The 115,343-nt window shown below is 71.8% G+C and carries 97 protein-coding genes, 2 tRNA genes and 2 pseudogenes (2 of these 101 cut by a window edge); 37 read left to right on the top strand and 64 right to left on the bottom strand.

Annotated elements, in window-relative coordinates:
- Nucleotides 1-454, top strand: the 3' portion of a protein-coding gene (locus AB0M43_RS17500; RefSeq protein ID WP_363725708.1) for an aminopeptidase P family protein. Its footprint begins 944 nt before the window's first position; the window shows 454 of its 1,398 coding nt (coding positions 945-1,398); its start codon lies beyond the left edge, outside the window; it ends in the stop codon at nt 452-454.
- Nucleotides 455-515: 61 nt separating this feature from the next.
- Here the strand turns inward: AB0M43_RS17500 and AB0M43_RS17495 are convergent, their stop codons facing one another.
- The 8 genes from AB0M43_RS17495 to AB0M43_RS17460 all read right to left on the bottom strand — a co-directional run bounded on the left by AB0M43_RS17495 (nt 516) and on the right by AB0M43_RS17460 (nt 7,531).
- Complete coding sequence (locus AB0M43_RS17495) at nt 516-704, bottom strand: DUF397 domain-containing protein (RefSeq protein WP_363725792.1); 189 nt, start codon at nt 702-704, stop codon at nt 516-518.
- 11 nt (nt 705-715) lie between these two features.
- On the bottom strand, nt 716-1,612 hold the full coding sequence (locus tag AB0M43_RS17490) for a helix-turn-helix transcriptional regulator (protein ID WP_363725706.1): 897 nt from the start codon (nt 1,610-1,612) through the stop codon (nt 716-718).
- 307 nt (nt 1,613-1,919) lie between these two features.
- Nucleotides 1,920-3,239, bottom strand: a complete 1,320-nt coding sequence (locus AB0M43_RS17485) for an NAD(P)/FAD-dependent oxidoreductase (protein WP_363725704.1) — start codon at nt 3,237-3,239, stop codon at nt 1,920-1,922.
- Nucleotides 3,240-3,243: 4 nt separating this feature from the next.
- A complete protein-coding gene (locus tag AB0M43_RS17480) occupies nt 3,244-3,810 on the bottom strand; it encodes a hypothetical protein (protein ID WP_363725702.1) in 567 nt (188 codons plus the stop codon).
- A 97-nt stretch (nt 3,811-3,907) separates the two neighbouring features.
- Nucleotides 3,908-5,251, bottom strand: coding sequence for a DUF58 domain-containing protein (locus tag AB0M43_RS17475; RefSeq protein WP_363725700.1), 1,344 nt, complete (start codon nt 5,249-5,251; stop codon nt 3,908-3,910).
- A complete protein-coding gene (locus AB0M43_RS17470; protein ID WP_363725698.1) occupies nt 5,242-6,261 on the bottom strand; it encodes a MoxR family ATPase in 1,020 nt (339 codons plus the stop codon). Before AB0M43_RS17470 ends, AB0M43_RS17475 begins: the two co-directional genes overlap by 10 nt.
- On the bottom strand, nt 6,258-6,827 hold the full coding sequence (locus AB0M43_RS17465) for a hypothetical protein (RefSeq protein WP_363725696.1): 570 nt from the start codon (nt 6,825-6,827) through the stop codon (nt 6,258-6,260). Before AB0M43_RS17465 ends, AB0M43_RS17470 begins: the two co-directional genes overlap by 4 nt.
- Nucleotides 6,824-7,531: a DUF4129 domain-containing protein gene (locus AB0M43_RS17460; protein WP_363725694.1), complete on the bottom strand. Its 708-nt coding sequence runs from the start codon at nt 7,529-7,531 to the stop codon at nt 6,824-6,826. The genes AB0M43_RS17465 and AB0M43_RS17460 overlap by 4 nt, the downstream gene beginning before the upstream one ends.
- A 78-nt stretch (nt 7,532-7,609) precedes the next feature.
- Here AB0M43_RS17460 and AB0M43_RS17455 point away from each other — a divergent pair, with 78 nt between their 5' ends.
- The gene (locus AB0M43_RS17455; RefSeq protein WP_363725692.1) at nt 7,610-8,065 is read left to right on the top strand and encodes an NUDIX hydrolase; all 456 of its coding nucleotides are present in this window, start codon (nt 7,610-7,612) and stop codon (nt 8,063-8,065) included.
- A gap of 8 nt (nt 8,066-8,073) precedes the next feature.
- On the opposite strand, the gene AB0M43_RS17450 is transcribed toward AB0M43_RS17455, so the two are convergent.
- The 4 genes and pseudogenes from AB0M43_RS17450 to eno all read right to left on the bottom strand — a co-directional run bounded on the left by AB0M43_RS17450 (nt 8,074) and on the right by eno (nt 11,435).
- Nucleotides 8,074-8,985, bottom strand: a complete 912-nt coding sequence (locus AB0M43_RS17450) for a Ppx/GppA phosphatase family protein (RefSeq protein WP_363725690.1) — start codon at nt 8,983-8,985, stop codon at nt 8,074-8,076.
- 104 nt (nt 8,986-9,089) lie between these two features.
- Nucleotides 9,090-9,566, bottom strand: a pseudogene (locus AB0M43_RS17445) (DUF501 domain-containing protein); the annotation flags it as partial.
- Between the two features lie 4 nt (nt 9,567-9,570).
- Nucleotides 9,571-10,077 carry a septum formation initiator family protein gene (locus AB0M43_RS17440; RefSeq protein WP_363725688.1) on the bottom strand — a complete coding sequence of 169 codons (507 nt, stop codon included), beginning with the start codon at nt 10,075-10,077 and terminating at the stop codon, nt 9,571-9,573.
- Between the two features lie 80 nt (nt 10,078-10,157).
- On the bottom strand, nt 10,158-11,435 hold the full coding sequence (gene eno, locus AB0M43_RS17435) for a phosphopyruvate hydratase (protein ID WP_363725686.1): 1,278 nt from the start codon (nt 11,433-11,435) through the stop codon (nt 10,158-10,160).
- A 133-nt stretch (nt 11,436-11,568) separates the two neighbouring features.
- Between eno and AB0M43_RS17430 the strand changes: the two genes are divergently transcribed.
- Nucleotides 11,569-12,153: a hypothetical protein gene (locus AB0M43_RS17430; RefSeq protein WP_363725684.1), complete on the top strand. Its 585-nt coding sequence runs from the start codon at nt 11,569-11,571 to the stop codon at nt 12,151-12,153.
- The gene (gene nudC / locus AB0M43_RS17425; protein WP_363725682.1) at nt 12,150-12,929 is read left to right on the top strand and encodes an NAD(+) diphosphatase; all 780 of its coding nucleotides are present in this window, start codon (nt 12,150-12,152) and stop codon (nt 12,927-12,929) included. Before AB0M43_RS17430 ends, nudC begins: the two co-directional genes overlap by 4 nt.
- 102 nt (nt 12,930-13,031) lie before the next feature.
- On the opposite strand, the gene AB0M43_RS17420 is transcribed toward nudC, so the two are convergent.
- From AB0M43_RS17420 to AB0M43_RS17395, 6 genes and pseudogenes are all read right to left on the bottom strand, one after another.
- Nucleotides 13,032-14,615 (bottom strand): DUF885 domain-containing protein, encoded by a 1,584-nt coding sequence (locus AB0M43_RS17420; RefSeq protein ID WP_363725680.1) that lies wholly within the window; start codon nt 14,613-14,615, stop codon nt 13,032-13,034.
- 9 nt (nt 14,616-14,624) lie between these two features.
- Nucleotides 14,625-15,674, bottom strand: a complete 1,050-nt coding sequence (locus AB0M43_RS17415) for an LCP family protein (RefSeq protein WP_363725678.1) — start codon at nt 15,672-15,674, stop codon at nt 14,625-14,627.
- 108 nt (nt 15,675-15,782) lie between these two features.
- Nucleotides 15,783-16,472, bottom strand: a pseudogene (locus tag AB0M43_RS17410) (MazG family protein); the annotation flags it as partial.
- Between the two features lie 3 nt (nt 16,473-16,475).
- A complete protein-coding gene (locus AB0M43_RS17405; protein ID WP_363725676.1) occupies nt 16,476-17,180 on the bottom strand; it encodes a hypothetical protein in 705 nt (234 codons plus the stop codon).
- 57 nt (nt 17,181-17,237) lie between these two features.
- Complete coding sequence (gene mfd, locus AB0M43_RS17400) at nt 17,238-20,780, bottom strand: transcription-repair coupling factor (RefSeq protein ID WP_363725674.1); 3,543 nt, start codon at nt 20,778-20,780, stop codon at nt 17,238-17,240.
- A 71-nt stretch (nt 20,781-20,851) separates the two neighbouring features.
- Nucleotides 20,852-21,865 carry a S66 peptidase family protein gene (locus AB0M43_RS17395; RefSeq protein ID WP_363725672.1) on the bottom strand — a complete coding sequence of 338 codons (1,014 nt, stop codon included), beginning with the start codon at nt 21,863-21,865 and terminating at the stop codon, nt 20,852-20,854.
- A 191-nt stretch (nt 21,866-22,056) separates the two neighbouring features.
- Here AB0M43_RS17395 and AB0M43_RS17390 point away from each other — a divergent pair, with 191 nt between their 5' ends.
- The 5 genes from AB0M43_RS17390 (at nt 22,057) to AB0M43_RS17370 (ending at nt 28,456) form a co-directional block, all read left to right on the top strand.
- On the top strand, nt 22,057-23,973 hold the full coding sequence (locus AB0M43_RS17390; protein WP_363725670.1) for a hypothetical protein: 1,917 nt from the start codon (nt 22,057-22,059) through the stop codon (nt 23,971-23,973).
- Nucleotides 23,974-24,122: 149 nt separating this feature from the next.
- Complete coding sequence (ppc, locus tag AB0M43_RS17385; protein WP_363725669.1) at nt 24,123-26,795, top strand: phosphoenolpyruvate carboxylase; 2,673 nt, start codon at nt 24,123-24,125, stop codon at nt 26,793-26,795.
- A gap of 24 nt (nt 26,796-26,819) precedes the next feature.
- Nucleotides 26,820-27,395: a TetR/AcrR family transcriptional regulator gene (locus AB0M43_RS17380; protein WP_363725667.1), complete on the top strand. Its 576-nt coding sequence runs from the start codon at nt 26,820-26,822 to the stop codon at nt 27,393-27,395.
- Nucleotides 27,388-27,969: a hypothetical protein gene (locus AB0M43_RS17375; RefSeq protein WP_363725665.1), complete on the top strand. Its 582-nt coding sequence runs from the start codon at nt 27,388-27,390 to the stop codon at nt 27,967-27,969. Before AB0M43_RS17380 ends, AB0M43_RS17375 begins: the two co-directional genes overlap by 8 nt.
- Nucleotides 27,959-28,456 carry a GNAT family N-acetyltransferase gene (locus tag AB0M43_RS17370; RefSeq protein WP_363725663.1) on the top strand — a complete coding sequence of 166 codons (498 nt, stop codon included), beginning with the start codon at nt 27,959-27,961 and terminating at the stop codon, nt 28,454-28,456. The genes AB0M43_RS17375 and AB0M43_RS17370 overlap by 11 nt, the downstream gene beginning before the upstream one ends.
- Nucleotides 28,457-28,466: 10 nt before the next feature.
- Here the strand turns inward: AB0M43_RS17370 and AB0M43_RS17365 are convergent, their stop codons facing one another.
- The 5 genes from AB0M43_RS17365 to AB0M43_RS17345 form a co-directional block, all read right to left on the bottom strand.
- Nucleotides 28,467-28,616, bottom strand: a complete 150-nt coding sequence (locus AB0M43_RS17365) for a hypothetical protein (RefSeq protein WP_363725661.1) — start codon at nt 28,614-28,616, stop codon at nt 28,467-28,469.
- A gap of 60 nt (nt 28,617-28,676) precedes the next feature.
- Nucleotides 28,677-28,838, bottom strand: coding sequence for a hypothetical protein (locus tag AB0M43_RS17360; RefSeq protein WP_363725659.1), 162 nt, complete (start codon nt 28,836-28,838; stop codon nt 28,677-28,679).
- A 144-nt stretch (nt 28,839-28,982) separates the two neighbouring features.
- Nucleotides 28,983-30,503, bottom strand: coding sequence for an adenylyl-sulfate kinase (gene cysC / locus AB0M43_RS17355; protein ID WP_363725658.1), 1,521 nt, complete (start codon nt 30,501-30,503; stop codon nt 28,983-28,985).
- Between the two features lie 94 nt (nt 30,504-30,597).
- Nucleotides 30,598-31,113, bottom strand: coding sequence for a DM13 domain-containing protein (locus AB0M43_RS17350; RefSeq protein ID WP_363725656.1), 516 nt, complete (start codon nt 31,111-31,113; stop codon nt 30,598-30,600).
- Between the two features lie 68 nt (nt 31,114-31,181).
- Nucleotides 31,182-33,074, bottom strand: coding sequence for a DNRLRE domain-containing protein (locus tag AB0M43_RS17345; protein WP_363725654.1), 1,893 nt, complete (start codon nt 33,072-33,074; stop codon nt 31,182-31,184).
- Nucleotides 33,075-33,275: 201 nt separating this feature from the next.
- Between AB0M43_RS17345 and AB0M43_RS17340 the strand changes: the two genes are divergently transcribed.
- The 6 genes from AB0M43_RS17340 to AB0M43_RS17315 are packed head-to-tail and all read left to right on the top strand — an operon-like array spanning nt 33,276 to nt 40,837.
- Nucleotides 33,276-34,631, top strand: a complete 1,356-nt coding sequence (locus AB0M43_RS17340) for a Wzz/FepE/Etk N-terminal domain-containing protein (RefSeq protein ID WP_363725652.1) — start codon at nt 33,276-33,278, stop codon at nt 34,629-34,631.
- A complete protein-coding gene (locus AB0M43_RS17335) occupies nt 34,628-36,052 on the top strand; it encodes a hypothetical protein (protein WP_363725650.1) in 1,425 nt (474 codons plus the stop codon). Before AB0M43_RS17340 ends, AB0M43_RS17335 begins: the two co-directional genes overlap by 4 nt.
- Entirely contained in the window at nt 36,039-37,238 is a 1,200-nt protein-coding gene (locus tag AB0M43_RS17330) for a hypothetical protein (RefSeq protein ID WP_363725648.1), read from the top strand. Before AB0M43_RS17335 ends, AB0M43_RS17330 begins: the two co-directional genes overlap by 14 nt.
- Nucleotides 37,239-37,247: 9 nt before the next feature.
- Nucleotides 37,248-38,117, top strand: a complete 870-nt coding sequence (locus AB0M43_RS17325; RefSeq protein WP_363725646.1) for a sulfotransferase — start codon at nt 37,248-37,250, stop codon at nt 38,115-38,117.
- Nucleotides 38,114-39,586: a polysaccharide biosynthesis C-terminal domain-containing protein gene (locus AB0M43_RS17320; RefSeq protein WP_363725644.1), complete on the top strand. Its 1,473-nt coding sequence runs from the start codon at nt 38,114-38,116 to the stop codon at nt 39,584-39,586. The genes AB0M43_RS17325 and AB0M43_RS17320 overlap by 4 nt, the downstream gene beginning before the upstream one ends.
- Nucleotides 39,587-39,589: 3 nt before the next feature.
- The gene (locus tag AB0M43_RS17315) at nt 39,590-40,837 is read left to right on the top strand and encodes a glycosyl hydrolase (protein WP_363725642.1); all 1,248 of its coding nucleotides are present in this window, start codon (nt 39,590-39,592) and stop codon (nt 40,835-40,837) included.
- 281 nt (nt 40,838-41,118) lie between these two features.
- Here AB0M43_RS17315 and AB0M43_RS17310 read toward each other — a convergent pair whose 3' ends face one another.
- On the bottom strand, nt 41,119-41,835 hold the full coding sequence (locus AB0M43_RS17310) for a class I SAM-dependent methyltransferase (protein WP_363725640.1): 717 nt from the start codon (nt 41,833-41,835) through the stop codon (nt 41,119-41,121).
- A gap of 1 nt (nt 41,836) precedes the next feature.
- Entirely contained in the window at nt 41,837-42,625 is a 789-nt protein-coding gene (locus AB0M43_RS17305) for a WecB/TagA/CpsF family glycosyltransferase (RefSeq protein ID WP_363725638.1), read from the bottom strand.
- A gap of 81 nt (nt 42,626-42,706) precedes the next feature.
- Between AB0M43_RS17305 and AB0M43_RS17300 the strand changes: the two genes are divergently transcribed.
- The gene (locus AB0M43_RS17300) at nt 42,707-43,609 is read left to right on the top strand and encodes a sulfotransferase (RefSeq protein WP_363725636.1); all 903 of its coding nucleotides are present in this window, start codon (nt 42,707-42,709) and stop codon (nt 43,607-43,609) included.
- A gap of 2 nt (nt 43,610-43,611) precedes the next feature.
- A complete protein-coding gene (locus AB0M43_RS17295; protein ID WP_363725635.1) occupies nt 43,612-44,523 on the top strand; it encodes a glycosyltransferase in 912 nt (303 codons plus the stop codon).
- Nucleotides 44,524-44,562: 39 nt separating this feature from the next.
- Here the strand turns inward: AB0M43_RS17295 and AB0M43_RS17290 are convergent, their stop codons facing one another.
- From AB0M43_RS17290 to AB0M43_RS17240, 11 genes are all read right to left on the bottom strand, one after another.
- Complete coding sequence (locus tag AB0M43_RS17290) at nt 44,563-45,465, bottom strand: hypothetical protein (RefSeq protein WP_363725633.1); 903 nt, start codon at nt 45,463-45,465, stop codon at nt 44,563-44,565.
- Between the two features lie 304 nt (nt 45,466-45,769).
- On the bottom strand, nt 45,770-47,014 hold the full coding sequence (gene cysN / locus AB0M43_RS17285) for a sulfate adenylyltransferase subunit CysN (protein WP_363725631.1): 1,245 nt from the start codon (nt 47,012-47,014) through the stop codon (nt 45,770-45,772).
- Nucleotide 47,015: 1 nt separating this feature from the next.
- The gene (gene cysD / locus AB0M43_RS17280) at nt 47,016-47,939 is read right to left on the bottom strand and encodes a sulfate adenylyltransferase subunit CysD (protein ID WP_363725629.1); all 924 of its coding nucleotides are present in this window, start codon (nt 47,937-47,939) and stop codon (nt 47,016-47,018) included.
- A 17-nt stretch (nt 47,940-47,956) separates the two neighbouring features.
- A complete protein-coding gene (locus tag AB0M43_RS17275; RefSeq protein ID WP_363725627.1) occupies nt 47,957-48,760 on the bottom strand; it encodes a 3'(2'),5'-bisphosphate nucleotidase CysQ in 804 nt (267 codons plus the stop codon).
- A complete protein-coding gene (locus AB0M43_RS17270) occupies nt 48,760-50,202 on the bottom strand; it encodes a sugar transferase (protein WP_363725625.1) in 1,443 nt (480 codons plus the stop codon). Before AB0M43_RS17270 ends, AB0M43_RS17275 begins: the two co-directional genes overlap by 1 nt.
- Nucleotides 50,203-50,253: 51 nt before the next feature.
- Nucleotides 50,254-50,841 carry an aminoacyl-tRNA hydrolase gene (gene pth, locus AB0M43_RS17265; protein WP_363725623.1) on the bottom strand — a complete coding sequence of 196 codons (588 nt, stop codon included), beginning with the start codon at nt 50,839-50,841 and terminating at the stop codon, nt 50,254-50,256.
- 64 nt (nt 50,842-50,905) lie between these two features.
- Nucleotides 50,906-51,493 (bottom strand): 50S ribosomal protein L25/general stress protein Ctc, encoded by a 588-nt coding sequence (locus AB0M43_RS17260; protein ID WP_363725621.1) that lies wholly within the window; start codon nt 51,491-51,493, stop codon nt 50,906-50,908.
- 415 nt (nt 51,494-51,908) lie between these two features.
- Nucleotides 51,909-52,892: a ribose-phosphate diphosphokinase gene (locus tag AB0M43_RS17255; protein ID WP_363725620.1), complete on the bottom strand. Its 984-nt coding sequence runs from the start codon at nt 52,890-52,892 to the stop codon at nt 51,909-51,911.
- Nucleotides 52,893-53,111: 219 nt separating this feature from the next.
- Nucleotides 53,112-54,542, bottom strand: a complete 1,431-nt coding sequence (glmU, locus tag AB0M43_RS17250) for a bifunctional UDP-N-acetylglucosamine diphosphorylase/glucosamine-1-phosphate N-acetyltransferase GlmU (RefSeq protein WP_363725618.1) — start codon at nt 54,540-54,542, stop codon at nt 53,112-53,114.
- Between the two features lie 40 nt (nt 54,543-54,582).
- Nucleotides 54,583-54,654: transfer RNA gene (locus AB0M43_RS17245), tRNA-Gln, on the bottom strand.
- Between the two features lie 7 nt (nt 54,655-54,661).
- Nucleotides 54,662-55,348, bottom strand: a complete 687-nt coding sequence (locus AB0M43_RS17240; RefSeq protein WP_363725617.1) for a resolvase — start codon at nt 55,346-55,348, stop codon at nt 54,662-54,664.
- Nucleotides 55,349-55,465: 117 nt separating this feature from the next.
- Between AB0M43_RS17240 and AB0M43_RS17235 the strand changes: the two genes are divergently transcribed.
- The 3 genes from AB0M43_RS17235 to AB0M43_RS17225 are packed head-to-tail and all read left to right on the top strand — an operon-like array spanning nt 55,466 to nt 57,572.
- Nucleotides 55,466-56,416, top strand: coding sequence for an acyl-CoA desaturase (locus tag AB0M43_RS17235; RefSeq protein WP_363725615.1), 951 nt, complete (start codon nt 55,466-55,468; stop codon nt 56,414-56,416).
- A gap of 52 nt (nt 56,417-56,468) precedes the next feature.
- A complete protein-coding gene (locus AB0M43_RS17230; RefSeq protein WP_363725790.1) occupies nt 56,469-57,068 on the top strand; it encodes a TetR/AcrR family transcriptional regulator in 600 nt (199 codons plus the stop codon).
- A 45-nt stretch (nt 57,069-57,113) separates the two neighbouring features.
- Nucleotides 57,114-57,572 (top strand): DUF4383 domain-containing protein, encoded by a 459-nt coding sequence (locus AB0M43_RS17225; protein WP_363725613.1) that lies wholly within the window; start codon nt 57,114-57,116, stop codon nt 57,570-57,572.
- Nucleotides 57,573-57,702: 130 nt separating this feature from the next.
- Here AB0M43_RS17225 and AB0M43_RS17220 read toward each other — a convergent pair whose 3' ends face one another.
- The 7 genes from AB0M43_RS17220 to metG all read right to left on the bottom strand — a co-directional run bounded on the left by AB0M43_RS17220 (nt 57,703) and on the right by metG (nt 65,467).
- Nucleotides 57,703-59,523 carry an ABC-F family ATP-binding cassette domain-containing protein gene (locus tag AB0M43_RS17220; RefSeq protein ID WP_363725611.1) on the bottom strand — a complete coding sequence of 607 codons (1,821 nt, stop codon included), beginning with the start codon at nt 59,521-59,523 and terminating at the stop codon, nt 57,703-57,705.
- Nucleotides 59,524-59,697, bottom strand: coding sequence for a hypothetical protein (locus tag AB0M43_RS17215; RefSeq protein WP_363725609.1), 174 nt, complete (start codon nt 59,695-59,697; stop codon nt 59,524-59,526).
- On the bottom strand, nt 59,694-60,635 hold the full coding sequence (locus AB0M43_RS17210) for a 4-(cytidine 5'-diphospho)-2-C-methyl-D-erythritol kinase (RefSeq protein ID WP_363725607.1): 942 nt from the start codon (nt 60,633-60,635) through the stop codon (nt 59,694-59,696). The genes AB0M43_RS17215 and AB0M43_RS17210 overlap by 4 nt, the downstream gene beginning before the upstream one ends.
- Nucleotides 60,632-61,489 (bottom strand): 16S rRNA (adenine(1518)-N(6)/adenine(1519)-N(6))-dimethyltransferase RsmA, encoded by an 858-nt coding sequence (rsmA, locus tag AB0M43_RS17205; RefSeq protein WP_363725605.1) that lies wholly within the window; start codon nt 61,487-61,489, stop codon nt 60,632-60,634. Before rsmA ends, AB0M43_RS17210 begins: the two co-directional genes overlap by 4 nt.
- Nucleotides 61,483-62,343, bottom strand: a complete 861-nt coding sequence (locus AB0M43_RS17200; RefSeq protein ID WP_363725603.1) for a TatD family hydrolase — start codon at nt 62,341-62,343, stop codon at nt 61,483-61,485. Before AB0M43_RS17200 ends, rsmA begins: the two co-directional genes overlap by 7 nt.
- 2 nt (nt 62,344-62,345) lie before the next feature.
- Entirely contained in the window at nt 62,346-63,506 is a 1,161-nt protein-coding gene (locus AB0M43_RS17195; RefSeq protein WP_363725601.1) for a hypothetical protein, read from the bottom strand.
- A gap of 194 nt (nt 63,507-63,700) precedes the next feature.
- Nucleotides 63,701-65,467 carry a methionine--tRNA ligase gene (gene metG / locus AB0M43_RS17190; RefSeq protein WP_363725599.1) on the bottom strand — a complete coding sequence of 589 codons (1,767 nt, stop codon included), beginning with the start codon at nt 65,465-65,467 and terminating at the stop codon, nt 63,701-63,703.
- Between the two features lie 90 nt (nt 65,468-65,557).
- On the opposite strand from metG, the gene AB0M43_RS17185 reads away from it, so the two are divergent.
- Nucleotides 65,558-66,208: a hypothetical protein gene (locus AB0M43_RS17185; RefSeq protein WP_363725597.1), complete on the top strand. Its 651-nt coding sequence runs from the start codon at nt 65,558-65,560 to the stop codon at nt 66,206-66,208.
- A gap of 65 nt (nt 66,209-66,273) precedes the next feature.
- Here the strand turns inward: AB0M43_RS17185 and AB0M43_RS17180 are convergent, their stop codons facing one another.
- The 6 genes from AB0M43_RS17180 to rsmI all read right to left on the bottom strand — a co-directional run bounded on the left by AB0M43_RS17180 (nt 66,274) and on the right by rsmI (nt 81,227).
- Nucleotides 66,274-68,898 carry a right-handed parallel beta-helix repeat-containing protein gene (locus AB0M43_RS17180; protein ID WP_363725595.1) on the bottom strand — a complete coding sequence of 875 codons (2,625 nt, stop codon included), beginning with the start codon at nt 68,896-68,898 and terminating at the stop codon, nt 66,274-66,276.
- Between the two features lie 120 nt (nt 68,899-69,018).
- Entirely contained in the window at nt 69,019-71,661 is a 2,643-nt protein-coding gene (locus tag AB0M43_RS17175; protein ID WP_363725593.1) for a right-handed parallel beta-helix repeat-containing protein, read from the bottom strand.
- Between the two features lie 142 nt (nt 71,662-71,803).
- Nucleotides 71,804-74,449 carry a PKD domain-containing protein gene (locus AB0M43_RS17170; protein ID WP_363725591.1) on the bottom strand — a complete coding sequence of 882 codons (2,646 nt, stop codon included), beginning with the start codon at nt 74,447-74,449 and terminating at the stop codon, nt 71,804-71,806.
- A gap of 296 nt (nt 74,450-74,745) precedes the next feature.
- Nucleotides 74,746-77,361 carry a PKD domain-containing protein gene (locus tag AB0M43_RS17165; RefSeq protein ID WP_363725589.1) on the bottom strand — a complete coding sequence of 872 codons (2,616 nt, stop codon included), beginning with the start codon at nt 77,359-77,361 and terminating at the stop codon, nt 74,746-74,748.
- Between the two features lie 177 nt (nt 77,362-77,538).
- The gene (locus AB0M43_RS17160) at nt 77,539-80,181 is read right to left on the bottom strand and encodes a right-handed parallel beta-helix repeat-containing protein (protein WP_363725588.1); all 2,643 of its coding nucleotides are present in this window, start codon (nt 80,179-80,181) and stop codon (nt 77,539-77,541) included.
- Between the two features lie 209 nt (nt 80,182-80,390).
- Nucleotides 80,391-81,227, bottom strand: coding sequence for a 16S rRNA (cytidine(1402)-2'-O)-methyltransferase (gene rsmI, locus AB0M43_RS17155; RefSeq protein WP_363725586.1), 837 nt, complete (start codon nt 81,225-81,227; stop codon nt 80,391-80,393).
- A 58-nt stretch (nt 81,228-81,285) separates the two neighbouring features.
- Between rsmI and AB0M43_RS17150 the strand changes: the two genes are divergently transcribed.
- Together AB0M43_RS17150 and AB0M43_RS17145 are read left to right on the top strand one after the other, a co-directional pair.
- Nucleotides 81,286-82,782 carry a glycosyltransferase family 39 protein gene (locus AB0M43_RS17150; protein WP_363725585.1) on the top strand — a complete coding sequence of 499 codons (1,497 nt, stop codon included), beginning with the start codon at nt 81,286-81,288 and terminating at the stop codon, nt 82,780-82,782.
- Nucleotides 82,783-82,912: 130 nt separating this feature from the next.
- Nucleotides 82,913-84,838: a glycosyl hydrolase family 18 protein gene (locus AB0M43_RS17145; RefSeq protein ID WP_363725583.1), complete on the top strand. Its 1,926-nt coding sequence runs from the start codon at nt 82,913-82,915 to the stop codon at nt 84,836-84,838.
- 472 nt (nt 84,839-85,310) lie between these two features.
- On the opposite strand, the gene eccD is transcribed toward AB0M43_RS17145, so the two are convergent.
- The gene (eccD, locus tag AB0M43_RS17140) at nt 85,311-86,693 is read right to left on the bottom strand and encodes a type VII secretion integral membrane protein EccD (protein ID WP_363725581.1); all 1,383 of its coding nucleotides are present in this window, start codon (nt 86,691-86,693) and stop codon (nt 85,311-85,313) included.
- Nucleotides 86,694-86,788: 95 nt separating this feature from the next.
- Here eccD and eccCa point away from each other — a divergent pair, with 95 nt between their 5' ends.
- Complete coding sequence (eccCa, locus tag AB0M43_RS17135) at nt 86,789-90,751, top strand: type VII secretion protein EccCa (RefSeq protein ID WP_363725579.1); 3,963 nt, start codon at nt 86,789-86,791, stop codon at nt 90,749-90,751.
- 61 nt (nt 90,752-90,812) lie between these two features.
- Here eccCa and AB0M43_RS17130 read toward each other — a convergent pair whose 3' ends face one another.
- Entirely contained in the window at nt 90,813-91,379 is a 567-nt protein-coding gene (locus AB0M43_RS17130) for a dihydrofolate reductase family protein (protein WP_363725577.1), read from the bottom strand.
- 97 nt (nt 91,380-91,476) lie between these two features.
- On the opposite strand from AB0M43_RS17130, the gene AB0M43_RS17125 reads away from it, so the two are divergent.
- The 3 genes from AB0M43_RS17125 to AB0M43_RS17115 all read left to right on the top strand — a co-directional run bounded on the left by AB0M43_RS17125 (nt 91,477) and on the right by AB0M43_RS17115 (nt 95,124).
- The gene (locus tag AB0M43_RS17125) at nt 91,477-92,049 is read left to right on the top strand and encodes a CGNR zinc finger domain-containing protein (protein WP_363725575.1); all 573 of its coding nucleotides are present in this window, start codon (nt 91,477-91,479) and stop codon (nt 92,047-92,049) included.
- Complete coding sequence (locus tag AB0M43_RS17120; protein WP_363725573.1) at nt 92,030-93,283, top strand: SAM-dependent methyltransferase; 1,254 nt, start codon at nt 92,030-92,032, stop codon at nt 93,281-93,283. The genes AB0M43_RS17125 and AB0M43_RS17120 overlap by 20 nt, the downstream gene beginning before the upstream one ends.
- Nucleotides 93,284-93,432: 149 nt before the next feature.
- Nucleotides 93,433-95,124: a WG repeat-containing protein gene (locus AB0M43_RS17115; protein ID WP_363725571.1), complete on the top strand. Its 1,692-nt coding sequence runs from the start codon at nt 93,433-93,435 to the stop codon at nt 95,122-95,124.
- 151 nt (nt 95,125-95,275) lie between these two features.
- Here AB0M43_RS17115 and AB0M43_RS17110 read toward each other — a convergent pair whose 3' ends face one another.
- From AB0M43_RS17110 to AB0M43_RS17100, 3 genes are read right to left on the bottom strand one after another with little or no spacing between them, the layout of a single operon-like run.
- Complete coding sequence (locus AB0M43_RS17110; protein ID WP_363725570.1) at nt 95,276-97,567, bottom strand: heavy metal translocating P-type ATPase; 2,292 nt, start codon at nt 97,565-97,567, stop codon at nt 95,276-95,278.
- Between the two features lies 1 nt (nt 97,568).
- On the bottom strand, nt 97,569-98,444 hold the full coding sequence (locus AB0M43_RS17105) for a hypothetical protein (protein ID WP_363725568.1): 876 nt from the start codon (nt 98,442-98,444) through the stop codon (nt 97,569-97,571).
- A complete protein-coding gene (locus AB0M43_RS17100; protein ID WP_363725566.1) occupies nt 98,441-98,641 on the bottom strand; it encodes a cation transporter in 201 nt (66 codons plus the stop codon). Before AB0M43_RS17100 ends, AB0M43_RS17105 begins: the two co-directional genes overlap by 4 nt.
- A 114-nt stretch (nt 98,642-98,755) precedes the next feature.
- Between AB0M43_RS17100 and AB0M43_RS17095 the strand changes: the two genes are divergently transcribed.
- The 3 genes from AB0M43_RS17095 to AB0M43_RS17085 all read left to right on the top strand — a co-directional run bounded on the left by AB0M43_RS17095 (nt 98,756) and on the right by AB0M43_RS17085 (nt 100,937).
- Nucleotides 98,756-99,844, top strand: a complete 1,089-nt coding sequence (locus tag AB0M43_RS17095) for an NlpC/P60 family protein (RefSeq protein ID WP_363725564.1) — start codon at nt 98,756-98,758, stop codon at nt 99,842-99,844.
- Between the two features lie 25 nt (nt 99,845-99,869).
- A tRNA-Arg gene (locus AB0M43_RS17090) sits at nt 99,870-99,942 on the top strand.
- 479 nt (nt 99,943-100,421) lie between these two features.
- The gene (locus tag AB0M43_RS17085) at nt 100,422-100,937 is read left to right on the top strand and encodes a DinB family protein (RefSeq protein WP_363725562.1); all 516 of its coding nucleotides are present in this window, start codon (nt 100,422-100,424) and stop codon (nt 100,935-100,937) included.
- Between the two features lie 294 nt (nt 100,938-101,231).
- Here the strand turns inward: AB0M43_RS17085 and AB0M43_RS17080 are convergent, their stop codons facing one another.
- Complete coding sequence (locus AB0M43_RS17080) at nt 101,232-102,233, bottom strand: HNH endonuclease (protein WP_363725560.1); 1,002 nt, start codon at nt 102,231-102,233, stop codon at nt 101,232-101,234.
- Nucleotides 102,234-102,291: 58 nt separating this feature from the next.
- Entirely contained in the window at nt 102,292-102,822 is a 531-nt protein-coding gene (locus tag AB0M43_RS17075) for a DUF4240 domain-containing protein (protein ID WP_363725558.1), read from the bottom strand.
- A gap of 115 nt (nt 102,823-102,937) precedes the next feature.
- On the opposite strand from AB0M43_RS17075, the gene AB0M43_RS17070 reads away from it, so the two are divergent.
- Entirely contained in the window at nt 102,938-103,363 is a 426-nt protein-coding gene (locus AB0M43_RS17070; RefSeq protein WP_363725556.1) for a hypothetical protein, read from the top strand.
- Between the two features lie 75 nt (nt 103,364-103,438).
- Here AB0M43_RS17070 and AB0M43_RS17065 read toward each other — a convergent pair whose 3' ends face one another.
- The 4 genes from AB0M43_RS17065 to recQ all read right to left on the bottom strand — a co-directional run bounded on the left by AB0M43_RS17065 (nt 103,439) and on the right by recQ (nt 107,491).
- A complete protein-coding gene (locus AB0M43_RS17065) occupies nt 103,439-104,059 on the bottom strand; it encodes a DUF4291 domain-containing protein (RefSeq protein WP_363725788.1) in 621 nt (206 codons plus the stop codon).
- A 253-nt stretch (nt 104,060-104,312) separates the two neighbouring features.
- Nucleotides 104,313-104,840, bottom strand: coding sequence for an NADAR family protein (locus AB0M43_RS17060; protein WP_363725554.1), 528 nt, complete (start codon nt 104,838-104,840; stop codon nt 104,313-104,315).
- Nucleotides 104,841-104,939: 99 nt separating this feature from the next.
- Nucleotides 104,940-105,410 (bottom strand): hypothetical protein, encoded by a 471-nt coding sequence (locus AB0M43_RS17055; protein ID WP_363725552.1) that lies wholly within the window; start codon nt 105,408-105,410, stop codon nt 104,940-104,942.
- A gap of 257 nt (nt 105,411-105,667) precedes the next feature.
- Nucleotides 105,668-107,491 carry a DNA helicase RecQ gene (recQ, locus tag AB0M43_RS17050; protein WP_363725550.1) on the bottom strand — a complete coding sequence of 608 codons (1,824 nt, stop codon included), beginning with the start codon at nt 107,489-107,491 and terminating at the stop codon, nt 105,668-105,670.
- A gap of 63 nt (nt 107,492-107,554) precedes the next feature.
- Between recQ and AB0M43_RS17045 the strand changes: the two genes are divergently transcribed.
- Complete coding sequence (locus AB0M43_RS17045; RefSeq protein ID WP_363725548.1) at nt 107,555-107,770, top strand: hypothetical protein; 216 nt, start codon at nt 107,555-107,557, stop codon at nt 107,768-107,770.
- Between the two features lie 66 nt (nt 107,771-107,836).
- Nucleotides 107,837-108,229: a VOC family protein gene (locus tag AB0M43_RS17040; RefSeq protein WP_363725546.1), complete on the top strand. Its 393-nt coding sequence runs from the start codon at nt 107,837-107,839 to the stop codon at nt 108,227-108,229.
- Nucleotides 108,230-108,284: 55 nt separating this feature from the next.
- Here AB0M43_RS17040 and AB0M43_RS17035 read toward each other — a convergent pair whose 3' ends face one another.
- A complete protein-coding gene (locus AB0M43_RS17035; protein ID WP_363725544.1) occupies nt 108,285-108,962 on the bottom strand; it encodes a helix-turn-helix domain-containing protein in 678 nt (225 codons plus the stop codon).
- Nucleotides 108,963-109,074: 112 nt separating this feature from the next.
- Between AB0M43_RS17035 and AB0M43_RS17030 the strand changes: the two genes are divergently transcribed.
- Nucleotides 109,075-109,899: an intradiol ring-cleavage dioxygenase gene (locus AB0M43_RS17030; protein WP_363725543.1), complete on the top strand. Its 825-nt coding sequence runs from the start codon at nt 109,075-109,077 to the stop codon at nt 109,897-109,899.
- A 6-nt stretch (nt 109,900-109,905) separates the two neighbouring features.
- On the opposite strand, the gene AB0M43_RS17025 is transcribed toward AB0M43_RS17030, so the two are convergent.
- Nucleotides 109,906-111,111: an MFS transporter gene (locus AB0M43_RS17025; RefSeq protein WP_363725541.1), complete on the bottom strand. Its 1,206-nt coding sequence runs from the start codon at nt 111,109-111,111 to the stop codon at nt 109,906-109,908.
- A 189-nt stretch (nt 111,112-111,300) separates the two neighbouring features.
- Here AB0M43_RS17025 and AB0M43_RS17020 point away from each other — a divergent pair, with 189 nt between their 5' ends.
- Complete coding sequence (locus AB0M43_RS17020) at nt 111,301-112,092, top strand: isocitrate lyase/phosphoenolpyruvate mutase family protein (protein ID WP_363725539.1); 792 nt, start codon at nt 111,301-111,303, stop codon at nt 112,090-112,092.
- A 176-nt stretch (nt 112,093-112,268) separates the two neighbouring features.
- The gene (locus AB0M43_RS17015; RefSeq protein WP_363725537.1) at nt 112,269-113,420 is read left to right on the top strand and encodes a low temperature requirement protein A; all 1,152 of its coding nucleotides are present in this window, start codon (nt 112,269-112,271) and stop codon (nt 113,418-113,420) included.
- 173 nt (nt 113,421-113,593) lie between these two features.
- Here AB0M43_RS17015 and AB0M43_RS17010 read toward each other — a convergent pair whose 3' ends face one another.
- Nucleotides 113,594-114,193, bottom strand: coding sequence for a Pr6Pr family membrane protein (locus AB0M43_RS17010; RefSeq protein WP_363725535.1), 600 nt, complete (start codon nt 114,191-114,193; stop codon nt 113,594-113,596).
- A gap of 46 nt (nt 114,194-114,239) precedes the next feature.
- Here AB0M43_RS17010 and trmB point away from each other — a divergent pair, with 46 nt between their 5' ends.
- Entirely contained in the window at nt 114,240-114,902 is a 663-nt protein-coding gene (gene trmB / locus AB0M43_RS17005) for a tRNA (guanosine(46)-N7)-methyltransferase TrmB (RefSeq protein ID WP_363725533.1), read from the top strand.
- Between the two features lie 37 nt (nt 114,903-114,939).
- Here the strand turns inward: trmB and AB0M43_RS17000 are convergent, their stop codons facing one another.
- On the bottom strand, nt 114,940-115,343 hold the 3' portion of the coding sequence (locus tag AB0M43_RS17000; protein WP_363725532.1) for a carboxymuconolactone decarboxylase family protein. The gene runs 43 nt beyond the window's last position; only the last 404 of its 447 coding nucleotides appear in the window; its start codon lies beyond the right edge, outside the window — the gene reads right to left on this strand; its stop codon occupies nt 114,940-114,942.

The raw sequence follows: 115,343 nt of genomic DNA, 5'->3' as shown, positions 1-115,343 counted from the left end.
CCGCGCCAACGACGCCGCCCTCGGCGAACTCCGCCCCGGCGCCGACTACCGCGACTTCCACCGGGCCGCCATGAAGGTGATGGCGCACGGCCTGGAGGACCTGGGCGTGCTCCCGGTGTCCGCCGAGCAGGCCCTGGACCCCGAGTCCACGATCTACCGCCGCTGGACGCTGTGCGGCTCCGGGCACATGCTCGGCCTCGACGTGCACGACTGCGCGCGCTCCCGGGCCTCGAAGTACCTGGACGGGAAGCTGGAGGTGGGCCACGTGCTCACCGTCGAGCCGGGCATCTACTTCCAGCCCGACGACCTGCTGATCCCGGCCGAGCTGCGGGGCATGGGCTTCCGGATCGAGGAAGACCTGGCAATCACCCCCGACGGGTACGAGATGCTGAGCGACCAGCTGCCGCGCTCGGCGTCCGATGTGGAGTCCTGGATGGCGAACCTGGTCCGCTGAACCGGTGCCGGCCGCTCACGCGCGTGGGCGGCCGGCATCAGGCTCGACGGCGTGCGCCGGTCTAAGCCTCGATCGTGCCCCTGCGCAGGGCCGAGGTGAACGCGCGCCAGTCGGCCGGGGCGAACGCGAGCACCGGGCCGGCGGCATCCTTGCTGTCGCGGACACCGGTCAGGCCGGGCACCTGCGCTACCTCGACGCACTGACCACTTTGGTTGCTGCGACTAGGTTTCCGCCACACTCCACCCGTCAGATCGCCTTTCGTCACGTCTCAAACTCCTCCGCTAGTCGAGCGATGAGGTTCCGCGAGTCACGCTCGTTGAGCGCGCGATCGCTGATGTCGTCGAACGCTTCGGCGAAGCTAGCGATCTCCATCGGGAGATCAAGATACAGCTCTCCCGTGTAGCCGGGGACATAGACCGTCGATGGTTCATCGTGCAAGCTCATCCTCTGCGGGAAGCCAAGGATCGTGAATGGCCCCGAGTTGATTCCCTGATAGAGGCCGAATCCGAAAGGGACCACCCTGATCGTCACGTTCGGCAGGTATGCGATCTCGTTGAGGTGCCGCAGTTGGGCCGCCATGACCTTGACGCCCCCAACCGGCCGCCGGAGAACCGCCTCGTCAAGGCGCACCTCAACCTTCGGAGCACGAGGCTCAGCCCGCGACATGATCTTCTGCCGCGCCATGCGCAGCTCGACCCGTCGGTCAACCTCCTGCTTTGTCCGGCCGGACACCGTCGAGAGAATCTGTTCGGCGTAGCCGGGAGTCTGGAGAAGTCCCGGAACCAGGACTGACTCATACCAACACAGGCTCGACGCCGCCGCCTCCAGGTCCAGGTAGACGTCGAAGCCATTCGGCATCACGTCGGTATACGCGTTCCACCAGCCCTTACTCTTGGTTTCGGCTGCCAGCGAGACCAGACCCTCGCGGGTCGCGTCGTCCACCTTGTAGAGGCGGCAGAGGGCCTCGATGTGCGACCTGCCGTACTTCACGCTGGAATCGCCGGTCTCCATGCGCCACAGGGACTGGCGGGACAGGTCGATCGCGGTGGCGACCTCGTCCGCGCGCAGGCCCCGCTCGGTGCGCAGGGCGCGCAGGCGGCGGCCGAGCTGGCGGCGGGGCACGGTGCTTCCCGAGCCCTCCGGCGTCGTACTCATCATGTGCTGCGGCTCCTCACCGGGCCGGCGTCCGTGTTCCAGAATAGACGCCGACGTAACCCGACGGCCTTCCTGTCTGGTTGCGGAACGAAACAGTGGGTTCTTCCGAATCAGCCGAGAATTCTACGGCCCACATCGGCGCAAACCAGCACCCGGGAGTCATAGGGTTCGATCGCCAGAGCTGCGCGAACGAGCGAGGTAGGGCCACCGTCGCGCGACTCAGGGACACCGAAAGCGCCCGGCCCGGGACACGGAAGGGCCCCGGTCGTCGCGCGACGACCGGGGCCCACCAGTACCCGGAAAAAGGGGTCTAGAACGAGTCCTCGCGCCACTCGTGCTTCGGCGCCTGGAGCTGGCCGAGCGCGATGACCTCGCGCTTGAGGAACAGCGCCAGGGTCCAGTCCGCGACCACCCGGACCTTGCGGTTCAGGCTCGGGATCCGGCTCATGTGGTAGGTGCGGTGCACCCACCAGGCCGCCACCCCGCGGATCTTGAATCCGAACAGGTACGCGACACCCTTGTGCAGCCCGAGGCTCGCGACGGACCCGGCGTACTTGTGCCGGTACTCCTTCGGCTCGCGCCCCCGGACGACCGCCGTGATGTTGTCGGCCAGCTGGGTGGCCTGCCGGACCGCGTGCTGGGCGTTCGGCGCGCAGGTCGCGCCCGGCTCGGTCTCGGCCATCGACAGGTCGGGCACCCGGGCGCAGTCGCCGGCGCTCCACACCCCGTCGAGGGGCGTGTCCCCGTCGACGACCCGCAGGTACGCGTCGCAGGTGACCCGCTTGCGCTCGTCGCGGGGCAGGTCGGTGGAGTCGAGCATCGGGTGCGGCTTGACGCCGGCCGTCCACACGATCGTGTCGGACTCGAAGGTCTCGCCGTCGGAGAGCACGACCTTGCCGTCGACGCAGGACTCCAGCCTGGTGGACAGGCGCACGTCCATGCCGCGCTCGACGAGCTGCACGGCGGTGTACGCGCCGAGTTCCAGGCCGACCTCGGGGAGGATCTTCTCGGACGCCTCGACGAGTACCCATCGGAGGTCCTTGCGCTCCAGCTCGGGGTAGTAGCGCAGGCCGTCGTCGACCATGTCGGCCATCTCGGCGAGGGCCTCGATGCCGGCGAAGCCGCCGCCGACGAAGACGAAGGTGAGCGCGCGCCGCCGGGTGGCGAGGTCCGCGGTGCTGGCCGCGATGTCGAGCTGGGCGAGGACCTGGTTGCGCAGGTAGATCGCCTCACCGATCGTCTTGAAGCCGATCGCGTTCTCTTTCAGGCCCGGGATCGGCAGGGTCCGGGACACCGACCCGGGGGCCACGATGATGTGGTCGAACCCGGTCTCCCACTCCGGCCCGACGAGGGGCTGGATGGTGAGGGTCTTGGTCTTGTGGGACACGGAGGTCACCAGGCCGGTGATCACCGTGCACTTGTTCCGGAGGATGCGGCGCAGCGGCACGACGGCGTGCCGGGGCGAGATGTTGCCGGCTGCCGCCTCGGGCAGGAACGGCTGGTAGGTCATGTGCGGCTGGGGATCGATGACAATGATCTCCGCCTCGCGGGACTTGAGTTTGCGCGACAGCCTCAGAGCTGCATAAAGGCCGACGTGGCCGGCCCCGACTACGACAATCCGCTTCGCCATGTCCTCATGATGCGCCGCGTCGGGGGGTCCGTAGCGCCAGGTACGCCAATATTGCCGCCGCCAAGATCGCGCCGGCGACGCCGAGCAGCGGAAACACCAGTGAGGAGCTGGGGCTGACACCACTGGAGAGCGTGACCACGACCACCCCGAGAACGGCCGTGATCAACATCACCGCGACCGTTCGGGCAAACCACCTCAAAAGCACTGCGGGCAGAACCACGGCGTCGAGGGGTACCGCGGCCGCCAGCGCGCACGCCGAATGCTGGAGATACAGGGCACACGCGACGGCCACCAGCGCCGCCGTGGACCGGCCCCCGCCGTCCATCGCCGTACCGATGAACCACAGCGCCGCCGTGCTCAACTGCACCAGGGTCACGAACGGGCCGCCCGGCGCGAGCGCGACCACCGCCGCCAGCACCGAACCGGCCATCATCACCGGCCCGGTCAGCAACGTGCCCGGCAACGCGATCCCGAAGGCGCTCACCCCGGTCGCGAAGACGATCGCGCGCAGCAGGAGCGGGCCGGGGGCGATCCGGCTGATCGTCCGGGCCAGGTCGGTCAGGTTGCTCATCGCGCCGCCTTCTTCGCAGTCGCGCTCGGCGCGGTGGTCATCGCGGGCCCGCTGTCGAGGCCGGCGGCCACCGCGGCCCAGCCCCCGGTGCCGGCGGTCATCGCAGTCCCGCCGCTCGTGGTGCCGCCGCCAGCTGGGACATGTCCCGCAGCACCTGGTCCAGGCTGCCGGCGCCCGCCCAGGGCACCACCGGCACGCCGTGCTCCAGGAGCTGGCCGATCGTGTTCTCCCGCTCCAGCCGCCAGATCCGGTACCCCACGTCGCCCCACTCGCTCGACGAGGCCGGCCGCAGCATCGCCGGCAGGGTGTCCACCGCGACCACCGAGCGCCCCGCCCGGGCCAGCCGGGCCAGCAGGCCGGCGCTGCGGACCTCCAGCAGCGGGGTCAGCACCACGAACAGCGCGTTGCTGGACCGCAGGTGCCGGCTGAACATGCCCTCCAGCGGGTCGTACTCCGTGCCGCCCGGGTGCACGTCCAGCAGCCACTCCAGCGCCGCCAGGTGGTGCCGGCGACCGCTGCCCGGCCGCAGCCAGCGGGTCCGCGCGCCGTACTCCAGCATCGACACCCGGTCGCCACAGGACAGGTAGTGCTGGGCGATGCCCGCCGCCGCGCGGACCGTGGTGTCGAGCACTGAGGCCCGGGTACCCGGCTCGCCGTTCCTGCGGGGTCTGGTCGTCGCCTCCGCCTCGTGCAGCACGTCGAGGACCAGCACCACCTCGGCGTCGCGGTCCGACAGGGTGTGCGCGACGTGCAGTTCCCGGGTGCGCAGCGAGGTGCGCCAGTCGATCCGGCGCAGCCGGTCCCCCGGGGAGAACTGCCGGATGCCGGCCAGCTCGCCGCCGTCGCCGTACCGCCGGGACCGGTGCGCGCCCACCAGGCCGGCGGCCCGGGGCATCGCGTCGTCCGCCTTGAACGGCTCCGTCTTCGGGAACACCCGCAGCAGCAGCGGCTCGGCCACGATCGGCCGGCTCTGCAACATCGCGTCGCAGGCCACGGCGTGCACCTCCAGCGGCCCGACCGGCAGCCGGCCCCACCGCTCGGCGGTCCCGACCAGGTCCAGGTCGACGACGCCGAACGCCGGCACCGGGGTCAGGAACGGCCGGTCGCCGTTGGCCACCCGCAGCCACGGGGACAGTTCGGTGCGGATCACGGCCAGGTCGTACGGCGCGTGGTCGGGGTTGGCGACGCTGACCCGCACCTCGGCCTGCCCGCCCTCCGACAGGTACGGCGCGCTCGTGCCCACCACCGCGTCCGGCAACTGGCGCGGCCGGTTGCGCAGCGACACCGCCGCCCCGATCGCGAACGGCGCGGCCAGCACGATCAGGTCCCACCGGCTGGTCAGCGCGGCGACGACCAGCAGCACCGTGGTCATGGTGACGGCCCGGCGGAGCGCCCGGGTGGGCACCCAGTCCGAGTCGTCGGAGAGCCGGGCTACTGCCATTGCCGGGCCTCGCCGACCGGCACCTCCTCGGTCGCGTACCCGTACGACGGCAACGCGCCGCTCGCCGGGGTGGGCACCGCCTCGACCACCTCGCGGACCACCGTCTCCGGGTCCACCCGGCGCAGCCACATCTCGGGGCGCAGGGTGATCCGGTGCGACAGGGCGGCCACGGCCACGCCCTTGACGTCCTCGGGCACCACGTAGTCGCGGCCGGCGAGCACAGCGCGGGCCCGGGCGAGCAGCAGCAGGGCCAGGGAGCCACGCGGCGAAGCGCCGACCAGCACCCGGGTGTCGGAGCGGGTCGCGCCGACCAGCTCGACGACGTAGCGGGAGATGGACTCCTCGACGGTCACGTACTCGATGGCCTCCTGCATCGCCAGCAGCGTCGGCGCGTCCACCACCGGCTCGACCACGGCCTCCTCGCGGTGCCGGACCATGCGACGGTTCAGCACGTCCAGCTCCTCCTCGGCGGTCGGGTAGCCGAAGGACACCCGGAGCATGAACCGGTCGAGCTGGGCCTCCGGGAGCGGGTACGTGCCCTCGTGCTCGATCGGGTTCGCCGTGGCCAGCACGTGGAACGGGGCCGCCAGCCGGTACGTGGTGCCCTCGACGGACACCTGCTTCTCCTGCATGGCCTCCAGCAGCGCCGCCTGGGTCTTCGGGGGCGTCCGGTTGATCTCGTCGGCGAGCAGCAGGTTCGTGAACACCGGGCCGGGGCGGAACGTGAAGTCGTGGGTCCGCTGGTCGTACAGGAAGGAGCCCGTCACGTCGGCGGGCAGCAGGTCCGGGGTGAACTGGAGCCGGCGGAACTCGATGCCCAGCGCCTGCGCCATCGTCCGGGCCGTGAGCGTCTTGCCCAGCCCCGGCAGGTCCTCCAGCAGCACGTGCCCGCCGGCCAGGATGCCGGCCAGCACCAGCTCCAGCGAGTCGCGCTTGCCGACGACCACCGTGCCGACCCGGTCCAGGACAGCCTTGGCCAGCCGGCTGACCTCGTGCGGGGGCAGGTTCATAGCTCCTCCAACAGTTTCACCAGCTCCGACAGCTGAGCGTGGCCCGGTGCCCGCCGCTTCGGGGAGTCCAGGAAGTCGACTAGTCGCGGGCCGAGCAGTTCGTCGGCCCGCGCCGGGTGGGTGGCCCGGGTGATGCCGTGCCGCAGCCGCAGCCGCTCGTCGGCCAGCGCCGCGAACGCCGGCAGCAGGGCCCGGTTGAACTGTTCGCCGTCGCCGCGCACCCAGTCGAGGCGGTCCACCCAGCGCTTGGCGTCGGCGAAGGGCTTGTCCACGGTCCGGAAGCCCGACTCGCCGTGCGGCGTCGGCCGGTACCTCGGGAACGGGGCCGGGCGCAGCGCGCCGGCCAGCCGCCAGCTGACCACGATGGCCAGGAGGAACACGAACAGCAGCGGGTACGGCAGCGTGAAGCCCGTCGAGGCGATCACCAGCCAGGAGAACCCCGAGAGGACCGCCGTGACGAGTACGACCCGCAGCGCGGCCCCCAGCGGGGTCAGGCGGGCCTTCCGTCGGCGGACCGGCGCGGGCTCCGGCTCCGAACTGAACAGGTCGTCGATGCCGACGCTCACGCCGCCACCTCCCGGCTCAGCTCGTCGTGCAGCTGGGCGAGGGCGGCCCGGGCGCGCAGCCGCATGTCCTCGTCGACGACGTGCGGGGCGTAGCGGGCCAGCCGGTACAGCTCCACGAAGTCGCCCAGTACGCCGCCGGTCACGTGGTGCTCGGCGAGGAGCCGGCCCACCAGTTCCGTGGGGGTGTCCCCGGTCTGCCGGATCGTGCCCACCTCGGCGGCGGCGGCCTCCAGGCCCAGCCAGCAGGCGATCACGGCGCGTCGCGGGTCGCCCAGGTCGTCGAGCGCGTCCAGCCCGGCCTGCACCGCCGCCCGGACCTCCTCGGCCCGCGCCTCGGGCGTGGCGGCGACCGGGTTCAGCGCCGTGTACGGCCGGACCCGGATCCGGACGTTGTCCTTCACGACCGTCCACAGCACGGCGACCACGACCGAGACGAGGATCGCGGCGACCAGGCCCAGCACGGTCATCCACACCCAGTCCGGCAGGCCGCCGGCGGTGTCCCCGCCCGAGCCCGCCCCGTTGCCGTCGGGCGGGAGGGTGCCGTCGTCGACCGGGGTGTGGGACGGGCGGGCGGAGGGTCGGGTCAGCGGGGGCAGCTTCGTCGCCTGCACACCCGTACGGGCCGCTGCTGCCGCCACCGCGCCGAGCAACGCGACCACGACCACCAGCGGCCCCCAGCGCCAGAGCCACCGCGCGATGTCCACGTGGTCACCCTAAGCCCACCCCGCCAGGAGAGTGAGGCACGGCGCCGTAACAAGTTGCGCTCTGTACTGTCTCGTGTCGTGGAGATCGAACCCGCTCAGGCTCTGTTGGCCGCCGGCGCACTGATCAGCGACGCCGACGGGCGGGTGCTGCTCGTGAAGCCGACGTACAAGTCCGGGTGGGACCTGCCGGGCGGGTACGTGGACGAGGGCGAGAGCCCGCTGGAGGGCTGCGTGCGGGAGGTCCGGGAGGAGCTCGGGCTGGACCTGCCGTTGCGCGGCCCGCTCGTGGTCGACTGGTCGCCGAAGCGCCGGACCGGCAACCGGGTCATGTTCGTGTTCGACGGCGGGGAGCTGCCGGCCGGTGCGGTGCTGCGGCTCCAGGCGGAGGAGCTGTCGGAGCACCGCCATGTCGCGCGGGACGACCTCGACGGGTACCTGGGCCGCAGGCTGCTGCCCCGGGTCCTCGCCGCGCTGGACGCCCGGGCGGCGGGCACCACGGTGTACCTGGAGCACGGCAGGCCCCTGACGGGCTGACCCGCCCGTCAGGCCATCGACCACACGATGCCGTCGAGGATGTCGGACTCCGACGTGATCACCGACGTGGCCCCGGTGCGCTCCATGATGGTCCGCAGGATCAGCGCGCCGGCCACGATCACGTCTGCCCGGCCCGGGTGCATCACCGGGATGGCAAGCCGCTCGTCGTGGTCGGCCGCCGCGAGCTCGCCGGCGATCCGGGCGACCTCGGCGTAGGGGATGACGGCGTGGTGCAGCCGCTCCGGGTCGTACCCGTCGAGGTCGAGACTGATCGCCGCGACGGTCGTGACGGACCCGGCCAGGCCGACCAGCGTCGCGCCCCGGCCCCCGCCCACGGCCGCGAGGCCCCGGTCGACGGCGGCCGTGATGTCCACCAGCGCGGCGGCCAGCTCGGGGGTGCCCGGCGGGTCGCTGTGCAGGTGCCGCTCGGTCATCCGGACGCAGCCGATGTCCACGCTGATCGCGGCCTCGACGTCGCCGCTGCCGACCACGAACTCGGTGGAGCCGCCGCCGATGTCGACCACCAGGAACGGCGGCTCGGCCGCGAGCCCCCTGGCCGCGCCGGTGAACGACAGCCGGGCCTCCTCGTCGCCACTGACCACCTCGGGCTCGACCCCGATCGTGGCCCGGACCATGGCCGTGAAGTCGGCGGCGTTGGTGGCGTCCCGCGAGGCGCTGGTCGCGCACATCCGGATCTGCTCGGCCCCGAGCTCGGCGATCGTCGCCGCGTACTCCAGCAGGGCCAGCCGGGTGCGCTCGATCGCGGCCTCGGACAGCCGCCCGGTCCGGTCGACGCCCTCGCCGAGCCGGACGATCCGCATCTCGCGGCGCAGCGCGGTCAGGGTCTCGCCGTCGGTGTCGGCGACCAGCAGCCGGACGGAGTTGGTGCCGCAGTCGATCGCGGCGACGCGGCGGGTCACGCCGGGCCGTGCCGGTAGCGCTCGGCGGCGGCGAGGTGCGCGGCGTCGGTGCCGGGGGCGGTGGGCGCGGGATGCGTGCCCGGGGCGGACTCGGCGGCGGCGGTGACACACGGGCCCGCTGCCCACCACTCGCCCAGCCGGTCGCGGACCTCGTCCCCGAACGGGTTCACGCCCCGCCCGGCGGCGAGCGCGTGCCCGAGGTGCACGTGCAGGCACTTGACCCGCTCGGGCATCCCGCCGGCCGAGATGCCGGCGACCTCCGGGACGTGTTCGATGGCCTCGCGGCGGGCCAGGTAGTCCTGGTGCGCCCGCTCGTACCACGCGGCCAGCTCCGGATCCTCGGCGAGCCGGGCCTGCTGGTCCTTCATCAGCCCCTCGGACTCCAGGGTGCTCGCCCCGGCCGTGGCCTTCGGGCACGTCAGGTAGAACGTGGTCGGGAACGGGGTGCCGTCGGGGAGCCTCGGCGACGTCTCCACGACGTCGGGGTTGCCGCACGGGCAGCGGTGCGCGACGGCCCGGGTGCCCCGGGGTTCGCGACCGAGCTGCGCGGCGACCGCCGCCAGGTCCTGCTCGCTGACCATTCTTCTACTTTCGTCTGGGTTTGTCGGCTGCCTTGGTACTCGACCATAGCTTCCCGTACCAGGGGCCCTCACTCGCCGCCTTGCCCCGGTTGGAGCCGTCGCCGTCCGGCGCGCCCCCGGCCACCGTGTCGGTCACCCGGTAGGCGGTGTCGCCGGGCAGCACCAGCTGGAGCCGCTCGCGGGCCTGCTGTGCGAAGTACTGCGGGTCGTCCCACTTCTTGCGCTGCAGGGACAGCTTGTCAATCCGGGTCTGCTGCGCCTGCAACTGGTCCTCGACGCGGGCCATCTCGGCGTTCTGGGTGAGATAGGTGCGCACCGGGTACGCGTACGCCAGGACCAGGGTGGCCAGCAGGATGCCCAGGATGGCCGCGCGGCCGGTGAACTTGCGCTGCCGGGGCGGCCGGGTGCGTTGGGCGGCTCCGGGGGCGGCCGGGCGGCGCGCCGCGGCGGGGCGGGAGCCGGACCGGGCGGTCCGACGGCCCGGACCCTGCCGGCCAGGGGTGCGGCTCACGACACTCCTCAAGGGGGTGGGGTCCGTGCCCGGGACCGCTCCGACACGTCGCGTCGCGATCCCGGGCACGGGTATCCCTTCTAGCCTCGCATACGCGGGAACGCGGAGGCGCCCGCGTAACGCGCCGCCGAGTCCAGCTCCTCCTCGATCCGGAGCAGCTGGTTGTACTTCGCGACCCGCTCCGACCGCGCCGGGGCGCCGGTCTTGATCTGGCCACAGCCGAGCGCGACGGCCAGGTCCGCGATCGTGGTGTCCTCGGTCTCGCCGGACCGGTGGCTCATCATGGTGCGGAACCCGGCCCGGTGCGCCAGGTCCACGGCGTCCAGCGTCTCGGTGAGCGAACCGATCTGGTTGACCTTGACGAGGACCGCGTTGGCGGTCTTCTCGGCGATCCCCCGGGCGATCCGCTCCGGGTTGGTGACGAACAGGTCGTCGCCCACCAGCTGGGTACGGTCGCCGATCAGGGTGGTCAGCGCCTGCCAGCCGGCCCAGTCGTCCTCGTCCAGCGGGTCCTCGATCGACACGATCGGGTAGCTGTCGAGCAGGCCGGCGTAGTACTTGGCCATGTCGTCGGCCGACTTCTGCTGGCCCTCGAACGTGTACGCGCCGTCCTTGTGGAACTCGGTGGCCGCCACGTCCAGGGCGAGCGCGATGTCCGTACCCAGCGTGTAGCCGGCGTTGCCGACGGCCTCCGCGATCAGGTCCAGGGCGGCGGCGTTCGTCGGCAGGTTCGGGGCGAAGCCGCCCTCGTCGCCCAGGCCCGTGGACAGGCCCTTCTTCTTCAGCACGGCCTTCAGCGCGTGGTAGACCTCGACGCCGGAGCGCAGGGCCTCCTTGAAGGTCGGCGCGCCGATCGGAGCGATCATGAACTCCTGGACGTCCACGTTGCTGTCGGCGTGCGAACCGCCGTTGAGGATGTTCAGCATCGGGACCGGCAGCAGGTGCGCGTTCGGGCCGCCCAGGTAACGGAACAGCGGCAGTCCGGCGGAGTCCGCGGCGGCCTTGGCGACCGCGAGGGAGATGCCGAGGATCGCGTTCGCGCCCAGGTTCGCCTTGTTCGGGGTGCCGTCGAGGTCCAGCATCTTCTGGTCGATCGCGCGCTGGTCGGTCGCGTCGAAGCCGATCAGCTCCTCGGCGATCGTGGCGACGTTGTCCACGGCGTTTTCGACACCCTTGCCACCGTAACGACCGGTATCGCCGTCACGCAGCTCACATGCCTCGAACGCTCCTGTCGATGCCCCGGACGGCACGGCTGCCCGGGAGAACGTGCCGTCGTCCAGAAGTACCTCTACCTCGACGGTCGGATTGCCCCGAGAATCCAGGATCTCCCGGGCGGCGATGCCTTCAATCGTGGCCACGTGTGTCACTCCTCCGGTCGGGCGAATGAGGCCGCGCCGCTGCGGCCCAGGCCTTGTGAGACCCATCGCTGAGGGTAGCCACCCGCGCGGAACCGATTTGCAATGCCTCCCGGCACCAGGAAGGGTGGCGTCTATGCGTCGTTCGGCAGCCATACTTTTCGCGCTCGTGGCCCTCGCGGGGTGCACGCGGGCGGCGGAGGCCGGCCCCACCGACCCGGCCAGGTTGATCAACTCGTTCGCCGCCCAGCTCGACCAGGCGACGAAGCGGACATACACGGCGGAGTACCGGGTCGCCGACGGTGGGGCGGTGTCCGTCGCGCAGGCCCAGAAGCCGTTGCGGACCGCGTACACCCATCTCGGTGGTCGGATCGTGATCGCGCCCGAGGGCTTCACCACCTGCGAGGCCACCACCTGCGGCAAGCCCGCCCCCACCCCGGCGGCCGGCGTCCCGGTGGCCATCCCCGGCTTCCTGACGGCGGCCGACGCCCTGCGCCAGATCAGCTCCGCCTCGCTCACCGACCGGGGCGCGCTCACCTCGCACGACCGGACCATCGCCGGCCAGCACGCGCTGTGCCTGACGATCGGGACCCTCGACGCCTGCGTCACCGACCAGGGCGTGCTCGGCTCGTTCGTGGGCGAGGTCGACGGCGTGAAGATCGACATCATTCTCACCAGGTACGCCGAGTCGGTCACCGCCGACGCGTTCGCCACCTCGTGACCACCCGGCCGCCCGGTCCGCCCTCGGCGCGGCTCGTGCCCGGCACCGTCGGCGACCTCACCCCGCACGTCGGCGACTGGCTGCTGCCCGTGGCCGGGGACCGGCTCGGCATGCCCACCACGGTCACCGACCCGTTCGCGGAACTGCTCTACGTCGGCGAGTTCGACGGCCTGTCCGCCTGGGCCGCCGAGAGCCCCGTGGCCACCCTCCGCTGGCCAGAGCTCGCCCAGCGCCTCGACCGGGCCACCCTGTCCCTGGCCGGCCGCGCCCAGCAGCTCGTCGCGTGGCGGCGCACCCACCGGTACTGCGGGGCCTGCCGCGCCGAACTCGGCTACGAACCGCCGTACCCGTGGCCCCGGTGCACCGCGTGCGGCCTGCTCGTCCCGATGGCCCCGTGCCCCGTCGTCCTGGTCCTGATCCGGCGCGGCGACCGCGTCCTGCTCGCCCGGCACTCCTACGCGCACAGCGACATGTGGGCGCTCGTCGCCGGCTACGTCGAGTACGGCGAGACGCTGGAGGAGGCCGCCCGCCGCGAGGTGTGGGAGGAGGTCGGCGTCGAGATCGGCGACCTGACCTACGTCGACAGCCAGCCGTGGACGCTGTCCGGGCCGGGCACGCTGCTCGTCGGGTTCACCGCCGAATGGGTGGCGGGCGAGCCGACCGTGGACGGGGTGGAGCTGACGGCGGCCGAGTGGTTCGACGTGGCGGACCTGCCGGAGGCCGTGCCGCCGGAGTACTCCCTGGCCCGCTGGATGTTGGACGCCGCCCGCCCCTGACCGGGCCCGGGCGGCCGCCATCCGAGGCCGGGCCCGCCCGGCACACGAGGCCGGCCCCGGGCGGCCGACGGGCCCGCGCCCGGCACCGTGTCCGGTCCGGCGTCAGACGCCCAGCAGGTTCCGCAGGTGCCGGGGCGCCGGGCTCCCGTGCCCGAGCATCGCGTCGTGCCACGCCCGCACCGACGTCCCCTCCGGGCGCGCCGCCGCGATCGAGGCCATCTCGGTGTACCCGACGAAGTAGGTCGACAGCTGGGTGGACGTGAGCAGTGCCCGCCGCCACTTGCCGGCCGCCTCACCCTCCTCCTGGAAGCCCCGCTCCAGCATCAGGGCCATGCCCTCCGCCTCGGACAGGTCCTCGCAGTGCACCAGCTGGTCGAGCACCGCGTTGATCGCCATCCGGAGCTGCATCTTGAGCTGCATGAGCTTCACCGGGTGCCCGCCCCAGCCGGCGTCGGCCATCAGCTCCTCGGTGTAGACGGCCCAGCCCTCGGTGAACACGCCCGACCGGCACAGGGCCCGCGCGGCGCTGGAGCCCTGGAACCGCCGGCTGTGCGCGAGCTGGAGGTAGTGCCCCGGCATGGCCTCGTGCACGGCGAGGTTGCGCAGCATGTGGTTGTTGTACTCGCGGTAGAACGACTCGACCCGCTCCGGCGACCAGCTCTTCGGCGCGGGCGAGATCGCGAACGTGGTCGGCAGGTCGGCGGTCTCGAAGGCGCCGACGGGCATGCAGTACGCCACGGCGACGCCGCGCGCGAACTCCGGCATCTCCTCGATCACGAGCGCGTCGTCCACGAGGGTCACCAGGTCGCGCTCGCGGCAGAAGTCGGTCGCCTCGGCCGTGAACCGCCGGGACAGCTCCAGGATGGTGGTGTTGTCGGGCCGGTCCGCGCCGAGGGCGTCGAGGGCCTCCCGGACGGGCACGCCACCGCACAGGTCCACGAGCTGCGCGGTCGCGTCGTCCAGCGCCGTCATCGCCCGGTCCAGCAGCTGGCTGGCGGTGAGCTCGGTGTCCAGCGTGTACCAGAGCTTGCCCTCCCACAGCCGGCGGCCGAGCCGGGGGTCGCGCCCGGGCTCCTGCACGGCCGCGCGCAGCCAGCCGTCGAACTCCGCCAGCGCCGCCAGCGCGTCGTCGCGGGCCTTGTCCACGGCGACCCCGGGCGCCTGGGCCGCGAAGGCCGGCAGCTCGTCGCGCACCAGGGCCGCGACCCCGGCGAACTGGCCGATCGCCGTCTCCAGGTGCACGGTCGGGCAGTCCCGCAGGGTCTCCCGGGCGGTGGCCAGCGCGTCCGGCACGGCGCCGAGCCGCGCGGCCAGCACCTCCAGCCGGTCGGCGGCGGGCGCGAACTCGCTGAACAGCAGGCCGTGGATCAGGACGCCGGGGTTGTGCGCCAGCGGGTCCCACTCGTGCACCCGCACCTCGGTGAGGTCGAACAGCCGCCGGTCGACGGCGGTGCTCAGCTGGGCGTGGTCGACGAGGTCCTCGGGGTCGAGCACGTCGGCGTCGACCTGGGCCAGGGCGTTGGCCGCGTCGTGCAGCATCGCGGTGCGCGCGGCGACCCCGCCGGGCGAGAAGTCCGGCAGCCGGTCGTCGAGCCGGTGGTCGCCCGCGTAGAACGCGGTGACCGGGTCGGACTGCAGCAGGGCGTCCACGATCCGCCCGGCGAGGACTGGGAATTCCTGAGGCATGCGAAGACCCTACCGGTTCACCAGCTCCAGATGGTGGGTCAGAAACGCGTCCACCTCGTCGGCGGCGACGGCCGCGAAGAACTCCTTCGCGACGGGTTCCAGCTCCTCGCCCTGGTAGCCGCCGCCGGTGCCGATGTTGTGCCCCGGAAGTCGGATCAGCGTCATTCTGTCCTGGCCGATGCCGCGCAGCGCGAGGGCGAAGTCGAGGATCGAGGAGCCCCGGCCGTCGAAGGTGAGCGCGTCGCCGGCCGCGCCGACCACCGCGTCGAGCTTCCCCGGGCTGGTGAGCACGGACCGGCTCGTCGCCTGGCTGACCATGGCCCGGATGAACTGCTGCTGGTGGCGCTGCCGGCTGTAGTCGCCGCCCTCGATGTAGCGCTGGCGGACGTAGTCCAGGGCCTCGGAGGCGGACAGGTGGCGCTGGCCCGGCTCGTACACCCGGCGGGGCGGGTCGCCCGGGATCCGGTACCGGGGTTCGCCGTCCGGGGTCAGGTGGATCGACTCGACGCGCTGGTCGATGTACATGTCCACGCCGCCCAGCTCCTCGACGACCTTCTGGAACCCGGCGAAGTTGATCACGGCCCCGGCGTCGAAGCTCCGGATCCCGGTGTAGTCCGAGACCGTGCGGGCCAGCAGGCCGAACCCGCTGGCCACGTCGGCGGGCGCGCCCTCCCGGCGGCTGCCGTACATCATCGCGTGGGTCAGCTTGTCGTACCGGCTGCCGGTGAACTGGGCCCGCTCCCACGCCGGGATGTCGAGCAGCAGGTCCCGGGGCAGCGAGAACAGGTAGGCCCGGTCGAGTTCCCGGGGGACGTGCAGGATCAGCACGGAGTCGCCGCGCGGGGCCTCCTCCGGGTTCTCCGGGCGCGGGTCGATGCCGACGAGCAGGATGTTCAACGGGCCGGTGATGCCGGCCTTGCCGCTGCGGTCGGTGGTCAGCTCGGGCTGCCGGCCGAACAGGTCCGCGGTGTGCACGGAGCCCTCGATCCGGCGCTGGGCGGTGTGGCCGATGACGAGCGCACCCGCGCTGAGCAGGACGAGAACGCTGCCGAGGACCACACATGTCCAGGCCCACGCCGGTCCCCGAGTTTTTCGCACACTCCACGGACGCGCCGGGACGGCGAAAGGTTGCACCCGGGCCGACATTCAGTCGGCCGGCGGCGGATTCCGCTCGGCGTACTTGATCAGGTGCCAGTTCGCGATGATGTCCTCGAGGCCGGTCACCGTGACCCCTGCGAACACGTGCGGGTTGCGCCGGACCATCTTGTCCACGAAGTCGCCGGCCACGTCGTCGACCGTGAACCGCTCGTCCTCGGGCAGCTCCTCGCCGAGCCGGGCGTGCAGCAGCACCTGGAGCAGCACGTCGCCCAGTTCGTCGCGGAGGGACCGCATGTCGCCGGCCTCGATGGCGTCGAAGGCCTCGCGGGCCTCCTCCAGCAGGTACTTCGCGACGCTCGCGTGGGTCTGCTGCTGCCGCCACAGGTCCTCGACCCGCAGCCGGTCGGTGACCGCGACGGCGTCGAGCAGCCGGGCGCCCGGCGGGTCCCAGGAGCCGTAGCACAGCTCCAGGGTGGCCTGGTCGGGCTGGAGGAGCAGCTTACGGCCGAGGGCGCGGGCGAAGTCGCCGTCACCGGTGGGCCCCGCCAGCCAGACGAACGTGCCGTCGAGGGCGAGCAGGGCGTCGACGTCCGGCTCGCCGACCGTGATCTTGGCCCCGGCGTGCCGGAGCGCGTGGGTCTGCTCCGACTCCTGGCCGGCGAACACCGGGTACGCGCGGACCAGGTCCCACGCCTCGGCGGTCAGCAGGCCGGCCGGCAGCCGGGGCGAGGTGACGAGCAGAACGATCCGGCGGGTCATCGGCTAGCGCAGCAGGTTGGGGTCGGACGACGGGAGGTCGGTCACCGCGGCCTGGCCCGAGCCGAGGGGCACCTGGACGAGGCTGCCGCCGCCCTGGAGCTCCAGCACCCCGTACACGATGGGGCCGAACTTGGGGTTGACCTCGGTGGTGTGCTTGGCCTGGGCCCCGACCAGCAGGTCCCGGATGGCGATGGCCGGCGCGAGGGTGGCGGCCGGCAGCGACTGGCGCAGCTCGGCGACCTTCGTCGCGGGCGGGACGACCTGCATCCTGACGGCCTCGGCGAGCACGGCCTCGTAGTCCGCCTCGGTCGGCTGGACGGGCTTGGCCTTGGCGAGCGACGCCCGGTACGCGGTGGACTCGGCGATCACCCGGGCCAGCGTGCCGTTCTCGCCCAACTCGAAGCGCTTCGCGGCGGCGGCCACGTCCACGACGGGCTTGTCGAGCTTGCCGTCGGCGACCAGGGTCTTGCCCAGCTCGGCGATCAGCCACGAGCTGACGATCTGGTTGCGCAGCTGGGCCTCGCCGGCCTTGCCCTCGTTGGCCGGGTGGTGCTCGGCGTACTCCTTGACCATCCCGTCGACCTGCTTGATCGTCAGCTTGTCCTTGCCGACGTAGGCGGCGGTGTCCGGGGCCTGCTGGCACCCGGTCAGCGCGACGGCCCCGACGACGGCGATGGTGACGACGGCGAGTACCCGGCGACGGTTCACGTGCGCTCCTCCCAGAGCGGAGATGGTCCCCTGCATGATGCCAGTCGGGCGCGGACCCTAGTCGAGCAGGCTGGACAGGAACTCCCGGCACCACCGCATCAGCGGCACGTCCCGGAGCGGTTCGCCGCCCACCCGGCGGGTCGAGGGCCTGGGCAGGGAGATGGTGTCCGCCGCCTGCTTGTACACGGCCTCCGGGTAGAGGCGCTTGAGGCGCAGCTGCTTGGAGTCGGGCAGAGCAAGAGGACCGAACCGGACAAATTTACCCTGTACCGAAATGTCGGAGAGCCCGTACTCGCGGGCGGCGAGCCGCAGCCCCGCCACCTCGATCAGGTTCGCGACGGGCTCCGGCGGGTTGCCGTACCGGTCGCGGAGCTCGGCGGTGACCGCCTCCAGGCCGGGCAGGTCGCGCACCTCGGCCAGCTTGCGGTACATCTCCAGGCGGAGCCGCTCGGCCGCGATGTAGTCGTGCGGGATGTGCGCGTCCACCGGCAGGTCGACCTTGACGTCGGCCGGCTCCTCCTCGCCCGTGGCGCCCTTGAACGACGCGACCGCCTCGCCGACCATCCGGATGTACAGGTCGAAACCGACGCCCTCGATGTGCCCGGACTGCTCCCCGCCGAGCAGGTTGCCGGCGCCCCGGATCTCCAGGTCCTTCATCGCCACGAACATGCCGGCCCCGAGCTCGGTGTGCTGCGCGATCGTCGCGAGCCGCTCGTGGGCGTGCTCCGTGAGGGGCTTCTCCGGCGGGTACAGGAAATAGGCGTAGGCCCTTTCCCGCCCGCGCCCGACGCGGCCCCGGATCTGGTGCAGCTGGGACAGGCCCAGCAGGTCGGCGCGCTCCACGATCAGGGTGTTGGCGTTCGGGATGTCGATGCCCGACTCGATGATCGTGGTCGCGATCAGGACGTCGAACTCCTTCTCCCAGAAGCCGACCATGACCTTCTCCAGCGCGTCCTCGCCCATCTGGCCGTGCGCCGTGACGATCCGGGCCTCGGGGACGAGTTCGCGGAGCTTCTTCGCCGTGCGGTCGATCGACTCGACCCGGTTGTGCAGGTAGAACACCTGGCCGTCCCGGAGCAGCTCGCGCCGGATCGTGGCCGCGACCGTCTTCTCCTCGTACGCCGCGACCGAGGTCAGCACCGGGTGCCGCTCCTCCGGCGGGGTGGCGATCGTGGACATCTCCCGGATGCCGGTGATCGCCATCTCCAGGGTCCGCGGGATCGGGGTGGCCGACATGGCGAGCACGTCGACGTTGGTGCGCAGCGCCTTGAGGTGTTCCTTGTGCTCCACGCCGAACCGCTGCTCCTCGTCCACGATCACGAGGCCGAGCTGCTTGAACTTCGTGGACTGCGACAACAGCCGATGGGTACCGATCACGATGTCGGCGGAGCCGTTGGCCAGCGCCTCCAGGGCGAGAGTGGTCTCCTTCGGCGTCTGGAACCGCGACAGCTGCTTGATCGTCACCGGGAACTGGCTCATCCGCTCGGTGAACGTGTTGAAGTGCTGCTGGGCGAGCAGCGTCGTCGGCACCAGCACCGCGACCTGCTTGCCGTCCTGGACCGCCTTGAACGCGGCGCGCACCGCGATCTCCGTCTTGCCGTACCCGACGTCGCCGCAGATCAGCCTGTCCATCGGGACCTGCTTCTCCATGTCGCCCTTGACCTCGTCGATCGCGGACAGCTGGTCGGGGGTCTCCGTCCACGGGAACGCGTCCTCCAGCTCGCGCTGCCAGGGCGTGTCCGGGCCGAACGCGTGACCCTTCGAGTTCTGCCGGGCCGCGTACAGCTGGATGAGCTGGGCCGCGATCTCCCGGACCGCCTTGCGCGCGCGGGCCTTGGACTTCTGCCAGTCCGAGCCGCCCATCTTGTGCAGCGTCGGGTTCTCGCCGCCGACGTAACGCGAGAGCTGGTCGAGCTGGTCGGTGGGCACGAACAGCCGGTCGCCGGGCTGGTTCTTCTTCACCGGCGCGTACTCGAGGACCAGGTATTCCCGCTCCGCGCCGTTGACCGTGCGCTGGACCAGCTCCACGTACCGGCCGATGCCGTGCTGTTCGTGCACGACCAGGTCGCCGGCCCGCAGTTCGAGCGGGTCGATGGTGTTGCGCCGCCGGGACGGCATCTTGACCGCGTCCCGGTTCGTCGCGCCCCGGCCGCCGGTGATGTCGTTGCCGGTGACGATCGCGAGCTTGTTGCGCTCGTCGACGAGGCCGTGTTCCAGGTTGCCGGTGGTGACCGTGATCCGGCCGCGCTCCGGGACCGCGTCCAGCCGCGCCGCCGCGAGCGGACCGAGGTCGGCCTCGCGGAGCAGTTCGAGGGCGCGCTCGGCCGGACCGTGCCCGGCGAACACGAGCACCACCCGCCAGCCGTCGGCCGACCAGCGCCGCACGTCGCCCAGCAGGGCCGCGCCGTCGCCGTGGTACAGCGGGGCGGGCTGGGCCGTGGACTCCAGGCCGCCCAGGTCGCCGTCCTCCACGATGCCGAACGGGCTCAGCGACCACCAGCGCTGCCCCAGCTCCTGGGCGTGGTGCCGGACGTCGCCGAGGCTGCGGAACGTCGCCGCGCCGAGGTCGATCGGGGCCTGGCCGCCGAGCGCCGCCGCCGCCCAGCTGGCTTCGAGGAACTCCTCGGAGGTCCGCACCAGGTCGGCCGCCCGGCCCCGGATCCGCTCCGGGTCGCACAGCACGATGGTGGTGTCCGTGGGCAGGCAGTCCAGCAGCAGTTCGAGGCGGCCGGCGCCCAGGACCGGGGCCAGGGACTCCATGCCCTCGACCGCGATGCCCTCGGCGAGCTTCGCGCACATCTCCGCCAGCCCCGGATACGCACCTGCCAGCTCGGCGGCCCGGGCGCGCACCGTCGGGGTCAGCAGCAGCTCGCGGCACGGCGGCGCGACGAGCCCCTCGGCCTTGTCGAGCGAGCGCTGGTCGGCGACCGCGAAGTACCGGATCTCCTCGACGTCGTCGCCCCAGAACTCCACCCGCAGCGGGTGCTGTTCGGTGGGCGGGAAGATGTCCAGGATGCCGCCGCGCACCGCGAACTCGCCGCGCTTCTCGACCAGGTCCACCCGGTTGTACGCGATGTCGACCAGCCGGGTGACCGTGTTCTCCAGGTCGTACTGCCTGCCGGCGACCAGCTCGACCGGGTCCAGCCGGCCCAGGCCCTCCAACTGGGGCTGGAGCACGCTGCGCACCGGGGCGACGACAACTCGGACGTCGTTCGTCCGGGCCAGGCGGCGCAGCACCGCGAGCCGGCGGCCGACCGTGTCGGAGCGCGGGGACAGCCGCTCGTGCGGGAGGGTCTCCCAGGCCGGGAACAACTCGACCGTGTCTGCGGGGAGCAGGTCGCCCAGCGCCGCAGCCAGCTCTTCCGCCTCGCGGGTGGTGGCGGTGACGGCCAGGACGGTGCTGCCCGCTGTTGCCGCACCGGGCCCCCGGGTCGCTGAGGTGACCGCCGCGACACCGGGTTCCCGGTTCGTCGCGGCTGCCGCCGCGACGAACGGTCTGAGGGCCGGCGGGCCCGTCAGTTCCAGGTCCACGCCGCCCTGGCGGGCGAGGCGGACGACCGGATCGTCGAGGGTCGCGGCGAGCAGGCCAGCGAGCTGCATTGATCTACTCCAGGCACAGCGAAGAGCCCGGATTCGTGTACGAACCGGGGGAGGTACCCAGCCTAGCTCGGTCAGTACCGGACCGTGACGCGTCGCGCCGGCCCGTCGATCCGGACCTGGCCGCCGTACGGCAGGAGCTGCTGCGGGTCGGTGTGCCCGATGTCGAGGTTGTGCACGACGGGGACGCCCGGCGCGTACTCGGCGAGCGCCCGACGGACCGCCACCCGCTGCTCGACCACGTACTCGGGGACCCGGCTGTGCAGGTCACCGGCCCTCGGCCGCCCCACGAGCACACCCGCGAACTGGCCGAGGAGGCCGCGCTCGCCCATCAGCATCAGGGTCCGGTACACCTCGGTGGCGCTCGGCCGCTCCTCCGAGGTCTCCAGGAACAGGACGTGCCCGGAGTAGTCGTCCAGGAGGTGCGCGCCGACCCCCAGGTTCCAGCCGAGGATCTCCAGGCAGCCGCCCCACAGCCGGCCCTCGACCACGGTGTCCGCGTTGTCCCAGGTCCAGCCCTCGCCGGGCAGCAGGTCCGGTTCGGTCTCCAGGTGCGCGGGCTCGGCCCAGTCCCGGCTGATGTCGGTGAACCCCCGGGCCGGGGTCAGCTCGAACTCCCCACCCTCGAACAGCGCGGCCCGCCAGGAGGCCTCGGTCAGCGGGTCCAGGGCGCCGCCCCGGCCGAGTTCGACCATCACGCTGCCGCCGTGCACGCCGGAGACGCCCAGGGTGAACAGGTAGTTGAGGAGGTTCACGTTGTCGGAGTACCCCATGAAGAGTTTGGGGTTGGTTCTGAGCAGCTCCGGGTCGAGGTGCCTGAGCAGTTTGATCTGGTCCTCGCCGCCGATGGTCGAGATCACGCCCTTGATCTCCGGGTCCGCCCAGGCCGCGTGCAGGTCCCGGGCCCGGTCGGCGTGCGAGGACCGCAGCACCCGGGTCGTCGGGTACTCCACCGGCACCAGACCGAACACGTCCCGCAGCCGCCGCAGCCCCAGCTCGAACGGGTGCGGGAACAGCTCGGGGAGCCCGCCGGAGAGGGAGAGGACAGCGACCTGGTCGCCGGCGCGCAGCCGGGGCGGGGTGATCATCCCCCGAGCCTGCCAGCACCGTTCCGGGGGCGCCACGGAATTCAGGGCGGTCGCGGCCCACAGCGGTGGCCGGCCGGGTGGTCGCGGCCCGTGGCGGTGGCCGCCCCGGCGATCATGAAACAGGGCCAGCTGCGTGTTATTCCTCTTAACCGATATGTCAGCCCATAGGCTATCGGGGTGGAGGTGGCGAAATGAGCGACAAAAGCCCCAAGGGTGAGCCGGGTCCCGCCGAGAAGCCGACCCCGCCGCCTCCGCGCCGATCCGCGCCCGGCGGGAAGGCCGGCAAGGGCGGGCCGAAGGTCCCGGGCAGCACCGGGGCGGCCGGTCCCGGCGAGGCCACGGAGTCCATCCGGGGCAGTTCCGACGACGGCGTGGAACCCCTGCCGACTCCGTCGGAAGAGCCTCCGACGGGTACCGGGGCCGACGCGACCGATTCCGCCGCCGCCGGCTCGACCGACCCTGCCGGCGACCCGACCGAGCCGGCGGCGTCCCCCGACGCGACCGAGCCCGCGGCGGCCTCCGACCCGGCCCAGCCGGCCACGGTCCCGGGCACCGACTCCGCCGAGGCTCCCCTGCCGCCCGTCGCCACCGACTGCTGGCCGACCGGCGAGAAGGTGGACGGGGCGCCGCCCACCGCCGCCGGACTCAAGACCGAGGACCCGGGCGAGGAGCAGGAGGCCGGTGGCGCGATGGCCGCCGCTGCCGGCTTCCCCGCCGAGGCCGGCCCGCAGCCGGAGGACGCGGGGGACGACACCGAAGCCACTCCCGAGGTCCCGGCCGCCGCGACCGACAGCCCCACCGCCGGAGCGGACACCACCGACGCCCCCGACGCCTCCCCCGCCCCGGAGCCCGACACCGCAGCCGTAGCCGCCGCCGGAGCAGGGGCCGTGGCCGGAGCAGGGGCCGGAGCCGGAGCAGGGGCCGGAGCCGTGGCCGGAGCGGCAGCCGGAGCCCTCACCGAGGCAAAACCCAAGCCCTCCGAAACCGGCGGCAGCCACCGCAACGGCGCCAAGCGCGGCAAGCACGCCGCCCCCCGGCACCGGATCTGGCAGGCCCTCTGGTTCATCCCCGAGCCGGTCAACGACCGCTGGTGGCGGAGCTGGTTCTTCCGTTCGCTGCTGCTGCTCACCGGGGTGCTCCTCCTCACCGGCCTGTTCATCGGCTCCTACGTGGGCGCGCTGCACAACCCGGTCCCGAAGGACGTGCCGGTCGGCGTGGTCAAGGGCGACGCCACTGCCGCGAGTGTGCTGGCGAAGCTCCGGGAGAACGGCAACACCCTCAAGGCCGTCGAGTACTCCGACGCGGCCGCCGCGACGTCCGCGCTCCAGAAGCGCCGGGTCTACGCGGTCCTCACGTTCACCTCGGACGCGACCGAGCCCCCGAAGGCGGACCAGCCGGCGCCCGCGTCCGGGGCGGCGCTGACCGTGGCCACGGCGGCGAGCGCTTCGGCCGTGCAGGTGGTCACGGGCGTGCTGACCACGGCGCTGGACGCGGCGAACGTACCGGTCACGGTCACCGACATCGCCCCGCTGGACACGGAGGACCCGCACGGGCTGGCCCCGTTCTACCTGGTCGTGGGCTGGGTGGTCGGCGGGTACCTGGCCGCGACCGTCCTGGCGCTGTCCACCGGCACCGTGCCGCGCAACTTCGAGCGGGCGACCCTGCGGCTGGCCGCGCTGGCCGGGTTCGCCGCGCTGGCCGGCTTCATCGGCGCGCTGATCACCACGCACATCCTGGACCTGTGGCCCGACCATCTGCTCGGGTTGAGCGTCGCGGGCGCGCTGGTCGTGTTCGCCGCCGCGACGGCCGCCTCGGCGCTGTCGGGCTGGCTGGGCATGGCCGGTACCGGCGTGGCGATCCTGTTGTTCGTGATCCTCGGCAACCCGGGCTCGGGCGGCATCTACGCGCCCGAGCTGCTGCCGACGTTCTTCCGGGGCATGCACCACTGGGTGCTCCCCGGCCTGGGCACCGACCTGGCCCGCTCCGTCGTGTACTTCGACGCCAAGGGCCCCGGCCGCGCCGTCACCGGCCTGGTCGTCTACGCGGCGGTCGGCGTCCTCGGCCTGCTCGCCGCGACGACCGTGCTCGGCAAGAAAGGTGACCGGTGAGTAACCCAGGGAGAGACGCACGACACGGAGAACGGGCCCGCAGCTCCCGATAGGGTGAGGTCAATCCCGGACAGTGCGGTCAGGGCCCCACCCACCGGATCCTCGCGGCGCCCCCGTGCGCCCGCGTGGTCGTGCCGAAGGAGCCGTCCGTGCTCGAAGAAGACGCCGAACTCCGCGCCGACGTCCGCCGGCTGGGCACCCTGCTCGGCCAGGCCCTGGTCCGGCAGGAGGGTCCCGCGCTGCTCGACCTCGTCGAGGACGTCCGGGCGCTGGTCCGGTCCGACGCCGACACGGCCGCCGCCCGCCTGGAGGCCCTCGACGTCGCCACCGGCATCCAGCTGACCCGCGCGTTCGCGACGTACTTCCACCTGGCCAACGTGGCCGAGCAGACCCACCGGGGACGGGAGCTGCGCCGTCGCCGGGCGGCCGAGGGCGGCTGGCTCGACCAGGTGGCCCGGGCCATCACGGCGAAGAACGTGCCCCGTTCCGAGATCGCCCGCGCCGCCGAGCGGCTCGCCGTGCGGCCGGTGTTCACCGCGCACCCGACCGAGGCGGCCCGCCGGTCGATCCTCACCAAGCTGCGCGCCGTGGCCGACATCCTCGACGCCGAGGCCGCCCAGAAGGCGCAGGGCTTCGCGTCCGACGCCGACGAGCGGCTCGCCGAGCAGATCGACCTGCTCTGGCAGACCGACGAGCTGCGGCTGTCCCGGCCGGACCCGACGGACGAGGCCCGCAACGCGGTGTACTACCTCGCCGACCTGTACACCGAGGCCGCTCCCCAGGTGCTCACCGACCTGGCCAGCACCCTGGCAGGGCTGGGCGTGGAGCTGCCGCCGACCGCGCGGCCGTTGACGTTCGGCTCGTGGATCGGGGGCGACCGCGACGGCAACCCGTACGTGACCCCGCAGGTGACCCGGGACGTCCTGCTGTTGCAGCACGAGTACGGCATCCGCGCCGCCGAGAAGGCCATGGACGCGCTCCTCAACGAGTTGAGCGTGTCCCGCCGGCTCCGCCCGGTGAGCATCGACCTCGCGGCCAGCGTCGCCACGGACCTCGACCGGCTGCCCGAGCTGCCGGAACGGTTCCGCCGGGTGAACGCGGAGGAGCCGTACCGGCTGAAGATCCGGTGTATCAAGATCAAGCTCGCCAACACCCGGGAGCGGCTCGCGGCGGGCGCGGCGCACCGGCCGGGCCACGACTACCTGGGCGCGGACCAGCTGGTCACGGACCTGGAGCTGATCCGGGACTCGCTGGACCGCAACGGCGGGCACCTCGCGGCCGCCGGCCAGCTGAACTCCCTGATCCGGACCGTCGCCGCGTTCGGGCTGCGGCTGGCGACCCTCGACGTCCGGGAGCACGCCGACGCGCACCACGGCGTCCTGGCGCAGCTGTACGCGCACGTCGGCGAGGTCGACTACAAGGCTCTCGACCGCGAGCAGCGCACCGCCCTGCTGATCCGCGAGCTGTCCTCCCGCCGCCCGCTGTCCACCCCGGACACCCCGCTGGACGCGGCCGGCACGAAGACGCTCGGCGTGTTCCGGGCGATCCGCGCGGCCCGGGACCTGTTCGGCCCGGACATCGTCGAGTCCTACATCGTGTCCATGACCCAGGGCATCGACGACGTGCTCGCGGCCGTGGTGCTGGCCCGCGAGGCGGGGCTGACGGGCATCGGGTTCGTGCCGCTGCTGGAGACCCCGGCGGAGCTGTCGTCGGGCGGGGAGATCCTGGACGCGCTGCTCAGCGTCGCACCGTACCGGGCCCTGGTCGGGGACGTGCAGGAGGTGATGCTCGGCTACTCCGACTCGAACAAGGAGGCCGGCATCACGACCTCGCAGTGGGCCATCCACCAGGCCCAGCGCTCGCTGCGCGACGTGGCCGCCAAGCACGGGGTGCGGCTGCGGCTGTTCCACGGCCGGGGCGGCACGGTCGGGCGGGGCGGCGGTCCGACCCGGGAGGCGATCCTGGCCCAGCCGTACGGGACGCTCGACGGGGCGATCAAGGTGACGGAGCAGGGCGAGGTCATCTCGGACAAGTACACGCTGCCGGCGCTGGCCCGGGAGAACCTGGAGCTGTCGCTGGCCGCCGTGCTGGAGGCGTCCGTGCTGCACACCTCGCCCCGGCAGCCGTCGGCGTCCCTGGAGTCGTGGAACGCCGCGATGGACGTGGTGTCCGGCACCGCCTTCACGGCGTACCAGGGCCTGGTCAACGACCCCGAACTCCCCGCCTACTACTGGGCGGCCAGCCCCACCGAACTGCTCGGCGCGCTCAACATCGGTTCCCGGCCGGCGAAGCGCCCCGACGCGGGGGCCGGCCTCGGCGGGCTGCGCGCCATCCCGTGGGTGTTCGGCTGGACCCAGTCCCGCCAGATCGTCCCCGGCTGGTTCGGGGTCGGGTCGGGGCTCGCCGCCGCCCGCGCGGCCGGGCTGGGCGACCAGCTGGCCGAGATGTTCGAGCGCTGGGACTTCTTCCGGACGTACCTCTCGAACGTGGAGATGACCCTGGCGAAGACGGACCTGGCGATCACCCGGCGGTACGTGACCGAGCTGGTGCCCGCGCACCTGCACCGGTTCTACGACCAGATCGTCGCCGAGCACACGTCCACGGTGCGCGAGGTGCTCGCGATCACCGGGGAGTCGGAGCTGCTGGAGAACCAGCCGACCCTGCGCCGCACCCTGATGGTCCGCGACACGTACCTGGAGCCGCTGCACCACCTCCAGGTCGCGCTGCTCAAGCGGCACCGGCAGCAGCCCGACCCGCTGCTGGAGCGCGCGCTGCTGACCACGATCAACGGCATCGCGGCGGGGCTGCGGAACACAGGGTGAACCAGTGGTGTGTACCATCGGTACATGCCTCTTCCCAGGTTCCACCGGCTCACCGCCGAGCGGCGTGCCGACATCCTCCGGGTGGCCCGTGCCGAATTCGCCCGGCACGGGCCCGAGGCGGCGTCCTACAACCAGATCATCGCGCTCGCGGAGATCTCCAAGGCGTCCGCCTACCACTACTTCGACGGCAAGGAAGACCTGCTCGGCGAGGTGCTCGCCGAGGTGCGCGCGCGGCTGCTCGGCGCGCTCGGGCCATGGGTACCCGTCGGAACTGATCGTGATTTCTGGGCCGGGCTGCGGGCCGGCTCCGCGCGGCTCGTCGGCCACCTCGGGACGCATCCCGACGACCGGGCGCTCGCCGATGCCGCGTTGGCCCGGGCGCCCCGGGAGGAGTCGGCCGCCTGGCTGGCCGCCGTGCTCGACAACGGGATCGCGCTCGGGGTGATCCGGGACGACATCGACCGGGAGCTGCTGCTCGGGGTCACGGCCGGGGCACTCGCCGCCGTGGACGGGTGGGCGCTGGCCGGCGGGACGGACCTCGACCAGGGCTGGAGCCTGCTGGCGGGGCTGTGGACCGCCCCGGGGGGTCGCCATGCGTGACGATCTCCGGGTGGACTGGCGCGTCCCGCCCGACACCGGCTGGCTCGACCGGTTCATGGGACCCGGAAAATCCAGGGCCGAGAGCCTCGTGGAGTACGTCGGCGGCGCGTGCTGCGTGGCCCTGCTCGCCGCCTACTGCTGGCGCACCGCCGACGGGCTGTCCTCGCTCCAGCTCACCGTCATCGGGGTACTCGCCCTCGACCTGGTCGGCGGCGTGCTCACCAACGCGACGAACGCGGCCAAGCGCTGGTACCACCGGACGCCCTCCCCCCGCGGCCGGCTGACCTTCGTGGCCGCGCACGTCCTGCACCTGGCGGCCGTGGCGTTCCTCGTGCTGCCGGACGGGGCCGCCTGGTTCGTCGTCAACACGCTCCTGCTACTCGGCGCGGCCGTCCTCATCGAACGGGTCGCCCCGCACCTGCGCCGCCCGGTGGCGATGTCCGCGTACATGGTCGCGGTGCTGGTCAACCTGCTCGCGTTCCCCGTGCCGGCCGTACTCGCCTGGTTCGCCGCGTTCTTCTTCCTCAAGCTCCTCGTCTGCCACCTGGTCCCGGAGGCACCCCTTGTCGCCTGAGACCGTGCTGGCCGGCGCGTTCGTCCGGGAGCCGGGCATGGCCTGGCTCTGCGGGGACCGCAAGCTGCCGTGGTTCGCGGCCACCGCCCGCCTGCCTGGCACCGTGGCCCGGTCCGCGCCCTCGGCCGCCGCGCTGCTCACCCCGCCGGGACACCGGCCCGGCCAGGCCGCCCAGCTCGCGTGGACCGCCCGGGTCGCCACCCGGTGCGGGCCCGGCGCCGTCCGGCGGACCCTGACCTACCTGCGCGCGGCCGAGCGGCACAAACCGGCGGGTGCGTGGACCCTGGAATTCATCGGGGTACTGCCGCGGGCGCGCGGCACCGGGGCCGGCCGGCTCCTGCTCGACCGGATCCTCGCCGAGTTCGGGGACGTGTGGCTGACGACCGCCGACCCCGCGAACGTGCCGCTGTACCGGCACTTCGGGTTCGCGGTGACGGGCGAGTGGCGGGTCGGCCCGTTGGGCGTGACGGGGATGCGGCACCCCTGACCGGGGCGGGCTACTTCGGCGTCGGCAGCAGCGACAGCTCGGCGATCACCCGGATCCCGTAGCAGCAGGCCCCGGCCATGCCCACCGCCACCAGCACCCAGACGAGGGCGAGCCACTTCGGACTCCGGGGCGGCTCGTCGTCGGCATTCCGGTCCCACACCAGCCCAGGGTGTCACCCGGTGGCCCGGCCGGCCCGTCCGGGGTGGTCCGCCGGGCGGCGCTACCTGGCCAATTGCGCGCTCGGCTCCGGCATGACCCACTCGACGAACAGGTAGAACCCCCGGCAGCAGGCCACGATGAGCACGATGGCCAGCAGGATCCACAACAGCGTCAGCCACCAGGGCCGGGGCGGTTTGTCCGGCGGGAACAACGAGTCCGACATGCGTCCACTGTGCCGGGCGCCCGCGACGCCGCGACCTCGACCGGGCCGCGATCCGGTAACGCCGCCCGCCGCGCCACCGTCCGGCAGCCGGTTTCCGGCCGGCCCGCGCCCCGGGCCGACCGGCGGTCACGGGCCGACCGGCGGTCAGCGGTGCGAGGTCGGCTCCAGCCAGCCCTCCGCCGTCAGGTACTCCAGGACCGTCGCCACCGCCTCGTCCACCGTGCCGGCCGTGTCCAGGGTCAGCTCCGCGTCCGTCGGGATCTCGTACGGGTCGTGCACGCCCGTCAGGTTCGTGATCTCGCCGGCGCGGGCCTTCGCGTACAGCCCCTTGCGGTCGCGGTGCTCGCACACCTCCAGCGGGGTGGCGATGTGCACCAGGATGAACCCGGCCCCGGCCTCGTGCGCGAGGCGGCGCGCCTCCGACCGCCCGTGCGCGTACGGCGCGATCGGGCAGCACAGGGCCAGCCCGCCGTGCTTGGCGATCTCGGACGCGACGAACCCGATCCGGGAGATGTTCAGGTCCCGGTCGGCCCGCGAGAAGCCCAGCCCGGACGACAGCAACCGGCGCACCACGTCCCCGTCGAGCAGGCTCGCGTTGCGGTCGCCGCCCTCCAGCAGGGCCTCGTGCACGCCCCGGGCGATCGTGGACTTGCCCGCGCCGGACAGGCCGGTGAACAGCACGACCAGGCCGCGTTCCTTGCGGGGCGGCCGGGACCGGCGCAGCTCGCGGGCCACCGCCGGCGGCGTGTGCCACTCGGGCAGGGTCACGCCCCGGTCCTGGAGGTCGGCGATCTCGCGGTTGGTGAGCGCGAGGCGCCGGGTGTGCGGGGGCACGTCGTCCCGGGAACGCCACTGGCCGTCCCGGGCGTCGTAGGCGAGCTCGCGGGGCAGGACCACCCGGAGGCCGCCGGCCGTGATGGTGGCCGCACCCGACAGCAGGTGCGTCACCCCGTAGGCGGCGGCGACCCGGCTGTGCAGCAGGGCGTCGCGGACGTCGTCCCCGGTCCGGCTGAGCGGCACGGCGACGATGGTGGCCGCCGGCAGCCGGTCGCGGGCCGCGAGCACGGAACGGACCAGCGCCTCGGGCGGCAGGCCGTCCGGGCCGGGGCCGCCGACCGGCACGATGATCAGGACGTGGCCCGCGATGGTGCGGGCGGCGTGCGCGAGCTGGGCGAGCTGCGGGCGGTGCAGCGGCCGGTCGGCGATCACGCCGAGCACCCGCCCGGCCGGCAACAGCTCACGGACCTCGGACGGGCCGAGCCGGAGCTTCTTGAACGCGCCGCGCGGCCCCTCCCCGAGCCGGCGCAGCTGGCCCGAGATGAACACCGAACCGGCGCGGGCCTCCCAGGACTCGGTGACGTCCAGGGCCGCCGCCGGGGCGGCCTCGGTGTCGGTGAGCACCAGGACCCGGCGCATCGGGTTGGTCAGGTCCAGCTTCCCCGTGAGCTCGACCGGCACCTCCAGCGTCACCGGCGCCGACCACGGGGTGCCGTCGGCGAGGCGGCCACGCCGGGTCACCCCCACCAGGTCGGCACGGCTCAGAAAACCCGTCAGCGGGGCGTACGCCCCGCTGAGCAGTAGTTCCAGATCGGCGAGCTCCCGTGGTCGGGGCGTATACGTCGGTGCGCCCCGTAGTACCTCGTCTGGCAGAACCCAGCCGTTCATTGACAGCCCCCTCCCTCGGCCCCTGGGGCCTGCGGCCCTGACAGTCTCCCAGCCTGTCAAGAAGAGGTCGAGTCGCCACCCAGGGCTGTCACTGTTACGTCAGATCGGCCGCCCCGAACGAGGCACTGAACCTTTTACACCAGATCGTCACGCTCTTGTAGAGATCCAGGTCGGTGCCGGCCGGGATGTCGTACACCTGGCTGCCCTTGTTGCCCTTGAGACGGCCCAGCTCGACATAGCGCGAGGCATTGAGATCCGTCACCGTGGCGGGGCGGTCGGTGATCCAGACCCGCAGGTCAGGGCCGTTGCTGGTGTCCAGGTCGCGGAACGTGAGCACGTGCCGGCCATCGGCGAGCCGGACCAGCTCGGCGGCGCCGGACGTCGCGTGCTCGTGGCTGACGAAAGCGCCCCGGCGGAGCACGGTGTCGACCGGGGCGGCGGACGGGGCCGCCGACGGGGCGTCCGTCGGGGCGGTTGTCGGGACCACCGCGACCGGCAGCGCCTCCTGGACCGTCCGGTCGACCACGAGCTTCCACGGCTGGAACCAGAACAGTCCGAAGGCGACCGCGACCGCGAACACCAGGGCACCGACGACAAGTTTCCTACGCATGCCCCTCAGCCTGCCCGCTCCGGACCGTTGTGCACCTTACGGAGCGGTTACCGGTCGGCCCCGCCACGTCAGCGGAGCCGGACGTCGAACACCCGGTTGTCCATCAGACTCCGGAACGCCGCCGCCGCCTGCGGGGTCGCGTCGATCCGGGAGTCGCGGCCCTCGGCGTTCGGCGAGTCGAAGTACACCAGGGCCTTCACCCGGGGGAACAGCGCCATCTGGTCGGAGGTGGTCTGGAAGAACCACGGCTTGTGCCCCGGGTTCCCGCCCGACTGCCACACACCCCACTCGGCCACCATCAGCGGCTTGTCCGGGAACGTGCGCGCCGCCCAGGAGTAGATGCCCGGCCACGCCTTGCCGGTCGCGGTCCGGTTGACCATCTCCACGAAGTCGCCGTAGCCGAATCCGCCCTCGCTGTAGGCGTACACGTCCCAGCTCACCCAGTCGATCACGTCGTCACCCGGGTACAGCTCGGTGAACCACGGCTGGATGTTCCACGGCACGTAGGACATGTAACACATGACGGTCACCGCGTTCGTGACGCCCTTGGCGCGCAGCCGCTCCACGACGTGCTTGAACATCGCCGCGTAGTCCCGGGCGGTCATGCCCGAGCCCTGCCGCGCGTCGACGTCGTTCTCCGGCTCGTGGTGCACCGTCAGGTAGAACGGGTCCTTGTAGACCGAGGTGATGTGCGCGGCGAGCCGGTCGATCACCCGGTCGTAGTCCCCGGCGGCCACCTTGTCCCAGCGCATCAGCGGCTTCCAGTTCAGGAAGAGCAGCCGTTCGTGGCCGGGCTCGCGGGCCAGCGCCACCTCCCACGGGGTCGGGAACAGCTCCTCGCCCCGGTGGTAGTGGTGGAAGATCTGCTGCGTCCGGCCCGCCGTCGCCTCGAACTCGCGCATGGCCTCGTCGCGGGGCTGGTTCGTGTGCGCGGCCGGGGCCACGCCGGTGAGCATGCCGCAGGTGGGGACGAGCTTCGGTCCTATCGCGCACTCGGGGGCCGGCGGCTCCTCGGGCTCCTCCGACGGGGACGGGGACGCCGAAGGGGACGCCGAAGGGCTCGCGCCCGGGGTCGACGGGGACGGGACGGGCACCGTCGGGCTCGGCGGGGTGGGGACCGCGCTCGGGCTGGGCGTCCCGGGGTCCGACGGCGTGGCGCCCGGGGTCGGGAGCGGCGGGGACGGCAGCGGCGGGGTCGGGTCCGGGGGCGGCGGCACCGGATCGGCCGTGCCGGTCGGCGGCGTCGGGACCGGCACCGGCGGCGGCGGCACGGGGTCGGCCGTACCGGTCGGCTGGCTCGGCACCGGGTCGGGGCTGGCCGACGGGTCGCCCGGGGGCGGCGGGGTCGTGCCCGGATCCTCCCGAGGCACCGGGGACGCCGGGTCCTGCCACCGGCCCGCGCGCGGCTCCTCCCGGGTCAGCCGCAGCGTCGGCGCGCCGATCGGCGCCTCCGAACTGCGGAACCGCTGCACCTTGTCGGGGCTGGTCAGCGCGAAGGCGTACTTGCCCGCCGACTGGACCACCCGGGTCACGTCGAAGGTCAGCTCCGAGGCGGACGCGGTGACGGTGCTGGTGCCGAGCACCCGGCCGACCTGGGGCGCGCGGGTGGCGAGGGTGCGTTCGCTCCAGCCGGTGTCGGGCACGGAGACGAGTTCGACCAGTCCGGGCTTCGCGCCGGGCAGCGGGGTCAGGGTGAGGGTGCTGCGGAGTTTGCCCTTGCCGCGCGGCAGGTCGGTCACCTCGAACCGCAGGTAGGACACCATCGCCTCGGAGCCGGCCCGGCCGGTGGCGAGTTCGGGGTCGCGGGCGACGGCGGGGGTGCGGCCGTTGCGCAGGTACGCGTCGGCGGCCACCCGGACCAGCACGTCGGCGGTGAGGGGCGAGCTGGTGCAGGCCGCTAAACCGCCCCCGAGGCAGAGCACTGTGGTGACGAGGGCGACTCGACGGTCCACGCTTCTCATACGTGCATATTTACAGTTTTTCGGGACACGAGTGGGCTAAAAACCACAACTCGCCGCGCACCCTCGACCCCCCGCCGGTCGTTGGCCGTTTAGTCGGCCTGTGCGCATTGCCGCACATCGGAGGGAGGCCGGATTTGTCCTATAGTACATTTTTCATCATTTGTCCTCGATTGTAACGATGCGAAAGGTCCCCGCATCCCCATGGACGTGTCTCGGCCGGCCACGTACGACCTCTCCGACTACCTCAGCGCGCTCCGCCGGAGCTGGTGGGTGGCCGTGCTGGCCGCGGCTCTCGGTTTCGCCGGGGCCACGGCGTACACCCTGACCCAGCACAAGCTGTACGAGTCCTCGGCCTCCGTGCTCGTCCAACCCACCGGCGTCACCGACACCAACGTGACCGGCGGCCGGACCAAGGGCGACATCAACCTCGACACCGAGGCCCAGCTGGTCAAGTCCACGGCGGTGGCCACCGACGCCGGGAAGCTGATGCGCAGCGCGAAGACCGCGCCGCAGCTCGCCCACCGGGTGTCGGTCCAGGTGCCGCCGAACACGTCGGTGCTGGTCATCACGTACTCGGAGCACTCGCCGCGCGCCGCCCAGGCCGGGGCGCACGCGTTCGCGGAGGCGTACCTGGCGAACCGGAACGAGAGCGCCAAGGCCGACCTCACCGGGCAGACCGGCACCCTGGACCGCAAGATCAAGCAGGTGAACGCGGACCTGGCCGGGCTGCCCTCCGGCGACCGGGGCGACGTCGACAGCCGGCGGTCCAACCTGTCCAACCAGCTCAACACGCTCACCTCCCGGCTGAACCAGCTCGCCACCACCACCGTCAACGGCGGCAAGATCATCAGCGACGCGGACCTGCCCCGGCACGCCGTGAAGCCCAGCGTGCCGCTCAACCTCGGCAGCGGGGCGCTCGCCGGGCTCGTGGCCGGGATCGGGATCGCCCTCGGCCGGGAGCGCTTCGACCGCCGGGTCCGGCGCGGGATCGACCTGCCCCGGCGCGCCGACGTGCCGCTGCTCGCCGAACTGACCGCGATCGACGACAAGTACGACCCGGGCACCGACTGCGGGCGCGCCTTCGCCCGGCTGCGCAACGAGATCGCGTGCGGGGACCACCGGCTGATCGTGGTGACCGGCGCGGCCCCCGGCTCGGCGGCCACCCTGGTCGCGGCGAACCTGGCCGGGGCGTTCGCGCACGCCGGCAACAACGTCTCGCTGCTCACCCAGCACGCGCAGGACGCCACCGGGCAGTTGCAGGCCGAGTCGGTGCGCCGGACGCTGGACAAGCTGCGGGCCCGCGCCGAGTACGTGATCATCGAGGCGCCGTCCACGGCCGCCAGCGCCGACGCCCAGAGCCTCGCCAGCCTGTGCGACGCCGCGATCATGGCCGTCGAGCTGCGCCGATGTACGCACGCCCAGGTCCTCGACGCCGCCGACCAGCTGCGCCGGGTGGACACCGTGCTGCTCGGCGGGGTGGTGACCCCCCGGCTGCGGGCCCTGGCCGCCCGGCCCGCGCAGCCGGAACAGGCCGAGCCGCAGCCGCAGTTGACGTGACCGACCTCCGCGAGGGCGCCCCGCCCCCAGGACCCCGATCGGCCCCCGGCCACCGCGCCGGGCAGGACCCGACGGGTGCCGCCGACCCCGGCGCGGTGACGGCGGCGCTGTCCCGTCCCCGCTCCCCCCGCTGGCTCCCGTTACCCCCCGCCTGGCCGGTCGTCGGCATCCTCGCCCTCTACCCCCTGTGGTGGGCGCTCGGCCTCGGCGTCCTGATCTTCCCGCTGATGGCGCTGCCGATGGGCTGGTGGCTGCTGCGGAACCGGCCGATCCAGGTACCCCCCGGCTTCGGTCTGTGGTTGCTCTTCCTGCTCGCGGTCCTGGGCAGCACGATCGCGCTCGGCTACCAGCCGCAGGGCACCCTGCCGGGCACCTTCGTCGGCCGGCTGCCCGGGGTCGGCTTCCGGGTGATCGAGTACGCGTCGCTGACCGTCCTGCTGCTGTACGTGGGCAACCTGCCCCGCCCGGTACTCCCGCAGAAGAAGCTCGTCGCCCTGCTCGGCTGGCTGTTCGTCGTCACCGTCGGCGGCGGGGTGCTCGGGGTGTTCGCCGGGCACTGGGAGTTCAGCTCCCCGGTGGAGATGCTGCTCCCCCAACGCCTGCGCAGCATGGGCTTCATCCGCTCCCTGGTGCACCCGGCCGCCGCCCAGGTGATGGACGTGTTCGGCGGGATGGACATCCCCCGCCCGGCCGCCCCGTGGGGCTACACCAACACCTGGGGCAACAACTTCTGCCTGCTGGTCGGCTTCTTCGTGATCTGGGCGTTCGCCACCAAGCGCCGCTGGCTGGCCGCCGTACTCCTCGTCGTGTCCGTGCTGCCCGTCGTCTACTCCCTGAACCGGGGCCTGTGGATCGGCCTCGCCGTGATGGCCGTCTACCTGGCCACCCGGCTGGCCGTGCAGGGCCGGCTGTGGCCGCTGTTCGGGCTCGGGGCCACCACCGCCGTCGTCGGGGTGCTGCTCGCCGTCAGCCCCCTCGGCGACCTGGTCAACGCGCGGGTCGAACACGGCAAATCCAACGACGTCCGGATGTACGTGACGATGGAGGCCCTGCGCGGCCTGCCCGAGTCGCCCCTGATCGGCTTCGGCTCGACCCGCAACACCTCGGGCGGCCGGAACTCGATCGCCGTCGGCAGCTCCTCGGAGTGCGAACGGTGCGGCAACTTCACCCTCGGCGGCAACGGTCAGCTCTGGCAGACCCTGTACGCGCACGGGATCATCGGCACCCTCGCCTACTTCGGCTTCTTCGGCTACGGCATCTGGCGGTTCCGCCGGGACCGTACCGCGATCGGGCTCGTCTGCTCGGCCTGTCTCGTCGTCAGCTTCTCGGCGATGTTCTGGTACAACGCGCTGGTCACCCCACTGGCGTTCCAGCTGCTGGCCTACGCGCTGCTGTGGAGGAATAGCGATGCCCACGAATAACGCGCCCGCGGCCCTGACCGCCTCGGACTCCTCGCTGCGGGCGACGTACCTCGCCGAGGTGCTCCGCCTGCTGTACCCGGCGAACGAGGGGGTGGGAATCGAGTACCTGGTGGTGCCCGACGCCCGCCGGCCCCGGCTCCTGGTACCCGCCGACGACCGCCGGCTCGCCGCCGCCGCGGTGCGCAGGTACGCCGAACCCACCTCCCGGCTCGCCCGGCTCAAGCGGGACGCCGTCGTCGCCGCGCTGCGCACCGGGGCCTCCGGGCTGCTGCTCCGCGACCGGGTCACCGTGTCCGGCACCGGCGGGATCGACGACCACCTGGGCGAGGCGCTCGGCCAGCGGGTCCGGGTCAGCGTGCACATCGGACCCGCGCGGGCCAACCGCAAACCGGTGCTCCAGCTGCTCGCGCCCGGCGGTACCACCGTCGGGTTCGTCAAGCTCGGCGTCAACGAGCTGACCCGCCGCCTGGTGCGCGCCGAGACCAACGCGCTGGAGTCCCTGGCCTGCGCCGGACTGCAACGGATCTCCACCCCCACCGTGCTGCACAGCGGCGTCTGGCGCGGACACGAGGTGCTCGTCCAGTCCGCGCTGCCGATCTGGCGGCCCCGGGCGGCGATCCGCGACCGGCTCAACGTGGCCATGCGGGAGCTCGCCGAGGCGTTCGGGGTGACCCGGTGCCGGCTGTCGCAGAGCGAGTACCGGGGCCGGCTCACCACCCGCCTCGGGGCCGTCAAGACCTCCGACGACGGCCGGGTACTCGAACGCGCCGCCGCCGAACTCCTCAAACGCGCCGGCAGCGCCCAGCTGTCCTTCGGCGCGTGGCACGGCGACTGGACCCCGTGGAACATGGCCGCCCTGTCCGACACCCTGCTGGTCTGGGACTGGGAACGGTTCTGCACCGGGGTACCCGTCGGCTTCGACGGCGCGCACTACGCGTTGCAGGCCGCCATCGTCACCGCCGGCCGGGAACCGGCCACCGCCGTCGACCAGGTCATCGACAACGCGCCCGCGCTCCTCGCCCCGTTCGGGGTGGGCGCGGCCGCCGCCCGGATCACGGTGCTGCTCTACCTCGTGGACCTCGCCACCCGGTACCTGACCGACCGCCAGGCGGAGGCCGGTGCCCGACTCGGGGTACTGGGCACCTGGCTACTGCCGGCGCTGGTCCGCCGGGTTTCTCACCTATAGGAGAGGGTCGTGGATTCACACAAGGTCCCAGAAAAAGTCAAACAGTTGGTGCACTTCGGTTCCCGGTCGCTCGGCAGGGCGACCGCGAACGCCCGACTGTTGCCGTCGTTCCTGCTCTGCGGGGGACAGCGGTGCGGCACCACGTCGCTGTACCGGGCGCTCGCCGGGCACCCGGCCATCCTGAAGGCGGTGCTGCACAAGGGCGTGCACTACTTCGACACGTCCTACCACCAGGGCTTCTCCTGGTACCGGGGCCACTTCCCGCTCCGGGTCAGCGCCAAGCGCGTCGAGACCCGGGTCCGGGTACCCGTCCAGACGTTCGAGTCCAGCCCGTACTACATGTACCACCCGCACGCCGCCGAGCGGATCGCCCGCGACCTGCCCGACGTGAAGCTCGTCGTCCTCGTCCGCGACCCGGTCGAGCGCGCCTACTCCCAGCACGCGCACGAACTGGCCCGCGGCTTCGAGCACATCGAGGAGTTCACCGAGGCCGTGGACCTGGAGCCGTCGCGACTGTCCGGGGAGGCCGAGCGGCTGCGCACCGACCCGACCTACTACTCGTTCTCGCACCAGCACCACGGCTACCTGGCCCGGGGCCGGTACGTGGAGTACCTGGAGCGGCTCGCCGAGATCTTCGGCCGGGACCGGATCCACGTCGTCGACAGCCACGACTTCTTCACCGACCCGCAGCCCGTGTTCGCCGACCTGCTCGGCTACCTCGGCCTGCCCTGGCTCGGCGACCCGCCGTTCGAACAGCACAACGCGCGGCCCCGGTCCTCGATGCCGCAGTCGGTGCGCGACGCCCTCGACGCGTACTTCGCGCCCCACGACGAGCGCCTCGCCCGGTGGCTCGGCTGGGTCCCGTCCTGGCGCCGATGACCGTCCTCTCCCGACCCACCGCCCGGGACCGCGCCGACCTCGGTCGCGTGGCCCGGGGCGGCGTCCTCAACCTGGCCGGCGCGGCGTACGCGGGCCTCGCCGGCTTCGGCGTCACCTGGCTCGTCGCGCGTGGCCTGGCCCCCGCCGACGCCGGGCTGTTCTTCGCGTCCACGGCCGCGTTCACGGTCGCCGTCACGGTGGCCAAACTCGGCACCCCCACCGGCCTGGTGTACTGGCCGGCGCGCCTGCGGGACAGCCCGCACCTGCTCCGCCGGATGCTGCGCGCCGCCCTGACCCCGGTGGCCGTCGTCGCCCTGGCGCTGGCGGCCTGCCTGTGGGCCACCGGCCAGCTCGGCGCGCTCGCCCTGTTCCTGCCGCTGGCCGCGCTCACCGACAGCCTGCTGGCCGCGACCCGGGGCTTCCGCCAGCCCCGCCCCACCGTGCTCTACGACAAGCTCCTTCGGCCCACGTTGCAGCTCGGGGCGCTCGGGGCCGCCCTGTGGCTCGCCGACGGGTCACCGGGGGCGTTCACGGTGGCGTGGGCGTGGGCGTACCTGCCGATGGTGTTCCTCGCCTGGCGCGCGCTGCCGGCGCTCCCCCCGTCCGGACCGGGGGAGATCGCGGGGCCGTTCTGGCGGTTCACCGCGCCGCGCGCCCTGGCCAGCGTCGCCCAGCAGGCCCTGCAACGCGTCGACGTCATCCTGCTCGCCGCGCTGGTCAGCTTCACCCAGGCCGCCTACTACGCCGTCGCCGGCCGGTTCGTCATCGTCGGCCAGCTCGCCAACCAGGCCCTCGCGTACAGCGTGCAGCCGCAGCTCGCCGCGCTGCTCGCCGCCGGGGACCGCCCCGCCACCCGGGCCCTGTACCAGTCCGCGACGGGTTGGGTCATCCTGCTGTCCTGGCCGATCTACCTGCTCGCGGCCGTGTTCGCCCCGCTCTACCTGCACCTGTTCGGCCCCGAGTACCGCGCCGCCGGCAATGTCGTCGTCATCCTCGCCGGCGCCATGATGGTCGGCTCCGGCTGCGGCATGGTCGACTCGGTGCTCGCCATGGCCGGGCGGACCAGCTGGAACCTGGTCAACGTCCTCGCCGCCCTCGGCGTCAACATCGGCCTGGACCTGCTGCTCATCCCGCGCCTCGGAGCCGTGGGCGCGGCCTGCGGGCTCGCCGGGGCGGTCCTGACCAACAACCTCGTCCCCCTCGCCCAACTCGGCTGGGGACTCGGCCTGCACCCGTTCGGCCGCGGCACCCTGATCGCGGCCACCCTGTCGGCGACCTGCTTCGGCGCCGTCCCACTGGGCACGGTCGCGCTGCTCGGCCGGGGCCTGCCGGGCCTCGCCGTGGCCGTCGGCACCGGCGGCACCCTCTACGGCCTCGGCTGCTGGCGGTTCCGCCGGCCGCTGGCCCTGCCCACCAGCTCCCTCGCGCGGCTCCGCGGGTTCGTCCGCTTCCCGCGCCGGAAGGTGTGAACCATGCCCGAACTCGCCAGCCGGCCCTTCCGGGGTGCCGCGTCCCGGATCTCGCGTGGCCTCCGGGGTGCCGGGGCCCGGGCCCTCCGTGGCGCCGTGGACCTCCGTGGCGCCGTGCCCCGGCTACTTCTCGGGAGCGTGCTCGCCACCCTGCTCGCGGCCTGCTCGGACACCCCCCTCGAAGAACGCCCGCTGGACCTGGTCCCCGCCGCCCTGCAACCCTCCGGCCCGGTCAAGCTCCCCGACCGGGGCGCGCTCGTCGGCGCCTGGGTCCGCCCCGCCGACTACACCGACCAGGGCCGCACCGACGCCATCTCGGGCCTGGAGAAGGACCTCGGCCGCCCCCTCGACATCGTGCACGTCTACCACAAGTGGACGGACGACCTCGTCGACCCGGCCGACAAGGCCTTCGTCCGGGCCGGCGCGACCCTGATGATCTCCTGGGCGGGCGCCGACACCCGCATGGTCACCTCCGGCCGCCTCGACGCCGAGATCACCGCCCAGGCGGAGCGGGTCAAGAAACTGAAGAGACCGATCCTGCTCCGGTACCGCTGGGAGATGGACCGCCCCAACCTGTCCGCCCAGATCTGGTCCGCCGAGGACTACATCGCCGCCTGGAAACACGTCCGCACCCTGTTCGCCGCAGCCGGGGCCACCAACGTGTCCTGGGTGTGGTGCCCCACCGCCGAGGGCTTCCACCGCGGCGACGCCGGCTCCTACTACCCCGGCGACGAATCGGTCGACTGGACCTGCGTGGACGCGTACACCTCCACGACCCTCAAGCCGCTCGCCGAGGTGGCCCGCCCCTTCCTCACCTGGGCGACGGCCCGCCCCAAACCCGTGATCATCGGCGAGTACGGCGTCTCACGGAAGTTCTCCCCCGAGGAACGCGCGTCCTGGATGCGGGACGCCACGCGGCTGTTCCAGGACACGCCCCGGATCAAGGCGGTGAGCTACTTCAACTCTGATCCGGAGGGCAACGACCCGGCGCACCAGTACGCCTTCGACCCGGCCTCGTTGGCGGCCTTCAAGGCGATGGCCACCCAGGACCACTTCCACCGCCGCCACCGCCCCACACCGTTACCGGGCGGCTCGGCGTACCCGTTCCCGTCGGATGAGCCCTCCGCCTCGCGGCCCGACTCCGACTCGGACGAGCCTTCGGCGGCCAGCACACGGCCGTCCTCGACCGGCCACCCTTCCGGACTACCCGCCCGCGCCCGCCGCTCCCCCACAGCGTCGCCCTCGCACTAGCCCAGCGGGACAGCCGACGTCTGGAGACGCTCGGCACGTCCGGCGCACTCCGGATGGCTCCGCAGCCCTCCGGCTCCTGTGCCGGCCGGCAGGCGGAAGTTCACCGGCACCAACGCAGGGGGCGGATCGGGGTCCCGGGGCGGCACGGGACCAGTATCACCGGAACGCACGCCGCCGGCTGTCCCGCGCACGGTCGCCCGGCCGGATCGAACGGCGTTCGTGGGGAAGTAGTCGTTGGGTGCGGGGCCAACGACAACCTCCCCACGATGCCGCGAAGACCGTCAGACCTCCTTCTGGAGGACCACCAGGTACTCGGTGCGCAGGGCGTCGAGCTGGCCCAGGCTGGCCACGCGGGTCAACCCCCGGGCCGCGCGCCACCCCGCCCCGGTCACCCGCAACTTCTGCCGCAACTTGCGCTGCTTGTTGTCCTCGAAGTACCCCTCGAAGGCCACGCTCAGCCCCAGGTCGGCCGCCCGCCGCGCCAGGTTCCGGGGCGCGATCGACCGCCGCAGCGTCGTCGGGTACGGGCCGAAGCCGGGCTTGCCGGCGTTGGCGGATCCGGCTACCTTGCGCCGGAACCAGATGTGGAAGCTGTGCGGCGTCCACTTGGTCACCAGCGACTTGGGGCTCGCCAGGTGCGGGACGGCGAGCACCATCAGCCCGCCGGGGCGCAGCCAGTTGGCGAACCGTTCGATGAGCAGCTCGGGCCGGTCGACGTGCTCCAGCACGTACCAGCAGGTGATCAGGTCGAAGGTGCCGAACGGCGGGGTGTACTCCATCAGGTCGCACAGCACGCGCTCGTCCAGGCGGGTGTTCCAGGCCAGCGCGTCGGGGTCGGTGTCGACGCCGACAACGTAGGTGTCCGGGGGCAGGGACAGCCGGGTGCGTTTGCCCGCGCCGGCCTCCAGGGCGCGGGACCCGAGGTGCTCGCCGAGCAGCTCGTCCACCCGCGTCTGGAGCGCGGCGCAGGCGTCGGTGGGTCGGTCGAAGGTCTGCATCTCAGGCACGTTTCCTCACAGCGGAGCTCAGAAGGCGAAAAGCAAAGGGCAGATCGTGGATGAGGTACCGGCCGGCGAGCCGCCGGGGTTCGCTGAGCAGCCGGTGGATCCACTCCAGACCGGAACGTTGCATCCAGAGTGGCGCGCGGTGCAGCTCGCCGGCCACGAACTGCACGGAGGCGCCGCAGCCGACGAACCAGGCGGCGGGCAGTTCGGGGCGGAGCCGGTCGATGACGTGCTCCTGTTTGGGGAAGCCGAGGCCGACGTACACGATGTCGGGTTTCGCCTCCTTCACCCTGGCACAGAGTTCGTCGTAGAAGGAGGTGCGTTCGAAGCCGAACGGCGGGCTGACGTGGCCGGCGATCCGGAGTCCGGGGCAGCCGGCCTCCAGGGCCGGGCCGGCGGCGGTGCCGGGGCGGCCGCCGATCAGGAACACGGAGCGGCCGTCGAGGCCGGCGGCGCGGGACAGGGTCCAGATCAGGCTGGAGCCGGCGACGCGTTCGGGCAGGGGGGTGCGGGCGAGGCGGGAGGCCCAGAGCAGGGGCATGCCGTCGGCGACGACGAGGCTGGCGTCGGCGAGGAAGCGCCGGACGGTGACGGCGTCGCCGGGGAACGGGTCGCCGGAGTCACGCGCGACCGAGGCCGGCGTCGGTGCCGCCCCGGCGCGCAGTGCGATGTCCACGTTCGGCGTGATGATCCGCCCACCCTCCCCCCGGTCCAGCGCCGCCCTGACGTGGCTGACCACCTCCTCCTCCGTGAGCGCGTCGAAGGCGATCTCGCCGACTGTCACTTTTGCTGCCAAAGCCCCGAACCCCGTTCTCTCCGTATTGCTCGCTCGTTATAACGATCGGGCTGGTACAGGAGGGTATGAGTGGTTCGCGTAATTTTCATCGGCGCACTCGGCCGTAGTGGCACGACCCTCCTGGAGCGGGTACTCGGGCAGCTCCCGGGTGTCTGCGCCCTGGGCGAGGTCGTGCACCTGTGGGACCGGGACGTGCGTGACGACGAGCGGTGCGCCTGCGGGAACCGGTTCTCCCGGTGCGAGTTCTGGCAGGAGGTCGGCGACCGGGCGTTCGGCGGCTGGCACCGGCTGGACGTGCCCCGGCTGCTGGAGCTGCGGGATTCCGTGGAACGCACCCGGTACATCCCCCGGCTCGCGGTGCGCGGCGGCGGGGCGGTGGAGGACTACGCCTGGCACTACCGCCGGGTGTACCAGGCCGCCGCCGAGGTCAGCGGCTCCGAGGTGGTGATCGACTCCTCGAAGCACGCGGCGCTCGCGTACTGCCTGCGGTACTCCCCCGAGGTGGATCTCCGTGTTCTGCACGTGGTCCGCGACTCCCGGGGCGTCGCCTACTCCTGGACGAAGGAGGTCGCGCGGCCCGAGGCGGACGGCGACGCGATGACCCGCTACACCCCGGCCCGCTCGGCGATGCTGTGGAACGCGCACAACGCGGCGTTCGGCGTCCTGAGAAGGCGCGGCGTCCCGACCCGCCGGGTCCGGTACGAGAACTTCATGCGCGACCCGGTGGCCGTGACCCGTTCGCTGGCCCGGTTCGTGGGCGTGGATCCGGGGCCGATGGAGTTCCTGCACGCCGACTCCGCGCAGTTGACCACGTGCCACAGCGCGGCCGGGAACCCGATGCGGTTCACGGTGGGCCCGGTGCCGCTCCGCCGCGACGAGGCCTGGCGGACCTCGCTTCCCCCCCGACAGCGGAACATCGTGCGGGCGCTCACCGGGCCCCTGCTCAGCCGCTACGGCTACCTCCGGAGTTAGACATGTACTGGCCGTCCATCGGTGTCGTCATCCCCACCCACAATCGTCCCGAGCAGCTCCGGGCGGCGATCGCGTCGGTGCTGGCCCAGGAGTACCCGGGCGAGATGCGGGTCATCGTCGTCTACGACCGGGCCGAGCCCGACTTCATGGTGGCCCAGGGCGGTCCCCGGCCCGTGATGGTGCTGTCCAACAACCGCACCCCCGGGCTGGCCGGGGCCCGCAACACCGGCATCCTGGCGCTGGACACCGACCTGGTGGCGTTCTGCGACGACGACGACGAGTGGCTGCCGGGCAAGGTGGTCACCCAGTCGATGGCGTTGTGGCGCAAGCCGCTGGCGGAGTTCGGTACCTGTTCGATCGAGGTTTCCTACAACGGGCAGGTCAACGAGCGGCTCGCGGGCCGCGCCGAGGTCAGCCACGCGGACCTGCTCGGTTCCCGGATGTCGATGCTGCACTCGTCGACGTTCGTGATCCGGCGGAGCGCGCTGACCGGCGGGCTGGGCATGGTCGCCGAGGACGCGCCGGGCAGCCAGAACGAGGACTGGGACCTGCTGTTGCGCGCCGCGGCCCGGCATCCGATCGTGCACGTGGACCAGCCGATGGTGCGGGTCGCGTGGGGGGTGGGGTCGCTGTTCGCTCGGCAGTACGACACGAAGATCTCGTCGTTGCGGTGGATGCTGCACCGGCACCCGGAGATCGGCACCTGCCGGACGGGCGCGGCCCGGGTCTACGGCCAGCTCGCGTGCTGGTACGCCGCCAAGGGTGATCGCAAGCAGTCCGTCCGCTGGGCCCGGGCGGCGCTCCGGCAGCGCTGGCGCGAGCCCCGCGCGGCCATCGCCCTGGCCGCCAACGCGCGGATCGTCACCGTCGAGCGGGTCGTCTCGGCCCTCCACAAACGCGGCCACGGCATCTGAGACCTTCAGCGCCAGCCCCGGCACGGTGACCAACAGCCCCTACTTCGTCAGCCCGATCGGATTGGGAAACGGCAACGCATCCGCCGCCACCCGAGCCAACGGCCCCACCACCCCCACCAACCGCGCGACATCCACCCCCCGCCAGACCTCCTCCGCGATCACATCCGTCCGCGCCTCCACCTGCGCGAACGCCGCCTCCCCGAACTCGGTCGGCTTCCCGTCCGCGTCCAGCCACCCCTTCTCCCGCAGCCGCCCCTCGGCCCGGACCCACTCCTCATCGGCCCAGCCCCGGGCGGGCTGCAACAGCGCCCGGTCGTTGTCGAGCGCCGCCCGCCAGGCGAGGCTCTCGCACCCGTCGAGCCCGGCGACGACCAACGCGGCGACATGCCCGTCCCCCCGGTGCTCCCGGAGAACGGTCGCGGCATGCCACAACACGTCGAGCGGATCGGTCGGCCACGCCAACGCGGCGTTCGCGGCGGCCAGCGCCCGCCCGGAGGTGTCGACGGCCTCGGCGGCCCGCCGCAGCAACCCGGCGGCCTCGACCACGCGTTGGCCGACGGTCATCCCGTCCGGATCGGCCCACTGAGGCGCCCCCGACGGGCGCGCGGCCAGGTCCTCGGCGTCGAGCCCGGTGCCGGGCAACCCCAGCAGCCGCGCCAGGGCGGCCCGCGCGCCCACCGCCCGCGCCCGCAGCGCCTCCTCGGGCCCCGCCAGCTCCCACAGCGCCGGCAGCGCCCGCTCCACCATCCGGGGCGCGAACCCGAAGAACAACGCGGTCACCGGCGCGGCTCCGACGGGCCCGAGCGGCGCGGCCCGCCCGCCGAAGTACCCGCGCCAGAAGCCGCGCAGGCCGGCCTCCTCGAAGGCTGCCCGGCACTCCGGGGCGAAGTAGGTCACCGCGTGCAACGGCTCGAACAGGGTCCACAACCGGCGGGCAATCATCCGCCCATCATCGCGCCCCACCAGCCCGGAAGCGATGCCCTCCGGCGAATGTCACCCGCCGGGCGCGGCCGGGGCACGCACCCGTCCGCACGACGCCGACGCGGTCCGGCAACCTGTCCGGCCGCGCGTGCCCACAACGCCATCGCGGTCGCCGCCGCCACCCAACACGGAAGTGGCCCGCCTTCACACCCAGGCGCGGCCCGGCCTGGGCGCGACAACGCGGGCGCGGACCGTCCTGGGCACACAACGCGGGCGCGGCGCCGGCCCAAGGGCCCGCGCCGCGCTGGCGGAACTACAGGACGGGTCAGACGATGATGCCCGCGCCCACGGTCCGGTTCGTGGACTCGTCGATCACGATGAACCCGCCGGTCACCCGGTTGCGCCGGTACTCGTCGCACAGCAGCGGTACGGTGGTCCGCAGCCGGATCCGGCCGATCTCGTTCAGGCTGAGCGACGGGGCCGTCTCGTCCCGGTGCAGGGTGTTGATGTCGAGCCGGTAGTGCAGGTCCTTGACGATCGCGCGCGCGGTCCGCGTGGTGTGCTTGATCGCGTACTTCTTGCCCTGGACCAGCGGTGCCGTCTCGTCCATCCAGCACACCATGGCCTCGACGTCCTGGGAGACCTGCGGCTGGTTGTTGGGCCGGCAGATCAGGTCCCCGCGGGAGATGTCGATCTCGTCCTCCAGCCGGACGGTCACGGACATCGGCGGGTACGCCTCGGCGACCGGCCCGTCGGCGGTCTCGATGGCCGCGATCTTCGAGGTGAACCCGGAGGGCAGCACCGTGATCTCGTCGCCGGGCTTGAGCACCCCGGAGGCGACCTGGCCGGCGTAGCCCCGGTAGTCGCGGGCGGAGTTGGACTGCGGCCGGATCACGTACTGCACCGGGAACCGGGTGTCGACCAGGTTGCGGTCGGACGCGATGTGCAGGTTCTCCAGGTGGTGCAGGAGCGCGGGGCCGTCGTACCACGGCATGTTGGTGGATCTGGTCACGATGTTGTCGCCCTTGAGGGCGGAGATCGGGATCACCGACAGGTCGGGCACCTCGAGCTTGGTCGCGAACGCCCGGAACTCGGCCCGGATCTGCTCGAAGACCTCCTCGGACCAGTCGACCAGGTCCATCTTGTTGACGCACAGCACCATGTGCGGGACGCGCAGCAGGGAGCACAGGAACGCGTGCCGGCGCGACTGCTCGACGAGCCCCTTGCGGGCGTCGACCAGGATCAGCGCCAGGTCGGCCGTCGACGCGCCCGTCACCATGTTCCGGGTGTACTGGATGTGCCCCGGGGTGTCGGCGATGATGAACTTGCGCTTGGGGGTGGCGAAGTACCGGTACGCCACGTCGATCGTGATGCCCTGCTCCCGCTCGGCCCGCAGGCCGTCGGTGAGCAGCGCCAGGTCGGTGTAGTCGTCGCCCCGGGCCGCGCTGGTGGCCTCGACGGCCGCCAACTGGTCCTCGAAGATGGACTTCGAGTCGTACAGCAGCCGGCCGATCAGCGTGGACTTACCGTCGTCCACGGACCCGGCTGTGGCGAATCGCAGAATGTCCATCTTAGAAATATCCCTCGCGCTTGCGGTCCTCCATGGCTGCCTCGCTGACCCGGTCGTCGCCCCGGGTCGCGCCGCGCTCGGTGATCCGAGTGGAGGCGACCTCGTCGATCACCTTGGCCACGGTGTCGGCGTCGGACTTCACGGCCGCCGTGCAGGACGCGTCGCCGACCGTGCGGTAGCGGACCTGCTCCTTGAACGGCTTCTCGCCGGCGCGCACCGGGAGGACGTCGTGCACCGCGTACAGCATGCCGTCGCGGTCGACCACCTCGCGCTCGTGCGCGAAGTAGATCGACGGCAGGCCGATGTTCTCCTTGGCGATGTAGTGCCAGATGTCCAGCTCGGTCCAGTTGGACAGCGGGAACACCCGGATCGACTCGCCCTGCTGGACCCGCGCGTTGTAGAGCGACCACAGTTCGGGGCGCTGGTTCTTCGGGTCCCACTGGCCGAACTCGTCGCGGAAGCTGAACACCCGTTCCTTGGCCCGGGCCTTCTCCTCGTCGCGGCGGGCGCCCCCGAACAGCGCGTCGAACCGGTACTTCTCGACCGCGTCGAGCAGCACCGGGGTCTGGATCGGGTTGCGCATCCCCGACGGCGGCTCCACCACGAGGCCGGTGTCGATGGCCTCCTGCACGCTGGCGACGAGGAGCTGGCTGCCCAGTTCCTCGACCCGCTGGTCGCGGAAGTCGAGCACCTCGGCGAAGTTGTGCCCGGTGTCGACGTGCAGCAGCGGGAACGGGATCCGGCCGGGGGCGAACGCCTTCTCGGCGAGCCGGAGCAGGACGATGGAGTCCTTACCGCCCGAGAACAGCAGCACGGGGCGCTCGGATTCGGCCACGACCTCGCGGAACACGAAGATCGCCTCTGCTTCCAGGGCGTCGAGGTGCGTGACCGTATAACCCACTGGCGCGGTAGGGAATTCGGTCATTTAGGTGCTCCGATAGATTAAAGGGACGAAAGCGAACCGAGCAATGTCTGCGCAAGATCCTTACGACAGACCAGCAGGTCAGGCAATTTAGGGTCAGGCTGGTTGTAGTCCAGCACAGAACCGTCGATCCGGGAAGTATGCAGGCCCGTGGCCCGGGCCACAGCGACCGGGGCGGCCGAGTCCCACTCGTACTGGCCGCCGGCGTGCACGTACGCGTCCACCTCGCCCGTGACCACGGCGGACACCTTCACGCCGGCCGAGCCCATCGGGACCAGTTCGGCCCCCAGTCGCTCGGCCAGGGCCGTCAGGAAGGCCGGCGGGCGGGACCGGCTGCACGCGATCCGCAGCGTCCCGGCCGCGCCCGCACCGGGCACCGGAGCGCCCTCGGCGCGCAGCGGCGGATAGGCCGGCGGCGTGTCCGTACCGAGGATGATGCCCCGGGCCGGCATCCCGACCGCGCCCGCGACCAGCTCCCCCGGCCCCGGGCGGGACAACGCGCGCCGCCACAGCGCGACGTGCACGGCCCAGTCGGTGCGGCCCTCCTCGGAGAACTCCCGGGTGCCGTCGAGCGGGTCGATGATCCACACCCGGTCGGCCCCGAGCCGGACCGGATCGTCCGCGCCCTCCTCGGACAGCACCGCGTCGCCGGGCCGCCAGCGTTCCAGGGCGCCCATCAGCAGCTCGTGCGAGATCTTGTCGCCCGCGTTCTTCAGCATCAGGGCGTCGTGGAAGCCCAACTCGTCCCGCAGGGCGAGGAGCGCGTCACCGGCGGCCCTGGCCAACCAGCGGGCGAACGCGGCATCTCCAGCCGGAGTGATCATCAGTACGCTCCCGAGGCGCGGCACACCGCAGTCAGTGTACGCAGCAGAATCACCAGATCCAATGACAGAGACCAATTCTCCACGTACCTCAGGTCAAGTCGGACCGCTTCCTCCCAGGGGAGGTCCGAACGTCCGCTGACCTGCCACAACCCGGTCAGGCCGGGCTTGACCACGAGCCGGCGGCGCATGTCGTCCGGGTAGGCGGCCACCTCCGCAGGCAGCGGCGGGCGCGGCCCGACGAGCGACATGTCCCCCGCGAGCACGTTGAGCAGCTGGGGCAGTTCGTCGATCGAGAACCGGCGGATGAACTTCCCCACCGGCGTGACCCGGGGGTCGTCGCGCATCTTGAACAGTACGCCGCCGGTCTCGCTCTCCAGGGCGGCCTTGCGGGCCTCGGCGTCGACGTACATGCTGCGGAACTTCCACACCCCGAACAGCCGGCCGTGCTTGCCCACCCGGAGCTGGCGGAACAGCATCGGCGCGCCCGGCTCGCCCCACCAGATCGCGAACCCGACCACGATCCACAACGGAGCGATGAGTACGAGGATCGCGAACGCCCCGACCCGGTCGAACAGCTCCTTGGCGAACCGCCGGGTACCGGCCAGGTTCGGGTGCTCCACGTGCAGCATCGGCAGCCCGTCCACGGGGCGGATCGTGGTCCGGTCGCCGGCCACGTCCAGCAGCGAACTGGCCACGATCAGGTCCACGTCGCCGCGTTCGAGCTCCCAAGCCAACCGGCGCATCGCGATGCCGTCGATCTCCGGGCAGGACAGCACCACCACGGTGTCGGCCCCCGCCGTCTCGACCGCGCCGGCCACGTCGTCGAACGTGCCGCACACCGGCACCTCGGCCAGCATCGCGTCCCGGCTCGACGGCACGCACGCGCCGACGACGGTCAGCCCGTGGTACGCCTCCCGGCGCAGCTGCACCGCCAACTGGGCCACCGCGACACTGTGCCCGACCACCACGACCCGGCGCAGGCACCGGCCGCGTTCGCGCAACATGTGCAGTCCCTTGCGGACTCCGAACCGGCTGACAATTCCCGCGACGGTCGCCAACGGCAGCACCATCAGGACATAACTCCGGGCGAGCGGAATCTCCAACGCGTACGCCATCAGGGCCAGTCCGGCCGTGAGTCCGAGACCGGAGCGGAATACGCGTTGGTACTCGTCGGTGCCGACGTAGAGATAGCGTTTCTCGTAGGCCCGGTTCAGGGTGAGCGCGGCGACCCAGGCGACGGGAAAGGCGAGGGAAAGCGCGAAATACCAGAGGTTGTACTCCGTGATCCGCTCGCCGAACCGCAGGCAGAACGCCACGCCACCCGCGAGCAGCCCCACGAGCACGTCGGTCGTCAGGAGATAGCGCAGATAACGCGACTCCCACGCCCTCGACGGCGCGGCGACACGACGGTCCGTCGCGATATCCAGCTCAACAACCGCCATTGCCTTCCCCCCAATGTCACCTACCGTGGTAACGAATTAGGGGTAAAACGGTCACGCCGCGTGGTAATTATTCTGCGCCCACTCGACGCCATTGTCGGCGACGGCCTCGACGATGTCGGCGGTACGGTCCACGAAATAGTCGAGTTCTTTCTTCTCCACAGTGGAGAAGTCACTCAGCACGAAATCGGCCGCGTCCTGCCGGCCCGGCGGGCGCCCGATGCCGAACCGCACCCGGACATAGTCCTTCGTCCCCAACGACTGGGTCATCGACCGCAGCCCGTTGTGCCCGCCCTCCCCGCCGCCGATCTTGATCCGCAGCGACGTGAACGGCACGTCCAACTCGTCGTGCACCGCGATGATCCGCTCCGGCGGGATCTTGTAGAACCCGGCCAGCGCCGCCACCGGCGGACCCGACAGGTTCATGAACGTCAGCGGCTTCACCAGCACCAGCTTCGGCCCGCCCGGCCGCACCCGGCCCTCGGCGACCTCCGACTTCGGGGCCCGCGCGTGCCGGCCGAACTTCGCGCCCACCCGGCCCGCCAGCAGGTCCGCGACCATGAAGCCGACATTGTGCCGGTTCCCCGCGTACTGCTTGCCCGGGTTGCCCAGGCCGACCACCAGGAACGTCTCGTCAGACACACGCACTCCTCAACGGGAACGGCCCGGCTGAATGATCAGCCGGGCCGGAACGTTCGCGAAAGACCTACGCCTCGGCGGGAGCCTCGGCGGCCTCGGTGTCAGCGGCACTCGGGGTGGCGACGACGTTGACGATCAGGGTGTCGGGCTCGGTGATCAGCTCGGAGCCCTCCGGCAGCGTGATCTGACCGGCGGTGAGGTGGTCGCCGACCGCGAGACCGTCGAGGGAGACCTCGACGCTGTCCGGCAGCTTGGTGGCGTCGGCGCTCAGCGACAGCGTGTTCAGGGCGTGCATGACCATGCCCGACTTGTCGGCCTCGCCGACGAAGGTGATCGGGACCTCGACGGTGACCTTCTCGCCCTGCTTGACGATCAGCATGTCGACGTGGTCGATGGTGTCGCGGATCGGGTCGCGCTGCAGCGCCTTCGGGAGCGCCAGGATCTTCTCACCGGCGGTCGACTCGAGGGTGAAGAGCTGGTTGATGCCGCCGCGACGGATCGCGTTGCTGAACTCCAGCGCCGGGAGGGCGATGTGCTTGGGGGCCTCACCGTGGCCGTAGAGCACGGCAGGAATCTTGCCGGCCCGACGGGTGCGACGCGCGCCACCCTTGCCGAACTCGGTGCGGGGCTCTGCGCTGATACGGACCTCGGACACGGGAGAACTCCTCCGGAAGGGCTTGGTCTTTTGTGCGAACATGTCATCGGTGTGCGGTGCCCGGCGCGGCGGCGTGATGCACGGACGTCCTCGCCCAGAGCACCGCGTCGATGACGGAGCCCCCATCAGAAGGGGCACCCTCGCCGTGGCAACCGCACCAGCCTACCGGAGTGGCCCCCCGACCACTAAATCGGGTGCCCTACCACACTGGGTGGGCCGGGCCTAGTGTCCGGGCTCGGCCGCCGCGTGGCGTACATCGGCGGCGGCATCCTGGGCTCCGGCCGCCGCGCGCAGGTCACCGCCCCATTCGTAACCATCAAAAGATCGTGCATTTGGGTACTTGTGACGCGCGGTCCCCGGAATGCGAAAGGCGGGCGGGTGCCGGTCGCCCGACCTCCCGCCCGCCACGTGTTCGCTATCCGGACAGGCCGCCGAACAAGGTTGTCACGGAACCGTCGTCGAAGACCTCGCGCATCGCCCGCGCCACCATCGGCGCGATCGACAGCACCGTGATCTTGTCCAGCTGCTTCTCCGCCGGGATCGGCAGCGTGTTCGTCACCACGACCTCGCTGATCCGGCTGTTCTTGAACCGCTCCGTCGCCGGGTCCGACAGGATCGCGTGGGTCGCCGCCACCACCACGTCCGTCGCGCCGCTGTCGAACAGCACCTCGGCGGCCTTGCAGATCGTGCCACCCGAGTCGATCATGTCGTCGATGATCAGACAGACCCGGCCCTCGATGTCCCCGACCACCCGGTTGGCCACCACCTGGTTGGGCAGCATCGGGTCGCGCGTCTTGTGCACGAACGCCAGCGGCACCCCGCCGAACTTGTTCGCCCACCGCTCCGCGACCTTCACCCTGCCCGCGTCCGGGGACACGACCGCCAGGGGCTTGCCCGCGTACTTCTCCAACAGGTAGTCCGCGAGGGTGTCCATCGCGTACAGGTGGTCGACCGGGCCGTCGAAGAAGCCCTGGATCTGCGAGGCGTGCAGGTCGACCGTCAGGATCCGGTCCGCGCCGGCCGTCTTGAGCAGGTCCGCGACCAGGCGGGCCGAGATGGGCTCGCGACCCCGGTGCTTCTTGTCCTGCCGCCCGTACGGGTAGAACGGGAGGACCACGGTCACCCGCTTCGCCGAACCGCGCTTCAACGCGTCCACCATGATCAGGGTCTCCATGACCCACTGGTTGATCGGCGTCGTCATCGACTGCACGACAAAGGCATCCGAACCGCGCACCGACTCCTGGTACCGGACGAAGGTCTCGCCGTTGGCGAAATCGTAGGCGTCGGTCGGGGTCGGCTTGATCCCCAACTCCGACCCGATCTCCTCGGCCAGCGCGGGGTACGCCCGGCCGGAGAAGAGCATCAGTGTTTTTCGGTTCTCCGCGACGATACTGCCCATCGGGTACGACCCTGTCTGCTCGTTAGTGACACAGCATTGGTGACACGGTGGTGGCGACACCACGTGCGGCTAGGACTCACGCCCAGTATCGCCGCTCGCGGGCGTCCATCCCAAGCCGACCCGAACCTCGTGGCAAACTTCACGCCATCGATTATTCAGCTGCGCCAGGTGCTATCGGGGCCGTTCGTCAAGTTACCCAGGTGGGCGAGCACCCGCAGGTCAGCCCTCTTCCGCGGCGCTCACCCTCGCCGCCGCCGCGGCCGCCGCCGACTTGGTTCCCGCGCGCCGCCGCTCCACCCAGCCGTCGATGTTGCGCTGCTGGCCCCGCGTGACACCCAGCGAACCCGCCGGCACGTCCTTGTAGATCACGCTGCCCGCCGCCACGTACGCGCCCGGGCCCACCGTCACCGGGGCGACCAGGTTCGTGTCGCAGCCCACGAACGCCGCCTCGCCGACCGTGGTGTGGTGCTTGTTGACCCCGTCGTAGTTCACGAAGATCGTCGCCGCGCCGATGTTGGCGTTCGCGCCGATGGTGGCGTCCCCCGCGTACGTCAGGTGCGGGATCTTCGCCCCCGTACCCACCGTGGTCTTCTTGGTCTCCACGAACGTGCCGACCTTCGCGCGCTCGTGCAGCACGGTCTCCGGCCGCAGGTACGCGTACGGCCCCACCTGGGCGCCGGCCCCGATCACCGCGCTCAACGCGTGCGCCCGGATCACCGTCGCGCCCGCGCCCACCGCGCAGTCCACCAGCGTCGTGTCCGGGCCGACCAGCGCGCCCGCCGCCACCGAGGTGCCGCCGCGCAGGATGACCCCCGGCTCCAGCGTCACGTCCGGCTCCAGGGTCACGGTCACGTCGATCCACGCGCTCGCCGGGTCGATCATGGTCACGCCGTTGCGCATGTGCTCCCGGTTCACCCGGTCCCGCAGCAGGTACCGCAGGTCGGCGAGCTGGGCGCGGTCGTTGCAGCCGTAGGTCTCGGTCACGTCCGGCGCGACGTACGCCCCCACGGTCCGCCCCGCGGCCACGAGCAGCCCGACGACGTCCGTCAGGTACTCCTCGCCCTGGTCGTTGTGCGCCGTCAGCACGCCCAGGGTGTCGCGCAGCGCCGCCGCCTCGAACACCATGATCCCGCTGTTGATCTCCCGGATGGCGCGCTGCTCGGCGGTCGCGTCCCGCTCCTCGACGATCCCGGTCACCCGGCCGTCGGCGTCCCGCAGGATCCGGCCCAGCCCGGTCGGGTCCTCCTGGGCGGCCGTCAGCACGGTCGCCGCGTCGCCGCTCGACTCGTGCACGGCCACCAGCTTCTCGACCGTCTCGGCGCGCAGCAGCGGGTTGTCCCCGAACAGCACCACGACCGTGCCCTCGACGTCCTTGACCGCCTCGAAGCCGACCCGGGCCGCGTGCCCCGTGCCGCCGGGGGTCTCCTGGAGCGCGGTGACCGCGCCCGGGACGGCGGTGGCGAGGTAGTCGGTGACCACCTCGGCGCCGACGCCGACCACGACGACCGTGTGCTCGGGGTCGAGCGGGGCGGCGGCGGTCAGGACGTGGCCGACTAGGGGTCTGCCGAGGAGGGGGTGCATGACCTTGGGGAGCGCCGAGCGCATCCGCTTGCCCTGACCAGCAGCGAGAACGATGACAGTCCTGCGCACGAGCACTCCCTATTTCGTCACGGCTGGGGTGCCCGGTTCGCTGGGGTACCAGGATTCGAACCTGGACTGCGAGGCACCAAAGGCCTGCGGGCTGCCGTTACCCCATACCCCATCCCGACCTACCTTACCGAACGCCCGACACCCGCTATGACCGCCTGGACCGCCCCCTCCACGAACCAGTACAACTGGCGGCTTCGGCGGACGTCGACGATCAGGCAGCCATGGTAGTGGTCGTCAGTATTGTGGCGAGTTGTCGGCACGTGCCGCTTGAGAGTCGCGTTGGCGAACCGCTCTGGAACGACGCCGACCCGCTCAGCCCACCACCGGGTGGCCGCTGGCACGTCCGCCGTCTCGTGGATCGACAGCCGGTAGCTGATCTGGTCTTCGGAGACCCCGCTCCTGCGAAGAAACCCGAGGAACAAAGCGATCAGCCCTGGGTCGCTGTTGATGAAGGTCAGCCGCTCGGAGCGCCGCCAGGGCTTGGACTTCGAGCCCTCGCACCAGTAGGCGATGGCGGCGGCGGCGATCATCGGATCCGTTGCGGCCACCGCGCCCTTCGCCATGGCCGCTTTGCGCGCCGCCGAGCGCTGCTCCTCATGGCTGGCCCAACGCGCCTCGCTCATCACCTTCATCCGGTCGAGCACCTCGCCACCGAGGCGAACCTCGACGGCCCCGGTGGGAACGTCGCGCACCCATGTCGACACCGAGGACTTCGCGACGCCCAACTCCCGCACTATCTCCGACAGGGTCGCGCCCGCCATGCGCAACTCACGGGCCCGCTCCCGACTCTCCGGCTTCGCACGCATGTACGGAAACGTACACCCGGGGTAGGACAAGTCGGCACGGTCGAGCGGTGGGAAACTACGGGACCGTAGGTTACGGTTGCGTAGGTAAGAAACCCCCTGAACGTGGAGCGAGGCAGTATGACCCAGTCGACGACCGCCCAGGACCAGCAGCAGGGCGGCCCCAAACCGCTGACTGAGGGCTCCCAGGGCACCGGAGTGATCATCGGCCTGTGGGCCTTCGTCGTGATCCCGTTCCTGGCGCTGCTCACCGCGATCCCGTTCGCCTGGGGCTGGGGCCTGACCTGGACCGACGTCGTGATCACGATCGTGATGTACCACATCGCGGGCTGGGGCATCACCGTCGGCTTCCACCGGTACTTCACGCACGGCGGCTACAAGGCCAAGCGCTGGCTCCGCGTCACCCTCGCGGTCGCCGGCTCGATGGCGATCCAGGGCTCCCCGACCCAGTGGGTGGCCGACCACCGCCGGCACCACCAGTACTCGGACCTGGAGGGCGACCCGCACTCCCCGTGGCGGTACGGCTCGACGTTCAAGGGCCTGACCAAGGGCATGTTCCACGCGCACATCGGCTGGCTGTTCCACCGCGAGCTGTCGAACCGGGAGCGCTTCGCCCCCGACCTGGTCGCCGACAAGGACATCCGCCGGGTGGACGCGCTGTTCGTGCCGCTGATCTTCACCTCGCTGCTGCTGCCGGGCGTCATCGGCGGCCTGATCACCTGGTCGTGGTGGGGCGCGCTGACCGCGTTCTTCTGGGGCGGGCTGGTCCGGGTGGGCCTGCTGCACCACACGACGTGGGCGATCAACTCGGTGTGCCACGTGGTCGGCAGCCGGCCGTTCGAGATGCGCGAGGGTGACCGGGCGACGAACTTCTGGCCGATGGCGATCCTGTCGATGGGCGAGAGCTGGCACAACCTGCACCACGCGGACCCGACCTGCGCGCGGCACGGCGTGGACCGGGGCCAGCTGGACACGTCCGCCCGGGTGATCTGGGTGTTCGAGAAGCTGGGCTGGATCTCGAACGTGAAGTGGCCCAAGGCCGACCGCCTCGACGCCAAGCGTGTTAAATAGCCAGGTGGTCGACAGCGGGGATGCGAAGGCGACGACGCCGCGCCGGGTGAGGATGTCCTCGGCGCAGCGTCGTGAGCAGCTGATCGCGATCGGCCGGCAGCTGTTCGCGGAGAAGGGCTTCGACGGGACCTCGGTGGAGGAGGTCGCGGCGCGGGCCAAGGTCAGCAAGCCCGTCGTGTACGAGCACTTCGGCGGCAAGGAGGGCCTCTACGCGGTCGTCGTCGACCGGGAGGTCCTCGCCCTGCTGAACCGGGTGACCAACGCCCTCACCGGCGGGCACCCGCGCGAGCTGCTCGAACAGGCGGCCCTGGCGCTGCTCGACTACATCGAGTCGGACACGAACGGCTTCCGGGTGCTGGTCCGCGAGTCGCCGGTCGGTTCGAACAGCGGCAACTTCTCCAGCGTGCTCAACGACGTGGCGCACCAGGTCGAGCACGTGCTGGCGGCCGAGTTCAAGAGCCGGGGCTACGACCCCAAACTCGCCGAGTTGTACTCGCAGGCACTCGTCGGCATGGTCTCCCTCGCCGGGCGCTGGTGGCTGGAGGTGCGCAAGCCGCGCAAGGAGGCGGTGGCCGCCCACCTGGTCAATCTCGCGTGGAACGGGCTGAGCAACCTCGAGGCCAAGCCGACCCTGGGCGGCGCTCGCCGGTAGCGTAGGCGAGAATGCCGGTGGAGCGTTCAGACGAAGAGGGGCACGATGTCACACTTTCCGGTCAACCACCACCTGCGCCCGGTGTACAGGGTCATCACGGCCCTGGTCAGCGTGTACTTCCTGGTGTTCGGCATCATCGGCTTCGCCCAGACCACGGACCTCGACTTCTTCGCCCAGACGGGTACGAAGCTGGTGCTCGGCATGAAGGCGAACCCGGCGTTCTCGGTGCTGTCGATCGTGCTCGGCGCGGTGGGGCTGCTCGCCGCGGTGGTCGGACGGAACATCGACGTCAAGGTCAACTGGTGGCTGTCGTCCATCCACCTGATCATCGGCACCGCGATGCTGGCGTTCCTGCGTACCGACCTCAACGTGCTGGGCTTCTCGATGTCCAACGTGATCGTCGTGTACAGCGCGGGCATGCTGCTGATGGGCGCCGCCGTGTACGGCTACGTGGGTACGCCCGCTGAGGCCGACGCGGAGGAGAGCTTCCGGCACTCGCACTAGTCCTGATGTGAGAGGCCCCCGGGGAGTGACTCCCCGGGGGCCTTTCGCTGTCTCCGCGCGCGTGCCGACGGGTAGGGCCGCAGTCCTGGCGGGGCTGGCCCCGCCGACCGGCCAGCCCGCGCCGCCCGGCCTACCCGCCCAACTGCTCCGCGAGCGCCAGCCACTGCTCCTCGGTGGATTCCTTCTCCGCGATCACCGCGTTCAGCTCGGCCTGCAACTCCGTGATCTTCGCGTAGTCGGTGGCGTGCTCGGCGAGCTGCGCGTGCAGCTTCTCCTCGCGCTGGTCGAGCTTCGTGATCGCCCGTTCGAGCCGGGAGAGTTCCTTCTTGCCGGCCCGCGCCTCACCGGCCGACAGCCCGCCCGACAAGCCGGCGGAACCGCCCCCGGCACTGGTCGGCATGTCGGCGGACACCGCCGAGAGCCGGCCGCCCACGTCGACCCCGGAGCTGACCCGGACGAGGAACTCGTCGATGCCGCCGGGCAGGTGGGTGACCTTGCCGTCGCCCATCAGGGCGTAGACCTGGTCGCAGACCCGTTCCATCAGGTACCGGTCGTGGCTGGCGACCACGATCGTGCCCGGCCACGAGTCGAGCAGGTCCTCCAGCGAGGACAGCGTGTCGGTGTCCAGGTCGTTCGTCGGCTCGTCGAGCAGGAGCACGTTCGGCTCGGCGGCGAGCAGGCGCAGGAGCTGGAGCCGGCGGCGCTCGCCACCGGACAGGTCCTTGACCGGGGTCCACAGCCGGCGGTCGGTGAAGCCGAACTGCTCGGCGACCTGACCGGCGGACAGTTCCTTGTCGCCGAGCACGATCCGCTTGGCGACCTCCTCGACGGCCTCGATGACCCGCAGGTGACCGGGGAGTTCGGCGAGCTCCTGGGACAGGAACGCCGTCTTCACCGTCTTGCCGATCTTCACCTCGCCCGAGGTGGGCTTCGAGACGCCGGCCAGCAGCCGCAGCAGGGTGGTCTTGCCCGCGCCGTTGACGCCGACCAGGCCGATCCGGTCGCCCGGGCCGACATTCCAGTCGACACCCTTCAGGAGGGTACGGTCCCCCAGGGTCACCGTGGTGTCCTTGAGTCCGTACACCTCCTTGCCGAGGCGCGCGGTGGCCATCTTCTGCAGGGACACGGACTCGCGGACCGGGGGCACGTCCGCGATCAGCGCGTTGGCGGCGTCGATCCGGAACTTGGGCTTGGACGTCCGGGCCGGCGGGCCGCGCCGCAGCCACGCGATCTCCTTGCGGAGCAGGTTCTGCCGGCGGGCCTCCAGGGTCGACTCGACGCGCTGGCGTTCGATCCGGGCGAGGGTCCAGGCGGCGAACCCGCCCTCGTAGGCGCGGACCTGGGCGTCGGCGACCTCCCAGGTCCGGGTGCAGACCGCGTCGAGGAACCACCGGTCGTGGGTGACGACCAGGAGCGCGCCCCGGCGGTTGTTGAGGAACTCGGCGAGCCAGGCGATGCCGGCGACGTCCAGGTGGTTCGTCGGCTCGTCCAGGATCAGCAGGTCCGTGGTGCGGATCAGGAGGGCGGCGAGGGCCACCCGGCGCCGCTCGCCCCCGGACATGGTCCGGAGTTCGGCGTCGAGGCCCAGGCCGGGCATGCCGAGGCCGGCGAGGATGCCCCGGATCCCGGCGTCGGACGCCCACTCGTGCTCGGTGGCGAACCCCTCGTCGAGCCAGCCGGTACCGAGGACGACCTGACCGACCGTGACCCCCTCGGCGAAGGTGATCTGCTGGGGCAGGGCGGTGACCCGGGTGTCGCGGCGGCGGGTGACCCGGCCGTCGTCCGGTTCGACGGTGCCGAGGATCAGCTTGAGCAGGGTGGACTTGCCGGCCCCGTTGAGGCCGACGACGCCGATCCGGTCGGTCTCGTCGACGCCGAGGGAGACGCCGTCGAAGATCGGGCCGGCGGCGTAGTGCTTGGAGACCTTGTCGAGGTTGACGATGTTCGCCATCTACGCCACCCCACCGAGAACGGCCGGGTTACCGGCCGAGGTCAAGGTACGACCGGCGTCCGAGGCCCGCCCCGGAACCGGGAGGTGCCCCGGGACCAGGGGGCGGCCGGCGACCGGGGTGCGGCCCACGGCCGGGACGAAGCCCGGGGCCGAGGTCAGGGTGGAGTTCCTCATGAGGTCACCCGCGCCCCTGCGACCGGCCCGTGGGCGGTGCGCACGGTGCGGCACACCCCGCGGCCGGTGAGGCTCGCCGCGAGGGCGTTGGCGTGCTCGGCGTCGCGCGCCAGGTACAGGCACGTGGGGCCGGAGCCGGAGACGAGGGCCGCGAGCGCGCCCTCGTCGAGGCCGGCGCGCAGGGTGGCGCGGAGGGGGGGCCGTAGCGAGACGGCGGCCGCCTGTAGATCATTGACTAGCACGGCGGCGAGGACCTCCGGGTCGGGTTGGCGGAGCGCGGCGAGCAACAGGTCTGCGCTGCCGGCGGGGGTGGGGGCGGTGCCGAGTTCGCGGAGTCGGTCGATCTCGCGGTACACGGCGGGGGTGGACAGGCCGCCGGCGGCGACGCCGACGACCCAGTGCCAGGTGCCGGCGGCGAGCACCGGGTTGACCTGTTCGCCGCGCCCGGTGCCGAGTGCCGTGCCCCCGAGGACGAGGAACGGGATGTCGGAGCCGAGGGTGGCGGCGATGCTGGCGAGTTCGTCGCGGGACAGGCCGGTGCCCCAGAGCGCGTCGCAGGCGACGAGGGTGGCGGCGCAGTCGGCGCTGCCCCCGGCGAGGCCGCCGGCGACGGGGATGCTCTTGGTGATGTGCAGCCGGGCGTGCGCGGGCAGCCCGGTGTGCGCGGCGAGCGCCCGGACGGCCCGGACGGCGAGGTTGTCGTCGTCCAGGGGCAGGGTGCCGGCGCCCTCGCCGTCGATGGTGAGCGCGAGGGTGTCGGAGCGGTGGGCGTGCACGTCGTCGTAGAGGCTGATGGCCTGGTAGACGGTGGTGAGATCGTGGTAGCCGTCGTCGCGGAGCGGCCCCACCCCGAGATGCAGATTGATCTTGGCGGGTACCCGGACCCGGACGGAGCCGGAGGCCACGAACTCGGGCTTCTCCTCGTAGGCGAGGCTCACTCCGCCGCCACCTTCGCCGCCGCGATGGCGCAGAACTGCTGGATGGTGAGGGTCTCGGCGCGCGCGGTCGGGTCGACCCCGGCGGCCTCCAGCAGCTCGGTCGCCCGCGCGGCACCGCCGGCCCAGTCGGCGAGCGAGGAGCGCAGCATCTTCCGGCGCTGGCCGAACGCGGCGTCCACGGCGGCGAACACGGCCGCGCGGGGTACGTCGGTCTGCGGCGGTTCCCGTCGGGTGAACGAGACGAGCCCGGAGTCGACGTTGGGGACGGGCCAGAAGACGGCGCGCGAGATGGGGCCGGCCCACTGCGAGCTCGCGTACCAGGCGAGTTTGAGGCTCGGAACGCCGTAGATCTTGGATCCGGGGCCGGCGATCATCCGGTCGGCCACCTCGGCCTGGACCATCACGAGGCCCTTGGCGAGGCTGGGCAGCTCGGCGAGCAGGGTCAGCACGACGGGCACGGCCACGTTGTACGGCAGGTTCGCGACCAGCGCCGTCGGCGGCGAGGGGAAGTCCGAGGCCTTGACCCGCAGCGCGTCGGCGGTGATCACGGTGAGCTTCCCCGCCTGCGAGGGGGCCTTGTCGGCGACGGTGCCCGGCAGCGCGGCGGCGAGTTTCGGGTCCAGTTCGACGGCGTGCACGGCGGCGGCGTTGGGCAGCAGGGCCAGGGTCAGGGAGCCCAGGCCGGGGCCGACCTCGACCACGACGTCGTCGGGGGTGAGCCCGGCGGACGCCACGATCTTGCGGACCGTGTTGCCGTCGTGCACGAAGTTCTGGCCGAGGACCTTGGTCGGGGTGACCCCGAGTTCGGCGGCGAGCCGGCGGATGTCCGCCGCGCCGAGCAGCTGGTCTACCACTGACCGAACACCCGCTCGCCGTTGGCGCCGAGCGCGGCGCACATGTCTTCCACGGACACGCCGCGCAGGTCGGCGAGGAAGCGCACGATGTGCGGGATCAGGTACGAGGCGTTGGGTCGCCCCCGGTACGGCATCGGGGTCAGGAACGGCGCGTCGGTCTCCACCAGGATCTGGTCGAGCGGCGCGGCGAGCGCGGCGTCGCGGAGGTGCGCGGCGGACTTGAAGGTCACGTTGCCGGCGAAGCTCAGGTAGAAGCCCTGGTCGGCGCATTCGCGGGCGAACTCGCCGTCCCCGGAGAAGCAGTGCAGCACGACGGTGTCGGGCGCGCCCTCCTCCTTGAGCACCTTGAGCACGTCGGAGTGGGCCTCGCGGTCGTGGATGACGAGCGCCTTGCCGTACCGCTTGGCGAACGCGATGTGCGCCCGGAAGCTGGCGGTCTGCGCCTCGACGCCCTCCTCGCCGGTCCGGAAGTAGTCGAGGCCGGTCTCGCCGAGCCCGCGCACCCGGGGCAGGGCGGCCAGGGCCTCGATCTCGCGGAGCGCCTCGTCGAGGTCCGCCAGGCGGGGGGCCTCGTTCGGGTGCAGGGCGACGGTGGCCAGGACGTGCGGGGACGCGTCGGCGAGCCGCGCGCCCCACCGGGAGGAGGCCACGTCGACACCGACCTGGACGAGCCGGGGCACGCCGACGGCGACGGCGGCGTCGATCTCGGCCTGGACCCGGCCGTCGGGGTCCAGGGTCGCGTCGGCCTCACCCCGCCGGTCGACGACGATGTCGAGGTGGGTGTGGGAGTCCAGGACCGGGACCGGCAACGGCTCCGGGGCTGGCGGGCGCTCTGGGGCGTGGGATCGAGACATCCCTACCAGGATAGGCGGTACGGAGTCTGGTGCTCGCGGACGTCGGACAGCTCACTGCCCTGGGCCCACGCCTCGTAGACGCAGCGCTCGGCGGACCGGGCGCCGATCCGGACGATCGAGTCGGAATCTGGACGGATCAGGCGGACCCGGAGCCAGTCCTTGTCGGCCCCGACGATGAGTACGTCGATGCCGCGCCACCGGCCGCGCACATCCCGGCGGGCCAGCGACTCGACCGGGTACCGGGCGGCCCGGTTCTTGGCGAGCAGCCGGAACTCCCCGGGCGGGTCGGCCACGGCCTCCTTCACCTCGCCCTGGTAGCTCCCGACGAGCCGGGCGAACGTGTCGGGTACCGGGATCATCTCCTGGTCCGCGTCGATCGGGGTGAGCAGTCGGCGCCACTGCGGCCCGGCCATCCGGGACCACGCCTTCTGCTCGGGCACGAAGTGGAACAGGGTCACCTCGGTGCCGTCGGGCAGGTAGGCGATCAGTTCGCTGAACGCGGGCAGCGGCAGCTCCGCCAGGTCCGCGGTCACGAACTCGGGCACCAGGTGCTTGTTGCTGGGCGCGAACCCGGTGCCGAGGAGCGGCGGGCCGACCCGTTCGTGCGGTGGGAGGGCCATCACCCCCGGCAGGTCCGCGATCTCGTAGTCCTCGGGGCCGATGGCGCGCCAGCGCAGGGCGTAGGCGGCGTCCTCGTCCTCGATGCCCAGGAACCGCAGGTCGGCGGGGGTGCGCAGGTGCGCGATGTCGTGTTCTCGGTAGCAGCAGCCGTGCGGGAGCGCGCCGCGGCGCAGGTACGCGCCGACCTGGGACGCGTTCAACGGCTTGATCATGCGGGTACCCGACTTGATGGTCGCGGACTCGCGCACGGCGCGCAGGTCCCCACCCGGGGTCTGGGAGAGGCGTTGGACACTCTCCCAGCTCATGGTCCTGGACAACGGAACGGTCAGAGGGGCGTCGAACGGTTCGGCGCCCGGTACCTCCGAGGAGTGCACGAACATCCGGAACGGGTGCCGGGCCCCCGGGCGGGGGTTGGGCAGCGCGCCGGGTTCGGGACCGTCCAGGTAGAGCTCGTATGCGGCTCCTCTGGCGAGTTCCTCGGCAGGGTACTGCTTTCCCGCGAACGTCACCGTCCGCTGCGCAGCTTCACCTACCAGGGTCATACCCGCCAACTTAGGGCTTACCCCTCAACCGGCGCGTTAACAGAAGGCAAACAATTCTCGATCGCCGTACGTTATCCGCGACACACGGCGTGTCGACACACGGAAAAACGAGCCCGACCGGTACCCACCGGATCGGGCTCGTTTCTGTCGATCTCAGCCGGACGGCCGGCGCGGCCCCCGTCGGCCGGCGTGGCTCAGCTCTCCAACCGGGCCAGCTCCTCGTCCACGATGGACGGATCCAGCTTCTTGAAGATCGGGGTCGGCGCGGACAGCTCCACCCCGGCCACCAGCGGCGTCGACTCCCACGCGGGGAACGCGTAGTCCCCGGTCAGCACCGGGTACGTCGGCCCGCCGTCGAGGTCGGCGACCTCCCGGATCTCGGGCATCGGCGCGAACACGCCCGTCCCGCCGAGCAGCTCGTGCACCTGCTGGGAGGAGTGCGGCAGGAACGGGGCGAGCAGGGTCTTGCAGTCGCTGATCACCTGGAGGGCGACGTAGAGCACCGTACCCATCCGGGGCTTGTCCTCTTTGAGCTTCCACGGGGCCTGGTCGGAGAGGTAGCGGTTCGCCTCGGCCACCACCCGCATCGCCTCGCCGATCGCGGCCTTCTGCTTGTGCTGCCCGATCAGCGCGCCGACCTTGCCGAAGCCCTCGCGGGCGATCTCCAGCACGGCCCGGTCGTCGTCGGTCAGGTCGCCCGGGGTCGGCACCGCGCCGAAGTTCTTCGCCGCCATCGACACCGACCGGTTGACCAGGTTGCCCCAGCCCGCGACCAGCTCGTCGTTGTTGCGGCGGAGGAACTCCGTCCACGTGAAGTCCGTGTCGTTGGTCTCCGGGCCGGCGACGGCGATGAAGTACCGCAGCGCGTCGGCGTCGTAGCGCTCCAGGAAGTCGCGCACGTAGATCACGATCTTGCGGGACGAGGAGAACTTGCGGCCCTCCATCGTGAGGAACTCGCTCGACACCACCTCGGTCGGCAGCCCCAGCTCGCCCAGCTCACCCGGCTTGCCGCCCTTGGCGCCCTTGCCGTCGTAGCCGAGCAGGATCGCCGGCCAGATCAGCGAGTGGAAGACGATGTTGTCCTTGCCCATGAAGTAGTAGGCCTTCTTGTCGGCCCCCTGCCACCACTGGCGCCACGCCTCCGGGTCACCCGAACGCCGGGCCCACTCGATCGACGCCGACAGGTAGCCGATCACGGCGTCGAACCAGACGTAGAACCGCTTGGTGTCCCAGCCCTCGCGCGGGATCGGCACGCCCCACTCCAGGTCCCGCGTGATCGCCCGGGGCCGCAGGTCCTCGACCAGGTTCTTCGAGAACTTCAGCACGTTCGGTCGCCAGCCCTCGCGGGTGTCCAACCACTCGCCCAACGCGTCGGCGAACGCGGACAGGTCCAGGAAGTAGTGCTCGGTCTCCCGGAACTCCGGGACCTCGCCGTTGATCTTCGACTTCGGATTGATCAGGTCGATCGGGTCGAGCTGGTTGCCGCAGTTGTCGCACTGGTCGCCGCGCGCGCTGCCGTAGCCGCAGATCGGGCAGGTGCCCTCCACGTACCGGTCCGGCAGGCCCCGCCCGGTCGACGGCGAGATCGCGGCCATCGCCTTCTGCGCGACGATGTACCCGTTCGCGTCGAGCGCGTTGAACAGCTCCTGCACCACCGCGTAGTGGTTGCCGGTCGTGGTCCGGGTGAACAGGTCGTAGGACAGGCCGAGGGCGTGCAGGTCCTCGACGATCACCCTGTTGTACTTGTCCACCGCCTCACGCGGCGTCAGCCCCTCCTCGTCGGCCTGCACCTGGATCGGGGTGCCGTGCTCGTCGGTGCCGGAGACCATGAGCACGTCGTGGCCCGCCATCCGCATGTACCGGCTGAACACGTCGGACGGGATGCCGAAGCCGGATACGTGGCCGATGTGGCGCGGACCGTTGGCGTAGGGCCAGGCGACCGCGGCGAGAACGTGACTCATGTGCCCAGCGTAGTTGGTCGCCCGGAACCAATTTCGACACGCCGCCCCGTTCCCACCCGTCAAAAGCGTAGACAATGGTCAAATATGTCTATGACCGGAATAACCGCAGGTGACGACGCGGAAGCCCTGGCACCGCCCGCCCAGCGGATGCGTCCCGAGTCCGCACCCGAGCCGCCGGAGGTCGACCACGCCTTCTGGCCCGACACCAGCGGCGCCGTCGAGCCCGCCCGCCGCGCCCGGATCAAGCCCCCCAAGGACGGCCGCCGCCCCGCCCTCGGCCTGCCCCTGCTGGTCGTCTTCGCCCTGTGCGCGGCCTTCTTCGCCTGGGTCAGCGCCGAACCGTTCTGGCTCGCCCTCGGTCACGGCGACCGCGGCACCCTCACCGTCACCGAGTGCGCCGGCAACGGCCTCGCCGCCCGGTGCGAGGGCCGGTTCGCCGCGTCCGCGTTCAGCGTCGAGAAGGCCGCGCTCGCCGGCACCGCCGACGCCGAGCACCGCACCGGCGACAAGCTCACCGCCCGGATGGTCTCCGGCACCTCCCGGTTCGCCTACGTCGGCGACGCGGCCGGGCTGCACCTGCGCTGGTCGATCGGGCTCGGACTGCTGCTGCTGTGCGGGGCCGGCATCGCGTGGGCCACGGGCGCGCTGCGGCTGCACGGCCGGGCCCGGGTCACGGTGCTCCTGCTGAGCCTGGGCGCGCCCCTGCTGCTCCTGCTGGGAAACCTCGCTCTGACCTGGTAAACCCCAGCATTCGACGGGTACTCCCGGCGGGAAGACGCCGCCCGCGACGTCTTCCCGCACCCCGCTCAGGCGCTGTACGTGCCGACCACGTCGGCGATGACGTGCACGGTGCCCGAGCCGGTGTTGATGAAGATCGTGTCTCCGTCGGACAGCTCGACGTACACCAGGTTCGCGACGGTCTGGCCGGGACGCCAGTTGAGATTGGACGTAGCGGTGGGTGCCGAGCCGAACCTGCCGAGGACCGTGAGGAAGCCGTCCCCGGTCGGGCCGGTCACCGTCACGTTGACAAACACCCCGGTGGTCCCCTCGGGGACCAGGGAGCGGAGGTTCACGCTGGTCCAGGCGCCCTGGTAGACCGGCGACCCACGGCCGCCGTTGGCGTCGCGGGTGTCCAGCACCCGGAAGGGGCTCGCCGGGTGGAACACCGCTCCCCCGCCGGTGCTGTGGTACCCGGCCAGGTCGGCGACCACGTGCACGGTACCCGCGCTGGTGTTGTGGAAGTCGACCTTGCCGTTGACGACCGGGACGACGACCAGGTTCGGGACCGTCACGCCCCGGTTCCAGTTCAGGTTCGACGCGTTCGGCCGGGGCCGACCGTTCGGGGAGACGGTGAGGAAGCCCTCGTTGCCCGGCTCGGTGACCGTGACGTTCAGGCTGACGGCGGTGACCCCGGTGTCCGGTACGCCGGCGCGACCGGTGACCTGGAGGGTCAGGGTGCCGCCCGGGGCCACCGGGGCCGTGCCGGTCGTCCCGGTCGCGTCCCGCGTGTCGAGGACCCGGGTCAGCGGGACGGGCACGTGGGAGGCCCCCGGGCCGGTGGTGTGGTAGCCGACCAGGTCCGCGACGAGGTGCACGGTACCGGCGCTGGTGTTGCGGAAGTCGACCTTGCCGTCGGCGACCTGCACCACGACCAGGTTGGGCACCGTCAGGCCCGGCACCCAGTTCAGGTTCGACGCGTTCGGCGTGCTCCCCCCGTGCGGGTACACGGTGAGGAAGCCGTCCCGGGTCGGCTGCGTGGCCGTCACGTTCATGGTCACCGAGGTGACACCGGTCTCCGGCACGCCCAGGCGGCCGGTGACCTGCAGGGTCAGGGTGCCGCCCGGGGCCACCGGGGTCGTGCCGGATGTCCCGGTCGCGGCCCGGGTGTCGAGCGCGCGGACCGGGCCCAGCGGCACGTAGTACCCGCCGGGTTCGTAGCCCTTGCTGGTGGACGCGGCCAGCCTCTGGGCGTCCGTCACGGTCACCCGGATGTCGTGGCGGTCGCGGGTGGCGTAGGTGTGCGACGCGACCGGGGTGGCCTGGGTGACGGTGGTCCCGTCGCCGAAGTCGAAGGTGTAGGAGACGATCGGCACCCAGCCGGGCTTCGTCCCCGAGGCGTCCGCGACGACCCCGGCGTCGGGCCGGCTGGTCAGGGTGAGGGCGGCGGTGGGCCCGAGCGAGATCTCCGACGTTCCCCGGTCCGCGTAGGTGAACGGGCCGGCGCCCGTGTTGGGGACGTCGGGGTTGTCCACCGGTGACCGACCGCCCGCGTCGGTGGGCTGCCAGCCGGGCGCGGCCGAGTTGGCGGAGTCGAAGTTCGGGGAGGGCTCGGAGGAGTCCCGGTCGTGGGCGCCCTGGCCGGAGGCGGCCCGGAACTCGGCCACCGAGAAGTACGGGGTGGCGCCCCAGACGTAGCGCGGGCCGTTGGCCGAGGGCTGCACCGTGTTGTAGTCGACGGTGGTGCCGGACACCGCGTCGCCGTACACCCCGATCACCGCCTTGTCCGCCTGCGGCAGGTCGCAGGCCGCGCAGGCCGTGCTGCGGACGACGTTGTTCTGCACGGACACCCCGGTGGACGCGCCGTCGACCCGGATGTTGGTCTCGTTTCCGCTGTTCACGGTGTTGTTGGTGATCGCGGTGCCGGTCGCGCCCGCGTTGACGATGCCGCGCCGCACGGTCTCGTACACGTTGTTGCGGGCCACGACGTTGTCCGTGGCACCGGCCCCGACCGTGATCGCGTCGGCCCGGGCGGCGGAGAGCGTGCTGTACAGGACGGAGTTGCGGGACCCGAGGACGACGATGCCGCCGTGGCGGTGGTTGCCGAACCGCGTCAGTCTCGCGCCGGTCACCACGACGCCGCTGGTCGCCGCGTCGAGGCTGATCGCGGGAACCAGGGCGCCCGCGACGGAGACCTTCGCGAGCGAGGAGTCCGTCACGCCCGTCAGGCTGATCCCGGGGACGGGAGCCAGGTTGTCCCGCCGCACGGCGACCTTGTCGAGGGTCACCCGGCTGGCGTTGTCGACCGTCACCGCGGGTCCACCCGCGCCGGCCGTGACCTGGACGTTGGCGATCGACACGTCGTGCTGGCCGGCGATGGTGACGCCGGCCTTGTCGCCGGTCAGGAAGAAGTCGGCGACGTCCGGGTTCGCGCCCCGGAACGTCACCGGACTGCCCGGGGTGCCGGAGGAGACGACCGTGAGCCGCTCGTTGTAGGTGCCGGTGCCGCGGACCGTCCCGCCCGGGGTCACGGCGGCAGCGGCGGCGGCCAGGGTGCAGAAGGGCTGGGCCTGGCTGCCGGGCCCGGTGTCCGCGCAGGCGACGGTGTTGTTCACGAAGAGGTCGGTCGTCGCGGCGCTGGCGGTGGTGGCCGGCACGCTCACCCCCGCGGTGAGCGCGACGACCAGGGTGCCGAGGAGAAGGGGTCTACGCACGTGGGGCTTCCCTGAGGAGTGGTGGAGGAGGTAAATGCGCAGGTCACCTTACAGAAGGTGCGCGTCGCCGTGGGGGCGGCACGGTCCGGGGAGAGGTACGCCTCCCCCCGGACAGGGCACTCAGTAGTAGACGCCGACCAGGTCCGCGACGACGTGCACGGTGCCCGGGCCGCTGTTGAAGATCCGGATGGTGCTGTTCGCACCGTTCACCCGGACGACCACCAGGTTGGGTACCGTCTGGCCCCGGCGCCAGTTGAGGTTGGAGGCGTTCGGCAGTGGCTGCCCGAAGTCCCCGTACACCGTGAGGAAGCCCTCACTGGTCGGCTCGGTCACCGTGACGTTGAGCACCACCGAGGCGGCGTCGCCCGGGATGAGCACCGGATACCTCAGGTCGATCGTGGCGCCGGGACCCACCGGGGTCGGGGTCGGGTCGGACGTGCCGAGCCGGGTCCGGGTGTCGAGGATCCGCAGGGGCGTCCACGGCTTGAAGAGGCTGCCCGCCTCGGTGGTGTGGTAGCCGACGACGTCCGCGACGACGTGCACCGTGCCCGGCCCCGAGTTGCGGAAGTTGACCTTGCCGTCGATCACGGGCACGACCACCAGGTTGGGTACGGTCTGGCCGGCCGTCCAGTTCAGGTTGGACGCGTTGGGCAGGGCCCGACCGTTCGGGTACACGGTGAGGAAGCCCGCGCTCGTCGGCTCGGTGACCGTGACGTTCATGGTGACGGCGGTGACCCCGGTCGCGGGGATCCCGGTGCGACCGGCCACCGGCAGGGTCAACGTGCCGCCGGGAGCGACCGGGGTGCGGCCCGGGGTGCCGATCGCCTCCCGGGTGTCCAGGGCGCGCACCGGCCCGACCGGCAGGAACGAGCTACCCACGCCGCCCGTGTGGTATCCGACGAGGTCGGCGACGAGGTGCACGGTACCCGCGCCGGAGTGGCTGAAGTTGACCTTGCCGTCGACGACCCGCATCACGACCAGGTTCGGCACGGTCAGGCCACGGGTCCAGTTCAGGTTGGACGCGGTGGGCACCTGCTCACCGCTGGGGTAGACGGTGAGGAAGCCGTCACCCGTCGGCTCGGTGACCGTGACGTTCATGGTCACCGAGGTCACGCCCTCCGCCGGCACTCCGGCGCGTCCGGCGACCGGCAGGGTCACCGTGCCGCCCGCCGGGACCGGGGTCCGACCGGGGGTGCCGATCGCCTCCCGGGTGTCGAGGATCCGGACCGGGCCGACCGGGACGTAGGCGTCGCGGGGGTCGTAGTCGGCGAACGCGTCCTGGATCAGGCCGTTGGTGTCCGTCACCCTGACCTTGACCGGATGGTAGACCCGCTGCGCGTAGGTGTGGGTCGCGACCGGTCCGGTCTGGGTGACGGTGGCCCCGTCGCCGAAGTCGAAGGTGTACGACGCGATCGGCACCCAGCCCGGCGTGCTCGCGGAGGCGTCGGCGGTGACCTGGGCGTTGCCCAGCTGGGAGGTGACGGTCAACCGGGAAACGGGGCCCAGGGTGCGTTCGGTGGCGCCCCGGTCCGCGTACGGGACCGGCCCCGCCCCCGTGTCGGCGGTGCCCGGGTCGTCCTCGGGGAACCGGCCCACGCGGTCGGTGGCCGGCCAGCCCGGCGCGGCCGAGTTGGCCGAGTCGATGTTCGCGGCGGGGTCCTCGCCGTTCGCGTCGTGGCCGCCCTGCCCGGAGACCGTGCGGAACTCCGCGAGCGTGCCCGAGGCGGCGCCCCACGCGTACGGCACGTTCCCCGGCTGGGACCTCACCGTGTTGTAGTCCACGGTGGTGCCGGAGACGGCGGCGTCGCGTACCCCGATGTCGAACTTCTCGACGGTCACCGTGCCGCAGAGGGGGCTGGCGCTCCCGCTGAGTTTGACGTCGTTGTTCTGCACGGAGACGCCGGTGGACCCGCCCGACACCCGGATGCCGGACCCGCAGTTGCCGGACACGGTGTTGTTGACGATCGCGGTCCCCGTGGCCCCCGCGTTCTCGATGCCGAACGTCTGACTGGCGGAGGACGCGTTGCCGGCCACGACGGTGTCCGTGGCCCCGGGTCCGATCGCGATCCCGACGCCCGTCGACCGGTAGACGGTGCTGCGCAGAACGGCGTTGTGCGAGCCCAGGATCTCGACGGCCCCGGTGCGGCCCAGGGACGAACCGATGGTGGCCCCGGTCATCGTGACCCGGCTGGTCGCGGCGTCGAGGCTGACCGCCGGCGCCACGCTCCCGGAGACGACGGGCCTGACGATGGTGGAGTCGGTGACCCCCGCCAGCCGGATCCCCGGCACGGTGACCAGCCCGACCTGGAGGATCCTCAGCCGTTCGAGGGCGATCCGGGTCGAGTTGGTGACCACGACCGTGGGGCCGGTCAGGTCCCCGTCGAGCGACACGCCCGTGACGGACACGTCGTGCTGCCCGGCGATGGTGATCCCGGCGTCCGGACCACTGAGGACGAAGGTCCCGTTCGGTTCGGCGACGACGTTGCGGAACGTGATCGGACTGCCGGGGGCACCGGAACGGGCGATCGTGAGGCGTTCGCGGTACGTGCCCTTGACCTGCACGGTCTGGCCGCCGGTCACGACGGCGGACGCGGCGGCCAGGGTGCAGAACGGCTGGGCCTGGCTGCCGGTACCGGCGTCCGAACAGGCCACCTGGTTGTTCACGAAGAGTTCGGTCGTCGCGGCACTCGCGGGGGTCGCCGCGACGCCCACCCCCGCGGTGAGCGCGACGACGACAGTGCCGAAAATGGTGGTTCTACGCACGTGAGGCTTCCCTGAGGGGTGGCGGATCAAGGCGAATGCGCCGTCACCCTACAGAAGAACCGCCGCGCCGTGGGGCCGGCGGGACACGCGCGACGAACCTGTGCCGGGTGCCGCCGCCGGTGGGCGGCGGCACCCGGTGGCGTCAGTTGCGGTAGAACCCGACCACGTCGGCCACGACGTGTACGGTGCCCGCGCCCGTGTTGTGGAACAGGGCGGTGGCGTTCGCCGTGTTCAGCGGCACGACCACCAGGTTCGGTACCGTCTGGCCCGGCCGCCAGTTGAGGTTGGAGGCGTTCGGCAGCGGCTGCCCGAAGTCGCCGTACACCGTGAGGAAGCCGTCGGCGGTCGGCTCGGTCACCGTGACGTTCAAGACCACCGAGGTGGCGCCCTCCGCGACCAGGTCCCAGAACTTCAGGGAGACCTCCCAACCCCCGGTCACCGGGTAGCTGGCGCCGTTGGGTATGCCCGTCCCGTTCCGGGTGTCGAGGGCCCGGTAGGGCGTCCGGGGCTGGAACAGGGTGCCCTGGTCGGTGGTGTGGTAGCCGACGACGTCCGCGATGACGTGCACCGTGCCGGGGCCCGAGTTACGCAGGTTGACCTTGCCGTCGACCACGGGCACGACGACCAGGTTGGGTACCGTCTGGCCGGCCGTCCAGTTCAGGTTCGACGCGTTGGGCAGGGCCCGACCGTTCGGGTACACCGTGAGGAAGCCCGCGCTCGTCGGCTCCGTGACGGTGACGTTCATCGTGACCGCGGTGACCCCTGTGGCGGGAATCCCGGTGCGACCGGCCACCGGCAGGGTCAACGTGCCGCCGGGAGCGACCGGGGTGCGGCCGGTGGTGCCGATCGCCTCCCGGGTGTCGAGAGCGCGCACCGGACCCAGCGGCACGAAGGAGCTGCCCATGCCCGTGGTGTGGTAGCCGACCAGGTCGGCGACGAGGTGCACGGTACCCGGACCCGAGTTGTGGAAGTTGACCTTTCCGTCGACGACCTCCATCACGACCAGGTTCGGCACAGTGAGGCCCCGGGTCCAGTTCAGGTTGGACGAGGTGGGCTTCGGCTGACCGCTGGGGTAGATGGTGAGGAAGCCGTCACTGGTCGGCTCGGTGGCGGTGACGTTCATGGTCACCGAGGTCACGCCCTCCGCCGGCACTCCACTGTGTCCGGTGACCGGCAGCGTCAGGGTGCCGCCGGCCGCGACCGGGGTCCGACCGGGGGTGCCGATCGCCTCCCGGGTGTCGAGGATCCGGACCGGGCCCACGGGTACGTAGGGGTTGCCGGGCCGGAATTGCCGACTGTCGCCGATGCTGACCATGCTGTTGGCGTCCGTCGACGTGACCCTGACGGGGTAGGGGCCGCACACCGCGTAGGTGTGGGTCGCGACCGGGCCGGCCTGGGTGACGGTGGCCCCGTCGCCGAAGTCGAAGGCGTAGGACACGATCGCCCCCCAGCCCGGCTTGGTCGCTGAGGCGTCGACGGTGACCTGGCAACCGGGCCGCTGGGTGAGACTGAACATCGTGGTGGGTCCGAGCACCGATTCGGTGGGGCCCCGGTCCGCGAACAGCACCGGACCCGCCCCGGTGTTGCCGCGGTCGGGGCTGTCCACAGGGGACCGGCCCGTGCGGTCGGTGGGTTGCCAGCCCGGCGCGGCCGAGTTGGCCGAGTCGATGTTCACCAAGTAACCGGCCTGGGCCACGTCATGGGCGCCCTGACCCGAGACGGTACGGAACTCCGCGAGCTCGCCCGTGAACGTTCCCCAGGCGTACGGCGCGACGCCCGCCCGGGGCGGCACCGTGTTGTAGTCCACGATCGTGCCGGACACCGCTGCGTCGTACACCGCGATGCCGAACCGGTCGACAGCCCCCGGCGCACAGGGCAGGTCGGGCCGGCCGTTGTCCCGGACGTCGTTGTTCTGCACCGAGACACCGGCGGACGCGCCGGTCACCCGGATGCCGGTCCGGCAGTTGTCGACCACCGCGTTGTTGGCGATCGCGGTCCCGGTGGCTCCGTCGTTCACGATGCCGAAGCCCAGGTTGATGCTGACGGAGTTGCTGGCCACGACCGTGTCCGTCGCCCCCGGCCCGACCGTGATCCCGGCAGCCGACCCCCGGACAATGGCGCGGAGTACGGAGTTGTGCTGGCCCAGGACCTCGATGCCACCGCGGTGGCCCGACCCTGCCGACACCATGGAACTGGTCACCGTGACCCGGCTCGTCGTGGCGTCGAGGCTGATCGCGGGCGACACGCTCCCGTTGGCGCCGACCTTGAGAAGGCTGGAATCGGTGACCCCCACCAGGCGCACGCCGGGCACCGAGGTCTTCCCGGACGGGGAGGCGAGCACGCGTTCGAGGGCGATCCGGGTCGAGGCGGACACCGCGACCGCGGCGCCGGCCACCTCGCCGGTGATCCGGGCTCCGCCGACGGACACGTCGTGCTGCCCGTCGATGGTGATCCCGGCGTTCGGGCCGTTGAGGACGAAGAAGTTCACGTTGGGCCAGGTGCCGGCGCTGCGGAACATGATCGGGTTGCCCGGGGTACCCGAGCGGGCGATCGTGAGGCGTTCGCCGTACGTGCCGGTGACCTGGACGGTCTGGCCGGCGATCACCACGGCCGACGCGGCGGCCAGGGTGCAGAACGGCTGGGCCTGGCTGCCGGTACCGGCGTCCGAGCAGGCGACCGTGTTGTTCACGAAGAGTTCGGTCGTCGCGGCGTGGGCCGGACCGGATGCGACGCTCACCCCCGCGGTGAGCGCGACGACAATGGTGCCGAAAGTGGTGGTTCTACGCACGTGTGGCTTCCCTGAGGGGTGGTGGATCAAGGCGAATGCGCCGTCACCCTACAGGGGGTTTCCCGCCCTGTGGGGGCAGGCCACAGGCCCCTGACCAGGGGTATCACCACCTACTCGGACACAAGCCCCAGAGGCGTACCCATCATGGCCGTCGCCCGGGGAACCTCGGCCTCAGCGGCGCGGCACTTCTCGGCGCGGCCCTGATCCTGGCGGCACTCGCCCTGGTCTGGTAGTCGCCCGGTGAACGGGTTCGGGGAGGTCGCCGCCCGGGGGCGGGACCTCCCCGAGGGGGTGGCTCAGCTGCCGTAGTAGCCCACCACGTCGGCGACCACGTGCACGCTGCCCGGGCTCGTGTTGTAGAACCGGGCGATGCCGTCCACACGCTCCAGAGGGACGACGACGAGGTTCGGCACGGTCTGACCCGGGCGCCAGTTCAGGTTGGAGGCGTTCGGCTTGTCTCCGTTGCCGGCGACCGTGAGGAAGCCGGGGGCGGTCGGCTCGGTCACCGTGACGTTGAGGACCACGGCGGTGGCGCCCTGCCAGGTCAGGCCGCGCAGGTCCAGGTCCAGTGAACCGCCGGGCGGCACCGGCGTGTTGCGGTCGGCGCCGATCCCGCTCCGGGTGTCGAGCGCCCGGTACGGGCTCTGCGGGTGGAACACGTCGCCGACCCCGTTGCTGTGGTACCCGACGATGTCGGCGATCACGTGCACGGTGCCCGCGCTGGTGTTGCGGAACGCGACCTCGCCGTTGACGACCGGGACCACGACCAGGTTGGGAACCGTCAGGCCCGGGGTCCAGTTCAGGTTGGACGCGTTCGGAGTGGCCTTTCCGTCCGGGTACACCGTGAGGAAGCCGTCCCTGGTCGGTTCGGTGACCGTCACGTTCATGGTCACGGCCGTCACGCCGGTGGCGGGCACGCCGACGCGGCCGGCGACCGGCAGCACCAGCGTGCCGCCCGGGGCGACGGGGGTGGTGGTGTCGACGCCGATCCGCTCCCGGGTGTCGAGCACCCGCACCGGCCCGAGCGAGGCGAAGATGCCGCCACCGTCGGCGCTGTGGTAGCCGACGAGGTCAGCGACGACGTGCACCGTACCCGGGCTGGTGTTGCGGAACGCGACCTTGCCGTTGACGACGGATACGACGACCAGGTTGGGGACCGTCAGGCCCGGGGTCCAGTTCAGGTTGGACGCGTTCGGCGGGGTCTCGCCGTCCGGGTACACCGTGAGGAAGCCGTCCCGGGTCGGCTGCGTGACCGTCACGTTCATGGTCACGGCGGTCACCCCCGTGGCCGGCACCCCGGCGCGGCCGGTCACCGGGAGGACCAGCGTGCCGCCCGGCGCGACGGGGGTGGTGGTCTCGACGCCGATCCGCTCCCGGGTGTCGAGTACCCGGACGGGTCCGGTCGGGATGTAGCCGTCGCCGGCGGAGATGGACTTGGTGACCGTGGAGGTGGCCCCGTTGCCGTTCTTCAGCGTGAGCGTGACCGTGCGCCCGTACCGGCTCGCGTAGGTGTGGGTCGCGACCGGGGTGGCCTGGGTGACGACGGTCCCGTCGCCGAAGTCGAAGGTGAAGGACAGCGTCGGCGACCAGCCCGCGGTGGAGTTCGACGCGTCGGCGACGACCTCGCCGCCCGGGCGCTGGCGGAGCTCGAGGTAGGCGGACGGCCCCCGGGTCGACTCGCGCGCGCCCCGGTCGGCGTAGGCGATCGGGCCCGCCCCGACGTTGGGGACAGCGGGGTTGTCCTCGGGGGTCTTGCCGTCGTAGTCGCGTTGCCAGCCGGGGGCCGCCGAGTTGGCGGAGTCGATGTTCGCTCCGAAGGAGTCCGCGTCGTGGGCGCCCTGTCCCGAGGCCGTCCGGAATGCCGCGAGCGTGGCGACGGGCCCGTTCCAGAAGTACGGGGACCGTCCCGACGCCGACACCACGGTGTTGTAGTCGACGAGCGTGCCCGACACCGCCGAGTCGTGGACGCCGATCCCGGCCCCCGGCTGGGCACACGTCGCGGGCGAGGGGCCGCTGGGCCAGGAAAGATAGTTGTTCTGCACGGAGACCCCGGTGGACGCGCCGGCTACCCGGATACCCGTCCCGCACGTCTTGTACACCGTGTTGTTGGTGATCGCCGTGCCGGTCGCGTCGGCGTTCTCGATGCCCGCGCCGAGGGTCGAACTGAAGATGTTGCTGGCCACGACCGTGTCCGTGGCCCCGGGGCCGACCTTGATGCCGGCGGTGGTCCCGGAGAACCCGCTGCGGATCACGGAGTTGCGTGTCCCGAGCACCTCGACGCCAGTCGCGTTCCCCTCGGGTGCGCCGACGTACCAGGAGGTCAGCACGACGCGCTGGGTCGCGGCGTCCAGGCTGGCCGCCGGCCGCACGTCCCGGAGGACCCTGACCTTGGTGAGCGCGGAGTCCGTCACCGCGGCCACCCGCACACCCTGTCGTGGGCTCGCACCGGCGGCCGGCGCCAGGAGTTCGACCCGCTCGACCACGAGCCGGGTGGAGTTCGCCAGGTCGACGGCGGGGCCGGTCGCGTCGCCCTGGACGCGGAAGCCGACGACCGCGACGTCGTGCTGACCGTCGACCGTGATCCCCGCGTTGGTACCGGTCAGGTTCGCGTACGAGGCGTCGTCGCCGTCGCTCCGGAACGTGATCGGGCTGCCCGGGGTACCGGACCGGGCGATCGTGAGGTGTTCGTCGTAGACGCCGGTGACCTTGACGGTCTGGCCGGCGGTGGCGGTGGTCGAGGCCGCCGCCAGGGTGCAGAACGGCTGGGCCTGGCTGCCGGTACCGGCGTCCGAGCAGGCGACCGTGTTGTTCACGAAGAGTTCCGTCGTCGCGGCGTGGGCCGGACCGGCGACAACGCTCACCCCCGCGGTGAGCGCGACGACAATGGTGCCGAAAGTGGTGGTTCTACGCACGTGTGGCTTCCCTGAGGGGTGGTGGATCAAGGCGAATGCGCCGTCACCCTACAGAAGGACTCCCGCGCCGTGGGGGCAGGTGGCCGGCCACTGACCAGCGGCATTACCCAACTCACACCCGTGCCCGGGGACGAATCAGGGGAAGGCGCCAGATGTCGACGCCCTCCCCCGGAACCGTCAGTTGCCGTAGAACCCGACCAGGTCGGCCACGACGTGTACCGTCCCCGCGCCCGTGTTGTGGAACCGGGCGGTGCCGTTCACGGGATTGAGCTGGACGACCACCAGGTTCGGGACCGTCTGGCCGGCGCGCCAGTTCAGGTTGGAGGCGTTCGGGCGGGGCTGGCCGAAGTCCCCGTACACGGTGAGGAAGCCGTCGCGGGTCGGTTCGGTGACCGTGACGTTGAGGATGACCGCGGTGGCGCCCTCGTAGGTCAGCGAGCTGAGGTTCAGGTCGATCCAGCCGCCGGGCGCGACCGGTCCGGCGCCGCTCGGCCAGGTGCCGGTGCCGTTGCGGGTGTCGAGCATCCGGTACGGGCCGCGCGGGCGGAAGACGGCTCCGACACCGCTGCTGTGGTACCCGACGATGTCGGCGATCACGTGCACGGTGCCCGGGCTGGTGTTGTGGAACGCGACCTTGCCGTTCACGACGGGGACGACGACCAGGTTGGGGACCGTCAGGCCCGGGGTCCAGTTCAGGTTGGAGGCGTTCGGCCGGGCCTTTCCGTCCGGGTACACCGTGAGGAAGCCGTCCCTGGTCGGTTCGGTGACCGTCACGTTCATGGTCACGGCGGTGACCCCGGTGGCGGGCACCCCGCGGAGGCCGGCGACCGGCAGGACCAGCGTGCCGCCGGACGCGACCGGGGTCCGGCCCTGTGCCTCCCGGGTGTCCAGCGCCCGGACCGGGCCGAGGGGCACGAACGAACTGCCCACCCCGGTCGTGTGGTAACCGACGAGGTCGGCGATCACGTGCACCGTGCCGCCGCTGGAGTTGCGGATGTCGACCTTGCCGGCGGCGACGGACGCGACGACGAGGTTCGGGACGGTCTGGCCGGCGACCCAGTTCAGGTTGGACGAGGTGGGGGTGGGGCCGGCGTGCGGGTACACGGACAGGAAGCCCGGGCCGGTCGGCGAGGTGACGGTGACGTTCATGGTCGCCGAGGTGATGCTGGCCGGCACCCCGTCGCGGTTCGCGAGTTCCAGGGTCAGGGTGCCGCCCGGGGCGAGCGGGGTGGTGCCCGCGGTGCCGATCGCGGCGCGGGTGTCGAGGACCCGGACCGGGCCGACGGGCACGTACCCGTCGCCTGGGGTGTAGCTCTTGGTCAGGGTGCTGGTCAGGCCGTTGGTGTCCGTGGCCGTGACGGTGACCAGGAACTGCCCGGCCTGGGCGTACGTGTGGTTCGCGACCTTCTCGGCCTGCGTGACCACGGTGCCGTCGCCGAAGTCGAACGTGTACGTGCCGATCGGCACCCAGCCCGCCTCCGAGTCGGACGCGTCCGCGACGACGGCGCCGCCGGTCCGGCCGGACAGGGTGAACAGCACGCTCGGCCCCATCACCCGTTCCCGCGCGCCCCGGTCGACGTAGCTGACCGGGCCGGCGCCCGTGTTGGGCACGCCGGGGTCGTCCTCGGGCCCGTTGCCGTGGTAGTCGACCGGGTGCCGGCCGGGGGCCGCCGCGTTGCCCGAGTCGATGTTCACGTCGGGGCCGGCGGAGTCCAGGTCGTGCGCGCCCTGGCCCGAGGCCGCCCGGAACGCCGTCAGCGAGGCCACCGGGGTCCGCCACGCGTACGGCGGGTTGTTCGGCGAGGCGCGCACCGTGTTGTAGTCGACGGTGGTGCCGTCGGCCGCCGCCCCGTACACGCCGAGGCCGACCTTCTCGGTGATCGCCGCGTCGCACGCGGGGGTGGTCGGCTCGCCGTTGCCGTAGACGACGTTGTTCTGCACCGAGACGCCGGTGGCGGCGCCGGACACCCGGATGCCGGTCGAGCAGTTGTTGTAGGCGGTGTTGTTGGTGACCGTGGTGCCGGTGGCGCCCGCGACGTGGATGCCCACCCCGCGACCGGTGCCGACGAGGTTGCCGGCGACGACGGTGCCCTTGGCCGTGGCCCCGACCAGGATCCCGGTACCGGCGGCGCCGGTGACCCCGCTGCGCACCACGGAGTTGTTCGGGCCGTGCACCTCGATGCCGTCGGAGTGCTTCGGCCCGGGCGTCGAGAGGTACGCGGAGGTGACCACGACGCCGCTGGTCGCCGCGTCCAGGCTGATCGCGGGTGTCAGGTCGCGGAACGTCTGCACGCCGCGCAGGGTGGAGTCGGTGACGCCGGTCAGCCGGACCCCGGGCACCGGGTCGGCGTTCACCCCGGGGATCAGCAGCCGGTCCACGGTGATCCTGGTCGAGTTGGCGACCGCGAGGACGGGGTCGGGGCCGAGGAGCATGGTGATCCGGAAGCCGACGACGGCCACGTCGTGCTGGCCGTCGATCGTGATTCCCGCGTGGTTGCCGAGCAGCGCCGTGTACTTCTCAGGGTCCGGGCTGGCGTTCCGGAAGGTGATCGGGCCGCTGGGGGAACCGGACTTCGCGATCTTCAGCCGCTCGTTGTAGGTGCCGGTGGTCTGGACCGTCTGGCCGGGGACGACGGCGGCAGCGGCGGCCGCCAGGGTGCACAGCGGCTGGGCCTGGCTGCCGGGACCGGCGTCCGAACAGGAGTTGACGGTGTTGTTCACGTACAGGTCGGCGAGCGCGGCGCTCGCGGGGGCGGCCGTGACGCCCACCCCCGCGACGAGCGCGACCACGACCGTGCCGAGGGACAGGGTTCTACGCACGAGGACATCCCTAGGAGTAGGGGATCAAGGCGGATGTGCCGTCACCCTACAGAAGTTCGTCCATGCGTAGGGGCCCGCGCGGGGCCAGGTGGGGGCGCCGGACCCCGCCCGGTGGGCGACCCGGCCCCCGCGCGCCGCCCCGGGCCGCAGCCAGCCCGGCGACGCCTCCGACCGCCCGGTGGGGCCGCCGACGGCCCGGCGCGGCCGGCTCAGCCCGCGTTGACCACCAGGTTGTACACCTCACGCCGCGACAGCCCGTGCAGCGACGCCACCTCCGCCGCCGCGTCCCGCTTCGACGTCCCCGCCGCCACCCGTTCGGCGACGAACGCGAGCAGTTCCTCGTCCGACGGCCGGCCGGTGGACCCGACGAAACCGGACACCACGAGGGTGATCTCGCCGCGCGGGCCGTTCTGCTCCGCCCAGGTGGCCAGCTCGCCGAGCGAGCCCCGGCGTACCTCCTCGTAGGTCTTCGTCAGCTCCCGGCACACGGCCGCCTGCCGGTCCGCGCCGAACGCGCCGGCCAGGTCGCGCAGCGCCCCGGAGATCCGGTGGGTCGACTCGAAGAAGACGAGGGTGCGTTCCTCGGTGGCGAGCTTGCCGACGACCGCGCGCCGCTCGGCCATCTTCCGGGGCAGGAAGCCCTCGAAGCAGAACCGGTCGCACGGCAGCCCGGACACGGCCAGCGCGGTGGTCACGGCGCTGGGACCGGGGGCCACCGTCACCGGGATGTTCGCGTCGATCGCGGCCCTGACCAGGCGGTATCCCGGGTCCGACACGCTGGGCATGCCGCCGTCGGTGACGAGGGCGACGGTCTGGCCGGCGACCATCGCGGCGGTCAGGTCGGGGGTGCGGAGTTCCTCGTTCCCCTCGAAGTAGGAAATGATCTTCGCCTTGAGTTCCACCCCGAGTTCCTTGGCGAGTCTGTGCAGTCTGCGGGTGTCCTCCGCAGCGATCACATCGGCGTGCGCGAGCGCGTCGGCCAACCGTGGCGACGCGTCGCCCACGTTGCCCAGCGGCGCGCCAACCAGGACAAGTCGACCATTCACCCGTAACCCCCTGCTGTTGTACTCCCCACCGGCGCCACCCACAGCCTACGATCGTGCGGTGGCTGTGACCGAGACGACGCCCCCTGCCGACGAACAGGCCCTCCCCGAGGCCGTCCGCAGGCGCCTGAGCCCGTTGATCCCGCGCGACCCGATCTCGTGGATCTGGACAGCGGCGGTGGCCCTGATCGCCGCCGTGCTCCGGCTCGTGGGGCTGACCACGCCGAGAGGCAAGATCTTCGACGAGGTGTACTACGCCACCGACGCGCTGAACCTGCTCCGGCACGGCGTCGAGTGGGACGACAAGAACAACGCGCCCGCGTTCGTGGTGCACCCGCCGCTGGGCAAGTGGTGCATCGCCGTGGGCGAGCGGCTGTTCGGGGACAACGAGTTCGGCTGGCGGATCGCGTCGGTGGTCGCGGGGGTCGCGGCCGTCGTGGTGGTCACCCGGCTGGCCCGCCGGATGTTCGGCTCCACCGTGCTGGGCTGCGCCGCCGGGCTGCTGATGGCGCTCGACGGGTTCCAGTTCGTGCTGGCCCGGACGGCGCTGCTCGACATCTTCCTGCTCACGTTCGTGGTCGGGTCGTTCGCGTGCCTGGTGGCCGACCGCGACCAGCGCCGGGCCCGGTGGATCGCGGCGCTTTCGGCCGGGCTGAAGCGGCCCGCGTTCCAGGTGCCGTGGTGGCGGCTCGGCAGCGCGGTGCTGCTCGGCTGCGCGCTGGCCACGAAGTGGTCCGCCGTCTGGTACGCGATCGCGTTCGTCGTCATGATGGTCTGCTGGGAGGTCAGCGCGCGCCGGTCCGGGGGCGAGAAGCAGCCGCTGGTCGAGGGCCTGCTCTCCGGGATCGGCTGGGCGGCGACCTACACGGTCGTGACCATGGTGGTGTACGTGACCTCCTGGTCGGGCTGGCTGGCCAGCGACAACGGGTACGACCGGCACTGGCTCGCCGCGCAGGGCAAGGCCGAGTGGCCGTTCCTCGGCGCGCTCTACAACCTGTTCGCGTACCACCGCGACGCGTTGACCTTCCACACCGGACTGGAGGCGTCGCACCCGTACCAGTCGTGGCCCATGCAGTGGCTGCTGCTGAGCCGGCCGGTGGCGTTCCACTACTCGGGCGACGCGGGCTGCGGGGCGGCGCAGTGCTCCTCGGAGGTGCTGCTGCTCGGTACCCCCGTGCTGTGGTGGTCCTTCGTTCCGGCCCTGCTGGCGGTCATCTACCTGGGGATCAGCCGCCGGGACTGGCGGGCGTGGCCGATCGTCGCGGGCGGGCTGCTCGGCATCGTGCCGTGGCTCTTCTTCGGGCACCGGACGATGTTCTACTTCTACGCCGCCCCGAGCGAGCCGTTCCTGATCCTGGCCGTGGTGTTCGTGCTCGGCGCGGTGGTGGGGCCCCGGGCGGCGAGCGCGATGAGACGCACGGTGGGCGCGGTGGTGGCCGGCGGGTACGTGGGCCTGGTCGCCATCTGTTTCGCGTACTTCTATCCGATCTACACCGGACGCCTGATCTCGTACGCGGCCTGGTGGGCCCGAATGTGGCTCGGAAATCACTGGGTGTAGCTACCAGTTAAACGGCGCGTCGTCCCTTTTGGGGGCGGCGCGCTTTTTCGTGCCAACATCATTGCCTTTAAGACATGGAGACGTGTATACCTTTCAATACTTAGGTTTCTTAACAGTTAGGGACCGGCACATGAAACTTCATCAGCGGATCGCTGTTGCGGTTGCGGCAACCCTCGCCCTCCCCCTCGGGGCGGCCGCCGCACTCGCCAGCACCGTCCCCTCAGCGGCCCCCGCGGTCGCGGCTCCGAGCAGTGGTGGGGTGAAGTTCGCGTACTTCACCCAGTGGGGCATCTACCAGAACGCCTTCTACCCCAAGAACATGCAGACCTCGGGTGCGGCGGCGAAGATCGACTTCATGAACTACGCGTTCGCCAACATCCACCCGACGAACCACACGTGTTTCATGGCGAACAAGGCCGCCTCGCAGGACGAGAACAACCCCAACGCCGGTGACGGCGCGGGCGACTCGTTCGCGGACTACGGCAAGAGCTACGGCGCCGACCTGAGCATCGACGGCGTGGCCGACACGTACAACCAGCCCATCGCCGGCAACTTCAACCAGTTGAAGAAGCTCAAGGCGAAGAACCCGAACATGAAGATCCTGATCTCGATCGGTGGCTGGACGTACTCGAAGTACTTCTCCGACGCGGCGATGACCGACGCGTCCCGGAAGAAGTTCGTCACCTCCTGTATCGACATGTTCATCAAGGGCAACCTGCCCGTCGAGGGCGGCTACGGCGGCCCGGGCACCGCCGCGGGCATCTTCGACGGCATCGACCTGGACTGGGAGTACCCGGGTTCGCCCGGCGGGCACCTGGGCAACCACTTCGGCGACTACGACAAGCCGAACTTCACGGCGCTCCTGAAGGAGTTCCGCACCCAGCTCGACGCCGTGGGCGGTGGCAAGAAGTGGCTGACCGCCGCGATGCCGGCCGGCCAGGACAAGATCAAGTACATCGAGACCGACAAGATCTCGCAGTACCTGGACTACTCGAACCTGATGACGTACGACATGCACGGCGGCTGGGAGGCCACCGGCCCCACCAACCACCAGGCGCCGGTCTACTCGGGCCCGAACGACCCGATGAACCCGGTCCCGCCGGGCAACCTGAAGTACTCGGCTGACGTCGCCGTCAAGGCGTGGACCACGGGCCTGCCCGACTACGGCATCCCCGGCGGCTTCCCCGCCAACAAGATCACGGTCGGCTACCCGTTCTACTACCGCGGTTGGACCGGCGTGCCCAACAACGGCAAGAACGGTCTCTTCCAGACCGCGACCGCCCCGGCCCCCGGCGCCCCCAACTCGGGCAACGTGGCGGGTACCCGGTTCTACAAGGAACTCGCCGGCTTCGTCGACAACCCGTCGAAGACGTTCTGGGACGCCGAGAGCCAGGCCGCGTACTTCTACGACGGCACCGTGTTCTGGAGCGGCGACTCCAAGCAGTCCGTCAAGGCCCGCGCCGACTACGCGCACTGCAACGGCCTCGCCGGCGGCATGATGTACTCGATGGAAGGCCTGGACGGGGCGATGACCCTGTTCAACGCCACCGTGGACGCCATCAACGCCACCACCCCGGGCTGCGTGGCCCCGACGACGGCCCCGCCGACCACCCGGCCCCCGACGAGCCAGCCGCCGACGAGCCAGCCCCCGACGTCGAACCCGCCGACCTCGAACCCGCCGACCTCTCGGCCGCCGACGAGCAACCCGCCGACCACCCAGCCCCCGACCTGCTCGGTGGCGGCGTGGAACGCCGCGACCGTGTACAGCGGTGGCCAGCAGGCCTCGTACAACGGCCGGGTCTGGAAGGCCAAGTGGTGGACGCAGGGCGAGACCCCGGGCGTCGCCGCGGTGTGGGAGAACATCAGCGCCTGCGGGCCGGCGACCTCCTCGCCGCCCGGGACGTGCACCGCGGCTGCCTGGAACGCGGCGACCGCGTACTCCGGTGGCTCCGTGGTGTCGCACTCCGGCAAGAAGTACCGCGCGAAGTGGTGGACCCAGGGTGAGACCCCCGGTTCCGCCGCCGTGTGGGAGGACCAGGGCGCCTGCAGCAGCTAGTGGCTCTCTGACGCTCGTGCCGCTCGCGGTGTGAGAGGTGGCCCCCGGGACGTGTCCCGGGGGCCACTGCCGTGCGGCCGGCCGGGAGCACGGTGGCGGGGCCGGTCGAGGGCCGGGAGACGTCACCGGTCGGGTGCGGGAAGCCCGCACCGATCAGATGCCGGGGACCTGCGTCAGATGACGGCGGGTGGTCGGTCGTGATACACAGAGGAGTCGAGAGTGGGGTCCCGCGTGGGCCCGGCGCTCGATCAGACCGGGTGCGGGTGGAGGCGCCAACCGATGGCCCGCCCCCGGTCGCCCAGGACGGCGCTCCGCTGGCCTCGCGGCGACCCTTCGGCCCGGACGTGCCCGCCTCGGCCGCTCCGACCGCGCCGGACCGTTTCCGATGCCGGACCGCTCCAGCGCCGGACCGCTTCCGGCGTCGGGCCGCTTCCGGCATCGCACCGTTTCCGGCGTCGGACCGTTTCCGGCGTCAGCCCTTGATGGACATGATCCAGCCGTACGCGCCCCACACCCACGCGGCCAGCGGCACCACCGCCAGGATCAGCAGGATCTCGAAGATGTCCAGGGTCCGCCCCCACACCGGGGAGATCCGCTTGCCGGCGACACTCAGCCCGTACACCAGGCTGATGCCCGCGACGACCAGCAGCCCGACCAGCACGCCGACGAGCCGGAGCAGCACCGAGCTGGCCGTGAACGTGGCCAGCGCGACGAGCGCCAGCCCGACCGCGCCGGTGAGCAGCAGCGGGGTCCGCTGCAACCAGCCGGAGAACACCCGCGACTGGGTGAGCAGCACCAGCGACATCACGAGGCCGAGCAGCACGCCGGGCATGCCGCCGCCGAGCACCACGAAGCCGAGGACGCCGAGGCCGGTGGCCGCGACCCCGCCGAGCAGCCCCGCGAGGAACCGGTCGGCGGTGTCCGCGCCCCGGCGGACCTTCACGCCGTCCACGGTCTCGGCGTCGGTCTTCAGGTCGGCGGGCCCGGACGGCACCGTCGGCATCGGCAGCTTGGCGAGCCGGTAGGCGTTCATCGGCAGCGACGGCAGGGCCAGCACCAGGATCGCGGCGACGATCGCGGCGCCCCCGGCGGCGGTGACCCCGCCGAACAGCACCCCGGCGAGGGAACCGATCAGGAACAGGAACGCGACGATGCCGGCGCCGACGAACACCGGGGCCGCGTCGCCGACGGCCATGGCCGCGAGCAGCACGAACAGCACCATCGCGGTCGCGCCGATCACGGCGTTGAGCGCGGTCAGCCCGCCCTCGGAGGGCGCGAGGAGCAGCAGGCCGCCGACCGTGCCGTACGCGGCGCCGACCAGGCCGCACGCCGCGCCCACCATGCTGTCGCCCACCGCGCGGGACATCACGGCGGCGAGCACGAGGAGCAGCATCCCGAGGCCGAGCCCGACCGCGCCGGCCGCGAGCGTGGCGCCGGAGAACAGGAGGGCCAGCAGGCCGCCGGCGAGGGCGGCGATGCCGAGGCCCACCGAGTACCTACGGGTGTGGGAGAGCCGCCACTTGCCGCCCCGGTCGACGGTGGCGTTGGCGACGGCGTCGACCGCGTCGTCGTACACGTAGTCGGGGGCGACCTGGGAGCGCGGCGTCAGGTAGAGGATCTCCCCGTCGCGCAGTTCCAGCTGGGTGGCCGTGCGGCTGCTGTCGAGGACGTCGCCGCCGAGCCGGGACAGCACCCAGCCGCCCTGGGACGAACCGTCCTCCGCGAGGTCCGTCCCGGCGTACTGCAGCAGGGTGGGCAGCATGTCCGCGAACGGCACGTCGCCGGGCAGGGAGATATCCAGTCGGGATTTGGGCGCCTTTACGGTGATTCGACATAGCCCCGCCGTGACGGCCATCGATCCCCACTCCATTCCCTACGCACCCCGACGGACCCCGTCCGTCAGCCTGACTTGCCGAGAGTACCTAGGATGTCCAAGTCCGAGGAGGTGGCATGGGTACCGTTCTGTTCCGCAGGCCCGCACGGCAGGCCGGGCCGCAGGTTCCCCGTGGGGAGCTGCTGCTCGAGTCGCCGCCCGATCTTCCGGAGCCGACCCCGAAGGGTCTCGGCCAGATCCTGATGATCTTGCCGATGCTCGCCGGCATGGGCGCGATGATGTTCATGTACGCCGGCCGCGGCGGCGGCAACTCCGCCATGCCGTGGATCACCGGCGGCCTGTTCGGCATCTCGATGCTCGGCATGGGCATGAGCCAGTTCACCAGCGGCAGCGGTGAGAAGAAGGCCGAACTCAACCACGCCCGGCGCGACTACATGCGCTACCTGACCCAGATGCGCAAGCGGGCGCGCAAGGCCAGCTCCCAGCAGCGCGAGGCGCTCCAGTGGCGGCAGCCCGAGCCCGACTCGCTGTGGTCGATCGCGGCGTCCTCGCGCCGGTGGGAGCGCCGCGCCCCGGACAACGACTTCGGCGAGACGCGGGTGGCGGTGGGCCCGCAGAAGCTCGCGATCCAGCTCATCACGCCCGAGACGAAACCCGTCGAGGACCTCGAACCCATGAGCGCCATCGCGCTCCGCCGGTTCGTCCGGACCCACTCGACCGTGAACGACGTGCCGATGGCGCTGTCGATCCGCTCGTTCAGCCGGCTGGTGTTCCGGGGCGAGCGCGCCGTGTCCACCGACCTCGTCCGGTCGATGCTGTGCCAGCTGGCCACGTTCCAGTCGCCCGAGGACCTGCAGATCGCCATCGTGACCAACGCGCAGCGGGTCGCCGAGTGGTCCTGGGTCAAGTGGCTCCCGCACTCGCTGTACGAGCCGCAGACCGACGCCGCCGGCCCGCTCCGCATGGTGTTCAGCAGCCTGGAGGAGCTGGAGGAGCTGCTCGGCGACCAGGTCTCCGGCCGACCCCGGCACGCGCCCGACCAGAAGCCGAACATGACGCAGCCGCACCTGGTGGTCGTGCTCGACGGCGGCGACTCCTCCCCGAACTGCCACCTCGCCGGCCAGGGCCTGCAGGGCACCACCGTGCTGGACCTGTCCGGCTTCACCCCCCGGCACGGCTGGGCCGGCCTGCTGCCCCTGGACGTCACGTCCACCTCGGTGCAGGGCGTGCGCGGCGACCGGGTCATCCCGCTCGGCACCCCCGACCGGATGACCCTGGAGCAGGCGGAGGGCCTGGCCCGCCAGCTCGCGCCGTACCGGCTGTCGTTCCAGTCCACCGGGGGCGGCGGCGAGGAGGCGCTCAACGTGGCGACCGAGCTGCCCGAGCTGCTGGGCGTGTCCGACGCGGCCAAGGTCGACCCGCGCAAGAGCTGGCACCCCCGGCCCAACCGCGAGAAGCTCCGGATCCCGCTCGGCGTCGGCCCCGACGGCATCCCCGTCGACCTGGACATCAAGGAGGCCGCGCAGGAGGGCATGGGCCCGCACGGCCTGATCATCGGCGCCACCGGTTCGGGTAAGTCGGAGCTGCTCCGCACGATCGTGGCCGCGCTGGCGATCAACCACTCGTCCGAGGAGGTCAACTTCGTCCTCGTCGACTTCAAGGGTGGTGCGACGTTCGCCTCGCTGGACGTGCTGCCGCACACCAGCGCCGTGATCACCAACCTGTCCGACGAGCTGCCGATGGTCGACCGCATGCAGGACGCCATCGCCGGTGAGATGACCCGGCGCCAGGAGCTGCTGCGCTCGGCGGGCAACTACGTCTCCCGCTACGAGTACGAGAAGGCGCGCCTCGCCGGCGAACCGCTGGCCCCGCTGCCCAGCCTGTTGATGATCTGCGACGAGTTCTCCGAGATGCTCGTCGCCAAGCCCGACTTCATCGACCTGTTCGTCCAGATCGGACGGATCGGCCGGTCGATCGGCGTGCACCTCCTGCTGGCCTCCCAGCGGCTGGAGGAGGGCAAGCTGCGCGGCCTGGACACGTACCTGTCGTACCGGATCGGTCTGCGGACCTTCTCGGCCGTGGAGTCCCGGATCGTCCTCGGCGTCAACGACGCGTACGAGCTGCCCAACGCCCCCGGCCACGGCTACCTGAAGTCCGACACGACGACGATGCACCGCTTCCGGGGCGCGTACGTGTCGGGCGCGTACCGGCCGACCGGCATCCAGGCCAAGTCGCACACCCTGCTCCAGCGCCGGATCGTGCCCTACGACGTGGCGTACGTGCCGATCCCCGAGGCGCCCGCGGACCTGCCCGTCGAGGTCGAGGAGGCGGAGGCGCACGGCAAGGAGACCTCCATGCTCGACGTGATCGTGGACAAGCTGCGCGGCCAGGGCCCGCCCGCCCACCAGGTGTGGCTGCCCCCGCTGTCGGAGCCGCCGACGATCGCCGAACTGCTCCCGCCGCTGGTCACCGACCCGCACCGCGGCCTGACCCCCGCCAACTGGAGCGGGGCCGGCCGGCTCGCGGTCCCGGTCGGCATCGTGGACAAGCCGTTCGAGCAGCGCCGCGACCCGATGTACCTGGAACTGGACGGCGCGGGCGGCCACGTCGTGATCGTGGGCGGCCCGCAGTCCGGCAAGTCCACGATGCTCCGTTCCCTGCTCACCTCGCTGGCCCTGACGCACACCCCGCGCGAGGCGCAGTTCTACTGCATCGACTTCGGCGGCGGCACGCTGATGGCCCTGCGGGACCTGCCGCATGTCGGCGGGGTGTCCACCCGGATGGACATCGACGGCATCCGCCGGACGATCTCCGAGGTCACGTCGCTCCTCGACGCGCGCGAGGCCCGGTTCACGGCCCTCGGGATCGACTCCATGGCGACGTACCGGCGGCGGCGGAACGCGGGCGAGTTCGCCGACGACCCGTTCGGCGACGTGTTCCTCGTCGTGGACGGCTGGGGCGCCTTCAAGCAGGAGTACGAGAACTTCGAGCAGACCTTCGCCAACCTGTGCAACCGGGGCCTCGGCTTCGGCGTGCACGTGGTGCTCGCCGCGACCCGGTGGGCCGAGGTGCGGATGTCGATGCGCGACCTGTTCGGCACGAAGGTCGAGCTGCGGCTCGGCGACCCGGGCGAGTCCGAGCTCGACCGCCGGGCCGCGATGAACGTGCCCGAGCGTTCGCCCGGTCGCGGTGTGACGAAGTCGAAGCTGCACTTCCTCACCGCGATCCCCCGGATGGACGGGGTCAAGATCGTCGACGACCTCTCCGAGGGGGTCGCCGCCCTGGTCAGCAACATCCGGGGCGCGTGGCCCGGCGCCCCGGCCCCGAAGGTCCGGCTGCTGCCGGAGCGGCTGCACATCTCCGAGCTGCCGAAGGTCACGGCCAAGGAGGGCATCCCGATCGGCATCAACGAGACGGCGCTCGCCCCGGTGCTGCTCGACATGGAGACGGAGCCGCACCTGATCGTGTTCGGGGACGCCGAGTGCGGCAAGAGCAGCCTGTTGCGGCTGATCGGGCAGACGGTCACGGAGCAGTACACGCCGGACCAGGCCCGGTTGATCGTCGCCGACTACCGGCGGGCGCTCCTCGGCCAGTTCAACCCCGACCACCTTCTGGGGTACGCGCCGTCCGGCCAGGCCTTCTCCGACATCCTCGGCTCGGTCCGGGCCGCGATGGTCGACCGGATGCCCGGCCCGGACGTCACGCCGCAGCAGTTGCGCGACCGCAGCTGGTGGTACGGCCCCGACGTGTTCGTCCTCGTCGACGACTACGACCTGGTGGCCGGTTCGGCGGGCAACCCGCTGACCGCCCTCTCGGAGTACCTGCCGCAGGCCCGCGACCTGGGGCTGCACCTCATCATCACCCGCCGGATGGGCGGCGCGAGCCGCGCGCTGTACGACCCGGTGATCCAGCGGCTCCGCGAGCTGGACTGCCCGGGTCTGCTGATGTCCGGCAACCGGGACGAGGGCGCGATCTTCGGCAACCTCAAGCCGAGCCCGCTGCCGCCGGGCCGGGGCACGCTGGTGCGCCGCCGCGACGGGGCGAACCTCATCCAGCTGGCCTGGTCGGAACCGTCTTAGTGGGTGGGGCCCGCTGGGGGCGACGATGCGCGCGTCGTCGCCCCCAGCGGGCCCAGAACGGCTACGCCCGGACGAAGGTCGACACGGTGCCGGTGTCGAAGGACCGGTTGTCGACCAGTGCGAAGTGGTTCGGCGCGAACGGGGCGCCGAACATCGGGATCCCCGAGCCGGCCACGATCGGGTACCGCTTGACGATCAGCTCGTCGATCTCGCCGAGCAGCTGGCCGGCCAGGTTCCCGCCGCCGCACAGGTAGATGCCCCGCCCGTCGCGCTCCTTGAGCCCCCGGACGAACGCCACCGGGTCGCCCGCGACGATCTCCACGCCCGGATCGGTCGAGGTCAGCGTCCGGGAGAACACGTACTGCGCGAGGTGCGCGTACGGGCTGGGGTTGCCCGCAGCCAGGGCCGGCTCGTAGCTGCCGCGCCCCATCAGTACCGTGTCGAACTTCTCGTTGGGCGCGTCGGCCACCCCCACGAAGCCGCGGACCTGGGTCGGGATCACCTCGGGGTACTCCGCGATCATCGCCGTCATGAGGTCGCCCTCCAACGGGAAGAAGTCGAACCGCCCGTCGGGGTCCGCGATGTACCCGTCGATGGTCGCGCCGACATAATAGGTCAGTTTTCGCATGATTTTCTCCTGTTCCCGATCCTGCCGGTCTACCATCCCCGGGCACCCGGACGCCAGAGCGACGCGGCCCCACCCACGGCTCGCTACCCTGGGAGGCATGAGTGGTGGCGTTCCTGACCGGCTGTGGCTGGTCGAGTCGTTGCTGAACTCCGTCGAGATCTACCAGTCCGGCGCGGACGAACTTCGCGATCTCGGAACTTTCCGACAGTGGCTGGCCGCGCACGCCCCGCTGGCCGCCGACCGGGGCCGCCCCGACACCGCCGCCCGCCTGGCCGCCGAGCCGTCCGAGGCCAACCTGGACCTGGCCCGCCGGCTGCGGACCGAGCTGCGCGCCGAGGCCGTCACCCACCACCGGGGCGGCACGGCCCGCGACCAGACCGGCCTGCGCGCCGTCGCCGCCGAGCTGCCCCTCGTGGCCCAGCTCCCCCACCTCGTGCCGGCGGGGCACGGCACCCGGGCCGCGCTCGCCGAGGTGCTGGCCGATATCGTGCAGTCCGGCCCGGAATGGCACCGGGTGAAGATCTGCCCGGCCGACGACTGCCAGTGGGCCTACTACGACGCGTCCAAGAACTCGTCGCGCCGCTGGTGCTCGATGGAGCTCTGCGGCAACCGGAACAAGACCAAGAAGTACCGACAACGACAGGCCGCACATGCCCCAGCCACTGACTGACGCCCTCGACGAGCTGCGCGGGCAGCTCACCGACCCGGAACGGCTCGTCCGGGCGGTGGCGGCGGGCAAGCGCCGGTCCGGTACCCCCCAATGGGTCCGTGCCGAACTGCGGCCCGTCACCCTCAAGGGGGTCCGGCGGCTCCAGGTCGTGGTGACGTCCGACCGGCCGCACACCCGCAACGTGGACTTCACCGACCCGGTGGTCGCGGAACTGCTCGCGGAACCGTTCGGCAACTGGCACGTGGAGACGGTGTCGGAGACGATCCAGCTCCGGGTCACGAAGAAGGGCGAGGCCCAGGTGTCCCGGCACGCCGCCGCGCACACGGCCGTGACCAGCCACGACCGGGCCAAGGAGCACCTGCTCGCCCCCGACGACCCGATCTACCGGCTGATCGGCGGGAACGCGGCCAAGCGCCGGCAGGTGGACGCGTTCCTCCGGGCGCTCGACGCGACCCTGGGCCGCCGGCCGGCCGGGTCCGGGAACGCGACCAACCGGCTGGCCCCCGACGCGGCATCCGGCGACCCATCGACCCCGGCCACCGACGGCGACTCCCCGCACCCGTCCGCCGGCGACTCCGCGGCCCCGACCGCCGGCGCCGCGGAGCTGGCCCCGGGCACCCCCGGCCGCCTGTTGCGGATCGTGGACCTGGGCTGCGGCAACGCGTACCTGACGTTCGCCGCCTACCGCTACCTCACCTCCCAGGGCATCGACGCCGAACTCATCGGCGTGGACGTGCGCGCCGACCAGCGGGACCGCAACACCGCCCTCGCCGAGGAGCTGGGCTGGGCGGACAAGGTCCGGTTCGTGGCCGGCACGATCCTGGAGGCCCCGGTCGAGTCGGCCGACGTGGTCCTCGCGCTGCACGCCTGCGACACGGCCAGCGACGAGGCCCTGGCCCGCGCGGTCGGCTGGGGCGCGGAGCACATCCTGGTCGCCCCGTGCTGCCACCACGACATCGCCGCCCAGCTGAAGAAGCACCCGTCGCCGCTGGTCGGGCAGCCGATCCTGCGGGAACGGTTCGCGGACGTGCTCACCGACAGCCTGCGCGCGCTGATCCTCCGCCAGCACGGCTACCGGGTCGAGGTCACCGAGTTCGTCGACTCCGCGCACACCCCGCGCAACCTGCTGCTCCGGGCGACCCGGACGGGCACGGTCTCGGGCGGGACGGAGTTCGCGGCCCTGGTGGACGAGTGGCACGTGGCCCCGCACCTGGGCACCCTGCTCACCACCTGACCGACCAGCCGCCCGGAGCCGCCGCCGAGGCACGGTGACACAAGGGCGCGGTCGGCAAGATCCAAGGACAGTTCGCGACGGGTACCGGTGCGGGGCACCGGAATCCGCCGCCGCCCGGCCGTGTCACAGCCATGTCGTACCGTGTCGCCATGCCTCCCTACGTGCTGCTCGTGCCCACACCGGACGGTGAACGTTCCGCGCTCCTCGACCGCGCCGGCCGACTGCTGCGCGCCCCCGACCTGCTGACCGTCTGGGCCTACGACGAGGACGGCGCGGGCAACTGGACCGCCGTGGCCCAGGCCCTCGACGGCCGCTGGGGCTACCTGGACGCGGCCGGCCGGTGGCTGGTCGAACCCACCCTGCTCGCGGCGCAACGGATGTCGCCCGACGGCCTGGCCCGGTTCCGCGCGGAGTCCGGCTGGGGCTTCGTGGACCGGACCGGCCGGGTGGTCGTGGAGCCCGTGCACGACGCGGTCGGCGGGTTCTACGAGGGCCTGGCGTCGGTGGAGGACGGGGGCCGGGTGCGGTTCGTGGACACCACGGGGGCAACCGCCATCGAGGGCCCGTTCGCGCAGGTCGGAGCGTTCTCCGGGGGGCTGGCCAGCGCGCGGTGGGTGCCGGACGGGCCGATCGGGTTCGTGGACCGGTCCGGCGCGACGGTCATCGGGCCGACGTTCGACCGGGTGCGGCCGTTCTCGGCGGACGGCGCGGCGGCCCCGGCCCGGACGGGCAAGTACTGGGGCCTGATCGACCGGTCCGGCGGCTGGCTGATCGAGCCCCGGTTCCCGACGCTGAACGCCTTCAACGAGGACGGCCTGGCCTACTTCGCCGAGCCGTATCCGAAGTCTTCGAACCCCCAGCCGCAGGGCTACCTCGACTCCGCCGGAAAGGTCGTGGCGACCGGCGACCGGCACCTGGCGGAGGAGATGGCCTGCGGGCTGGCCCGGACGAGCCCACTCCCCGGGCTGGGCTTCGTGGGCCGGTCCGCCATCAAGGGCCCGTTCACCTGGGCGACCGACTTCCACCGGTCGGGGGCGGCGATCGTGCTGCGCGGGGACGAGTGGGGCGTGCTGCGCGCCGACGGGGAGTACCTGCCGTCCGGGATGCGCGAACCCGCCTCGGACTGGGACGGCATGGTGATCGGCTACGGCCACGGCCAGGGCATCGCGCCGTTCCTGTCCTGGGACGCCTCCTGGGTGTACCTGGACACCCACGCCCGCCCCGTCGCCCGGTACGAGGTGGCCGACGGGCGGGCCCGGCTCACCGGTCCGGACGGCGGCGAGCTGTGGGCCTCGGGGCCGGACGGGGGCGAGTTCCGCCGGCTGACCCCGGACCTGGCCCTGGGACCGGAGGAGATGCGCGACTCCCGGGAGGACGTGGTGGCCGCCGCCGAGCGGATGCTCGCCGCCGAACCGGTGCCGTACCGGCCGTGTTCGCTGGTCTTCGGCGGTTGGCGGGACCCGATGGACCTGGACTTCCACCCGGACTACGACGACGGGGACGAGGTGACCTGGCTGGGCGGCATCGTCGTCCTGGCCAGCGACCACGTCAACGACGAGGCGAGCAGCACGTACCCGTTCCTGGAGGACCAGTACGAGGAGGTGTTCCGGGGGCTGTTCGCCGACTGGGACCGCCGGCTCGTCGAACGGTTCGGTCCACCGACCGGGGAGTACGCGCCGCTGGCCTGCGGACTCCCGGACGGCTGTCGGGTGTGGACGTTCGACGCCGGCAAGCTGGTGCTGGAGTGGCACCGGGACACCGGGGACGGGAACTTCGAGAACCAGATCTGGCTGGCCTGGGTCACCGGCACAGAGCCGTCCCGGTCAGGCGGCGAGGAGTAGAGCGGGCCGTCAGGACCCCGCGCGGGGCCGGCTCCGTGGTCCGGGGCCCCGCGCGGGCAGGCTCCGTGGCCCGGGGGCCCCGCGTGGGCGTACCTCGCGGGGCCGGCGCGGTGGGCAGTGCCTCCGGAACCCGGGCCGGCTCCCACCGTAACTAGATGATGTTCTGGTTTGTGGGGGTGAAGCGGAACAGGCGCAGGCTGTTGCTCACCACCAGCACGCTGGACAGCGCCATCGCCGCCGCCGCGACGACCGGCGTGACCAGGCCCGCGACCGCCATCGGCAGCGCGACCAGGTTGTAGGAGAACGCCCAGAACAGGTTGCCCTGGATGGTGCGCAGCGTGCTCCGGGACAGCCGCAGCGCGTCGCCCACCACCCGCAGGTCGCCCCGCACCAGGGTCAGGTCGGCGGCGGCGATGGCCGCGTCGGTGCCGGTGCCCATCGCGATGCCCAGGTCGGCCTGGGCGAGGGCGGCGGCGTCGTTGACCCCGTCGCCGACCATCGCGACGACCTTGCCGTCCGCCTGGAGCCGTTTCACCTCGGCGACCTTGTCGGCGGGCATCACCTCGGCGATGACGGTGTCGATGCCGACCTCGGCGGCGACCTTCTCGGCGGTGCTCCGGGCGTCGCCGGTGAGCAGGACGGGGGTGAGGCCGAGGGCGCGCAGCTCGGCGACGGCCCGCGCGGAGGTGTCCTTGACCCGGTCCTCGACGGTGATCGTGCCCCGCACGGCGTTGTCCCAGGCGACGAGGATGCCGTCGGCCCCGGTGGGGATGCCGTGGTCGCGCAGGAGGGCGGCGCGGCCGACCAGGACCCGGCGACCGTCCACTGTGCCCATCGCGCCGAGGCCGGGGAGGGCCTGGAAGTCGGTGACCGGCTCCAGGAGGGTGCCACCCGCCGGCACGACGCCGCCGGCCCGCGCACCGCTCGCCGCCGCGCCGTCAGCACGGCCGCCCCCCGCCGCGCCGTCAGCACGGCCGCCCGCCGCAGCCGAGGCACCGGCGCCCGGGTCGCCGCCCACCCGGACCGCCCCCGCACCCGCCGCCGCCGCGATCGCCCGCGCGATCGGATGCTCGGCGGCATGCTCGACCGCCCCCGCGTACCGCAGCGTGTCCGGATGCCCCGTCACCGAGGTCACCACCATCTGCCCGGTCGTGACCGTGCCCGTCTTGTCCAGCAGCACGGTGTCGACCCGCCGGGTGGACTCCAGGATCTCCGGCCCCCGGATCAGGATGCCCAGCTGCGCGCCCCGCCCGGTGCCGACCAGCAGCGCGGTCGGCGTCGCCAGGCCCAGCGCACAGGGGCACGCGATGATCAGGACGGCCACGGCGGCGGTGAACGCGCCGGTCAGGCCGTTCCCGGTGCCCCACCAGAAGCCCAGGGTCGCGGTGGCGAGCAGCAGGACGACGGGGACGAACACGGCCGCCACCCGGTCCGCGAGCCGCTGCACGGGCGCCTTGCCGCTCTGCGCGTCCTCGACCATCCGGCTGAGCTGCGCGAGCTGGGTGTCGGCCCCGACCCGGCTGGCCCGCACGACGATCCGCCCGCCGACGTTGACCGTGGCCCCGATGACGGCGTCCCCCGGCCCGACCTCGACGGGGACGGACTCCCCGGTCACGGCGCTGTTGTCGACGGCGCTGCCGCCCTCGGTGACCGTGCCGTCGGTGGCGATCTTCTCCCCGGGCCGCACGACGAACAGGTCACCGACCTTGAGGAGCTCGATCGGCACGGTCGACCCGTCGACAAGCGTCGCCTCCTTGGCCCCCAGTTCGGCGAGGGCCCGCAGCGCGACGCCAGCCTTGCGCTTGGCGCGGTGCTCGAAGTACCGGCCGGCGAGGAGGAACGTGGTCAGCGCGGCCCCGACCTCCAGGTAGATGTGGTGCTCGTTGGACGCCGAGGCTCCCGGCCAGCCCATGGCCATCTTCATGCCCGCGACGCCGGCCCCGCCGAGGAACAGCGCCCACAGGCTCCACGCGTAGGAGGCGACGACGCCGACCGAGATCAGGGTGTCCATCGTGGCCGCCGCGTGCCGCAGGTTGACGAACGCGGCCCGGTGGAACGGCCACGCGCCCCAGGTGACGACCGGGGTGGCCAGGGTGAGGGCGGCCCACTGCCAGTAGGTGAACTGGGCGGCCGGCACCATGGACAGGATCAGCACAGGAAGAGTCAGAAGAGCGGAACCGATCAGACGGGTACGCCCGTCGTCCGGCCGTTCCTCCGCCCTCTCCTCCCGGACCGGCGCGGGCGGGCTCGCCGTGTACCCCGTCGCCTCCACCGTCGCGACCAGCTCCGCCACCGTCACCGGCTCGGCGTAGCTCACCTTCGCGGTCTCGGTCGCGTAGTTGACCAGCGCGGTCACGCCCGGCATCCGGTTGAGCTTCTTCTCGATCCGGGCCGCGCACGCCGCGCAGGTCATGCCGCCGATGTCGAGCCGCACCTCGGCCATCTCAGACCACCACGGTGAACTCGGCGGTCCGCACCGTGCCACCGACCTGGTAGTCGAGGAACGCCCGGTACCGGCCCGGACCCGGCGCGGTGAACCAGAACTTGATCGCGCCGCCGGACAGCTCCGCCTCGGGATGCGCGTGCACGTACCCCACGTCGCCCTCGCGGACGATGATCAGGTGCCCGTACGCGCCCAGGTAGCGCTCCAGGTTCGTCACCGGCGACCCGGCCGTGAACACCCGGAACAGCAGCGGCTGACTGGCGCCGATCCGGGGCGTCCCCTCGTACGTCACGTCGAACCCGCCCACCTTCGCCTCGCGGGCGGCGGCGGGCAACGGGGTCGGCTGGTACGTCCCGGGCACGGTGAGATCCGCCCCCAGTACCAGTGGAGTGAGGTTGGTCGTGAAGTCCGCGAACATCCGGTAACTTCCGGGCTCGCGCAACGTCAGCGGCAGCTCCCACGTCCCGTCGGCGCGCATCGTCGGGTGCACGTGCTGGTAGCCCGACAGGTCGCGCCGCACCACGATCATGTGCAGCCGCTGCTCGTGCACCTGCGCGAACTCGGTCACCACCTTGCCGCCCGGCCCGACGACGGTGAACGTGAACGGCGCGCTCTCCCCCGCGACCAGCTCGGCCCGCCCGGGCACCAGCGTGTACCCCTGGGCGCTGATCGCCAGCCCCGTCGCGTCCCCGGTGCCCGTCGCGCCGTGGTCGTGCCCGTCCCCCGACGCGGTGGTGCCCGCACCGTGGGCGTGCGCCGACGGGTTCGACGGCACGTTGGTGGGCCCCGCGACCTTGCCGATCAGGAAGCCGGACACCAGCGCGACACTCAGGCCGCCGATGAAGACGCCGAGCCGGACGGGCGGACTGCTGGTCATGACAGCTCGTATCCGGCCTCGTCGACAGCGGCCCGGACCACGTCGAGCTCGAGCGGCCCCGCGCTGGTCACGGTGACGGCCTTGCTCCCCAGGTCAACGGTCACATTGCTCACGCCCGGCAGCTTGGTCAGCTCGGCGCTCACCGCGGAGACGCAGTGGCCACAGGTCATACCGGCAACGGTGTAGGTCGTATCCATGGCCTCACCGTACCCCCGGGGGGTATCTTTCTCCAAGTCGAGTGTCCGAGTTGCCCATATTGTGGAGTTTTCCTATCCTCAGGTGTCTAGTTCATCACCTTCTGGGAGTACTGAATGCGGACAGCAGTCCACGTCACCAGCTCCCTGCGGCCCACCGGGCCGCGCGCCCAGCCCGGGCCGGCTGCCTACCAGAGCGCCGCGCCCGGGTCCGTTGCCTGCCAGCGCGCGGCCGGGTCACGGTCTCTTCTCGGCTGGCTCTCACTCGCCCTGATCCCCCTGGTCCTGCTGCCCGCCCTCCCCGCCGGCACGGCCCTCGCCGACCCGCCCGCGGTCACCGACCAGCAACTCGACCAGACCCTGCAACAACTAGAGATCATCATCGAGAAGTACGACCTGGCCCGCGAGCAACTCAAGGCCACCCGCGCCCAGACCGCCGCCCTCGACACCCAACTGACCCCCCTCCGCACCCGGGTCGCCACCCTGAACACCGAGGTCGGCCGGCTCGCCTCGGCCCTCTACCAGGGCGGCTCCATCAGTACCGCCAACGCGTTCGTCAACACCACCTCCCCCGAGGACCTCGCCGAAAAGCTCGCCATCGTCGACCACCTCGCCCACCGCAACCGCCGCCAGATCGACGCCCTCAACGCCGCCAAGGCCGGCCTCGAAACCCAGAAGAAGGCCCTCGACGCCTCCCTCCAACAACAGACCCGCGCCGAACGCGAGATCGCCACGAAGAAGGCGCACATCGAACAACAACTGACCGCCTTCACGGCCGCCCGCTGGGGCCTGGGCCGCCTGGAGACGCGCGACTCCTACGTCCCGCCGTTCAAGCTGGGGCGGGGCGGGGCGGCGGTCCAGTACGCGTACGGCGCGATCGGTACCCCCTATGTGTTCGGGGCTGAAGGCCCTGGGGCCTACGACTGCTCCGGGTTGACGATGGCGGCGTGGCGGGCCGCAGGGGTCTCGCTCCCCCACAGCGCGGAGCTCCAGCGCCAGGTGACCGACCCGGTGCCGGCATCCGAACTACGCCCCGGCGACCTGGTCTTCTACTACCCGGACGTGCACCACGTGGGCGTGTACGCCGGCGCCGGGCGGGTGATCCACGCGCCGCAACCGGGGCAGCGGATCACGATGGCACCCATGAACCAGATGCCTGTGCACAGCTTCGGGCGGCCCCGGGTGCGGGGGGCGTCGGCGGGGTGAGAGGGTTCGCTAGACTCTCAGGGCCGCCCTCGTAGCTCAGGGGATAGAGCATCGGTTTCCTAAACCGTGTGTCGCAGGTTCGATTCCTGCCGGGGGCACCTCACACACCAGCCAGAACCCCTGTTCACCAGCGCGAACGTTGGTCAATCGGGGTTCTTCTACATGCAGCCGCATGCCACTCGGAGCCGCAGTTTTTCAGCGGTCGCGGAAAGTACGTGGAATGACCTTTGGGACGTTTTCCCAGGTCGCGAAGGCCACGCGGAACGTCTGTGAAATGCGGAAGGACCCCGGAGCCGTCCCGGGGTCCCACGCCACCTTGCCGCCCAGCCTTCAAGGCCCTTCGCGATCTTCGCCATGACCGCAGCTTCCCCATCGTCGAGGCACTTCTCGTACACGGCGAGCAGTACTTCTTCCGAGTTGCCGCCCAAGTCCGTCCGGCGGCAAGCCGCCGAAGTACCGACGGCGGCCACGCCCTCACAGTGCCAGAAGCCACCGCGGGGCACTCAGCGAGAGCACGCGCGGCCCGACTGGAATATGCCTGGTGCGGTGCCGGGCGTCGGGGCTAGCGTCGGGCACCATGACCCTTCTCCGTGATCGGCCGCCCTTCGACGCCGACGAGCGCACTTCCCTCACAGGCTGGTACGACATGCAGCGTGCCCTCGTGCGCTACAAGTGCGAGGGCCTATCCGAGGTGGACGCGCACCGCTCTGTGCTCCCGGCCTCCCCGCTCATGACTGCGGCCGGCCTGGTTTCACACCTGCGCTGGACCGAGCACCTCTGGTTCGAGGTGCTGTTCCTGGGCAGCCCCGCCGACTCTCCATGGTTCGACGAGCGCGAGGAGGACCTCAGTTTCAAGACCGACGGCCGCCCGCTGGCCGTGCTGCTCGACGAGTACGAGCATGCCTGCGCACGATCGAACGAGATCCTTGCGGCGCACTCGCTGGACGAGTCCGGGCGCCGGCCCGAGATCACGTGGGGCGGTCAGGCCAACCTGCGCTGGATGGTCATCCACATGATCGAGGAGACGGCCCGGCACGTGGGCCACCTCGACATCATCCGCGAGATCCTCGACGGCGAGACCGGCTACTACTGAGCTCAGAACCGGACGCCCACCATGATGAGCATCGGGCGACACCGACACCGACACCGACTCGGACGACGGCAAGCTGTCCGATTGCCGAAAGAGCAACGGTATGTCCTCGCCTGACGGGCAGGCTCCAGGATGGACCCGGGGTCCGTGGGTACTTTGCAAAGAGTTTGTGGTTCCGGTTCGGGTCGGGTCCATCCCGTCAGGCCCGAACCGTCTGGAGATGCTCCCAGTCGGTTCGTGCAGGGCGGGAAGAGGCACACCCGTGGCGCCTATGGGAACCACGTCGACCAGCCCTAGCTATCGCTGGGCTCGCTGCTCGCCCACAAGGGCCGCTAGTTGCTCCACCGTGAGCCAGTCATCGGCCTTGCGATGGATCATGCGGTGACAGTTGGAGCAGATGAGCGCGAGGTCTTCGATCCGAGTCCTGGTCGGCCCGCTGACGGACAGCGGCGTTCGATGGTGACACTCGATGTAGTCCTCGCCACGGGGCCCGTACGTCAGGCGGAAGTCGAAGCCACACACCTCACAAGCGATGGCCTGTCCCTGGCGCTTGGCGGCCGCGAGCTTGGCGGACTTCAGTTTGGGGTCGCGTTCGCGCCGCAGGTGGAGTCGCTGTAGCACCCGGCCCTCGTCGGCCGAGTGCCCTTCCAGGTCCGGATCCGCGACTGGTGGCCTCTCGGCCTTCTCGCCCGCTTCGATCTCGGCGCGCAGGGCGTCGGCGTACGCGCGCATCTCCTCCGGCTGTGCCATGAACTCGAGTAGGACTTCCTCGTCGAGCCTGTTGCCATGGGTCGGGGCCCCGGTATAGCTGGGGTGGCGGGTCGCGATGTCGGACGTCTTGCGCGCGACTCCCGCAGGATTGCGGAATCGGTCGCCGCGCGCCGCGACCGGGTGGATGGCGGCTGTCTGCAACAGGTCGGACAGCTCCGACACGCGAGGGTCGTTGACGCCGACGAGTTTCCAGTCGTTGGCCACTACCAGATCGCAGGCCAGCACGATCTCGTCGCGCGTCCAGTCAGGGTTGCGGATCTGCCGCACGACGAAACCAAGGTTCCGCAGCAACGTCGCCACGGACTTGTCGCCGCCGGTGAAGTCGCCGGACCTGAGCGGAACACCCTGGCTCACGCCGTGGGCATATCCGACGATCGCCTTGGAGTCGTACCGCTGACCGTCGTGCTCGATGAAGTACTCGCGGGCAGTCCCGAAACCGGCCGAGGCCAGGAACTCCTCCCGGCCCACACGGTCGAACTCGGCGAGAGCTGCCAACACATCCGGGCGGGTCACTTCGGCTAGCGTCACACCACCTACCCTAGGGCGAACTAGCGGAAAGTACTGCCCCCTGAACGCTCAGAAGAGGTCAGCTCGGCCAGCCGGTGGGGTTCATGCAGGACTCGCGGGAGATGCCGGAGTTGGTTTCCGGGAAGTCGCCGAAGCGCTTGCGGTGCAGGTGCGCGAAGAAGTAGCACATGCTCTCGCACTCGGCGTCCATCACCGCCATCTCCGGATCACGCGCCACGGCCTCGTAGAAGTCCCGGCCGAGGGCGACGATGAACCCGCGCGCGTACAGGAAGCCGTCGTCGGAGCCGTCGGTCACTTCCTGGATGTCGGCGCGGTCGATGTCGTACAGCTTGCGCTCCAGGACACGGTCGAGGTCGGTCAGCTCGGCGCCCGACAGGCTCTCGGAGTCGGCGGCCAGGTTCTCCAGGAGGCCGTCGAGCGCGCCGTCGAGGAGCATGACGTCCACCTCGGAGCCGGGCTCGCGCACCGCCAGGGCGCGTCGCGCCGCGTTGACCTGGGGGTCGAGGCGCGCCCAGGCGGACTCGACCAGCGCCCAGAACCGGGCCTCGTGTTCGGCGGTGGGCAGCTGCGGGGTGTCCGTACCAGTCATTCCGCGATCGTAGCCACGGTCTCTGACAATTTCGTGACAGGCGGTCGGGCCCGGAGAGCCACGTCACCGGATCGGTGGGACGCGGGGCGCCCCGGTGGCAGGCTAGCCTCGCGGCATGGATGCCCTGGAGCTCAGAAAGGCCGCGGAGGCCGGCGACACCGAGGCGATGGTCGCGCTCGCCGACCTGATCGGCGCGGAGGACCCGGAAGACCCGGAAGCCCTCGACTGGTACGGACGCGCCGCCGCCGCCGGTTCGGTCGACGGCATGTACGCCTTCGGCGTCGTCCTCCGCTGCGAAGGTGACGAGGAGCAGGCCGAGCCGTGGCTGCGCCGGGCCGCCGCGACGGGGCACACCGACGCGATGGTGGAGATCGGGCACATCTTCGACCATCTCGACGAGCGGGAACAGGCCATGGAGTGGTACCAGCGCGCGGCCGACGCGGGCAACGCCGACGGCGCGTCCAACCTCGCGGCCCTGGCCACGCTTCGGCACCCCAGGCCGGCGGTCCCCCGCGACCCCGGACACACGCCAGCGTCCTGAGCAGCCCCGGCGCTGAGCGCCTCGCGGCCCGAGCAGCCCCGGCGCTGAGCGCCTCGCGGCCCGAGCCGTCCCGGACTAGGTGGTCGCGGGCGCCTCGTGGCCACTCGCGCCGATGACCCGCGCCACGCGGTCGGGCAGTGGGTACGCCGGCTCCTCCGGTAGGAGGGCGGTGGCGGCCGGGGCGTCGCCGGCCAGTACCCGTCGATGGATCTGGGTTGTCAGGGCTGTGACGTCCCTGATGTCGACCGTCCACTCGTCGATGTAGCGGGTCACGGCCTCGCCGCTCAGGCCGACCTGGAGGGAGCGGTGCGGCAGCGGGGCGAGGTTCAGGGCGCGTTCCGGGTCCCACTGGATCCGCACCGGGCTCGCGCGCAGCTGGCGGGTCCAGTCCTCCCGGCTCGGGTGGTGGTCGCGGTCGAAGTGGCTGAGGCAGGAGTGCTCCAGGGCCCATTCGAAGCCGGCGCGGGAGATCTCGATGGCGAGTACGCGTTCCTGGCCTGGCTTCGTGGCCCAGCCGCAGCGGTACATCATCCAGAGGAACGACGGCTTGATCCAGGTCATGCGCTCGCGTTTGAAGGGGGCGACGAAGCGGCCGGCGGCGAGGGCGGGCTCGGCGATCTCCGGCGGGTACGCCTGGTAGACCGTGATCGTGTCGGGGGTGTGGCGGGCCCGGATCTGTCGGGCGGGAAAGTTCACCAGGTCATCGTGTGGGCGAATGTCCAGGGCCGCCAGCGGATTTCCCCGGCGCGCCGCCTCCGTGGCGGGCTCATCGGTCACGGTTCCAACGGATCGAGCACGTCGCGGCGTGGTGCTGGGCCTCACTCGGGCGAGCACATGGCCGAGCCCGGGAACGCGACCGCGCTGCGGTTCATCCCTCGACGTAGGCCACGTGGCGGTCCTGGTCCGTCCGACCCTGACCGCATAGACCATCATCTGGGTACGGGTGCTCCTAGTCGGTCGCCGCTCGGCTGTCCTGGGCGGCGAGCTGGTCGCGGGCCGACATCAGGGCGACGCCCAGCAGGTTGAGCCCGCGCCACCGGGTCGGGTCGGCCGCGCGGGGGTCGTCGGCGGCCAGTCCGATGCCCCAGATCCGGTCGAGGGGGCTGGCCTCGACGAGGACGCGGTTGCGCGTACCCAGGAGATAGGTTTTCAGGGCCGGGTGCTGGCCGAACTTGGCCACGTTGCCGGCCACCACGATCTCCAGGCGGTGCGCCTCCCAGGTCGCCTGGTCGAAGCCGCGCACCTGCCGGCCGAGGGCCTTCACCGCGCCCGGGCCGCCGGCGTCGAGGATCCGGGCGGCGGTCTCGGTGTCGCCGAACAGGCGGGCCTTGCCGGCCATCATGAAGTGTTCGGCGGTGCCGTAGCGGACGCCGTCGACGGTGAACGGGGCCGGCCACCACTGGCTGAGGCAGCCGGGGCCGACGCTGCCGTCGGGCTGGGGGCGGTGTCCCCAGAAGAACAGATACTTCATACCCATGCGGGTCAGCGTGCCAGAGGCCGGCGCGCCCGACGAATGAGTTCCGGGCGTGGGCGGCTCGCTACAGACACCCCACTGCCCGGGCCCAGTCAACTCGGTTCAGCGCAGGTGGGCGCGCTCGTCCACCAGGCGGGTCGGTTCGCCGAGGAAGGTGTCCGCAGGGACCGGGCCGTGCGCGAGGTTCAGGGTGTCCGCCTGGTAGCTCCACCCGCCGCAGCAGTGCGAGAACCGGTAGTTGATCCGCCAGCGCAGCCATTCGCCCCGGGCCAGCAGGACGCGACCCGGCCGCCACTCCCGGCGCGGCACGCCCTGCGTGGTACCGAACCCGATGCTCAGCAGGCCGTCCTTCTCCCTGATCCACAGACCGGCCAGGTCCGTCGGTGTGGGTCGCCGGTGCTCGGAGACCGGCGCGAAGTCGTCCCGTTCGTGCAGGGTCACCTCGTGCAGGAGCGGGGCGACCGCCAGCGGCAGCGGGTAGCCGGGCGGGGTCGAGTTGCGCCGGGTGGCCGCGGCCCCGCCCCGGGACGCCTTGGTCCAGGATGTGCGGATCCATTGCGCGACCGTCTCCATGCCGCCGATCCTGGCGCACGGCCCGATGCCCGGCAACCGGATTGCGGCAGCCCGACGTCCGCTGCGGACCTGGACCGGAATCCGCCAGCCGTCAACGGCGCACGACCGGAAGGTAAGACACCGCCCGTCGAAACCAGCCCGGCGTGACACCCGGCCCGCCATCCCGCCCGGCCCCGGCCAGCGCCCACTCCGGCACCGGCACCGGCACCGGCACCGGCACCGGCCCGCAACGACCGAAACCCGCCCGCCGCCCCCACTCAGCCCGCAAGCGTGTCCAGAATCCCCTGCCCATACTTGGCCAGCTTGTTCTCGCCGACGCCGCTGATCGTGCCGAGCGCCCCCAACGTGGTCGGCTGTTCCGTGGCGATCTGGCGGAGGGTGGCGTCGTGGAAGATGACGTACGCGGGGACGCCCTGTTCCTTGGCCTGGGCCGCCCGCCACGCCCGGAGCGCCTCGAACACGGGCACCGCCTCGGGGGCCAGGTCGACGACGGCGGCCGCGGACTTGGCGGACTTGGACGAGCGGGAGGCGCGTTCGGGTTCGCGGCGGAGCATGACGGGGCGGCGGGACTTGAGGACGTCGTCGCTGGACTCGGTCAGGACCAGGGTGCCGTAGTCGCCCTCGACGGCGAGCAGGCTCTGGGCGAGGAGCTGGCGGACGACGCCGCGCCACTCGGTGTCCTTGAGTTCGGTGCCGATGCCGAAGACCTTGAGGGAGTCGTGGTCGTGTTGGACCACCTTGTCGGTGCGCTTGCCGAGCAGGATGTCGATGGACTGGCCGGCGCCGAACTTCTGGTTGCGTTCGTTGCGGAGCCGGTAGACGGTGGAGAGGAGTTTCTGGGCGGGCACGGTGCCGTCCCAGGACTCGGGCGGGTTGAGGCAGGTGTCGCAGTTGCCGCAGGGGTCGCTCTGCTGGCCGAAGTAGGCGAGGAGCTGGACGCGGCGGCACTGGACCGTCTCGCACAGGGCGAGCATCGCGTCGAGGTGGGTGCCGAGGCGGCGGCGGTGGGCGGCGTCGCCCTCGGAGGTCTCGATCATCTTGCGCTGCTGGACGACGTCCTGGAGCCCGTAGGCGAGCCAGGCGGTGGAGGGTAGGCCGTCGCGGCCGGCGCGGCCGGTCTCCTGGTAGTACCCCTCTACGGATTTGGGCAGGTCGAGGTGGGCGACGAAGCGGACGTCGGGTTTGTCGATGCCCATGCCGAAGGCGATGGTGGCGACCATGACCAGGCCGTCCTCGCGGAGGAAGCGGGACTGGTTGGCGGCGCGGATCCGGGAGTCGAGGCCGGCGTGGTACGGCAGGGCGGGGATGCCGTTGGCGACCAGGAACTCGGCGGTCTTCTCGACGGAGGCACGGGACAGGCAGTAGACGATGCCGGCGTCGCCGGGGTGCTCGGCGCGGAGCAGGTCGAGGAGCTGCTTCTTGGGGTCGTTCTTGGGCGCGATCCGGTACTGGATGTTGGGGCGGTCGAAGCTCGCCACGAAGTGCCGGGCGTCGCCCAACTGGAGGCGGGTCGCAATCTCCGTGTGGGTGGCCTCGGTGGCCGTGGCGGTGAGCGCGATCCGGGGCACGTCCGGCCAGCGCTCGTGCAGCATGGACAGCGCGAGGTAGTCGGGGCGGAAGTCGTGGCCCCACTGGGCGACACAGTGCGCCTCGTCGATGGCGAACAGGGAGATCTTTCCCCGGTCGAGGAGTTGGACCGTGGTGTCGACCCGGAGCCGCTCGGGGGCCAGGTAGAGCAGGTCGAGTTCGCCGGCGAGGAAGTCCTTCTCGACCCGGCGGCGGGACTCGGCGTCCTGGGTGGAGTTGAGGAACCCGGCACGCACGCCGAGCGCGGTCAGGGCGTCGACCTGGTCCTGCATGAGGGCGATCAGCGGCGAGACGACGACGCCGACGCCCTCGCGGACCAGCGCGGGGATCTGGTAGCAGAGGGACTTGCCGCCGCCGGTCGGCATGAGGACGAGCGCGTCGCCGCCGGCCACCACCTGGTCGATGATCGCCTGCTGGTTGCCCCGGAAGGCGTCGTAGCCGAAGACCCGGTGCAGAACCTTCAGAGCGTCTTCTTGGGTACTGGTGGCAGCCATTCGTCGATTCTACGGTGGCCCGTTTCCGCCGCCAACGGGCGTTTCGGCACTAGCATGGGCGGCATGATGTCGCGTATGAGGTCGGGTGTCGCCGTCGTCGGCGGCCTGTTCGTCGGAGCACTGACCGCGGGGCCGGCTTGGGCCTCTGACCTGGAGGAAGTCCGCAAGGGGATGGGCGCGCTCCGTGGTGTGGGGCTGGTGTGCTGCCTGCTGGTGGTTCTGTTGGTCGTCGTCGGGGTCGTCATCGGGGTGTCGATCAGCAGGAAGCGGCGCAAGTAGCAAGTGCCCAACGGCACGTCTGATTTGTTCAAGACCGGCGCGGGTCGGCGGCCGTACGGTGGTCGGATGACACCGCAGCTCAATCTGGTCGGCCTCGTTGTCGCCGACATGGCCGCCACGCTCGCGTTCTACCGCCGCCTCGGCCTGGACCTGCCACCGGAGGCGGACACCGAGCCGCACGTGGAGTACGCGCTGCCGGGCGGGCTCCGGCTGGGCTGGGACACCGTGGACGTGGTCCGGTCGTTCGACCCGGGGTGGACGGCGCCGACGGGTGGGCACAGGATGGCGCTGGCGTTCCTGTGCGCGACCCCGGCGGAGGTCGACAAGCTGCACGCGGACCTGGTCGCCGCCGGTCACGTCAGCCACAAGGAGCCGTGGGACGCGTTCTGGGGGCAGCGCTACGCGGTCGTCCTCGACCCGGACGGCAACGCTGTGGACCTGTTCGCCGCGCTGGGCTGAATCGCCGCGCTGGGCCGCACCAGGCTCGAACCGCACCGGTCCCGGGCCGGCAGGCTCACACCAGCTCCCCCAACGTCACCCCGGCCAGCGCCCGCACCTCCCGCGACAGATGCGCCTGATCCGCGTACCCCGCCACGGCGGCCACCTCCGCGAACGCCCGCCCCGCCCGGGCCAGCCCCAGCGCCCGGTCCAGCCGGAACACCCGGGCGAGCGTCTTGGCCCCGTACCCGTATCCGGCCAGGCTGCGGCGGTGCAGTTGCCGTTCGCTGAGCCCGACCGCGACGGCCGTGTCCAGCACCCGGTTCCCGGCGCGCAACCGGTCGGCGACGTGCGCGAGCAGCGGGTCGGGCGGTCCGGCCTCGGCGAGCAGGTCGGCGACCACGGCCTCCAGGGCCGGGCCCCGGTCGGGCGCGCCGGTGATCCGGTCGGCGAGCCGCCGGGCCCGGGCCGGGGTCCACAGGTCGGCGAGGGGCAGCCGCCGGTCGCGCAGTTCGGCGGCGGGGACGCCGAGGACGGTCGGGCCGGTACCGGGCGCGAACCGCAGGCCGACGAACTGCGCGCCGCCCACGCCGACGGCCAGGTGCGCGGTGGTGTCGGGGCCGGCGACGAGCAGGGTGCCGTCGACCCAGATCAGGTCGAGGGAGCCGTCGGGGAGGATCCGGGACTCGGCTCCCCCGGCGGGCACGGTGCGGGTCCACAGCACCCCGCCGACGGCCGCTCGTTCCCGGTACACCTCTGAAGTATTCCAGCGGGGTCTCACAGCCGCCGCACAGGAAACGGAAAGCCCCCGCACATCCTCGGGGCGCTCACTAGAAAGGAGAAGACACCAGAAAAGGGGTAAGACCATGACGCACGACCACGACCGGGGCCTGTCCGGGGACCTGCCGAAGCTGGTGGACCGCCGGCTGGTGGACCGCAGGCTCGCGCTCGGCCTGATGGGCGGGGTCGGCATGGCCGCGCTGGTCGGCTGCTCGACGGCCCCGGAGACGCCCACGGCAGCGCCCACCACGGCAGGGGCCACCCCGAGCGCGGCAACGAGCACCGCCGCCACCTGTGCGACCAAGATCCCGCAGGAGACCGCAGGCCCGTACCCCGGTGACGGCTCCAACGGCCCGAACGCCCTCACCCAGGCGGGCATCGTCCGCACCGACATCCGGTCCAGCTTCGCGGGCGCGTCGGGCACCGCGCGGGGCGTGCCGCTGACCATCAGGCTGAACCTGCAACAGAACTGCGCCCCGCTCGCGAAGGCCGCCGTCTACCTGTGGCACTGCGACCGCGAGGGCCGGTACTCGATGTACTCCAACGGGGTCACGAACGAGAACTACCTGCGCGGCGTCCAGGAGACCGACGCCCAGGGCGGGGTGACGTTCACCAGCATCTTCCCGGCTGCCTACTCGGGCCGGTGGCCGCACATCCACTTCGAGGTCTACCCGAGCCTCTCGACGGCGGCGACGGCGAAGGGCCGGCTGGTGACCTCGCAGCTCGCGTTGCCGTCGGCGGCCTGCCAGGCGGTCTACGCCACCGACGGCTACTCGTCGAGCGTCCGCAACATGGCGCAGACGTCGCTGGGCTCGGACATGGTGTTCCGGGACGGCTACCAGAGCCAGTTGGCGACGGTCACCGGCGGCGTCACCGAGGGCTTCACGGCGACCCTGACCCTGGGCGTCTAGACCCGATCAGAGGGGTACGCCGGCGCGCGTGCTCCGCAGGTCCCGGCTCACCGTGCCGTACCCGGCGAGGACCAGCATCAGGCCGGTGTACACCAGGACCGTGCCGTGCGGGCCGAGCCACGCGATCAGCGCCCCGGTGCCGAGCGTCCCGACGGGCAGCACCGCGTACGACAGCAGGGTGACGAACGCCTGGATCCGGCCCAGTTCCTCCTCGGGCATCCCGGTGAGCATGTACCGCATCTGGATCACGTTCATCATCGAGATGGTCACGCTCAGCCCGGCCCAGACCAGCCCCACCCAGACCGGGGCCAGTCCCAGCGCGAGCAGCGGGAACAGCAGCACCGTGGCCCAGCCCCGGACGACCACCGCCGTGACGAGGCCGACCCTGCGTTCGATCCTGGGGGCGGCGAGCGCGCCGAGTACCCCTCCGGTGGCCGCGATCGCGAACACCGCGCCGACACCGGTCGGGCTCCCTCCGTCCTGGCGGACCAGGAGCGTGATCAGGATCGCGATCCCGGCGAACGGCAGGTCCCCGGCGACCGTGATCAGGGTGAGCGCCCGCAGCCGGCGGTGGGTGGCGACCCGGCGGGCGCCGAGGGTGAGGTCGGCCCGCCAGTCGACGGGGGCGGGTGGCGCGTCGGCGTTCAGCCGGGCCCGGACCAGGGCCACGCAGCCGGCGACGACGCCGAAGGACAGCGCGTCCACGGCGAAGGGCAGGGTGGCCGACCGGGTGATCAGCAGGCCGGCGAGCGGCGGGCCGACGATCGAGGCCAGGTTCCAGATGACCTCGGCCTGCCCGGCGGCCCGGCCGAGCTGGTCCGCGCGGACGATCCGGGGCAGCACGGCCACCTGCGTGATGCTGAAGACGACGCCGGCGCAGCCGTTGACCAGGGCGACCCCGTAGATGAGGTACGGGCTGAGCAGGTCGGACGCGTGCGCCACCGGGACCGTGCCCGTGGCGGCGAGGCTGACCAGGCTGGCGCCGATCAGGAGCGCGCGGCGGGGCAGCCGGTCCACGAGGGCGCCGACGGGCAGGCTGAGCAGCGCGTACGGCAGTACCTCGCAGGCCGCCGCGATCCCCGCGCCGAGCGCCGAGCCGGTCACCGCGAACACCAGCAGCGGGTACGCGATCAGGGACATCGCCGTGCCGACCGTCGAGATCAGGTTGCCGAGCCACCACAGCCGGTAGTCCCGGCTCCCCCAGAGGTCCACGGCCGGATTGTGTCGCCGATCACCAACCCCGACAACCGGATATGGGTACGCCGGGCGCGGATGGCCGGGCTGACCGGCGCGGGAGGCCGGCACGGCTCGGGCGGGCGACCGGCCCGGTCCGCGCGGGCGCACCGGTGAGGTCCGAATACCGCCGGACCCCGCGTTCGAACCTATGATCCACTGGGCGGTATGACGAACAGCCAACTCGACCAGGCCCGCGCGCTGCACGCCCTGCACCGCTCCGGCCGGCTCCTCGCCCTGCCCAACGCGTGGGACGTCGCCAGCGCCCGCGTCGTGGAGGACGCCGGCGCGCCGGCCGTCGCCACCACCAGCGCCGGGGTGGCCTGGAGCCTCGGGTTCGCCGACGGGGACCACCTCGACACCGACCGGGCGCTCGACCTGGTCGCCCGGATCGCCGCCGCCGTGCGGGTGCCGGTCACCGCCGACATCGAGGGCGGGTACGGCGACGTCGCCGGCACCATCCGGGGCGTGATCGCGGCGGGCGCGGTCGGGGTCAACCTGGAGGACGGCGGCACCCCGCAGGCGGAGCGGTACGCCGTGGCGCGCCGGGCCGCCGACGCCACCGGGGTCCCGTTGTTCCTGAACGCCCGGATCGACACGTACCTGTTCGGCAACCCGGACTTCGAGGAGACCGTCGGGCGGGCCCAGGCGTACCTGGCGGCCGGCGCGGACGGCATCTTCGTACCCGGCGTGGCCGATCCCGAGGTGATCGCCGCCCTGGTCAAGGCCATCCCGGCGCCGCTGAACGTCCTCGTCGGCCCCGGTTCGCCCACTGTGGACGAGCTGACCGCGCTCGGGGTGGCCCGGGCGAGCCTCGGCTCCTCGATCGCCCAGTCCGCGTACGGGCTGGCCCGGCGGGCGGCGACCGAGTTCCTCACGACCGGCGGTTACTCGGCGCTGGGCGAGGCGGAGGACTACGGCAAGCTCAACGGCCTGCTGAGCCCGTCGCGGAACAGCTAGCGCGCCGTCGCCCGCCCGGCGGGGTGGCCGGCCCTCGACGGGCGACCACCTCGCCCGGCGGGCCCGGTGGCTTCGGGCCCGCCGGGCACGGAAAGTCGGTGGATCACCCGTCGCACCCGGGCCGGCCTGCGATGATCAGGGGCGTGGCCGAGACGACACCCCTGTGGTACCGCAGAATGACCTCCCGCAGTTCCGGCGAGCGGCACCGGGCGGCGACCCCGCTGGAGCTGTTCTTCGACCTGTGCTTCGTGGTGGCCGTCGCCCAGGCGGGCTCGAAGCTGCACCACGCGCTGGCGGAGAACCACATCGGCCACGGCCTCCTGAGCTACGTGACCGTGTTCTTCGCGATCTGGTGGGCGTGGATGAACTTCACCTGGTTCGCCTCGGCCTACGACACCGACGACGGGGTGTACCGGGTCACCACGCTCGTCCAGATCGCCGGCGCCCTGATCGTCGCGGCCGGCGTACCCCGCGCGTTCGACGCCACGGACTTCGGCGTCGTCACCTTCGGGTACGTCCTGATGCGGTTCGCCATGATCTTCCAGTGGCTGCGCGCGGCGCACGGCGACCCGACGCACCGCCCGGTGGCGCTGCGTTACGCGCTCGGGATCTTCCTCGTCCAGATCGGCTGGGTGTTCCTGCTGGCGGTGCCGGAGCGGGTGTTCCTGCTCGGGTTCGCGTTCCTGGTGGTCTGCGAGCTGGCCGTCCCCGCGTGGGCGGAGCGGAAGAACCCGACCCCGTGGCACCCGCACCACATCGCCGAGCGGTACGGCCTGTTCACCCTGATCGTGCTCGGCGAGTCGGTACTGGCCGCGACCCTGGCCATCCAGGCGGCCCTGGACAGCGGTCAGGCCGGCGCCGGGTTGTTCACCCTGGCCGGCGCCGGCCTGGTCATCGTGTTCTCGATGTGGTGGATCTACTTCGACAGGCCCGCCCACGCGCTACTGACGTCGTTGAACACCGCCCTGCGCTGGGGCTACGGCCACTACCTGGTCCTGGCGTCCGCGGCCGGTGTCGGTGCCGGGCTCGCGGTCTCGGTCGACTACGACGCGCACAAGGCACACATCTCCGGTACGGTCGCCGGTTTCGCGACGGCCGTACCGGTGGCGGTGTTCCTGTTGAGCGTCTGGTTCCTTCAGGTCTGTCCTACTATGCGCGGCCCGATCGCGGCGGCGATGCCGGTGACGGCCGGCCTGGTACTGGCCACCCCGTTCACCGGCGCCCCCGTGCATGTCATCGCGGTGCTGTTGGCAGCACTGGTCGCGGTACTGGTGCTCGACGGCCGACGCGGTTCGCGTCTAGCGGAGCCAGACTCCGTCTCTGACTAAGGTGAGAATGCCCATTGTTCTTTCCTCCGTGGTGCAGGAAAGGGCACACCTGGGCGCGCGAAACTGAGCCAACGTACTTGGCAAATGAATTCCCCCGTGGTGCCCTACAGCTTTTCATCAACATGGCTGTCGCGACATCCACAATGGTGCCAGGCGATTTCACGTTCGCCAATTCATTTCCGCTCGCGGAGCACGTGGCCCACCCAGCGGATGGCCATCGCGAGCCCGAAGATCCCCACCGCCATCACGGCCGAGGCCATCGCGACCCGGCCGTAGCCGCCGTCGCGCCGGGGGTCGAGGAACGGGTACGGGTACCAGTCGACGATCGCCCCTCTGACCAGCGAGTACGGCAGGTAGAGCAGGGGGAAGAGCAGCCAGAGGAGCACCTTGCGGAACTCCAGCCGGCGGTACGGCGGGTCGAACAGCCAGTCGAGGAGCACCACGACGGGCATCAGCTGGTGGACCACGAAGTTCGTCCATGGCACGGTGGTGTCCACCTCGATGCCGGACAGGAGTGTCGCGTACACGATCCCGGTCGTCGTCATGTACAGCGTGACGGCCCCTCTGAGCTGGTCGAATCCCCGGGCGCCGAAACGCGCGCACAACAGTAGGGTCACGACCGTGAGAAGGTTCGACAGAATCGTGAAGAAACTGAAGAAGTTGGAAACCCGATAGTCGGGAACGTTGTCCAGCAGATATCCGAGCTGCCAACCCATGGCGGCCAGGGTCAGCAATGCGGCGATGACACGGTAGGCGCGCACCCAGTGGTTCATCACACCATTTCACCCTAATCCCGGCCCGGGTATGCTCGAAACCACTGTGACTACCACCGACACGAGCATCCGCACGTTCTACCCGCGCCGCGGCCGGGTGAGCGCCCTGCACGAGGACTCCAGCGCCCGCCTCTGGCCGGTCTACGGAGTGACCCTCGCGACCGCGACCGCCGCCTTCGGGCGCGTCGCGCCCCTCGTCATGGAGATCGGCTCCGGGATGGGTGACGCGACCGCCGCGATGGCCGCCGCCGACCCCGACCGCGACTACCTGGCCGTGGAGGTGCACTTCCGGGGCGTGGCGAACCTGCTGCGCCTCGTCGAGGAGCGCGGCCTCACCAACGTCCGGATCTTCGACGGCGACGCCCTCGACCTGGTCCGCACGCTGCCCGAGGCGACCCTCGACGCGGTGCACGTCTACTTCCCGGACCCGTGGCCCAAGGCCAAGCACCACAAGCGCCGGCTGATCCAGCCCGCCAACACGGCGCTGCTGCGGTCCCGGCTGGTGCCGGGCGGGACGCTGCACTGCGCGACCGACTGGGCGGAGTACGCGGACGGGATGCTCGCCACCCTGACCGCCGACCCGGGCCTGGTCAACGCGCACGACGGGTTCGCGCCGCGCCCGGAGCACCGGCCGTTGACGAACTTCGAGAAACGCGGGATCAAGCAGGGCCGCAAGATCTTCGACCTGGTGTACCACCGCAGCACGTGAGTGCCGTCGGGCCCGCCTCCGCAGCGGGCCCGACGACCTACAGGGCCGGCGTCTGCTTGTGCGTCGCGACCATCAGCCGGTTGAACGCGTTGATCAGTACCAGCGCGATCAGCAGGTCCGCGACCTGCTTCTCGGAGAAGTGCTCGTGGGCCGCCGCCCACACCTCCTCCGACACGCCGCTCTCCCCCAGCCGGGTCACCTGGTCCGCGAGCGCCAGCGCCGCGCGCTCCGCCGGGCTGAAGAACGGCGACTCGTGCCAGGTACTCACCGCGAACAGCCGGCGGGCGTCCTCGCCGCCCTTGAGCGCGTCGCGGGTGTGCATGTCCACGCAGTAGGCGCAGCCGTTGAGGATCGAGGCGCGGAGCAGGACCAGTTCGAGCAGGGTCGGGTCGAGGACGCCCCGGACGTAGCGGTCGAGGTCCAGCAGCTTTCCGAACGCCT

The organism is Longispora sp. NPDC051575, assembly GCF_040681875.1.
Taxonomy (GTDB): domain Bacteria; phylum Actinomycetota; class Actinomycetes; order Mycobacteriales; family Micromonosporaceae; genus Longispora.
This window is presented reverse-complemented; position numbering and strand designations above follow the sequence as displayed.

What these genes read in the sequence shown, in the direction of transcription:
- AB0M43_RS17420 (WP_363725680.1), bottom strand. Translation starts at nt 14,615, where the DNA reads ATGCCTCAGGAATTCCCAGTCCTCGCCGGGCGGATCGTGGACGCCCTG.
- AB0M43_RS17115 (WP_363725571.1), top strand. Translation starts at nt 93,433, where the DNA reads ATGCCTCCCTACGTGCTGCTCGTGCCCACACCGGACGGTGAACGTTCC.
- AB0M43_RS17085 (WP_363725562.1), top strand. Translation starts at nt 100,422, where the DNA reads ATGACCCTTCTCCGTGATCGGCCGCCCTTCGACGCCGACGAGCGCACT.
- AB0M43_RS17225 (WP_363725613.1), top strand. Translation starts at nt 57,114, where the DNA reads ATGTCACACTTTCCGGTCAACCACCACCTGCGCCCGGTGTACAGGGTC.
- cysD (WP_363725629.1), bottom strand. Translation starts at nt 47,939, where the DNA reads ATGACCGAATTCCCTACCGCGCCAGTGGGTTATACGGTCACGCACCTC.
- AB0M43_RS17125 (WP_363725575.1), top strand. Translation starts at nt 91,477, where the DNA reads ATGAGTGGTGGCGTTCCTGACCGGCTGTGGCTGGTCGAGTCGTTGCTG.
- mfd (WP_363725674.1), bottom strand. Translation starts at nt 20,780, where the DNA reads ATGCAGCTCGCTGGCCTGCTCGCCGCGACCCTCGACGATCCGGTCGTC.
- AB0M43_RS17310 (WP_363725640.1), bottom strand. Translation starts at nt 41,835, where the DNA reads ATGCAGACCTTCGACCGACCCACCGACGCCTGCGCCGCGCTCCAGACG.
- AB0M43_RS17195 (WP_363725601.1), bottom strand. Translation starts at nt 63,506, where the DNA reads ATGACCCTGGTAGGTGAAGCTGCGCAGCGGACGGTGACGTTCGCGGGA.
- AB0M43_RS17110 (WP_363725570.1), bottom strand. Translation starts at nt 97,567, where the DNA reads ATGGCCGAGGTGCGGCTCGACATCGGCGGCATGACCTGCGCGGCGTGC.
- metG (WP_363725599.1), bottom strand. Translation starts at nt 65,467, where the DNA reads ATGAGTCACGTTCTCGCCGCGGTCGCCTGGCCCTACGCCAACGGTCCG.
- AB0M43_RS17485 (WP_363725704.1), bottom strand. Translation starts at nt 3,239, where the DNA reads ATGGCGAAGCGGATTGTCGTAGTCGGGGCCGGCCACGTCGGCCTTTAT.
- AB0M43_RS17070 (WP_363725556.1), top strand. Translation starts at nt 102,938, where the DNA reads ATGGATGCCCTGGAGCTCAGAAAGGCCGCGGAGGCCGGCGACACCGAG.
- AB0M43_RS17220 (WP_363725611.1), bottom strand. Translation starts at nt 59,523, where the DNA reads ATGGCGAACATCGTCAACCTCGACAAGGTCTCCAAGCACTACGCCGCC.
- AB0M43_RS17185 (WP_363725597.1), top strand. Translation starts at nt 65,558, where the DNA reads ATGACCGGAATAACCGCAGGTGACGACGCGGAAGCCCTGGCACCGCCC.
- AB0M43_RS17010 (WP_363725535.1), bottom strand. Translation starts at nt 114,193, where the DNA reads ATGAACCACTGGGTGCGCGCCTACCGTGTCATCGCCGCATTGCTGACC.
- AB0M43_RS17100 (WP_363725566.1), bottom strand. Translation starts at nt 98,641, where the DNA reads ATGGATACGACCTACACCGTTGCCGGTATGACCTGTGGCCACTGCGTC.
- AB0M43_RS17380 (WP_363725667.1), top strand. Translation starts at nt 26,820, where the DNA reads ATGCCTCTTCCCAGGTTCCACCGGCTCACCGCCGAGCGGCGTGCCGAC.
- AB0M43_RS17215 (WP_363725609.1), bottom strand. Translation starts at nt 59,697, where the DNA reads ATGAGGAACTCCACCCTGACCTCGGCCCCGGGCTTCGTCCCGGCCGTG.
- AB0M43_RS17290 (WP_363725633.1), bottom strand. Translation starts at nt 45,465, where the DNA reads ATGATTGCCCGCCGGTTGTGGACCCTGTTCGAGCCGTTGCACGCGGTG.
- AB0M43_RS17045 (WP_363725548.1), top strand. Translation starts at nt 107,555, where the DNA reads ATGATGTCGCGTATGAGGTCGGGTGTCGCCGTCGTCGGCGGCCTGTTC.
- AB0M43_RS17240 (WP_363725617.1), bottom strand. Translation starts at nt 55,348, where the DNA reads ATGCGTGCGAAGCCGGAGAGTCGGGAGCGGGCCCGTGAGTTGCGCATG.
- AB0M43_RS17105 (WP_363725568.1), bottom strand. Translation starts at nt 98,444, where the DNA reads ATGACCAGCAGTCCGCCCGTCCGGCTCGGCGTCTTCATCGGCGGCCTG.
- AB0M43_RS17075 (WP_363725558.1), bottom strand. Translation starts at nt 102,822, where the DNA reads ATGACTGGTACGGACACCCCGCAGCTGCCCACCGCCGAACACGAGGCC.
- AB0M43_RS17145 (WP_363725583.1), top strand. Translation starts at nt 82,913, where the DNA reads ATGAAACTTCATCAGCGGATCGCTGTTGCGGTTGCGGCAACCCTCGCC.
- AB0M43_RS17330 (WP_363725648.1), top strand. Translation starts at nt 36,039, where the DNA reads ATGCCCACGAATAACGCGCCCGCGGCCCTGACCGCCTCGGACTCCTCG.
- AB0M43_RS17350 (WP_363725656.1), bottom strand. Translation starts at nt 31,113, where the DNA reads ATGCGTAGGAAACTTGTCGTCGGTGCCCTGGTGTTCGCGGTCGCGGTC.
- AB0M43_RS17340 (WP_363725652.1), top strand. Translation starts at nt 33,276, where the DNA reads ATGGACGTGTCTCGGCCGGCCACGTACGACCTCTCCGACTACCTCAGC.
- AB0M43_RS17395 (WP_363725672.1), bottom strand. Translation starts at nt 21,865, where the DNA reads ATGATCACCCCGCCCCGGCTGCGCGCCGGCGACCAGGTCGCTGTCCTC.
- AB0M43_RS17275 (WP_363725627.1), bottom strand. Translation starts at nt 48,760, where the DNA reads ATGATCACTCCGGCTGGAGATGCCGCGTTCGCCCGCTGGTTGGCCAGG.
- AB0M43_RS17360 (WP_363725659.1), bottom strand. Translation starts at nt 28,838, where the DNA reads ATGTCGGACTCGTTGTTCCCGCCGGACAAACCGCCCCGGCCCTGGTGG.
- AB0M43_RS17200 (WP_363725603.1), bottom strand. Translation starts at nt 62,343, where the DNA reads ATGTCTCGATCCCACGCCCCAGAGCGCCCGCCAGCCCCGGAGCCGTTG.
- AB0M43_RS17475 (WP_363725700.1), bottom strand. Translation starts at nt 5,251, where the DNA reads ATGGCAGTAGCCCGGCTCTCCGACGACTCGGACTGGGTGCCCACCCGG.
- AB0M43_RS17040 (WP_363725546.1), top strand. Translation starts at nt 107,837, where the DNA reads ATGACACCGCAGCTCAATCTGGTCGGCCTCGTTGTCGCCGACATGGCC.
- AB0M43_RS17020 (WP_363725539.1), top strand. Translation starts at nt 111,301, where the DNA reads ATGACGAACAGCCAACTCGACCAGGCCCGCGCGCTGCACGCCCTGCAC.
- AB0M43_RS17320 (WP_363725644.1), top strand. Translation starts at nt 38,114, where the DNA reads ATGACCGTCCTCTCCCGACCCACCGCCCGGGACCGCGCCGACCTCGGT.
- AB0M43_RS17095 (WP_363725564.1), top strand. Translation starts at nt 98,756, where the DNA reads ATGCGGACAGCAGTCCACGTCACCAGCTCCCTGCGGCCCACCGGGCCG.
- eccD (WP_363725581.1), bottom strand. Translation starts at nt 86,693, where the DNA reads ATGGCCGTCACGGCGGGGCTATGTCGAATCACCGTAAAGGCGCCCAAA.
- AB0M43_RS17030 (WP_363725543.1), top strand. Translation starts at nt 109,075, where the DNA reads ATGACGCACGACCACGACCGGGGCCTGTCCGGGGACCTGCCGAAGCTG.
- AB0M43_RS17120 (WP_363725573.1), top strand. Translation starts at nt 92,030, where the DNA reads ATGCCCCAGCCACTGACTGACGCCCTCGACGAGCTGCGCGGGCAGCTC.
- AB0M43_RS17130 (WP_363725577.1), bottom strand. Translation starts at nt 91,379, where the DNA reads ATGCGAAAACTGACCTATTATGTCGGCGCGACCATCGACGGGTACATC.
- AB0M43_RS17015 (WP_363725537.1), top strand. Translation starts at nt 112,269, where the DNA reads ATGACCTCCCGCAGTTCCGGCGAGCGGCACCGGGCGGCGACCCCGCTG.
- AB0M43_RS17315 (WP_363725642.1), top strand. Translation starts at nt 39,590, where the DNA reads ATGCCCGAACTCGCCAGCCGGCCCTTCCGGGGTGCCGCGTCCCGGATC.
- AB0M43_RS17270 (WP_363725625.1), bottom strand. Translation starts at nt 50,202, where the DNA reads ATGGCGGTTGTTGAGCTGGATATCGCGACGGACCGTCGTGTCGCCGCG.
- AB0M43_RS17490 (WP_363725706.1), bottom strand. Translation starts at nt 1,612, where the DNA reads ATGATGAGTACGACGCCGGAGGGCTCGGGAAGCACCGTGCCCCGCCGC.
- AB0M43_RS17470 (WP_363725698.1), bottom strand. Translation starts at nt 6,261, where the DNA reads ATGAACCTGCCCCCGCACGAGGTCAGCCGGCTGGCCAAGGCTGTCCTG.
- AB0M43_RS17235 (WP_363725615.1), top strand. Translation starts at nt 55,466, where the DNA reads ATGACCCAGTCGACGACCGCCCAGGACCAGCAGCAGGGCGGCCCCAAA.
- AB0M43_RS17230 (WP_363725790.1), top strand. Translation starts at nt 56,469, where the DNA reads ATGTCCTCGGCGCAGCGTCGTGAGCAGCTGATCGCGATCGGCCGGCAG.
- cysN (WP_363725631.1), bottom strand. Translation starts at nt 47,014, where the DNA reads ATGGACATTCTGCGATTCGCCACAGCCGGGTCCGTGGACGACGGTAAG.
- AB0M43_RS17060 (WP_363725554.1), bottom strand. Translation starts at nt 104,840, where the DNA reads ATGGGTATGAAGTATCTGTTCTTCTGGGGACACCGCCCCCAGCCCGAC.
- AB0M43_RS17375 (WP_363725665.1), top strand. Translation starts at nt 27,388, where the DNA reads ATGCGTGACGATCTCCGGGTGGACTGGCGCGTCCCGCCCGACACCGGC.
- AB0M43_RS17055 (WP_363725552.1), bottom strand. Translation starts at nt 105,410, where the DNA reads ATGGAGACGGTCGCGCAATGGATCCGCACATCCTGGACCAAGGCGTCC.
- AB0M43_RS17255 (WP_363725620.1), bottom strand. Translation starts at nt 52,892, where the DNA reads ATGGGCAGTATCGTCGCGGAGAACCGAAAAACACTGATGCTCTTCTCC.
- AB0M43_RS17390 (WP_363725670.1), top strand. Translation starts at nt 22,057, where the DNA reads ATGAGCGACAAAAGCCCCAAGGGTGAGCCGGGTCCCGCCGAGAAGCCG.
- AB0M43_RS17480 (WP_363725702.1), bottom strand. Translation starts at nt 3,810, where the DNA reads ATGAGCAACCTGACCGACCTGGCCCGGACGATCAGCCGGATCGCCCCC.
- eccCa (WP_363725579.1), top strand. Translation starts at nt 86,789, where the DNA reads ATGGGTACCGTTCTGTTCCGCAGGCCCGCACGGCAGGCCGGGCCGCAG.
- AB0M43_RS17345 (WP_363725654.1), bottom strand. Translation starts at nt 33,074, where the DNA reads ATGAGAAGCGTGGACCGTCGAGTCGCCCTCGTCACCACAGTGCTCTGC.
- cysC (WP_363725658.1), bottom strand. Translation starts at nt 30,503, where the DNA reads ATGAACGGCTGGGTTCTGCCAGACGAGGTACTACGGGGCGCACCGACG.
- recQ (WP_363725550.1), bottom strand. Translation starts at nt 107,491, where the DNA reads ATGGCTGCCACCAGTACCCAAGAAGACGCTCTGAAGGTTCTGCACCGG.
- AB0M43_RS17430 (WP_363725684.1), top strand. Translation starts at nt 11,569, where the DNA reads ATGCGTCGTTCGGCAGCCATACTTTTCGCGCTCGTGGCCCTCGCGGGG.
- AB0M43_RS17295 (WP_363725635.1), top strand. Translation starts at nt 43,612, where the DNA reads ATGTACTGGCCGTCCATCGGTGTCGTCATCCCCACCCACAATCGTCCC.